This is a genomic window from Dorea sp. AGR2135 (assembly GCF_000420885.1).
In the GTDB taxonomy this organism is placed as follows: Bacteria; Bacillota; Clostridia; order Lachnospirales; family Lachnospiraceae; genus Dorea; species Dorea formicigenerans.
This window is the reverse complement of record NZ_ATVU01000012.1, coordinates 1-100,000: the sequence shown is the minus strand read 5'-3', so window position 1 is coordinate 100,000 and position 100,000 is coordinate 1. Positions and strand designations below refer to the sequence as shown.

Annotated in this window: 97 protein-coding genes, 1 tRNA gene and 1 riboswitch; of the genes, 28 read left to right on the top strand and 70 right to left on the bottom strand. The window is 42.4% G+C overall.

Features of this window, described 5'->3' with window-relative positions:
* Positions 1-297, top strand: a 297-nt coding sequence (locus G593_RS0109365; RefSeq protein ID WP_155961790.1) for an IS66 family transposase, incomplete at its 5' end; no start/stop codon positions are given.
* A gap of 100 nt (positions 298-397) precedes the next feature.
* On the opposite strand, the gene G593_RS20810 is transcribed toward G593_RS0109365, so the two are convergent.
* The 5 genes from G593_RS20810 to proB all read right to left on the bottom strand — a co-directional run bounded on the left by G593_RS20810 (position 398) and on the right by proB (position 2,438).
* On the bottom strand, positions 398-583 hold the full coding sequence (locus G593_RS20810) for a 4Fe-4S dicluster domain-containing protein (protein WP_242827073.1): 186 nt from the start codon (positions 581-583) through the stop codon (positions 398-400).
* Positions 584-604: 21 nt separating this feature from the next.
* Entirely contained in the window at positions 605-853 is a 249-nt protein-coding gene (locus G593_RS20805; RefSeq protein ID WP_005343010.1) for a hypothetical protein, read from the bottom strand.
* 5 nt (positions 854-858) lie between these two features.
* Positions 859-1,005 carry a CD1871A family CXXC motif-containing protein gene (locus tag G593_RS0109350; RefSeq protein ID WP_005343008.1) on the bottom strand — a complete coding sequence of 49 codons (147 nt, stop codon included), beginning with the start codon at positions 1,003-1,005 and terminating at the stop codon, positions 859-861.
* Positions 992-1,558 carry a TlpA family protein disulfide reductase gene (locus G593_RS0109345; RefSeq protein ID WP_049946476.1) on the bottom strand — a complete coding sequence of 189 codons (567 nt, stop codon included), beginning with the start codon at positions 1,556-1,558 and terminating at the stop codon, positions 992-994. The genes G593_RS0109350 and G593_RS0109345 overlap by 14 nt, the downstream gene beginning before the upstream one ends.
* Positions 1,559-1,643: 85 nt before the next feature.
* Positions 1,644-2,438 carry a glutamate 5-kinase gene (proB, locus tag G593_RS0109340; RefSeq protein ID WP_029731520.1) on the bottom strand — a complete coding sequence of 265 codons (795 nt, stop codon included), beginning with the start codon at positions 2,436-2,438 and terminating at the stop codon, positions 1,644-1,646.
* A gap of 344 nt (positions 2,439-2,782) precedes the next feature.
* Here proB and G593_RS0109335 point away from each other — a divergent pair, with 344 nt between their 5' ends.
* Complete coding sequence (locus G593_RS0109335) at positions 2,783-3,652, top strand: LysR family transcriptional regulator (protein ID WP_029731519.1); 870 nt, start codon at positions 2,783-2,785, stop codon at positions 3,650-3,652.
* On the opposite strand, the gene G593_RS0109330 is transcribed toward G593_RS0109335, so the two are convergent.
* The 3 genes from G593_RS0109330 to tig form a co-directional block, all read right to left on the bottom strand.
* The gene (locus tag G593_RS0109330; RefSeq protein ID WP_005333290.1) at positions 3,653-4,018 is read right to left on the bottom strand and encodes a PqqD family protein; all 366 of its coding nucleotides are present in this window, start codon (positions 4,016-4,018) and stop codon (positions 3,653-3,655) included.
* The gene (locus G593_RS0109325; RefSeq protein ID WP_005339595.1) at positions 4,018-5,919 is read right to left on the bottom strand and encodes an OPT family oligopeptide transporter; all 1,902 of its coding nucleotides are present in this window, start codon (positions 5,917-5,919) and stop codon (positions 4,018-4,020) included. The genes G593_RS0109330 and G593_RS0109325 overlap by 1 nt, the downstream gene beginning before the upstream one ends.
* A gap of 299 nt (positions 5,920-6,218) precedes the next feature.
* Positions 6,219-7,283 carry a trigger factor gene (gene tig / locus G593_RS0109320; RefSeq protein WP_029731518.1) on the bottom strand — a complete coding sequence of 355 codons (1,065 nt, stop codon included), beginning with the start codon at positions 7,281-7,283 and terminating at the stop codon, positions 6,219-6,221.
* 224 nt (positions 7,284-7,507) lie between these two features.
* On the opposite strand from tig, the gene G593_RS0109315 reads away from it, so the two are divergent.
* Entirely contained in the window at positions 7,508-7,954 is a 447-nt protein-coding gene (locus tag G593_RS0109315; protein ID WP_005333284.1) for a hypothetical protein, read from the top strand.
* A 74-nt stretch (positions 7,955-8,028) separates the two neighbouring features.
* On the opposite strand, the gene G593_RS0109310 is transcribed toward G593_RS0109315, so the two are convergent.
* From G593_RS0109310 to G593_RS0109255, 12 genes are all read right to left on the bottom strand, one after another.
* Positions 8,029-8,484, bottom strand: coding sequence for a DUF1934 domain-containing protein (locus G593_RS0109310; RefSeq protein ID WP_029731516.1), 456 nt, complete (start codon positions 8,482-8,484; stop codon positions 8,029-8,031).
* 63 nt (positions 8,485-8,547) lie between these two features.
* Positions 8,548-9,525 (bottom strand): 6-phosphofructokinase, encoded by a 978-nt coding sequence (pfkA, locus tag G593_RS0109305; protein WP_022278515.1) that lies wholly within the window; start codon positions 9,523-9,525, stop codon positions 8,548-8,550.
* 104 nt (positions 9,526-9,629) lie between these two features.
* Positions 9,630-13,100, bottom strand: a complete 3,471-nt coding sequence (locus tag G593_RS0109300; protein WP_029731514.1) for a DNA polymerase III subunit alpha — start codon at positions 13,098-13,100, stop codon at positions 9,630-9,632.
* Between the two features lie 158 nt (positions 13,101-13,258).
* The gene (locus tag G593_RS0109295; protein ID WP_005333269.1) at positions 13,259-13,492 is read right to left on the bottom strand and encodes a hypothetical protein; all 234 of its coding nucleotides are present in this window, start codon (positions 13,490-13,492) and stop codon (positions 13,259-13,261) included.
* A gap of 43 nt (positions 13,493-13,535) precedes the next feature.
* The gene (locus tag G593_RS0109290; protein ID WP_005339583.1) at positions 13,536-14,378 is read right to left on the bottom strand and encodes a CvfB family protein; all 843 of its coding nucleotides are present in this window, start codon (positions 14,376-14,378) and stop codon (positions 13,536-13,538) included.
* A gap of 60 nt (positions 14,379-14,438) precedes the next feature.
* Entirely contained in the window at positions 14,439-15,140 is a 702-nt protein-coding gene (locus G593_RS0109285; protein WP_022278517.1) for an acyl-[acyl-carrier-protein] thioesterase, read from the bottom strand.
* Positions 15,141-15,144: 4 nt separating this feature from the next.
* Positions 15,145-16,335: a cation diffusion facilitator family transporter gene (locus tag G593_RS0109280; RefSeq protein ID WP_022278518.1), complete on the bottom strand. Its 1,191-nt coding sequence runs from the start codon at positions 16,333-16,335 to the stop codon at positions 15,145-15,147.
* Positions 16,336-16,346: 11 nt separating this feature from the next.
* Positions 16,347-17,072, bottom strand: coding sequence for a stage II sporulation protein R (locus G593_RS0109275; protein ID WP_022278519.1), 726 nt, complete (start codon positions 17,070-17,072; stop codon positions 16,347-16,349).
* An 89-nt stretch (positions 17,073-17,161) separates the two neighbouring features.
* On the bottom strand, positions 17,162-17,842 hold the full coding sequence (locus G593_RS0109270) for a GntR family transcriptional regulator (RefSeq protein ID WP_022278520.1): 681 nt from the start codon (positions 17,840-17,842) through the stop codon (positions 17,162-17,164).
* 5 nt (positions 17,843-17,847) lie between these two features.
* Entirely contained in the window at positions 17,848-18,723 is an 876-nt protein-coding gene (gene ispE / locus G593_RS0109265) for a 4-(cytidine 5'-diphospho)-2-C-methyl-D-erythritol kinase (protein ID WP_022278521.1), read from the bottom strand.
* Positions 18,724-18,767: 44 nt separating this feature from the next.
* Positions 18,768-20,333, bottom strand: a complete 1,566-nt coding sequence (locus G593_RS0109260) for a DUF3794 and LysM peptidoglycan-binding domain-containing protein (RefSeq protein WP_029731512.1) — start codon at positions 20,331-20,333, stop codon at positions 18,768-18,770.
* 68 nt (positions 20,334-20,401) lie between these two features.
* Entirely contained in the window at positions 20,402-20,809 is a 408-nt protein-coding gene (locus G593_RS0109255; protein WP_022278523.1) for a protease complex subunit PrcB family protein, read from the bottom strand.
* 180 nt (positions 20,810-20,989) lie between these two features.
* On the opposite strand from G593_RS0109255, the gene malQ reads away from it, so the two are divergent.
* From malQ to G593_RS0109215, 8 genes are all read left to right on the top strand, one after another.
* On the top strand, positions 20,990-22,498 hold the full coding sequence (malQ, locus tag G593_RS0109250; protein WP_029731510.1) for a 4-alpha-glucanotransferase: 1,509 nt from the start codon (positions 20,990-20,992) through the stop codon (positions 22,496-22,498).
* Between the two features lie 17 nt (positions 22,499-22,515).
* Positions 22,516-23,250 (top strand): lysophospholipid acyltransferase family protein, encoded by a 735-nt coding sequence (locus G593_RS0109245; protein ID WP_029731509.1) that lies wholly within the window; start codon positions 22,516-22,518, stop codon positions 23,248-23,250.
* Positions 23,251-23,367: 117 nt separating this feature from the next.
* Positions 23,368-24,822, top strand: a complete 1,455-nt coding sequence (locus G593_RS0109240) for a nicotinate phosphoribosyltransferase (RefSeq protein ID WP_029731508.1) — start codon at positions 23,368-23,370, stop codon at positions 24,820-24,822.
* A 16-nt stretch (positions 24,823-24,838) separates the two neighbouring features.
* Complete coding sequence (locus tag G593_RS0109235; protein ID WP_029731507.1) at positions 24,839-25,906, top strand: D-alanine--D-alanine ligase family protein; 1,068 nt, start codon at positions 24,839-24,841, stop codon at positions 25,904-25,906.
* A gap of 13 nt (positions 25,907-25,919) precedes the next feature.
* Positions 25,920-27,287 carry a UDP-N-acetylmuramoyl-tripeptide--D-alanyl-D-alanine ligase gene (locus G593_RS0109230; RefSeq protein WP_029731506.1) on the top strand — a complete coding sequence of 456 codons (1,368 nt, stop codon included), beginning with the start codon at positions 25,920-25,922 and terminating at the stop codon, positions 27,285-27,287.
* 12 nt (positions 27,288-27,299) lie between these two features.
* On the top strand, positions 27,300-28,112 hold the full coding sequence (locus G593_RS0109225) for a Cof-type HAD-IIB family hydrolase (RefSeq protein WP_029731505.1): 813 nt from the start codon (positions 27,300-27,302) through the stop codon (positions 28,110-28,112).
* A gap of 15 nt (positions 28,113-28,127) precedes the next feature.
* Positions 28,128-28,904, top strand: a complete 777-nt coding sequence (locus G593_RS0109220; RefSeq protein WP_029731503.1) for an AzlC family ABC transporter permease — start codon at positions 28,128-28,130, stop codon at positions 28,902-28,904.
* Positions 28,894-29,199, top strand: a complete 306-nt coding sequence (locus G593_RS0109215; protein WP_005333240.1) for an AzlD domain-containing protein — start codon at positions 28,894-28,896, stop codon at positions 29,197-29,199. The genes G593_RS0109220 and G593_RS0109215 overlap by 11 nt, the downstream gene beginning before the upstream one ends.
* Before the next feature lie 250 nt (positions 29,200-29,449).
* On the opposite strand, the gene G593_RS0109210 is transcribed toward G593_RS0109215, so the two are convergent.
* The 6 genes from G593_RS0109210 to G593_RS20500 form a co-directional block, all read right to left on the bottom strand.
* Positions 29,450-30,427: an ABC transporter ATP-binding protein gene (locus G593_RS0109210; protein WP_029731502.1), complete on the bottom strand. Its 978-nt coding sequence runs from the start codon at positions 30,425-30,427 to the stop codon at positions 29,450-29,452.
* Positions 30,428-30,440: 13 nt separating this feature from the next.
* Positions 30,441-31,412: an ABC transporter ATP-binding protein gene (locus tag G593_RS0109205; protein WP_029731501.1), complete on the bottom strand. Its 972-nt coding sequence runs from the start codon at positions 31,410-31,412 to the stop codon at positions 30,441-30,443.
* Positions 31,405-32,265 carry an ABC transporter permease gene (locus G593_RS0109200; protein WP_029731500.1) on the bottom strand — a complete coding sequence of 287 codons (861 nt, stop codon included), beginning with the start codon at positions 32,263-32,265 and terminating at the stop codon, positions 31,405-31,407. The genes G593_RS0109205 and G593_RS0109200 overlap by 8 nt, the downstream gene beginning before the upstream one ends.
* A 12-nt stretch (positions 32,266-32,277) precedes the next feature.
* Complete coding sequence (locus G593_RS0109195) at positions 32,278-33,228, bottom strand: ABC transporter permease (protein ID WP_029731499.1); 951 nt, start codon at positions 33,226-33,228, stop codon at positions 32,278-32,280.
* 88 nt (positions 33,229-33,316) lie between these two features.
* Complete coding sequence (locus G593_RS0109190; protein ID WP_029731498.1) at positions 33,317-34,888, bottom strand: ABC transporter substrate-binding protein; 1,572 nt, start codon at positions 34,886-34,888, stop codon at positions 33,317-33,319.
* A gap of 256 nt (positions 34,889-35,144) precedes the next feature.
* Entirely contained in the window at positions 35,145-35,378 is a 234-nt protein-coding gene (locus G593_RS20500) for a winged helix-turn-helix domain-containing protein (protein ID WP_029731496.1), read from the bottom strand.
* 358 nt (positions 35,379-35,736) lie between these two features.
* Between G593_RS20500 and G593_RS0109180 the strand changes: the two genes are divergently transcribed.
* Entirely contained in the window at positions 35,737-36,771 is a 1,035-nt protein-coding gene (locus G593_RS0109180) for a transposase (protein ID WP_029731495.1), read from the top strand.
* A gap of 88 nt (positions 36,772-36,859) precedes the next feature.
* Here G593_RS0109180 and fdhD read toward each other — a convergent pair whose 3' ends face one another.
* The 3 genes from fdhD to mgtE form a co-directional block, all read right to left on the bottom strand.
* A complete protein-coding gene (gene fdhD / locus G593_RS0109175) occupies positions 36,860-37,672 on the bottom strand; it encodes a formate dehydrogenase accessory sulfurtransferase FdhD (protein ID WP_029731494.1) in 813 nt (270 codons plus the stop codon).
* A gap of 372 nt (positions 37,673-38,044) precedes the next feature.
* The gene (locus tag G593_RS0109170; protein WP_029731493.1) at positions 38,045-38,710 is read right to left on the bottom strand and encodes an HAD family hydrolase; all 666 of its coding nucleotides are present in this window, start codon (positions 38,708-38,710) and stop codon (positions 38,045-38,047) included.
* 251 nt (positions 38,711-38,961) lie between these two features.
* A complete protein-coding gene (gene mgtE / locus G593_RS0109165) occupies positions 38,962-40,356 on the bottom strand; it encodes a magnesium transporter (protein WP_029731492.1) in 1,395 nt (464 codons plus the stop codon).
* Positions 40,357-40,976: 620 nt separating this feature from the next.
* Here mgtE and G593_RS0109160 point away from each other — a divergent pair.
* The 4 genes from G593_RS0109160 to pckA all read left to right on the top strand — a co-directional run bounded on the left by G593_RS0109160 (position 40,977) and on the right by pckA (position 46,890).
* Complete coding sequence (locus G593_RS0109160) at positions 40,977-41,468, top strand: MarR family winged helix-turn-helix transcriptional regulator (RefSeq protein WP_029731490.1); 492 nt, start codon at positions 40,977-40,979, stop codon at positions 41,466-41,468.
* Between the two features lies 1 nt (position 41,469).
* Entirely contained in the window at positions 41,470-43,203 is a 1,734-nt protein-coding gene (locus G593_RS0109155; RefSeq protein WP_029731489.1) for an ABC transporter ATP-binding protein, read from the top strand.
* Between the two features lie 67 nt (positions 43,204-43,270).
* Entirely contained in the window at positions 43,271-45,136 is a 1,866-nt protein-coding gene (locus tag G593_RS0109150) for an ABC transporter ATP-binding protein (protein ID WP_334290740.1), read from the top strand.
* Positions 45,137-45,285: 149 nt separating this feature from the next.
* A complete protein-coding gene (gene pckA / locus G593_RS0109145) occupies positions 45,286-46,890 on the top strand; it encodes a phosphoenolpyruvate carboxykinase (ATP) (protein WP_029731487.1) in 1,605 nt (534 codons plus the stop codon).
* Positions 46,891-47,097: 207 nt separating this feature from the next.
* Here pckA and G593_RS19440 read toward each other — a convergent pair whose 3' ends face one another.
* The 20 genes from G593_RS19440 to G593_RS0109045 all read right to left on the bottom strand — a co-directional run bounded on the left by G593_RS19440 (position 47,098) and on the right by G593_RS0109045 (position 64,025).
* Entirely contained in the window at positions 47,098-47,328 is a 231-nt protein-coding gene (locus tag G593_RS19440; protein WP_242827072.1) for a (2Fe-2S)-binding protein, read from the bottom strand.
* A 147-nt stretch (positions 47,329-47,475) separates the two neighbouring features.
* Positions 47,476-49,233: a 1-deoxy-D-xylulose-5-phosphate synthase gene (locus G593_RS0109135; RefSeq protein WP_022278865.1), complete on the bottom strand. Its 1,758-nt coding sequence runs from the start codon at positions 49,231-49,233 to the stop codon at positions 47,476-47,478.
* Positions 49,234-49,235: 2 nt separating this feature from the next.
* Complete coding sequence (locus G593_RS0109130; protein ID WP_022278866.1) at positions 49,236-49,625, bottom strand: MerR family transcriptional regulator; 390 nt, start codon at positions 49,623-49,625, stop codon at positions 49,236-49,238.
* A 184-nt stretch (positions 49,626-49,809) separates the two neighbouring features.
* On the bottom strand, positions 49,810-50,322 hold the full coding sequence (locus tag G593_RS0109125; protein ID WP_044994319.1) for a hypothetical protein: 513 nt from the start codon (positions 50,320-50,322) through the stop codon (positions 49,810-49,812).
* A 10-nt stretch (positions 50,323-50,332) separates the two neighbouring features.
* On the bottom strand, positions 50,333-50,845 hold the full coding sequence (locus G593_RS0109120; protein WP_029731485.1) for a GNAT family N-acetyltransferase: 513 nt from the start codon (positions 50,843-50,845) through the stop codon (positions 50,333-50,335).
* Positions 50,846-50,932: 87 nt separating this feature from the next.
* A complete protein-coding gene (locus G593_RS0109115; RefSeq protein WP_029731484.1) occupies positions 50,933-51,907 on the bottom strand; it encodes a type II CAAX endopeptidase family protein in 975 nt (324 codons plus the stop codon).
* Positions 51,908-51,940: 33 nt separating this feature from the next.
* Positions 51,941-52,528, bottom strand: a complete 588-nt coding sequence (locus G593_RS0109110) for a GNAT family N-acetyltransferase (protein WP_029731483.1) — start codon at positions 52,526-52,528, stop codon at positions 51,941-51,943.
* The gene (locus tag G593_RS0109105) at positions 52,525-53,247 is read right to left on the bottom strand and encodes an NAD-dependent protein deacylase (RefSeq protein WP_029731482.1); all 723 of its coding nucleotides are present in this window, start codon (positions 53,245-53,247) and stop codon (positions 52,525-52,527) included. The genes G593_RS0109110 and G593_RS0109105 overlap by 4 nt, the downstream gene beginning before the upstream one ends.
* 12 nt (positions 53,248-53,259) lie before the next feature.
* A complete protein-coding gene (locus G593_RS0109100; protein WP_029731481.1) occupies positions 53,260-53,913 on the bottom strand; it encodes an HAD family hydrolase in 654 nt (217 codons plus the stop codon).
* 51 nt (positions 53,914-53,964) lie between these two features.
* Positions 53,965-54,447: a MarR family winged helix-turn-helix transcriptional regulator gene (locus G593_RS0109095; protein WP_029731480.1), complete on the bottom strand. Its 483-nt coding sequence runs from the start codon at positions 54,445-54,447 to the stop codon at positions 53,965-53,967.
* A gap of 142 nt (positions 54,448-54,589) precedes the next feature.
* Positions 54,590-56,290 carry an acetyl-CoA carboxylase carboxyl transferase subunit gene (locus tag G593_RS0109090; RefSeq protein ID WP_029731479.1) on the bottom strand — a complete coding sequence of 567 codons (1,701 nt, stop codon included), beginning with the start codon at positions 56,288-56,290 and terminating at the stop codon, positions 54,590-54,592.
* A gap of 44 nt (positions 56,291-56,334) precedes the next feature.
* A complete protein-coding gene (locus G593_RS0109085; protein WP_029731478.1) occupies positions 56,335-57,675 on the bottom strand; it encodes an acetyl-CoA carboxylase biotin carboxylase subunit in 1,341 nt (446 codons plus the stop codon).
* Between the two features lie 9 nt (positions 57,676-57,684).
* On the bottom strand, positions 57,685-58,113 hold the full coding sequence (fabZ, locus tag G593_RS0109080; RefSeq protein WP_022278876.1) for a 3-hydroxyacyl-ACP dehydratase FabZ: 429 nt from the start codon (positions 58,111-58,113) through the stop codon (positions 57,685-57,687).
* Between the two features lie 9 nt (positions 58,114-58,122).
* A complete protein-coding gene (accB, locus tag G593_RS0109075; protein WP_029731477.1) occupies positions 58,123-58,605 on the bottom strand; it encodes an acetyl-CoA carboxylase biotin carboxyl carrier protein in 483 nt (160 codons plus the stop codon).
* A gap of 14 nt (positions 58,606-58,619) precedes the next feature.
* Positions 58,620-59,876 carry a beta-ketoacyl-ACP synthase II gene (gene fabF, locus G593_RS0109070; RefSeq protein ID WP_029731476.1) on the bottom strand — a complete coding sequence of 419 codons (1,257 nt, stop codon included), beginning with the start codon at positions 59,874-59,876 and terminating at the stop codon, positions 58,620-58,622.
* A gap of 31 nt (positions 59,877-59,907) precedes the next feature.
* Positions 59,908-60,645 carry a 3-oxoacyl-[acyl-carrier-protein] reductase gene (fabG, locus tag G593_RS0109065; RefSeq protein WP_081646520.1) on the bottom strand — a complete coding sequence of 246 codons (738 nt, stop codon included), beginning with the start codon at positions 60,643-60,645 and terminating at the stop codon, positions 59,908-59,910.
* Between the two features lie 34 nt (positions 60,646-60,679).
* Positions 60,680-61,588: an ACP S-malonyltransferase gene (fabD, locus tag G593_RS0109060; RefSeq protein ID WP_029731474.1), complete on the bottom strand. Its 909-nt coding sequence runs from the start codon at positions 61,586-61,588 to the stop codon at positions 60,680-60,682.
* 21 nt (positions 61,589-61,609) lie between these two features.
* A complete protein-coding gene (gene fabK / locus G593_RS0109055) occupies positions 61,610-62,557 on the bottom strand; it encodes an enoyl-[acyl-carrier-protein] reductase FabK (RefSeq protein ID WP_029731473.1) in 948 nt (315 codons plus the stop codon).
* Between the two features lie 233 nt (positions 62,558-62,790).
* Positions 62,791-63,018 (bottom strand): acyl carrier protein, encoded by a 228-nt coding sequence (gene acpP / locus G593_RS0109050; protein WP_029731472.1) that lies wholly within the window; start codon positions 63,016-63,018, stop codon positions 62,791-62,793.
* Between the two features lie 14 nt (positions 63,019-63,032).
* Complete coding sequence (locus tag G593_RS0109045) at positions 63,033-64,025, bottom strand: beta-ketoacyl-ACP synthase III (protein ID WP_029731471.1); 993 nt, start codon at positions 64,023-64,025, stop codon at positions 63,033-63,035.
* A gap of 210 nt (positions 64,026-64,235) precedes the next feature.
* On the opposite strand from G593_RS0109045, the gene G593_RS0109040 reads away from it, so the two are divergent.
* The 8 genes from G593_RS0109040 to G593_RS0109005 all read left to right on the top strand — a co-directional run bounded on the left by G593_RS0109040 (position 64,236) and on the right by G593_RS0109005 (position 71,542).
* Positions 64,236-65,354: a DUF4317 domain-containing protein gene (locus G593_RS0109040; protein ID WP_029731470.1), complete on the top strand. Its 1,119-nt coding sequence runs from the start codon at positions 64,236-64,238 to the stop codon at positions 65,352-65,354.
* Positions 65,355-65,643: 289 nt separating this feature from the next.
* Complete coding sequence (locus tag G593_RS0109035) at positions 65,644-66,867, top strand: NRAMP family divalent metal transporter (RefSeq protein WP_022278883.1); 1,224 nt, start codon at positions 65,644-65,646, stop codon at positions 66,865-66,867.
* A 13-nt stretch (positions 66,868-66,880) separates the two neighbouring features.
* Positions 66,881-67,609, top strand: coding sequence for a 5-oxoprolinase subunit PxpB (gene pxpB / locus G593_RS0109030; RefSeq protein ID WP_029731469.1), 729 nt, complete (start codon positions 66,881-66,883; stop codon positions 67,607-67,609).
* Between the two features lies 1 nt (position 67,610).
* The gene (locus G593_RS0109025; protein WP_005333165.1) at positions 67,611-68,615 is read left to right on the top strand and encodes a biotin-dependent carboxyltransferase family protein; all 1,005 of its coding nucleotides are present in this window, start codon (positions 67,611-67,613) and stop codon (positions 68,613-68,615) included.
* Between the two features lie 18 nt (positions 68,616-68,633).
* Positions 68,634-69,095, top strand: a complete 462-nt coding sequence (gene accB / locus G593_RS0109020) for an acetyl-CoA carboxylase biotin carboxyl carrier protein (RefSeq protein ID WP_022278885.1) — start codon at positions 68,634-68,636, stop codon at positions 69,093-69,095.
* 11 nt (positions 69,096-69,106) lie between these two features.
* Positions 69,107-70,453: an acetyl-CoA carboxylase biotin carboxylase subunit gene (accC, locus tag G593_RS0109015; RefSeq protein ID WP_005339496.1), complete on the top strand. Its 1,347-nt coding sequence runs from the start codon at positions 69,107-69,109 to the stop codon at positions 70,451-70,453.
* A gap of 140 nt (positions 70,454-70,593) precedes the next feature.
* Positions 70,594-71,364 carry a LamB/YcsF family protein gene (locus G593_RS0109010; protein WP_005333160.1) on the top strand — a complete coding sequence of 257 codons (771 nt, stop codon included), beginning with the start codon at positions 70,594-70,596 and terminating at the stop codon, positions 71,362-71,364.
* Between the two features lie 95 nt (positions 71,365-71,459).
* Positions 71,460-71,542, top strand: a tRNA-Leu gene (locus tag G593_RS0109005).
* A 222-nt stretch (positions 71,543-71,764) separates the two neighbouring features.
* On the opposite strand, the gene G593_RS0109000 is transcribed toward G593_RS0109005, so the two are convergent.
* Together G593_RS0109000 and G593_RS0108995 are read right to left on the bottom strand one after the other, a co-directional pair.
* Positions 71,765-72,691: a SufB/SufD family protein gene (locus tag G593_RS0109000; protein WP_029731468.1), complete on the bottom strand. Its 927-nt coding sequence runs from the start codon at positions 72,689-72,691 to the stop codon at positions 71,765-71,767.
* Positions 72,692-72,708: 17 nt separating this feature from the next.
* On the bottom strand, positions 72,709-73,434 hold the full coding sequence (locus G593_RS0108995; protein WP_029731466.1) for an ABC transporter ATP-binding protein: 726 nt from the start codon (positions 73,432-73,434) through the stop codon (positions 72,709-72,711).
* A 354-nt stretch (positions 73,435-73,788) separates the two neighbouring features.
* On the opposite strand from G593_RS0108995, the gene G593_RS0108990 reads away from it, so the two are divergent.
* Positions 73,789-75,564, top strand: coding sequence for a putative bifunctional diguanylate cyclase/phosphodiesterase (locus G593_RS0108990; RefSeq protein ID WP_044994315.1), 1,776 nt, complete (start codon positions 73,789-73,791; stop codon positions 75,562-75,564).
* Here G593_RS0108990 and G593_RS0108985 read toward each other — a convergent pair.
* The 3 genes from G593_RS0108985 to G593_RS0108975 are packed head-to-tail and all read right to left on the bottom strand — an operon-like array spanning position 75,527 to position 78,225.
* Positions 75,527-76,135, bottom strand: a complete 609-nt coding sequence (locus G593_RS0108985; RefSeq protein ID WP_029731464.1) for a nucleotidyltransferase family protein — start codon at positions 76,133-76,135, stop codon at positions 75,527-75,529. The two genes, G593_RS0108990 and G593_RS0108985, sit on opposite strands and share 38 nt — an antisense overlap.
* A gap of 18 nt (positions 76,136-76,153) precedes the next feature.
* On the bottom strand, positions 76,154-76,798 hold the full coding sequence (locus G593_RS0108980; protein WP_029731463.1) for a potassium channel family protein: 645 nt from the start codon (positions 76,796-76,798) through the stop codon (positions 76,154-76,156).
* Between the two features lie 41 nt (positions 76,799-76,839).
* Entirely contained in the window at positions 76,840-78,225 is a 1,386-nt protein-coding gene (locus G593_RS0108975; protein WP_029731462.1) for a TrkH family potassium uptake protein, read from the bottom strand.
* 186 nt (positions 78,226-78,411) lie between these two features.
* Between G593_RS0108975 and G593_RS0108970 the strand changes: the two genes are divergently transcribed.
* Entirely contained in the window at positions 78,412-79,455 is a 1,044-nt protein-coding gene (locus G593_RS0108970) for an aldose epimerase family protein (RefSeq protein WP_029731461.1), read from the top strand.
* 84 nt (positions 79,456-79,539) lie between these two features.
* On the opposite strand, the gene G593_RS0108965 is transcribed toward G593_RS0108970, so the two are convergent.
* The 8 genes from G593_RS0108965 to G593_RS0108930 form a co-directional block, all read right to left on the bottom strand.
* On the bottom strand, positions 79,540-80,478 hold the full coding sequence (locus G593_RS0108965) for an SGNH/GDSL hydrolase family protein (RefSeq protein ID WP_022278892.1): 939 nt from the start codon (positions 80,476-80,478) through the stop codon (positions 79,540-79,542).
* Between the two features lie 11 nt (positions 80,479-80,489).
* Positions 80,490-82,055, bottom strand: a complete 1,566-nt coding sequence (locus G593_RS0108960; RefSeq protein WP_029731460.1) for an MBOAT family O-acyltransferase — start codon at positions 82,053-82,055, stop codon at positions 80,490-80,492.
* Between the two features lie 126 nt (positions 82,056-82,181).
* Complete coding sequence (locus G593_RS0108955) at positions 82,182-83,894, bottom strand: [FeFe] hydrogenase, group A (protein WP_022278894.1); 1,713 nt, start codon at positions 83,892-83,894, stop codon at positions 82,182-82,184.
* Positions 83,895-83,910: 16 nt separating this feature from the next.
* Entirely contained in the window at positions 83,911-85,788 is a 1,878-nt protein-coding gene (nuoF, locus tag G593_RS0108950) for an NADH-quinone oxidoreductase subunit NuoF (RefSeq protein ID WP_029731459.1), read from the bottom strand.
* Between the two features lie 3 nt (positions 85,789-85,791).
* Complete coding sequence (locus tag G593_RS0108945; protein WP_005339454.1) at positions 85,792-86,265, bottom strand: complex I 24 kDa subunit family protein; 474 nt, start codon at positions 86,263-86,265, stop codon at positions 85,792-85,794.
* Positions 86,266-86,416: 151 nt separating this feature from the next.
* Entirely contained in the window at positions 86,417-87,346 is a 930-nt protein-coding gene (locus tag G593_RS0108940) for a LysR family transcriptional regulator (RefSeq protein WP_029731458.1), read from the bottom strand.
* A 5-nt stretch (positions 87,347-87,351) separates the two neighbouring features.
* Positions 87,352-88,020 (bottom strand): YoaK family protein, encoded by a 669-nt coding sequence (locus G593_RS0108935; RefSeq protein WP_022278897.1) that lies wholly within the window; start codon positions 88,018-88,020, stop codon positions 87,352-87,354.
* A gap of 96 nt (positions 88,021-88,116) precedes the next feature.
* Entirely contained in the window at positions 88,117-89,043 is a 927-nt protein-coding gene (locus G593_RS0108930; protein WP_029731456.1) for a LysR family transcriptional regulator, read from the bottom strand.
* 135 nt (positions 89,044-89,178) lie between these two features.
* A riboswitch (ZMP/ZTP riboswitch) is annotated at positions 89,179-89,262 on the top strand.
* 140 nt (positions 89,263-89,402) lie between these two features.
* Here G593_RS0108930 and G593_RS0108925 point away from each other — a divergent pair.
* The gene (locus G593_RS0108925) at positions 89,403-91,088 is read left to right on the top strand and encodes a formate--tetrahydrofolate ligase (protein ID WP_029731455.1); all 1,686 of its coding nucleotides are present in this window, start codon (positions 89,403-89,405) and stop codon (positions 91,086-91,088) included.
* A gap of 247 nt (positions 91,089-91,335) precedes the next feature.
* On the opposite strand, the gene G593_RS0108920 is transcribed toward G593_RS0108925, so the two are convergent.
* From G593_RS0108920 to G593_RS0108910, 3 genes are all read right to left on the bottom strand, one after another.
* Positions 91,336-91,875, bottom strand: a complete 540-nt coding sequence (locus G593_RS0108920; protein WP_029731454.1) for a nitroreductase family protein — start codon at positions 91,873-91,875, stop codon at positions 91,336-91,338.
* Positions 91,876-92,056: 181 nt separating this feature from the next.
* On the bottom strand, positions 92,057-92,833 hold the full coding sequence (locus G593_RS0108915; protein WP_005333123.1) for a tRNA threonylcarbamoyladenosine dehydratase: 777 nt from the start codon (positions 92,831-92,833) through the stop codon (positions 92,057-92,059).
* Positions 92,834-92,942: 109 nt separating this feature from the next.
* Positions 92,943-94,256, bottom strand: coding sequence for a Na+/H+ antiporter NhaC family protein (locus G593_RS0108910; protein ID WP_029731453.1), 1,314 nt, complete (start codon positions 94,254-94,256; stop codon positions 92,943-92,945).
* A 185-nt stretch (positions 94,257-94,441) separates the two neighbouring features.
* On the opposite strand from G593_RS0108910, the gene G593_RS0108905 reads away from it, so the two are divergent.
* On the top strand, positions 94,442-95,227 hold the full coding sequence (locus G593_RS0108905; protein WP_029731452.1) for a Uma2 family endonuclease: 786 nt from the start codon (positions 94,442-94,444) through the stop codon (positions 95,225-95,227).
* Positions 95,228-95,459: 232 nt separating this feature from the next.
* On the opposite strand, the gene G593_RS0108900 is transcribed toward G593_RS0108905, so the two are convergent.
* The 5 genes from G593_RS0108900 to G593_RS21475 all read right to left on the bottom strand — a co-directional run.
* Positions 95,460-96,392: an AEC family transporter gene (locus G593_RS0108900; RefSeq protein WP_029731451.1), complete on the bottom strand. Its 933-nt coding sequence runs from the start codon at positions 96,390-96,392 to the stop codon at positions 95,460-95,462.
* Positions 96,393-96,452: 60 nt separating this feature from the next.
* The gene (gene aroD / locus G593_RS0108895; protein WP_029731450.1) at positions 96,453-97,214 is read right to left on the bottom strand and encodes a type I 3-dehydroquinate dehydratase; all 762 of its coding nucleotides are present in this window, start codon (positions 97,212-97,214) and stop codon (positions 96,453-96,455) included.
* Positions 97,215-97,893: 679 nt separating this feature from the next.
* Positions 97,894-98,592 (bottom strand): precorrin-2 C(20)-methyltransferase, encoded by a 699-nt coding sequence (cobI, locus tag G593_RS0108885; RefSeq protein WP_029731448.1) that lies wholly within the window; start codon positions 98,590-98,592, stop codon positions 97,894-97,896.
* Positions 98,593-98,735: 143 nt separating this feature from the next.
* Positions 98,736-99,662 (bottom strand): alpha/beta fold hydrolase, encoded by a 927-nt coding sequence (locus tag G593_RS0108880; RefSeq protein ID WP_029731447.1) that lies wholly within the window; start codon positions 99,660-99,662, stop codon positions 98,736-98,738.
* Positions 99,663-99,839: 177 nt separating this feature from the next.
* On the bottom strand, positions 99,840-100,000 hold a 161-nt coding region (locus tag G593_RS21475), incomplete at its 5' end, for a zinc ribbon domain-containing protein (RefSeq protein WP_155961788.1).

Sequence of the window (100,000 nt, the reverse complement as noted above, 5' to 3'; positions counted from 1 at the left end):
ACTTCGCATGAGTATGCAAAAAGTGATGAAAAGACCTTGTTAAACCGATTGGAAAACTACAAGTCTAATCATCTTTTATTTATGTACGATTTTTCAGTCCCTTTTGACAATAATATGAGCGAAAGGGATTTGCGAAAAGTGAAAAATCGGCAGAAGATGTCTGGTGGTTTTAGAAAAGAAAGTGGAAACGAAATGTATTGTTCGATTCTCACTATTGTAGAAACGTTAAAAAGAAGAAATCTCGGATTAATAGAAAATTTAAAGAAACTTTTTGTTGGAACCCCGGCTATTTTTTAGCCGGGGTAGGGGTGTTGGGTCAGTCGGAAGGCTGAACTGTTACGAATTTATTTTCTGATGCTTTATTTTCTGAACTTATTTTCTGAAGACATTTATGAAGCTATCCCTTTTTTCCATATACGAACTTCAAAGCCAGTGATTCTTTCGGGCATGATGCCACACATTTTCCACATCGTATGCACTCTGCAGATTTGGAATTCTTCACTGGATCTACATCCATCGGACATATGTTATGACATTTTCCACAGGAGACGCAAGTTTTTTTTAACCGGCATGATAACGACAAACACTGCCATCAACACATATTTTACATAAGTAAGCCATTTCCATAATTTTTTCTTTGAAAATGGAAAGAACCACTGACTGCCTGCATAGCTCCAATCGGACAGGCAAGTCTTGCAGCCGGACATGAATAACAGTTCATTCCGGGATTGCAGAACTGTTTCCAGCTTCCTTTGTAAATCTGACCTGATACGAAATTTCCAATATATGTATTCGAGTAGACAAATGCCGCTACTTGAACAATTTTTCGTTTCATTTCCTGATTAATCTTCATATCACTTATCCTAACCCAATACATTCCAGGCAGATATTCACCGCCTTATTAAATATGATAGCTGTTTCTCCCCGGCTAACACCATATATAATCATAACTGCCGCCACACAGAAACCTAATACCTGCACTGCAATCTTGTTATTTCTGCTCATTCAAATAATCCGCTACCTGCTGTTTGTATTCTTCTACCTTCGCACCTACAATAGCTTCTCCTACAACTTTTCCGTTTTTATCAATAAATACTGTTGTCGGAACGCCTGCCAGTTTATTAATGAACTGGTCAAATGCTCCCGGTGCAATAACATTTTCATAAGTTACACCCGTTTTTTCCACAATCTGCTGTGCCAGTGCATATTCGTCAGAATCTACAGTTTCTACATCTACGATTGCTCCAAGCATCTGTACGTTGTCAGGCATTTCCTCATTCCACTTTGCAAGTTCCGGCATCTCATTGATACAAGGATTGCAGAATGTTCCCCAGAAATTCACGACTGTTAAATCTGCCTGTGAAAAGATATCATTGGTGACTGTATTGCCTTCCAGATCTGTCGTAGAAAATACATTTACAGCAGACGGAAATGAAGCATTATTTCCCATAGTTGTAATAATCGAATTCACTTGTCTCTTCTCCTTATTCTTGGAACCACATGCGACCAGACTAACGCAGAGCGCAGTGATCAGCAGTATGGAACATAATTTTTTCATTTTACAAATTCCCTTCTTTAATCATTCAAGAATGCCTCGGCATTCTTGCTGCGAGGTGCGCGTCATGCAATTGCATGACATACTTTTACTGTGCTTTAAATTTCGTACCTACCGGAACTCCTTCGATAATATCATAGAGTGCTGCCGGGTTCTTTCCATTCGTAATAATGGTGTCGATTCCCTGCGAAGTTGCAAGTGCTGCTGCCTGGAGTTTTGTACGCATTCCTCCTGTTCCGCGTCTGGATCCCGCACCTCCGGCAAGCTTGTACACTTCGTCGTCAATCTTATCAATCTCTTCAATCAGCTTTGCATCTGGATGAAGTCTTGGATCACAATTGTAGAATCCATCAATATCTGAAAAAATCACTAATTTGTTTGCGCGGCACAGAACCGCTACTACAGAAGACAGCATATCGTTGTCTCCAAAAAGTCGGTCATTAGATTCAATCTCCGTATAGCTTACAGAGTCATTCTCATTTACAATTGGAATGGCTCCCATCTCTAAAAGTGCGTCAAATGTATTGATCAGATTGTCTTTTTTCTCTTCCTGTTCAATATCTTCAGCATTCAGAAGAATCTGACCAATCGTCTTATCATAATCTCCGAAGAACTTATCATACAGGAACATGATACTGCACTGTCCAACTGCTGCGGCTGCCTGTTTGTGGCGCATACTTGTCGGCTGAGTCTTCATTTTTAATTTATTTCTTCCAACTGCAATTGCACCGGAAGATACAAGAATCACTTCATATCCCATATTCTGGATATCTGACAGCACACATGCCAGTCTGTCAAAACAACGAAGGTCACTCTTTCCAAGCTCATTTGTAAGTGTTGATGTACCAACTTTAACAACAATTCTGTTCTGATAAGGTTTCATAATAAAAATCCTCGCTCTCTCTTGCATTTCATCTGCACTTAGTTTACCATAGAGCTACAGATTACAAAAGCGTATCTTTCTCATATGTATCATGATTTTTTCTCATACATTGATATTTATACAAGATTGATTAAAACACTGTATAATGCGCGTCCATGAAACAGGTTCTCGAAGGCACGCTCACGCTACAGCAAATCTATACTTCGCGACGCATCATTATGATAAAAATACACAGGTATTTGTTTTAAAAAACTATCACTATGTGTGAATTTTATAATTCACACATGATATAGCTCTTCTGTTACAAATACCGTCCTGACTTTTTCAAATTGAAAGGAGCCCATATGGACGTCAACATCCAAAAATACCAGGCCTTTCTTAAGGCTGTTGAATATGGCAGTTTCACAAAAGCTGCCGAAGCACTCTCCTACTCGCAGTCCGGAATCAGCCGAATGATCGGAGATCTGGAACAGGAATGGAATATAATTCTTCTGGAACGCGGCAGGGGTGGTGTCCGTCTGACTTCTGATGGACTGAGACTTCTTCCTTACGCACAGAATGTCTGTGCCGAATACAAAAAGCTGCAGATGCAGGTGGATGAGCTCCATGGCCTGCAGTCTGGTCTGATTCGAATTGGTACATTTTCCAGTGTTGCCACACATTGGCTGCCGAATATAATCCAACAGTTTCAGAAAGATTTTCCGAATATTGATTTTGAACTTCTACTTGGTGATTACGCCGAAATTGAAAATTGGATTGTTTCCGGCCGGGTAGACTGTGGATTTTTACGCCTCCCGACAATAAATCCTGAACTGGAAACTGTTTTTTTAGAAGCTGACCCGCTGATGGCTGTTATACCTGAACATCATCCACTGGCAGACTGTAAAAAATTCCCGGTTCAAGAACTGGTATCTGCTCCATTTCTCCTTCTTTCCAGAGGAGCTAATTCTGATGCCACAGACATCTTTAGTAATTGTGGTTTGAATCCGAAGGTACATATTATGACATGGGATGATTACGCAATTATGTCCATGGTCGAAAAGGGGCTTGGCATCAGTGTACTTCCACAACTGATTCTGCAACGAATCCCTTATCGCATTCTTACAAAGGAATTAGATGTTCCGGCTTACCGCCGTGTAGGGCTGGCTCTTAGAAGCAAGAAAACCGCTTCCCTTGCGGTAAAGCGGTTTCTCGAATATCTGCAGTACAGATAATTATTTTTCCATATTTTTAAAGCTGATAAAATGATAACTCTCTAAAATCTGAAAATATTTCACAATTCTTGGATACAGCGGCTCTGCTGCTTCTCCAAAATGTTCTTTCTGAAGGGCGGCCAGTTCCATCACTGTCCGCTCCCCGTCGATCAACGGCCACAGATAACTTCCCTGCACATCCAGATGAACTTTCGTCGTCTGTGGTCTGCGGAAATATGTCTGTGCGATCCGATTGAAAAAGCCTTCATTCTTCACTTCTAATACAACCCGTTCCCGACGGTCTATATGCCAGCCGAGTTTTTCCGGTCTCACCGGAATCAGGTCAAGATAATTGATCTGCTGCTTATTTTTCTTATTCTTTTTCATTATTTCTCTTTACTCTTTTTCCAAAGAGAGAATTTCAGAAGGCATAAGATCATGATAACCATCAGTACAACTCCACCGATGTTACCAAAGTTTACACTTTCTCCGATACTTACGTTAATTCCAAATACTGCGAAGATTGCAAGCAGGATTCCTACAAGTCCTTCTCCTGCGATCATACCTGCACAATACAGTGTTCCGTCTGTTGTCTGCTTTGTCTTTGTCTCCTCGTCAACATTTTTACGACGATCCATGAACATACGAACAGCACCACCGATCATGATGGATGCATTCAGGTAAATTGGAAGATACAGACCGATAGCAAATGGCATAACCGGTACTCTTAAGATTTCAAGTGCAATTGCTAAGAATACTCCGATAAATACCAGGTTCCATGGAAGGTTTCCACCCATGATTCCCTCTACGATCATCTTCATCAGTGTTGCCTGTGGTGCAGGTACTTCTGCTCCACCGTATCCCCAGGCTGCATTCAGAAGATACAGAACTCCACCGATTGCAAGACCGGATACAACAACTCCGATAATTTCACCCATCTGCTGTTTCTTAGGTGTTGCACCAAGCAGGTATCCTGTCTTCAGATCCTGTGATGTATCACCGGCGATAGCTGCTACGATACAGATAACTGATCCGATTGCAATAGCTGCTGTCATACCGTCGATTCCTGTCTTACCGCTTGCTTTGATTGACATTGTAGCAATCAGAAGTGTAGCGATAGCCATACCGGAAACCGGGTTGTTAGAACTTCCCACAAGACCTACCATACGGGAGGATACAGTTGCAAAGAAGAAACCAAATACTACGATAATTGCTGCTCCAAGTAATGTTACCGGAATTGCAGGCACTACCCAGATGATAAGAATCATAGCTACGATTCCGAACAGGATCATCTGCATTGGAAGATCCTGAGCTGTACGAGCTGTATTGGTATTCTTTCCACCTTTCATGCTCTTAATAGAGTCACGGAATGTTGTAATGATCAGTGGCAGAGATTTGATCAGGGAGATCATTCCTCCTGTAGCGATTGCTCCTGCACCGATATATTTTACATATGTACTCCAGATTTTTGCTGCTCCGCCAGCTGCATAAAGATCAGCAATTGTTTTTCCTACATCTGCCGGATAAAGCCATGTATCTGGTCCGAACAGACAAATCAGAGGAATGATTACCATCCAGCCGATTATAGATCCTACAAACATGTAGGAAGCGATCTGTGGCCCTACGATATAACCAACACCGAGAAGTGCCGGATATACTTCCATACCAATCTCACCTTTGAATGACTTAAATGCAAATGCTACGTCAGACGGAAGTACTTTCAGTCCGTCTACAACGAATTTAAATGCTGCCGCAAGTCCCATACCGGAGAATACTGTTGAAGCATTGGCTCCTCCTTCTTCTCCTGCCAGAAGTACGTCTGCACAAGCAGTTCCCTCTGGATAAAGCAGTGTCTCATGCTCTTTTACGATCAGCGCATTACGAAGTGGTACCATGAAGAGTACTCCAAGGACTCCACCACAAAGTGCGATCAGTGTAATCTCTACAAGACTTGGCATATCGCACAGGCCCTCTTCTGCCCAAAGGAACAGAGCCGGCATTGTAAAGATGGCTCCTGCTGCCAGAGACTCTCCGGCGGAACCGATTGTCTGAACCATGTTGCTTTCCAGAATGGAATTACGCTTCATGATCACGCGGATCACTCCCATAGAGATAACTGCTGCCGGAATAGACGCAGATACAGTCATACCTACACGAAGTCCTAAATATGCGTTTGCTGCACCAAAAATTACAGCCAGAAGCATTCCCATTACAATGGAAGTTACCGTAAGCTCCGGCATAACCCTATCGGCCGGGATATACGGTTTAAACTCATTCTTTTCGTTCATTTCCCTCTCACCTTTCTTCTTGAGTTTACACGCCCTTCCATGAGCGTGCTTTCTTTATTATACCTAAATAATGCATATAACTCAAGCTTATATTACACTTCTACTTGTGCAATTTTATACATATATTAGTATAATTTTCCAATTATTCTATTAAAAGTACAAAAAAAGCACCGATGAATCATGTGTTATCTGATTAATCAGTGCTTTCTTGTTAATTGTCTAATGACATTAATCCTTGATTGATGTATGTTATTCTTTCGTTATATTTATTTTCAATCTCCGATAGATTCATTTTATTCTTAATTATCTGTTTTCTGGATACAGTTATCTACCAGCCAGTCTTTTACCAGATCTGTGAGCATTGCCTCTTTTAAAGTATCTTTTGAATATGCCTCTTCCATGGCGTCACCATCTTCGAATCCATATGTCTTAGCATACTCTTTTAACATCTTCTTATATGTCTTGTCATCTAATTTAATCTTCTCTTTGTCTGCAATAGCCTCAGCAATCATAGTCTGCTTCTCAGACTCCTGAGCTGCCTCTTCCACTTTCTGCTCAAAACTCTCTACTGTATACTGGCCAGAAGATGTAATGTAAGTCTCATAATCAGTTCCCTGACTCTCTGCGTAAGATTTGTAAGAATCAATCAGAGAATTCTTCATCTCGTCAATCTTCTCCTGCTGTTTCTTAGAGTACTTCTGAACAGTTGTGTTATCTACGACTGCCTGCCATACCTCTGATTTCAAAGTACTATCATAGTCTTCCTGCTTCTGATCTTCCAGTGTCTTTTTAATCTCTTTCTTATATTCTTTTACAGTCTTAGAACTTTTAGAATTATTCGCAACCCACTCGTCTGTCAGTTCCGGTACATTCTGCTCTGAGATAGAATTTACAGTAATCGTAAACTGACATGCTTTTCCTGCAAGATCTGTTGACTTATAATCGTCTGGGAATTTTCCGTCCCATACAAACGTCTCTCCCACATTATGTCCGATAATGCTGTCTTCAAATCCATCGATCATCTTTCCAGAACCCAGTTCCAGTGAATAGCTATCAGAAGAGCCTCCGTCAAATGCTTCTCCGTCAATGGTTCCTGCAAATGCGATATCTACAGTATCTCCCTTCTGTGCTGCGCGGTCTGTCACTTCTGTTGTCGTTGCAGAGCTTGTAAGCTGAGACTGAATATACTGTTCTACATCGTCATCTGTCACTTTTTCCGGTTTAGCTACTGCGCTTACTTCTACGCCTTTATACTGTGTGATTTTCAGATTGTCTGTCTCTAATCCTTTACTTGCCTGGCATCCCACAAGAATCATGGAAGCTGCAAGTGTTGCACAGAAAAGTGCTGCTAATCTCTTCTTCATCTTCTTACCCCTTTAAAACTTCGTTTTATAATTTAAAATTACTTTTCACGCTCGAAAAAACGCTACTTCTAGTTATAACACATTTCCCAAATGTTGCAAATACTTTTCACATATATTTCATAATTGCACGCGCAGTAACTGACGTTTTTCCTTGCACTTCCACTTAAAGAATGATACAATGGGATTTGTGTAAATGACATTAGATAAATATAGGAGGGTTACTCGTGAGTACATTATCGATTGTTTTACTGGTAATTTTAGTCGTACTGATAATCGCTTGTGTTGTGCTGTATTTCCTGGGTAAGAAAGCTGAAAAAAAACAGGCTGAACAGCAGGAGCAGTTAGATGCTGTTGCACAGACAGTATCTATGCTGATCATCGATAAGGGCAAGATGAAGTTAAAGGATTCTGGTCTTCCACAGATTGTCATCGACAATACCCCAAAGTATCTCCGCCGTTCTAAAGTTCCGGTTGTCAAGGCGAAAGTCGGACCGAGAATTATGACACTGATGTGTGATGCTCAGATTTATCCGCTCATTCCTGTTAAAAAAGAAGTAAAAGCAACAGTAAGCGGTATCTACATTACCGGCGTTAAGGGCGTGCGTGGTGCACTGGAGACACCAGAGAAGAAAAAAGGATTTTTTGCCAGATTTAAAAAAGATAAAAAATAAAGCATAGAAAATAAAATCCAAAAAAAGAGGCTGTTTTTCACAGCCCCTTTTTTATACTCATTTTTTTATCCTTCTTATTCATTCGCTTCTATCAGAATGCGGATATCGCAGTCTGCGGCCTTGTCTCCATTAATATCCAGAGAATATCTGACCTGAAGTTCGATGCGCTCCTCTTCAATCTGTATATCCATACCTTTCGTATATGTGCCAAGAAGCAGATCTCCGTATGGAGTCTGATATGGAGTCACATTAATCTTATCGGTCTCAAATACCATATGCGAATTAGTAATTCCGCTTTTTGTAATATCTAAAAGCTTTCCTTCATCAATTTTGATCCGATTCTTGATCGTCCCCGGAATTCCCTCTACTATCTCATCATAAACTATGTAATGTTTCCCATTTTTCAGATAATAGGTGGCAGGAGTTGTCACCTCTATGGAGTTTGCCTCATTACTATTCTCCTCCTGCACCATCATCACACTGTCATCATAATGAAGTCCGGATATTGTAACTAATACATTTTTCGTCATAAATCTTTATCTTTCCTCATTCTCGAAGTCCGGCGGACATCATCACTTCTATTCCTGCCGGCTTTACAGAGAAAGCTTCTTGGAAATCTCGTACTGATATTCAGGGATTCCTTTCTGCATTCCAAGTGCTTCCTCAATATCAAAATCTACATATTCACCGTGTCTGTAACCTACGATACGGTTTGTCTTTCCTTCTAAGAGAAGATCTACTGCCATGGATCCCATGATAGATGCATATACACGGTCTTTACATGTCGGGCTTCCACCACGCTGCATATGTCCGAGGATAGTTGCTCTTGTCTCCATGCCCGTTCTTTCTTCGATTGTCTTTGCAAGATTCACAGAATCACCAACACCTTCTGCATTGATGATAATGTAGTTCTTCTTACCTCTTTTTTTAGACTCTTTTATATCATCGATAATATCATCAATATCATATCCTTCTTCCTCAGGAAGGAGAATACGTTCAGCTCCATTTGCAATACCGCACCACAGAGCCAGGTATCCTGCATCACGTCCCATAACTTCAATAATAGAACATCTGCTGTGTGAAGTAGATGTATCACGGACTTTATCAATTGCCTCCATAGCTGTATTTACCGCTGTGTCAAATCCGATCGTATACTCTGTACAATCAATATCAAGATCGATGGTTCCCGGAACTCCAATCGTATTCACTCCAAGATATGCAAGTTTCTGCGCTCCACGGAAAGATCCGTCTCCTCCAATTACTACCAGACCGTCAATTCCATACTTTTTACAGATAGCTGCTGCTTTCTGCTGACCTTCTTCTGTAATCATCTCTTTACAACGGGCCGTCTGAAGAATTGTACCTCCACGCTGAATAATGTCTGATACATCTCCTGCGTCCAGATCGATGATTTCCTCATTGAGAAGTCCCTTATAACCTTTTCTGATGCCTCGTACTTTCACACCTTTTCCAAGTGCAGTTCTGACAACAGCACGAATTGCCGCGTTCATTCCCGGAGCATCTCCTCCACTTGTCAATACACCTATTGTACGAATGATTCTTTCTGCCATGATTCTTCTCCTCCATCGTAGAGTTGCTTTTCACCTCTTTGATCAGCAACATATTTATTTCGTTATTTATTTAACCCTTCACGCTACATTGTATATGAATTGCCTTAGCTTTTCAATGGTTTTTCCACCACTTTTACGCAAGATTCACCAAAATAATTCATAAGCCTGCTTAGTAATCCAGGTTCTATATTCACATTTCGGTTAGATGGAAGGCGTTTTACCGCCCGCTCTGCCTTACAATATACTATCACTTCATCATTTCCATCGGAAGATGCAAGCATATCATATAGCATCTTCTCTCCCTGAAGAAATGTTTCTTTATCCGGATACTGGATCCAGAGTTCCTGTTTCTTCTGTCCAAATGGAATGACTTTCTCACAGATCAGTTTGCTGGAGGCTTCATCCTCTTCTGACACCCGTCCCTTAACAAAGACAACATTTTCCTCTTCCAGATATTGATGATAGCGCTCATAATCTCTTGGAAATACAACGACTTCTACTGATCCCATAATATCTTCGATCGTCAGGAAACACATGGTCTTATTATTCTTCGTGTATTTGATTGTCTTGCTCGCAATGATTCCACCAATGATCTCTGCTGCGCCATCACTGACTCTTGAAAATCCCAATTCCTCATCAAACTGGAAATCCTGTGTCGTTTTGGAAATGCCTTTTCTCCACTGCTCCTCGTACTCTTCCATCGGATGTCCGCTTAAGTAAATTCCAAGCACTTCTTTTTCGAAAGCAAGTTTCGTAGACTTCTCGTATTCACCTACATTTGGCAGCGGAATATCGAACTCGGATTTCTGTTCTTCTCCTACAATGTCAAAAAGAGACATCTGACCTGTCATGGAATTTTTCTTCTCCCGGTTCACCTGGTCGAGAATCTGTACATAGATGACCATGAATTGCTTTCTTGTTCCTCCAAGTTCGTCAAATGCACCGGATTTGATAAAGTTCTCAATCGTTCTCTTATTGATATCTTTTCCTGACATCCGCTCAATGAAATCTTTCAGATTCTTAAACTCTCCGTTTGCTTTCCGCTCTGCAACGATTTCTTTGATGACTGGTCTGCCGATACTCTTGATCGCTGCCAGTCCGTACCGGATACTTCCGTTATCTGCAGAAAAGCTGCTGTAACCATGGTTAATGTCCGGCGGCAGAATCTTGATCCCCATCTGGCGGCAACTGTAAATGTACTCGGCTACCTTTCCTGGATTATCAATGACTGAGGTCATAAGAGCTGCCATATACTCTACTGGATAATAATATTTGAGCCATGCTGTCTGGTAAGAAACGACCGCATATGCCGCCGCATGGGATTTGTTAAACGCATACTTGGCAAAATCTGTCATTTCATCATAAATCTTATTGGCAGTCTTCTCGTCAATACCATTTGCAATACAGCCTGGTACACCTTCCTCCGGATTTCCGTACACAAAATTCTGGCGTTCCTTTGCCATGACATCGGCTTTCTTCTTGGACATAGCGCGGCGCACAAGGTCGCTTCGTCCAAGGGTATATCCTGCCAGATCACGCACAATCTGCATCACCTGCTCCTGATAGACGATACAGCCATAAGTTGGCGACAGGATCGGCTCTAGCTGTGGGCAGTCATAGGTGATCAGCTCCGGATGTTCTTTTCCTTTAATATACTGAGGGATAAAATCCATCGGCCCCGGACGATACAGGGAAATTCCGGCGATAATATCTTCCAGACTCTGCGGTTTCAGCTCTTTCATAAAGTTCTTCATTCCTGCACTCTCTAACTGGAACACACCGTCTGTCTTTCCCGTTCCAATAGAATCCAGTACTGCTTTATCATCAAAATTAATCTTGTTAATGTTGATCTCTTTTCCGGAACTGTAGCTTGCAAGCTTCTCTGCATCCCGGATCACCGTCAAGGTGCGAAGCCCCAGAAAGTCCATTTTCAAAAGTCCCAGCTCTTCCAGCGTGGTCGCTACGAACTGAGTCGTTACAGATCCATCTGATCCAAGTGACAGCGGCACATATTCTTCTACCGGCTTCTGGCTGATAACAACTCCGGCTGCATGCATGGAAGTATGTCTTGGAAGTCCTTCCAGACGCATGGACATGTCAATCAGTTCTTTTACCTGTGGGTCTTCCTCATAGGACTTGCGAAGTTCTGAGCTGGTCTTGAGTGCCTTATCCAAAGTAATATTCAGCTCCTTCGGAATAAGCTTCGCTATATTATCTACAAATGCATACGGCAGATCCATCACACGTCCTACATCCCGAATCACACCTCTGGCAGCCAGTGTACCAAATGTGACGATCTGAACGACTCGGTCTGCGCCGTACTTTCTTCCTACATAGTCGATCACTTCCTGACGCCTCTCGTAACAGAAATCCACGTCAATATCGGGCATGGACACACGCTCCGGATTCAGGAAACGTTCGAACAGAAGCTGGTATTTAATCGGGTCAATACTTGTAATCTCCAGACAATACGCCACAATACTTCCGGCACCGGAACCACGTCCCGGTCCGACCATAATCTTCTGTGACCTTGCATAGTGAATGAAATCCCACACAATCAGGAAATAATCGACATAGCCCATCTTGTGAATAACTGACAGTTCATAGTCCAGTCTGTCTTTCAAATCCTGTGAAGGATTCGAGTAACGTCTTCCCAGCCCTTCGTAACACAATTTGTTCAAATATTCCCAGGAGGAAAGTCCATCCGGAACATCGTATTTTGGAAGTTTGGTCACACCAAATTCGATTTCCACGTCACAACGGTCTGCAATCTTCTGTGTGTTCTCAAGAGCCTGCAATGCATATGGGAACAGCTTCTTCATTTCCTCTTCTGACTTGATATAATACTGTCCGCCCTCATAGCGCATACGATCCTCGTCTGCCAGCTTCTTACCTGTCTGGATACAGAGCAGGATATCGTGTGCCCGCGCATCTTCTGCATAAGTATAATGTATATCGTTCGTTGCTACCAGTTCAATTCCCGTCTCCTGTGACATGCGCATCAATGCCTGATTGACCGTCTGCTGCTCCGGAATCCCATGATCCTGCAGCTCCAGGAAAAAATTTCCTTTTCCAAATATTTCCTCATACCTAAGAGCTGCTGCTCTTCCTTCACTGTACATGCCTCTTGTGATATTTTTCTGAACCTCACCTGCCAGGCACGCGCTAAGCGCGATGATTCCTTCGTGAAATTCCCTCAAAAGCTCCAGATCCACACGTGGTTTATAATAATATCCTTCTGTGTAACCACGTGATACAATTTTCATCAAATTGTGGTATCCTTCATCATTTTCTGCCAGGAGAACCAGATGATAATATCTGTCATCTCCGCTTCCTACAGCCTCTTTGTCAAACCTGGATCCTGGTGCCACATAGACTTCACAGCCAAGGATCGGCTTGATTCCCTGAGCACGGGCAGCACGGTAAAAGTCGATCACGCCGAACATACAGCCATGATCAGTAATTGCCACGCTGTTCATTCCAAGCTCTTTGACCCGCGCCACACACTCTTTAATTTTATTGGATCCGTCCAGCAGACTGTACTCTGTATGAACATGTAAATGTGCAAAGCTCATATATTTTTCTCCCTTATTTTCCTTATCTTCGCATGTAATAAAGAATGTGCCTCGGCACATTCTTGCTGCTCTGATACAGATAGAAAAGAAAGCGCTGACAGACTTTTTCGCCCGCCAACGCTAATATTCTCATCAATACTTCATTCTCTCTTCTGATCTTAGCCGTTAATCATATAGGAAATCAGCCTGTCGATGTCTTCTTTTTCATGTGCGACGATTTCCATTTCCGGAATCTCTCCATTTGAAAAGATGGTCGCGAGTGATACATACTGGGATAATTTTGATTTCAAATTCAGTCTGTCTCCCTCACCAGTAACAAGCTCAACTTTTCCTTTACAACCGTCAATTGCTTTAAAAAATCCTTCAATATCTGTAATATTCTGTACTTTCATGCGCTCGCGCTCCTTTCAAAATTTATCACGCCCCCATTATACCTTATTTGTGCAGAAATTCAATAGATTTTTCTGTAATAATGACTTTGTTTTCCTTTAAAAGACGTCCTACTGCACGTTTAAATGCATTTTTGCTCAGTCCCAGTTCATTTTTAATTTTTTCCGGATCTGCCTTGTCTGTAAATGGCAGTTTTCCCCCGTGCTCTTCCATCCGTTTTACGATCAGCTCTGCATCTGCATCCATCTGGATAAATGCTTTCTCACGCACACTTAAGTCCAGCTTTCCATCTTCACGTACCTTTATAACTCTTGCATGGACTTTATCCCCAACCTGAAGATGTCCGCCGTACGCTTCACGCTTCGGGATCAGTGCAGAATACTTATTGTCTACTGCTACAAAAACTCCAAAGTTATCGCTTCTCTCATAGACGATTCCTTCTACATGATCGTCTTTCTTATACGGAGAGTCTGTCTCTAATTTTTCATAAACCTTCATAGTCGCACATAATCTCTCGGACTTGTCCACATAAAGCGCAACCAGCACCTGATCTCCTTTTTTCACCTTAGCCGTCTGCTCTTTGAATGGAAGTAGCAGGTCTTTCGGCAGTCCCCAGTCGAGAAATGCTCCAATCTTTCCGGTATCTTTCACTGTCAGAACAGCCAGTTCACCCAATGTGATCTTTGGTTCTGCTGTTGTTGCAATCAATCTGTCGCTGGAATCCTTGTAAAGAAATACTTCCACCGGATCTCCAATCTCAATTTCTTTTGGTACTTCTTTCTTTGGAAGCAGTACACGTTCCTCGCTTGTTCCAAGATATATTCCAAAATCAACTGTCTTTACAACTGTCAGCATTCTTCGTTTTCCGAGTTCTTCGATTAACTTCATCTGTCTTATCCTTTCTCTCTCTACAAACATCTATCATCAGCCCATTTTATGTAAATGCCCTTACACCCATGCAAATTCTACTGCTGCATACAATTCTCCTTCTGTCGTACACAGTTCCACAACTGTCCGGCCATCTCTGTCACCTGTCCTGGGAACAATCATATCCCCCAGCACTGCTGATTTCTTATATTCCACCCGCACCTGACGGATTACTCTCTCTTGATCCAACATTTCCATAGCCATCTGTACATACTGGCAATTATTTACATGTTCATTCGTATCAATATGGTATCTGCGCACCGGAAACGGCTCCAGACTCATACATTCTTCCGGCAGTGCAATTTTTCTGGATTCATAGTCCATCTCCAGCGGTTCACACTGTCCATAGGCATCCAGTTCTTCCTGATCTGGTCTTACCGGACGCCCCTTTTCCACATCCATATATACCCAGACTGACTGTGCGTACGCAGCCTTTTCTCCATTCTCATCTGTCATACAGAAGTTGCGCTCTGCAAGCATTCCCTTGAACTTTGAAGCCCATGTGCTGACCTGGATCTTATCATTCATTTTCGGATAATGATCGATCACGATCTGCCAGTAAGTCAGAATCCACGCTTTTTTCTTTTTTGAAAGTACGTCCAGACCGACTCCGATATCTTCTGACTGAAATGTACTGCAATCTTGAAAATAATTGATGATCGATGGAACTGTAATCTTTCTTGTGTGGTCGATCTCGCTGAAGCGGACGCGGCCGTCAATCATATATTTATACTCCTTCTTTGGCACTTGCAACGTAACTCCTTTCCACTGTAATGACACACTGATATCTTGGATCTACAATCTGTAAAACTCCCATAATCGCAGACCGGATATGATCCTGTTTTTTCTGATCATATTCAAATGGTACGACCAGATCAAAAATCAGATTGATCTGATCCGTTCCGGGAACCATTCGAAAGTCATGGATACTAAGCTTAGGATCCATCGCCCGCAGCACCTTCTCGACTTTCTCCTTTGCCTCCAGCACATGCTTGTCTTTTGTCTCTACAGGATCCATATGTATTACGAGCATAACCCCAAGCTGTTCTAATGCTTCTCGCTCCACCCGGTCGATAATCTCATGGGATGTCTCAATGTTCACATCATTCGGGACCTCCGCATGAATGGATGCCATGCTCCTTCCTGGTCCGTAATTATGTACGATCAAATCATGGCTTCCAAGAATCCCGTCATATTTCTCCACAAAATCACTGATCTGCTTATAGACCTGTGGGTCTACCGGTGCCCCGATCAATGGCTCCAGCGTATCTTTTGCGATTCCGATACCGGCCCACATAACGACTAACGATACACCAAGTCCTACATATCCGTCAATATTAATTCCTGTAAAATAAAAAAATAATACTGAAGCGATAGTCGCCCCCGTTGTAATCACATCTCCCATGGAATCTGCTGCAGTCGCCATCATGACCTGGGAATTGATACGTTTTCCAAGATTTTTATTAAACACTCCCATCCACAGCTTCACTGCCACTGACAGAAATAATATGAGCATAGATACCGCCTGGAAATGTAACTCTTCCGGTTCCCTGATCTTCGCAATAGCGCTTTTAAAAAATGTGAATCCAACTTCCATTACAAGAAAGGCCACGATCAGCGCCGCAATATATTCAATTCTTCCATGTCCGAACGGGTGCTCCTTATCTGCCGGTTTTCCTGCCATCTTCACACCGATCAGACTGATGATTGAAGAACCTGCATCAGACAGGTTGTTAAATGCATCTGCCATAACAGAAATACTGTGAAGCAGATAGCCAATCAGCCATTTTGCCGCAAATAGCAATATATTACAAAAGATGCCTGTCACGCTTGCCAGCACTCCATATGCTGTACGCACAGACACCTTACTCGTATTCTCATAATCTTTTACAAAATGTCGTACAAGAAACTCTGTCATCTCATACTCTCCTAATCTCCGAAAAAAAACCATTTCATCTTAAGTTCTTTATTATCCGTAAGCAGTTGATATTCCTCATCGGTAAGCACCCCTTTAAGGTCTTCTTTCCCTTCATCACTCACCACCGCACAAGTCTTGTCCAGAAAACAGAGATTTGGATATAACACACACCACCAGTTATGTCCGGCCGCCTCACCCAATGTGATCCTCAGCGCCTCATACTCGCCTTGTGGAAATGTCATATCTCCGTATTTTTTTTCTGGGAAGCAGCACTTCGTCACGTGCGCATCTGCCTGATAATCCATGCCTTCCTGCTCAAGCACCTCGTCAGCCACCAGGATCAGATCATTTAAGTGAGACTCTGCCCATTTCTTCGTTGCCTGTGCAGAATTTTTATGAATGCCTGGATTCATCTGCTCTGCCTGATCCATTGTCACTGCGTGATCCATCTGGTTTGTGGTACCTGGCATCTCAGATGTCATATAGGCAATCACTGCGTCCCGGACTTTTAGCTTCACCCGCTGGTCTTTTTCACTGTCACTGTTGGCCAGCACATGAAAACGAAAGACTTCATCTGCAATCCCCCGCTGCGTCTCGCAGATTTTCTTATCCACCAAAGCCACGCGCCATGCAGTAAAACTCCACATCCATCCAACTGCTATACAAATACCAAGTATACCACAAATCAGATTCTTTGTCCCGATTTTATTTCTCAACAGATCCCATAACTTTCGCATATCTATGTACCTCCTGCAATCACTCAAACATTTAAATTGAATTTATACAGAAAGTATGGACAGATATCCGTAGATTATACAGGTATCTGCTAATTATTCTTCGTTCTAATCTTGTCCGTCACCGCAGATACCTGATTATCAATATGCTGACATGTAACTGCTGTTGCTTCTACTTTTTCTCTTCTCTTGATATGGTACACGATCTCTTCGTGTTCCTGGGTCAATTGCTCGTGCACATCTGGGTTCTTCAAATATTCTACACGGTAGCGGTACATCTGTTCTCTTAATTTATTCAGCAGATGGATCAGTTTCTGATTATCCGTTGCCATATAGATCACATCATGGAATCGCACATCTGCCTCTGCTACCTCTGTGATGTCTTTACTTCTTTTCAGGACTTTTTTAAAATTCTCTCCGGCCTGTTCCAATTCTTCCAACTCTTCCTGAGTGATCTTCTCACATGCGAGCTGCACTGCCAGTTCTTCCAGTGCTTTTCTGACTTCCAGCACATCTCGCAGACTTTTCTCCGTAATGTCCGCCACTTCCGCACCTTTTCTCGGAATCATAATGACCAGACCTTCCAACTCCAGCTTACGGATTGCCTCACGGATCGGGGTACGGCTCACGCCCAGTTTATTTGCAAGCTGGATTTCCATCAATCTTTCACCCGGCTTAAACTCTCCTCGAAGGATTGCCTGTCTGAGTGTATTGAATACCACATCCCTGAGCGGAAGGTATTCATTTTCATTGACTTTCAAATTTTGCTCCATGCTTTCTACTTCCTCCTTGCCTGGTGTATACTCGTTACATATACCTGTTTTGCCAGTTTCTGTTCCTTTATCTTCTGTGCCGCACGTCTCGCTGACTGTCTGTCTTCAAATAAGCCAAATACGGTCGGACCACTTCCGCTCATCATAGCGTTCATGGCTCCGCCTTCTTTCATGACATTTTTAATCTGTTCAATGACCGGATAGACAGGAATCGTCACCTGCTCCAGTACATTTCCCATACACTCTGCCACCTTATGGATATTCTTTCTCGCAAGTCCGTTTAAAATACCATCGATATCCGGGTGTTCTGTAATTTCCAATGCATCCAGTTTTTCATAGACCATCTTCGTCGATACACTGATCGGTGGTTTTGCCAGCAACACAAAACACTTTGGACAGGCCAAAAGAGGCGTCAGCTTCTCACCGATTCCCTCTGCCAGAACTGTCCCACGCATCAGACAGTATGGTACATCTGCGCCAAGCTTTACCCCCCGTTCTTCAAGCTCAGTCATGCTAAGCCCCAGTCCGAACATCTTATTGACTCCAAAAAGAACTGCTGCCGCATCTGCGCTTCCGCCGGCCATACCTGCTGATACCGGAATTTTCTTGTCCATGGAAATGTGCACTCCTTCGGTAATGTTAAACTCATCAATCAGCATCTTTGCTGCCCGGCATGCAAGATTATTCTCATCTACCGGAAGATAAAAAAGATTCGTCTCTGCCTTTACTCCCGGCTGCTTTGTCTTCGTTATCACGATCTGATCATACAGATATACTGTCTGCATAACCATACGAACATCGTGATATCCGTTCTCCCTGCGGCCAAGCACATCCAATCCAAGATTGATCTTTCCAAGTGCCTTTAATTCCATCTTATCCATAACTTTTTCTCCTCGTATCCAGCCCCGTCTTGTATACAATATACCTACAGTATACTGGCATTTTCCTTAAAAATCAATAGTTTGTCGCCACATTTCAACTGTTCGGACTCCATGTGATTGATGTCCATGATCCCTTCCTTTGTCGTGCCGTAGTATTTCGCCAGATTCCACAGTTCATCGCCTTCTTTTACGATATATCCAATGATTCCCGGTCTTTGTTCCAACACTTTATAATCTATCTCTTTCTCTTCTACTGAATCCATGTTACGAAATGTCACTTTCCCACGAAGGAAACTCCGAAATGCCAGCACCGCCTTTATTTCTATCTCTCCATTTCCAAGGAGACTGATGCCAAGCTGTTCCAGAGACGGCATCATATCCAATGTCATATCCTTCTGGACTTCATTGCTTTCCAACAGCCAGGAAAATGGAATCATCCCCTGCCACAGGGCAAATGGTATCTGATCGTCCGGTCTGACATACATAAAACGGATATGGAGTACTCCTTCTATCTGAATACCTGTGTCTTGAACCGTCATCTGCTCGACTTGAATTCTCGCATCACTATAGCAGATCTGTAAAATGTCATCTTTAATCTCAGGCAGTGACAACCGCTCTGCGATTTTACATTTGGAATGATTCTGCATCAGAACATTTTCCACCTTGCACTGCGTATACGCTGGAACACAACATGTTTTCAGTGAATATAAATCGTCTAATATCTGTATCTTTTCCTCCGTGCACAAAAAGAACCGCATAGAAAGTGTTGCCTCGATGCCAAGAAGACGCATTTCTCCGTCCTCGTCCATAGCCGGCTCTAAAAGTGCATCTGTAAGAATCGGATAAATCTGATGGTACATACCTTCCTCTGCACCAAAGCACTCTACCTGTCCCTCATACGGAACATTTTCACAGATCCAGTCTGTCTTTCCATCCACTGATTCATAAAGACAAAACACAAGAAGTTCTCCCTGAAGTTTTAATGTATCTGCCTCCAGCCTTGTATCCAGACGGCGGCTGAGTACTTCTTTCCACAAAATGTTTCCGATACTTTCTTTTGTTCCGGAGATTGTCAGCTGCTCTTTGATGCGGTATGTATCTTTTTTCACAGTGTGAAGAGTCAGGATCTGCTTCTCTTGGTATTTTGTATAAATCTGCTCCCCACTCTCAATCCCGGTCGTCACTTCTTCACTTACCTGACTGTCCGAACTCATGGTTACTTCCGCCATCGCTTTCACATTGATTTTCCGGGAATGGATCAGATTGACAGTCAGCTCTGTCTGCGCTGCTTTCAAAAATAACGTTTCTTCCAAAGTCTCGTCTACATAATACATTTCCTCAAAGGGAATTTTCCCTTCCAGAGAAGATAAGGTATTGTCACTGTTATCTGCAACATATAAAACTTGAAAAGCAAGCCGCCCGGTGATCCGGATATAATTCTCCACAAGCTTCAGGTCGATTTCCTCCATAACCGCATCGCTCTCTATAATCTCCCGGATATCAGCTTTCGTGTCTGGCACATTATAATCCTCATCTACATAGAACTGGTCCGTAAAAGTTTTCCCCTGTCGGTAAATATTCAGCATCTTTTTTTCACAATTCACACACATGTCCCCCTTATTGTTTGTTTTATTATAATGTTGCATCAAAAACCCCAACTATGGCTGGCACATTACTTTTACTCAAATATCACATCTTTCTCTCTATATTCTGTTTTCATCACCACATACGGATATGTCTTCTTTTCTTTTGTCTTCTCGCCCTTTGCCGGACCGAGAAGTGTTGTCTGGATCCTGACAGCATCTGATGTTTCGTAGCATGCGTTGACCTCTACACTGTACCCCGTTTTTTCTTTTTCTCCATACCCTCGCGCCATGTAAAGATACCCCTGATCTGCATAAGTCAGACGAAATGGGGTATCCCGCGCCTTTTCGATATCTTCTTTCAGTTCCTCTGGTACGTCTTCTGGTGCTACTACTGTAAATTCGATATCCTGTATCTTTTTTGTATCTTCCTTTTTAATACTGCACCCAGCCAGTGCCAGAATAAAAATCCCTGCAATTATGTAAAAATGTTTTCGATTCATGATGCTCTCTTTCTTCTTGAAAAACCTTTTATAACATCATACACACCAAGTCTAGGAAAAATTCCAAAATTGTTGTATACTTAATAAAATGCCATGTCCAAGAATGCCTCGGCTTGACTTTGTATAAGCAGGCATTAAGTTTACTACTTCAACATGGTTTTAAAAGGAGATTACAAAAATATGATAAATAACGAACGCCTATCCGGCATTTTGCTTCACCCGACTTCTCTGCCTTCCCCTTACGGGATTGGGGATCTTGGAGATGAAGCATATGCCTTTATCGATTTTCTGGCACGGGCAGGTCAGCATCTCTGGCAGGTACTGCCACTGACCCACACAGGTTTCGGAGACTCTCCGTACCAGAGTTTTTCTGCTTTTGCAGGTCAGCCTCTTCTCATTGATCCAAGACATTTGATCCGTCTTGGACTGATCGGTGGCTGGGAACTTACCGATTGCCCGATTGCAGACCCAAGTCACGTAGATTATGGACAGGTCATTCCGTGGAAGGAGAAAGTTCTGGCCCTTGCCTACAGCCGTTTTCCACAGAAACGCCATGAAATTCCAGGCATAGACCAGTCTTTCCAGGAATTTTGTGAAAGCAGCCGCTACTGGCTGGATGACTATGCTTTGTTTATGGCATGTAAGAAATTACACCATGGCGTTGACTGGCTTCACTGGCCGGATGAATATCGGTGTCCGACTTTGGAATTTAAAGCCGGCCTTTTTAAATCCATGCACGAAGATATAGAATACTATCGTTTCATTCAATTCTTATTCTTTGACGAGTGGAAACGAATCAAAAAATATGCAAATGACCACGGTATCCACATCATCGGTGATATCCCGATTTTTGTATCTATGGACAGCGCCGATGTGTGGGCGAACCAGCATCTGTTCCAGCTGGACTCCAAAGGGTATCCGACTCGCGTAGCCGGAGTACCGCCGGATTATTTTTCAGCCACCGGACAGTTATGGGGTAATCCATTGTACAACTGGGAAGCTCATGAGGCGGAACATTTTTCCTGGTGGATATCCCGTATCCGTGCACAGCTTCACAACCTGGATATTCTGCGTGTAGATCACTTCCGCGGATTTGAAGCTTTCTGGTCCATTCCTTACGGCGAACCGACCGCTGTGAATGGCGAATGGGTAAAAGCTCCGGGCCATGCATTATTTTCCGCAGTCCGTGATGCTTTTGAGGGAAACCTTCCAATTATTGCAGAAGATCTGGGCGTTATCACCCCGGAAGTGGAAGCTTTGCGAGATGAATTTGGACTCCCAGGCATGAAGGTTCTGCAGTTTGCATTTGACTCTCTGGATGAAGGAAGCTACCTGCCACACCGCTACACATCTCCAGTCTGCGTATGTTACACCGGAACTCATGATAACGACACGACTCGCAGCTGGTATCAGACACTGCGCCCGGAATGCCGTGACAAAGTACGCCGCTACACACACTGCAGCAATGATACACATTTTCCATTGGATCTTATTGGAACCGCACTTGCAAGTGTTGCTGCATATGCAATCTTTCCTCTTCAGGATGTTCTGTGCGTCGGTGCAGAAGGACGCATGAACACACCAGGTATCGGCGCCGGGAACTGGAGCTGGCGTTATCAGCAGTCTGCGCTCAAAGGCGAACTTGCCGATGAACTTCGTGGCATGACTATTTTATATGGAAGATATTAGTTGGAGGAACTTGACATATGTTACGATTTATACTCGTTGCAATATTTTTATTGTTATATTTTCTGCTCGGGATTCCTGTACTCGGAATTCTCTGGCTTATTGGCAAAGTGAATAAACGCTCAGCCGATCTCGCAGCACTACGTATCGTTCAATGGGGATTTAAAGTGATCCTGAAAATTTCCGGTGTCGAAGTGACCGTCATCGGAGAAGACCGTGTTCCTGATGAACCGGTTCTCTACGTGGGCAACCACAGAAGTTATTTTGACATTTTGCTGACTTATTCCCGCTGCAGGGATCTGACCGGATTCGTTGCCAAAAAGGAAATGTTAAATTACCCGTTCCTTCGCACCTGGATGAAACGGGTATACTGCCTGTTTTTGGATCGCGACAATATAAGAGAAGGTCTTAAAACCATCCTGACTGCGATCGATCAGGTGAAAAATGGAATTTCTGTTTTTATTTTCCCAGAAGGGACACGCAACAAAGGAGACGAATTAAGTCTTCTTCCATTCCATGCCGGTTCCTTTAAAATTGCAGAAAAGAGCGGATGTCCGATCGTACCTGTTGCACTGAATAACACCATTAATATTTTCGAGGGACATTTGCCATATATCAGAAAAACACACGTTGTTTTGGAGTACTGCTCCCCTATATATATGAATGAAATGGAAAAAGAAGACCGCAAGAAGATCGATGTTTACTGCCAGAAGATCATAAAGGACACGATTGAGAAAAATCATACCCTTGTATAAAGGTACCATTATGATATATAATACACAAGATATCATGAAATGTACGATACGAAGCAATCCGTGGTATCATCAATTATGAAAACAAAGCTTACGATTCAGTCATGAAAGGAGCTCACTATGAACAAACAAGATTTAACACTGCTGACTGATTTATATGAACTGACAATGATGCAGGGTTATTATAAAAAAGGGCAACATGAGACGGTTGTATTCGATGTGTTTTACCGTCACAATCCCTGCGGCAATGGTTATTCCGTCTGCGTGGGACTTGACCAGGTCATTGACTACATTAAGAACCTGCATTTCACCTACGAAGATGTGGACTACTTACGAAGTCTTCACATTTTTGATGATGATTTTCTTCAGTATTTAAGTGGTTTTCACTTTACAGGAGATATCTATGCGATTCCGGAAGGAAGCGTAGTATTCCCAAAAGAGCCACTGCTTAAGGTCATTGCTCCGATCATGGAAGCTCAGCTTGTCGAGACGACTATCCTGAATCTGATCAATCACCAGTCTCTCATCGCTACGAAGACTTCCCGTGTTGTCTATGCCGCCGACGGAGACGGAATCATGGAGTTCGGACTGCGCCGTGCACAGGGACCGGATGCCGGACTTTACGGAGCACGTGCCGCTATGATCGGCGGATGTGTCGGTACGTCAAATGTACTGGCAGGTCAGCTTTTTGATGTCCCTGTTATGGGAACTCACGCACATAGCTGGATCATGACATTCCCGGACGAATACACTGCATTTAAATATTACGCAGAGCTATATCCGGACAACTGTACACTTCTGGTAGACACTTATGACACATTAAAATCTGGCGTACCAAATGCCATACGTGTCTTCCAGGAATTTAAAGACGCAGGAAAACCATTAAAAAAATACGGAATCCGTCTGGACAGCGGAGACCTTGCATATCTTTCCAAAAAAGCACGTAAAATGTTAGATGAAGCCGGATTCCCGGACGCTTCCATCTGCGCTTCCAATGATCTTGACGAATATCTGCTCCATGATCTGAAGGCACAGGGTGCAGCAATCAACTCCTGGGGGGTTGGTACTCATCTGATCACGTCCAAAGACTGCCCGTCATTTGGCGGTGTATACAAATTGTCTGCAATCAAGAATGAAAACGGAGAATTTATCCCGAAGATCAAGATTTCTGAAAACACAGAAAAGATCACCAATCCAGGAAATAAGACAATCTACCGTGTCTATGAAAAAGAGACCGGCAAGATCAAAGCTGATCTGATCTGCTTCGCTGATGAAACATTTGACGAAAGTCAGGATCTGCTTCTCTTTGACCCGCTGGAGACATGGAAGAAAACAAAGCTTGCAGGCGGCACTTATATCATGCGTGAAATGCTTGTTCCGATCTTCAAAAACGGAGAATGTATTTACACTTCCCCTTCTGTCACGGAGATTGCAGAATATTGTAAACAGGAAAAAGACTCCCTGTGGGACGAGACAAAACGTCTCTTCTATCCACACCGGGTTTATGTAGATTTATCCCAGAGATTATATGATATAAAGAAAGCCTTACTCGATCAGGCACACAAACCAGAATAAAAGGAGAGCATTCATTATGAAAATTATAGTATTAGCAGGCGGCTTAAGTCCGGAGCGTGACGTCTCACTGACCTCCGGTGCCGGCATCTGCAAAACACTGTTGGAAAACGGACACCAGGCTTATCTTCTTGACCTGTACTTCGGTCTTGAAAATGCGCCTGCGAATCTGGAAGATGTATTTACCCTTCCGGGCGCAGGTCTTGAGATTGCAAAAAATATCAGCACAAAAGAACCTGACCTTGAAGCCCTTAAGAAATCTCGCCCGGATCAGTCCGACTGCATGTTTGGACCAAATGTCATTGAACTGTGCCGTATGGCAGACATTACATTTGTTGCTCTGCACGGCTCCGTCGGAGAAAATGGTAAACTTCAGGCTGCTTTTGATCTTCTTGGAATCAAATATACAGGCTGCAACTCTTTTGGCTGTGCCCTGTCTATGAACAAACTAGTAACAAAACAAATTTATAAAATGAGTGGTGTACCGACTCCTCGTGGAACACATCTGACAAAAGAGACAAAGGATCTTCCTTTATCCGAACTTGGATATTATCTCCCACTGGTCGTAAAACCATGTGAAAATGGTTCCAGTATCGGAGTTTACATCTGTCATACAGAAGAAGAATATAACAATGCAGTTTGTGAATCATTTGAAAAGAACCCAGATGAAGAACTGGTCATTGAGCCTTACATCAAAGGCCGTGAGTTTGCCAGCGCTGTCATTGCCGGAAAAGCACTCCCATTAGTTGAGATCATTCCGAAAGATGGTGTCTTCAACTATGAGAATAAATATCAGGCTGGCGGAGCACAGGAAATCTGTCCACCGGTATCTATTGATGAAGAAACTCAGCAGCGCATGATGCGTGCCGGAGAAGAAGCATTTGCCGCACTCCGTATGGATGTGTATGCACGTGCTGACTTTATCATTGATGACGAAGACGGCGAATTCTACAGTTTGGAAATGAATGCACTTCCAGGAATGACTGCCGCAAGTCTGCTTCCGAAGGCTGCAAAAGCCGCAGGCATCGAGTACAACGAATTATGCGAACGCATCATTGAAGAATCTATGAATGCGCGTTACAGATAAGAGGAAATCCATCATGAAAAACCTTACTTTAAGAAATATTACTAAGGCCTGCCACGGAGAGTACCGGGGACCTGAAAATCTTTTGGACAAAGAAGTTGCCGGTGTTACAATTGACAGCCGGAAAGTTGAAAAAGACTATCTGTTCATTGCCATTGACGGTGAACGCGTCAACGCTCACAAATTCATTCCGGATACCATTGAAAAAGGCGCAATGTGCGTGATTTCCCATGAAGATCTTGGCGAGACAGATTTTCCATATATCCTGGTAGAGTCTACTGGCCAGGCACTTCTTGATACTGCAAAGCTTTATCGTGATTCTTTCGATATTAAGGTTGTCGGAATCACAGGAAGTGTCGGAAAGACAAGCACAAAGGAAATGATTGCTTCTGTACTGTCTCAGAAATACTGTGTACATAAAACACTTGGAAACTTCAACAATGAATGGGGGCTTCCAATTACAATTTTTGAAATGAATGAAAAGCATCAGGTCGCTGTTCTGGAAATGGGTGTCAACCACTTTGGTGAGATGCGTCGTCTTTCCAGCGTAGCAAGCCCGGATATCTGTGTGATCACGAATATCGGTATCGCACATTTGGAATTTTTCAAGACAAGAGAAGGGATTCTTCAGGAAAAATCTCAGATGATCCAGGATATGAAGACCGGTGGTTCTATTCTTCTGAACGGAGACGATGATCTGCTCCGTGATATGGGACCGGTCAAAGGCGTAGATCCTGAATTTTTCGGTCTTGGAAAGAACTGCCAGTTCTATGCAACTGACGTAGAACCACTTGGACTTCGCGGTTCTTCCTGTACGATTCATCTTCCGTCCGGCGAAAGCTTTGACTGCATCGTTCCACTTCCTGGTGCTCACATGGTACAAAACGCTCTTGCCGGAACTGCTGTCGGCTATCAACTTGGACTTACACCAGCAGAAATCAAAGCCGGAATTGAAGGACTGCCTTCAATCCCCGGAAGAAATAATATCATTCAGACAGATAAAATCATCATCTTAGATGACTGCTATAATGCAAATCCAATTTCCATGCAGGCTTCCTTAGATGTTCTGAATATGGCAATCGGACGAAAAGTCGCTGTTCTTGGCGACATGGGCGAACTGGGCGAGACCGGAAAAGAACTCCACTACGAAACCGGTGCACATGCAGGTGATATAGGCATCGACCTTGTATGCGGAATTGGCGAGCTTTCCAAAGAGCTTGTAGCCGGAGCTTCTGAACATGGCTGCAAGGCAAAATGGTTCCCTGCAAAAGCAGACTTTCTTGCAGAGATGAAACATCTGATTCAACCAGGTGACAATATCCTTGTGAAAGCTTCACATGGTATGCAGTTCCCTGAAATCGTAGATGAATTACAAAAATTTTAGGAGTATAAAGCTATGAACTACCAGCTTCTGGCACTGGATCTGGACGGGACACTGACCAATTCCAGAAAAGAGATTACACCATCGACCAGAGATGCTCTGATCGACATTCAGAAAAACGGAAAAAAAGTTGTATTAGCCAGTGGACGTCCTTCTCAGGGCGTCCTTCCTCTGGCAGAGGAACTTCACCTTGGAGACTATGGAAGTTATATTCTCTCCTACAACGGTGGTCGTATCACAGACTGCCGCTCCGGTGAGATCATTTACAGCAAATATCTTCCAAATGATGTTGCGGCTCCGCTTCTTGAAATCGTGAAAAGATATCCGGGGATTGACATTCTTGCCTACACCGATACCGAGCTGATTTCAGGTGGAGATACGAATGAATACAGCGAAAAAGAATCTTTCATCAATCATATGCCGATTACAAAAGTGGACGATTTCGTCTCTTACGTCACTAAAAATAATAACAATAAATTTCTGATTACCGGAGAACCGGAACTGATTCAGGGAGTAAAAGCTGAAGCTTTAAAACAATTTCACTCTTATCTGTCTATTTACTGCTCAGATCCGTTCTTTCTCGAAATTATGCCCCAGGGTATTGACAAAGCTCACTCCCTTACAAAGCTGCTCACCAGTATCGGGCTTTCTACCGATGCCATGATCTGTTGCGGGGACGGATACAATGATCTGACTATGATTGAGACTGCCGGACTTGGAGTTGCCATGGCAAATGCTCAGCCACTGGTGAAAGAATCTGCAGATTACATCACAAAATCCAACGATGAAGACGGTGTGTTACACGTAATCAATGAATTTATGAGATAGGAAAAGAGGTCACAAATGAGAGGTACTAATAAGTCTTGGTTTGCCAAGGGTATGCGGGACGCAATTCCCATTGCCCTTGGCTATCTCGCGGTTTCATTTACCCTTGGTATTGCTGCGAAAAATGCCGGGTTCACACCATTTCAGGCATTCCTCGTAAGTTTTACTAATAATGCATCAGCCGGTGAATTTGCCGGATTTACGTTGATTGCCGCAGGTGGCGGCTATCTGGAGGTCGCGATTCTGATATTGATCACAAATGCCCGTTATCTTCTGATGTCTTGTGCATTAAGTCAGAAACTTCCACCAGACACACCGATGATCCAGCGTCTGCTTCTAAGTTATGATGTCACTGATGAGTTATTTGGAATCTCCGTGGCCGTACCGGGTAAATTGAATCCATACTATTCTTTTGGTGCATATACTGTAGCACTTCCCGGCTGGGCTTTCGGAACACTTTTTGGAACTTTGATGGGATCCATTCTACCGGCTAATATCGTCAGTGCATTAAGTGTCGGTCTTTACGGCATGTTCCTGGCAATCATTATCCCGCCTGCAAGAAAAAATAAGATTCTTGCGGGAGTTGTCTTGATTTCCATGGGAGCAAGCTTTGCATTTACAAAACTTCCAGTCGTCCACACACTTTCTACCGGAACAAGAACGATTCTGCTTACGATTCTCATTGCCGGAGGTGCTGCAATCCTGTTCCCAATCAATCAGGATGAGGACGATACAAAAAGCACTGAATCTAGTGTATTAAATAACAATGAAAGGCAGGCTAGTCATGAGTCATAATATTTATATCTATATCCTGGTCATGGCCGGAGTATCTTATCTGATCCGTATGCTGCCTCTGACCTTGATTCGAAAAGAAATTAAAAATAAAACGATTCGGTCATTTCTATACTATGTACCATACGTCACACTGGCAGTGATGACCTTCCCGGCAATCCTGTCCGCGACCGGAAGTGTCTGGTCTGCATGGGCAGCTCTGATCGTTGCCACAGCACTTGCATGGTTTGGGAAAAGCCTGCTGCAAGTATCCGTATGCGCATGCATGGTGGTGTTCCTGTTAGAATTGTTTTTGTAAAATGGAAAAATTATATTAAATTAAAGCAGAAAAAGTCCTGTTCTATGACACGGGTAAAATTCTATTTCTGCTGCGCCGCTTATCTATGTCTTTCTATGTAAACTCGCCTTACGGCTCAGACAGTACATAGAAAGACATGCTATGCTCGCAGACATAACGAATTTTACCCTATCGTCATAGAACAGGACTTTTTCTGTTTGAAATATGACATTATACATTTTAAATGGAAGGAATAGATTTATTATTAATTTTACAAAATTTCTTTCGCTCTGTGACAGGCGACGGAATGTCCTTTTGAAATCTCCTGAAGTTTCGGCACTCCATTTTTGCATGCTTCAGTCGCATATGGACAACGTGTTACAAAGCGACAGCCTTCCGGAATATTCATTGGACTCGGCAGTTCTCCCTTGAGCTGAATCCGCTTGTGTTCTCTTGCTTTTAAAGGATCTACAATAGGAATCGCAGACAGCAGAGCTTTTGTATAAGGATGCATCGGATTGGTATAAAGCTCATTACTCTCTGCTACTTCTACCAATGTTCCAAGATACATGACTCCGATTCTGGTACTGATATAACGCACCATAGAAAGATCATGTGCCGCAAAAAGATAGGTCAGACCAAATTCATTTTGCAGATCTTCCAACATATTTACTACCTGCGCCTGAATAGATACATCCAGTGCCGCAATCGGTTCGTCACATACAATAAATTCCGGATTCACAGAAAGCGCTCTCGCAATTCCGATTCGCTGCCTTTGTCCGCCCGAAAATTCATATGGGAATTTATCCATATCTGCTTTTGACATCCCAACCTTATTGAGAAGATATTCAATTCTTTCTTCCGCTTCTTTTTCTCCCATTCCGGCTTTCTTAAGCGGCTCATTGATAATTTCGCGAACATTCCAGAATGGATTTAATGCAGAATACGGATCCTGGAAAATAATCTGTACTTCATCCTTCATCCACTGCAGATTTTTCGCTTTTTCATTTGTAATATCTTTTCCTTTATAAGTAACCTTTCCATCGGTTATGTCATACATACGGATCAGTGTACGTTCTAATGTAGACTTTCCACAGCCGGATTCTCCGACCAGACCAAATGTTTCGCCTTTATGAATTTCAAGGCTTACGCCATCTACCGCTTTTACATATTGCTTACCACCCATGAACTTATGAACCGGGAAGTATTTTTTTAAATCTGTTGCAGATATCAATATTTCTTTACTCATCTGTTTCTCCCCTCTACTCATTTAAAAAGCACATTGCTCTGTGTGTTTCTGTAAATTCGGTATATTCCGGTTTTTCATTTCGGCAACGATCTGTCGCATATTCGCAACGTTCGGCAAACGGACATCCTTTCGGCGAATCGATAAGTGAAGGTGGAAGTCCCGGTATGGACTGCAATCTCTCGCCTTCTTTCAGGTCCAGAGAAGGAATTGCTTTCAAAAGTGCCTTTGTATATGGATGCTTTGGTTCATAGAATACTTCTTCAACCGTACCGCTTTCCATCACAAGTCCACCATACATAATGATTACTTTACTACAGACCGTAGCTACTACACCCATATCATGTGTGATAAGCATAATCGAAGTATGAAATTCATCCTTCAGCTCATGTAAAAGATCCAGAATCTGCGCCTGAATTGTTACATCCAGTGCCGTTGTCGGCTCATCCGCGATCAGAAGCTCCGGTTTACAGGCAAGTGCCATTGCGATCAGAACTCTCTGTCTCATACCACCGGAGAATTCGTGCGGATACTGTCCAAGTCTTACTTCCGGATTCGGAATACCAACTTTTTTCAGCATTTCCAATGCTTTTTCTTTTGCCTCATTTTTCGAGTATTTCTTCTGTCGGATAATCACCTCTTCTATCTGACTTCCGATTTTTTTCAGCGGATTTAACGCTGTCATAGGATCCTGAAAAATCATCGTCATCTCTTTTCCACGAACTTTTCTGCACTCTTCATCCGACAGATCCTTGATTTCTCTTCCATTTAAAAGAAGGGACTGGGCTGTTCTTTCTGCATTGTCCGGCAAAATCCCCATAACCGCTTTCATCGTTACCGATTTTCCACTTCCGGATTCTCCGACAAGACCTACAATTTCTCCCTGATCAACACTGAAGCTGACTCCTCTTACAGCCTTTACTTCCTGTCCGTGACTTTTAAAAGAAACATTCATATTTTCTACACTTAATACATTCTTCTTACTCATCTTTATCACCTGCTGTAATTCTCGGTTCTACAAACACACGAAGTACATCCCCTAATTTATTGAAAGAATACACCGTCAGAATAATCAAAATTCCAGGCAGAATTGCCATGTACGGTGCTTTCTGCAGATACTGCTGGGAGCTCTGAAGCAGACTTCCCCAGCTTGACATCGGCGCTGCTACACCAAGTCCCAAAAAGCTAAGTGAACTTTCTACCATGATCGCACTTGCAATCTGTGCAGTTGCCGCAGTGATAATCGTCGGAAATACCGTCGGAAATACATGCGACATAATCACTTTCCCTGATGGAATCCCGATAAAGTCCGCATACTGTACATACTCTCTCTCTTTTGCAGAAAGCACTTCCGAACGTACCAGTCTGGCAATCTCCATCCAGCTAAAAAGACCGATTACGATAATAATAGAAACAATCCCTTTCTTAAACAGCAATCCGACAACCGTTACCATGATGATCCATGGAATGGAACTGAATACGTCAACAATTCGCATCAAAATATTATCTACAATCCCACCGAAATATCCGGCTACCATTCCGACTGTTACTCCGATCACGATCGAAGTCAGCATGGCAAGCACACCTACAACCAGAGATACCCGTCCACCATATAATACACGGATAAAATAATCACGTCCAAGTTCGTCCGTTCCAAACCAGTGCGCTGCGGACGGTGACTGTAATTTATGTGCAACGTCCAATGCATCCGGATCAACCTTGCTAAACACAACAAAAATGCTGACCAGAATAATTGCGATCAGATAAACCGCCGCCAAAATAGCCAGTTTGTTATGCTTAAATTCATATTTTACATTTTCAAGTCTTCTGTTCTTCTTCATCTTCGCACCCCTCTATTTCATTGATTTAATACGAGGATCTGTCACACAATATAAAATATCGGAAAGCAGATTTCCAAGAATAACAAGAGTTCCTGAAAGCACAAGGACACTCATTACGATCGGGTAGTCCATTGCCTGAACTGCACTTACAAAGTAAGGCCCAATACCCGGCCATGAAAAAATCGTCTCTGTAATAACTGCTCCTGTCACCAGCATTGGTAACGCCATTCCCAGCTTTGTAATCAGCGGAAGAAGTACATTCTTGCTGACATGCTTAAAAAGAATCTCCGCCCTGCTTGCCCCAAAAGATTTCTGCACAATTACATAATCTTCTTTTAACTGACCAATTGTAGATCCACGCACATATCGTGTCAGATCCGGAATAAATCCCACCGTGAGAACCACATACGGCATTACAAAATGTTGTAGAAAATCAAGAATAGAATCTTCTTTTCCAATCGTATGCATTCCCATAAGCGGAAAAAGTTCCAGTTTATATCCAAACAAAAACATGATGATCATCGCAAACCAAAAGGTCGGTGTTGCGATTCCGATAGAGCAAAGTCCATCAATCAGCTTATCCTGCCATTGATTCTTATGGCTTCCGGCAATCAGTCCCAATACAATCGCCAGTAAAAATGCTGTCAAATAGGACGGTAGTACCAGCTTGATCGTTGCCGGGATTCGGTTCTTAAGATCATAAGAAATGCTGGTTCTTGATCTTAAGGAAAAACCAAATTCTCCATGGCAAATATTTCCCAGCCATCTTCCATACTGAACAATTACAGGATCGTTTAATCCATACGCTTCTCTTTTTGCTTCTACTTCCTGCTGCGACATATCAGGTGTCGTAATCGCATCAATTGCATCATACGGTGCAAGATTAATCAGCATAAAACAGATAAAGGTAATGATAAGCAATAACGGAATTGCCTGTAAAATACGTTTTACAATATATTTCATTCCTCTTCCTCCCAATTTTTTTTACTGAGTCTTTAATTGATATATGGCAAAAAAAGGAGGGGACTTAACCCCTCCTCCACATCATCTACTATTCTAAAGTTAATTTAGCCATATCTCCGAATGTGTAGATCGGTACGAACTGTGCTTCTTCAAGATTTCCGACACGTGCTGTTGTTACCATTGTCTTCATGCTTGTACCCATTGGGTATAAAAGAGCTTCTCCTGATACCATACCCTGAAGTTCGTTGTACAGTTCTTTTCTCTTTGTATCGTCAAGAGTTGTTCCTGCTTCATCGAATTTCGCATCAATATCTGTGTTATGGAAGTTCAGCATATCATCCTTTGTAGATACAACAAGAGCTGCAAATGTATCTGGATCGATACCCATTACATAAGCTCCGAGGAACATATCATACTCCGTAGATTCCTGATCATAAGCCGCACTCATATAAGCTGCCTGATTTACACCACAAAGTTCAACATCAATACCAATTGCTTTCAATTCTGCCTGAACTGTAAGTGCTTGATTTTTCTGTTCAGTGCTTTCTTCAACATAACAAAGTTTTAAGGATTTTGCTCCGTCTGCTGTAAGTTTTTTAGCTTTTTCTACATCCTGATCCCATTTTTCAACGCCATCTTCTGTATAGTAGCTACTTGAGTATGGAAGAAATGAATATCCTAATTTGTAATAATCATCACTTGTAAATGCTGCGGTCATGATTTCTTCGCGGTTCAGTGCTCTTAAGATTCCTTCGCGGTAATCTTTATCTTTCATATTCGGTGAAGAGTAGTTTAATCTAAGATAGGAAACACGTCCTTCACTGTATTTCGAAACAGTAAAGTTGTCATCACCTTCAAAAGTATCTACCTGATCAACGGTTACGCTCAATGCATCTACTTCCTGTTTCTGAAGTGCAAGGCTGGCTGTATCAGAATTTTCGATGATACGATAAACAACTGTATCAATATTTGCTTCTCCGTTTGCATAGTTCGGATTCTTCACAAATTTCAGATGTTCACCTGTCTTATATTCTTCAAGCATATAAGGACCAGATCCTACAACTTCATCTTCAAGCATATTCACATCAAAGCTTCCTTTTCCATCAAAAATGTGCTTCGGAACAATAAATGTCTCTGCTGAAAGAAGTTCTGTAACAGATGCGCTCTGTGTTGCCAGAGTAAATGTTACTGTTGTGTCATCTACTTTTTCAACCTTGATTGGTTCTCCTCCAACATAAAGGTTCTCTTTCATATCGTTAATAGAATTGAATGTAAATACAATATCATCTGCTGTTAAAGGCTCCCCATCGCTCCATTTCAAACCTTCTTTTAATTTCATTGTATAAACGAGTCCGTCATCTGATGGTTCCATGCTTTCTGCAAGAATCCATTCAATTGATCCATCCGGATTGATATAATACATCGGTGAATAGATCATGTGGCATGTCATAAGTCCCCATCTGTCATCTGCAGTAAGTGGATTTAAGGTGTTTCCTGTGTCTCCACCGATTGCAAATGTAAATGTATCACTTGCTCCTTTTGTTGATTCTGTTGTGCTTTTGTCAGTCTCTTTACTGTCTGACTTTGATTCGCCACAGCCGGCAAGCATAGATATTGCCATTGCTGCACATAGTAATACGCTGATTACTTTCTTCTTCATAATATTCCTCCTACTGGTATCACTGTTGTCGACAAGCTTCTATCGACATTTGTTACATTTGTCATTTTACTATATGCTATTTTATAAGTCCAATCGATAAATCCTATATCATTGTATTAATAGTTTTTATCTATATTTTTATAACTATTAATCAGCTTTTCCTAAAAGCAAAAAATCGCATGGACTCTTCATCCGCTCTATTTCACATTTTATAAAAGGTATATATCAACCAACATTTACCATATTCCATTTAATTTTAGCCTATATCCAAATAGTAACCTACCTTCCGTATACTCTGAATCATCTTTGCAGCTTCCGGATTGGACTTTTCCAGTTTTTTTCTCAGTCTGCGTACAAAGCACCAGATCATATTGGCAGAATCTACTCCATAAGGTTCCCTCCACAATCGTTCAAAAATAATTTCATGTTTCACTACTTGTTTTGGTGCATCTGCAAGTAAGTAAAGGAAGGCAATCTCCCGTTCATTCAAATCTTTCAGCTGATGATCTTCCCCAAAAACAGCGTGGTAACGCCAATCGATTAAAAGCTTCCCTCTTCGGATAATATCTTGCCGTTCCTTTTCTTTTCCAATATTCCATGTAATATCAGAACGCCTGAGTAAAGAATATAAATAAATCTATAAATGAGCAAGTTCGTGATTTTGCATAAAAGAAAGACACCTTGAATTCGATAGTGTTGTATAATGAAAGTGCCAAAACAAACATTTGCAACATTTACGAAAGAAGGTGTCTCTCGCAAATACTATACATCATTCCTCATTCATATACAACCAGTTTAAAAAATTAAACTTATGCAAATTTTATTCGAACCGAGTAATAAACCATCTTATGAGTATCCTAATCAGTATTTTCATTTCAGGATATCATGGAAAAACCACGGACTTTGCTAAAAACAGTTCCTGTCACAGAACTACGATTGCCCATTTCCTCAATTCCGGAAAATGGGATGATTCATTATTTTCAGATACGTTAAAATGCTCTGTCATTGAGATTATTTATTCAGAAGCAGCACGCACCGGAAAGCCTGTTTTCTGTATTGTGGACGATACGATTGCTTCAAAGACAAAGCCTTTGTCACGGGCTTTACATCCGATTGAAGATGCGTATTTTCACCAATCCCATTTAAAGGGAAAACAGGATTACGGGCATCAGGCAGTTGCTGTTATGCTTTCCTGCAATGGCATTGTTCTGAACTATGCTTTTGTAATGTACAATAAGTCAATTTCCAAGATTGACATTGTACGAAGCATTGCAAAGGAGCTGCCTGTTCCACCGGTAATGTCCTATTTTCTTTGTGACTGCTGGTATGTTTCTGAAAAGATAATCAATACCTTTGCACAGAGAGGGTTCCATACCATCGGTGCTTTGAAAACAAACCGTTTGCTGTATCCATCGGGAATGAAAAAGAAACTTCGTGAACTGGCCGCCGAATTGTCTGTTACACATCGTGAATTTGACCTTGTGACAGTCAAAAAACGAAACTATTATGTGTACCGGTACGAGGGAAACCTCAACGGCATAGAAAATGCGGTAGTTCTTTTGAGTTATCCGGAAAAAGCATTTGGTAATCCCAAAGCATTGCGTGCTTTCATCAGTACAAACGTAGCCCTATCTACACAGGAGATTCTTTCCTGGTATGTGTGTCGATGGCCGATTGAAGTATTTTTCTGCCAATGTAAGGAGAAACTGGCACTGGACGGCTATCAGATACGCTCTGCACAGGGAATCAAAAGGTACTGGCTGCTTATGTCACTGGCACATTTCATGTGTGCAGTAGGTACTGGTAGATTCTGCTCGTTTGAAACTGGATATCACGAAATCTGTGATACCATTCAGCTGGAAAAGTATCGTTATCTTTTTTAATGCGCAAAGGAAAGTAATGATTTTGATTCATTTATGAAATTCGCAGTGTAGTTTTGTGCAATTTTTCAAATTTGCTCATTTATAGGTCTTATTCTTTATACAGCGTATATTGCATCATCTTGTGATTCTTCGCTCTTCCAATCATCGTCAATCCATATTCCTGTGCCAGTTTTACAGCTTCTGCCGTCGGAGTCTTTTTACTTGCCACAAGTGGAATTCCTGCCCGGATTACTTTTGTAATCATGTCAATCGGGAGCCGTCCGGTCGTAAATACTGCACATTCATGAAAATCATAATCCTGCATAAGTGCATAGCCAATCGCTTTGTCCAGTGCATTATGGCGTCCGATATCCTCACAGGAATACACAATCTTTCCCTTATATGCAAGAAAGCAACTGTGTGTTGACCATGTCGCCTCATGCAATGGCATATCCTGATGAAAGGCTTCGTCAAATGCATACATAAGTTCCAGACTAACTTCTACCGGCTCCAGATGCTGCAATTCTTTTTCCACTGCAAATCCACTATATATGGTCTTATTATCCGTACAACAAGTCGGTGTATCCATGACTTCTGCACTCAGATTATCATTTACTAATCCACAATGTTCTGAAACAAGTTGTACTCTCGCCCTGGTCCCATGCTCACAGATATAAAGGTATTCCACTTCCTCTGATGAATAAATCATGCCTTCGCTGACCATTCGTCCCAGTACCAGTCCCGGCAAATCCTTCGGTGTACACACTAATTTCATCGTCAGCACATCATTAATATACACGTCCATACGATGCTCCGATAAAAGCATCTCTGACTTTTCTACAGCATTCCCGTCCGGATCAATATATAATCCTGTAACTGGATAAATCGCTTCTGCTTCCTCATATTGATTATTTATCTTCATACCACTTCGTCCTTTTCATACAACATATATTTGACACACACACATATCAGTGTTAATATACTTATATAAAAGGTACTGCCAATGGCGATTTACCTGATCATTGTAAATAAAAAATAACCGTATTAGTTTCTCAGGCTAACAGGCGGTTATTTTTTTTGCCAAGCATGCAACCAAAGATCCAGTGAATCTTTGGTTGCGGTCTTATTGTTACATCCCATTGCATATCCAAGACCAAATGAATTAAGAATAAACCGCCAGATACACCAATGCTGACAGCACCTTACATTTATTGTATCAATTCTATGCTTTTCATGCAATACTTTTGTATATTTTTAAGATATATTATTTATCTAAAAATAAACGAATCATTTTTTATATCTTTTCTAACACCGCCATCGGTGTCTCTAGCTGTTCAAACTTCTCTTTTCGGATATCCAGTTCCGGCACTTCTTTGATGTACCACCGTGCCTGAAGCGCAGTCATTCCCATAATATCTGCTGCCTCCAGTTCATGGCTCCCGCCATCTCCGATGTACAAACATTCTCCGGCTCTCACTCCAAGCCCTTCCATACACTTTAGGAATATTTCCGGATCTGGCTTTTTCATTCCCAGTTCATAAGACAGACATGTCTCATCAAAATATGGAAATAACTGGCTTTCCCGGATCAATACCGCTTCCTCAGAATAACAGTTACTAATCAGTCCGATTTTAATCTTTTTTTCTTTTAATGCCTGAAGCATCGGAATAATTTCCGGGTGAAGATGACAAAAACAGTCTGCTTTTGCTGCCTTTCTTCCGGAAATAATAGTCTGGAATGTCTCCTCGCTGTATTTTCCGGTCTGTCTCAATATCTGCTCAATTGTCTCTTCCAATGTCTGCTTTCCAATGGTCCGGTCATTCTCACTCGGAATCCAAAGTGCATCAAATAACATCGGATCTATGGCGGCATCTGCTGCCATCTGCGCCCGGAAATATACCGGTCCTCCATACTGTGTGATCAAAGTCTCATACATATCAAAAATAACTGCTTTTATCATAAATATCTCCTTTTTCGTTAAATTACTCTCTCTTACCACCACCTTGCGAAGTAAGAAAATATAAAACCCGCCGGATACCAATTTTGTACTAATTGTAGCATTTTAGGATATTTTACAAGTCTAGCGACATAAAAATCCAACTGTTTGAGCTCTGCGAGTTTTTGGATTTTTATGTCAATAGGCGATGCAGTAAAATGTTCTAAAATCTACATAGTAAAAAATTGGTATCCGGCGGGTTCAATTATATTTCCTTACCCCGCAAGATGCAGCATCTCAATAAGGAAAATCCAGCTCAATCCATAGTAAGTCACAACTGCTACCAGGTCGTTGATGGTCGTGATCAATGGTCCGGATGCTACAGCCGGATCAACATTAATTTTCTTAAAGAACAGTGGAATACATGTTCCGATTGCTCCGGAAATGACCATCGCAACTACAAGTGCTATTCCGATGCAGCCTGAAACTGCATAAGCGAACATAAAAGTCTTTCCTTTAAAGAGTGCAATATAAAGTCCGATTACAAGAAATGACAATGTTCCCAGAATCAGACCGTTCGAAAATCCGATTGTCATTTCCTTCCATACTAATTCCGCCTTCTGTTTTCCGGTCAGGGACTCGTCCATCAGAACACGGATTGTTACGGCCAGTGACTGTGTTCCCACATTTCCTGCCATATCCAGGATCAGTGACTGGAAACACATAATAATCGTAAGCTGACTTACAACTGTCTCAAATACACCAACTACTGATGAAACGACCATGCCAAGTCCTAACAATACCAGCAGCCACGGAAGTCTCTTTTTCAGGCTCTCACGCAGAGGCTCTTTCAAATCTTCCTCCGCTGTCAGACCGGCAAACATCGCGTAGTCCTCTCCCATCTCGTCATCGACCAATTCTACGATGCTCTGTGAGGTGATAACTCCAAGCAATTTGTTATCATTATCCAGTACCGGAATGGAATTCTCGGAATAATCTTTCAGCTTTTCAATACAATCATCTATCAGTTCATTTCCATATACATATGGGTATGATGTCACGATCAGATCTTCCAGACATGCATCCTGTCTTGCAATAATCAAATCTTTCAAATCTAATGCTCCGTAAAATGTGGAATCTTCTGTCACCATAAATATAGTAGAAATGTTATCGTTCTTTGCTGCCTGACCGATTAAGCTGCTCATTGCCTGCTTTACAGTCAGATTCTCACGGATCATGATGCAGTTAGTTGTCATCTTACTTCCGATTTCTTCCTCGTCAAATGAAGCAATGATTGCCATATCTTTTCTCGCCTCATCATCCATCAGCTCGATCAAAAGTACTTTTTTCTCCTTCGGTGTCATACGGAGAACATCTACAACGGCATCTGTCTCCATTCCTGAAAGAATACACGCTGCCTTACGCACATCCATCTCATCCAGATACTCTGCTGCCTGCTTCTCATCAATATACTCAAAAATGTCTGAAAGCATATCCAGATTCAGAATTCTGCAGACTTTCCGTCTCTCTGCTGCTGTCAGCTCGGAAAATACATCTGCCAGGTCATTTTCATGATAATCCTCCAGTTTGTTACGCATAACTCCCGGCGAAGTATTACCTCTGATGATAGCCAAGATTTCTGACTGATAATCCTGTGTTTTGTTTTCCATCTTGGGAAACCTCCTTATCCTGTTTTCTCATTTCCGCAAGAAGCACAAAAATTAAAACATCAAGAGACACTTTAGCTGTTGACATTAAAATCTTTATCCTTCTTGCATCTGTTTTTCACAGATCAGATAGCTGCATTTTTATGCATATGTTCGCTCATTGGAAAATAGGATAAGAAATGAATTGATAAATTCTATTTAGAAAAAACAGAACAGACTGTTACTCATATCTAATCCTATGTTCTTAGTTCGCCCATGACTATCGCAACTGTCCATTCTGTTCACCTGCCTTTTTTCTTAGAAATTTTGCCAATCATCCATTCCAGGCTCCATTTTGATTTCTGCCTGAAAATGAATCATTGTAGGAGTTCCTAATCACTCCTTCACATATTATAGTATTATCCACCTGACATTTCAACCACATTTTATTATTTTACAAGAATTTATCACTGCACAGCAAAGTCATTTTCTCATACTGCTCTTCTGTAGTTTTTTCTTAATTTTTATCTTCAGTTTACACTGCAGCTTTCTCTTATTTTTTCTCTTGACATTCTATTATATTGTCCATATAATGTTAAAAGTTAGGAAGCTAACAATTATTTCTTTGAGAATTGAGGTGTATTATGCAAGATACAAACAACCAAAATAATCCTCTGGAGCTGGGACGTCTGATCCACATTCTTTCCTGTAAGATGAAATGTCAAAATGACTGCTATACGATTTTAGAAGATAGTGATCTGACACCTGTCCAGCAACAGCTTTTAAAATTTATCTTGTTGGAATCTGCTCACAAACCAATATTCCAGCGGGATATTGAGGAAGCATTCCAGATCCGGCGGTCTACTGTCACCGGTATTATTAAACTGATTGAGCAAAAGGGCTATATTACACGAACCAGTGTTGAAAGCGATGCAAGACTAAAGCAACTGGTTCCGACAGAAAAAGCTGAGGCTTTGCGTCCACGTATTGTAGAACATATCAAAAAGTGTGAGGCCGCTTTGTCCGCCGGTATTCCTGATGACAAGCTCCATGTTTGCCGGGAAGTTCTCTGTCAGATGCTTGATAATCTTGCAGCTTCAAAATGTAATTGTACTGACAATAAAAAGGAGGCATAATATGAATAAAACACTGTTAAAATCAGTACGAGAATATAAGAAGCAATCCATTCTTGCTCCGCTTCTTGTCATTCTCGAAGTGCTGATGGAAGTTCTGATTCCACTCGAGATGGCAAAAATCATCGATGTAGGAATCGCAAATGGAAATATGTCCTACATTTTGCAGCGCGGCCTGATTCTTGTAGTCATGGCTATGCTTGCCCTGTTCTTTGGTGTTCAGGCTGGTAACATGGCAGCAATCGCAGGTGCCGGATACGCCAGAAACCTGCGCCACGACATCTTTTATAAGGTACAGGATTTCTCTTTCAAAAACATTGACCATTTTTCTACTTCAGGACTGGTTACACGTATGACAACAGATATCACAAATATCCAGATGGCATACATGATGAGTATTCGTCTTCTTGCAAGAGCTCCATTTATGATTATCTTATCATGGATCATGACACTGCTCCTCAATAAGACAATTTCACTCTTATTCCTGATTGTAATCCCGCTTCTTGGAGGAACACTGATCTACATTGCCAAAAAAGCGCACCCACATTTTATCAAAGTATTCGATGAATACGATGTACTGAACAACTCAGTCCAGGAAAATGTGAATGCTTCCCGTGTAGTGAAAGCATTCGTCCGCGAGGATTATGAAATTGACAAGTTCCACGACATTTCCAAATATGTATACAACCTTTTCACAAAGGCTGAGAAAATTGTTGCCTGGAACTCACCGGTCATGCAGTTTACCATGTACTCAGTCGTTCTGATCATGGTTCTGATCGGAGGCAAGAGCATCATTGCCGGCACTATGGAGACAGGCGAACTTACAAGTGTCATCGTTTACGCACTACAGATTATCGGATCTCTGATGATGGTTACATTTGTATTCGTTATGATCATGATCGCGGAGGCATCTTCTGACCGTATCACTGAAGTCATGAATGAAATTCCGGAAATGCAAGATCAGCCTGATGCAGTGACAGAAGTTCCAAACGGAGACATTGTATTCGACCATGTAGACTTCAGCTACGCAGGTGAAGGCGGAAATTTATCTCTGAAAAACGTTAATCTTCATATTGAGTCCGGACAGACTATCGGTATCATCGGTGGAACCGGAAGTGCAAAATCTTCCCTTGTCCAGCTCATCCCAAGACTTTACGATGTCACAAAAGGACGTGTCAAAGTCGGTGGCATTGATGTTCGTGATTATAGCCTGGAATCCCTGCGTGACCAGGTATCCATGGTTCTTCAGAAAAATGTACTGTTCTCTGGAACCATTTATGAAAACATCCGCTGGGGTGATGAAACTGCAAGCGATGAAGAAGTCAAACGTGTATGTAAGCTTGCGCAGGCTGACGGATTCGTTCAGGAGTTCCCGAACGGTTACAATACAAAAATCGTCCAGGGAGGTAACAATGTATCCGGTGGGCAGAAGCAGCGTCTGTGTATCGCAAGGGCGCTCCTTAAGAAACCAAAGATCCTGATTCTGGATGACTCTACCAGTGCAGTAGATACAAAGACGGATGCCCTGATCCGGAAAGCATTCCGCGAGGAAATTCCGAACACCACCAAGATCATCATTGCACAGCGCGTTTCTTCTATCGAAGATGCTGACCAGATCATCGTTCTGGATGGTGGACAGATCATGGGAATTGGAACATCTGAAGAATTATTAAAGACAAATGAAATTTACCGGGAAGTATATGAATCACAGGTAAAAGGAGGTGGCGATCATGAGTAATTCCAATAAGAAATATGAAGATATGACAGAACATAAAAAAAATAACAGACCTGAAAAGAAACCAAAAATGGATGCCACAACAATCGCCACCGGAAAACGGCTTCTGAAATATGTAATGGACAGCTACAAATATCAATTTATCCTTGTGTTCATCTGTATCCTGCTGAGTGCAGTTGCTTCTATCTCGGTATCTCTGTCTCTGAAATATCTGCTGGATGATTTCATCATTCCGCTGATCGGGCAAAAAAGTCCAAACTACACCGAGCTTTACCAGGCACTGATGGTTCTCGGAACCATTTTCCTGATCGGAGTAATTGCAACATTTACCTATACAAGAATGATGGTATACATTGGACAGGGCGTGTTAAAAAAAGTGCGCGACAATATGTTTGAGCACATGCAGACACTGCCAATCCGCTACTTTGACCAGAACACGAACGGATCTATCATGAGCCTTTACACGAACGATACTGATACATTAAGACAGATGATCAGCCAGGCTATCCCACAGGCACTGATGTCATTTTTCACTATCGTCGTAACATTTATCTCCATGCTCGTGCTAAGCCCGCTTCTTACCGTTCTTGCAGTACTCATCATCGGGGTTCTGATCTCTGCAACAAAGGCTATCGGCGCAAACAGTGGAAAATATTTCATCTGTCAGCAGATGGCGCTGGCAGATGTGACTGGATTTATTGAAGAGCGTATGAACGGGCAGCGTGTCATCAAAGTCTTCAATCACGAAGAAATTTCAGAAAAAGAGTTCGACGAACTAAATGACGCATTGTTCGAGTGCGCTGCAAATGCAAACAAATATGCAAATATGATGGGACCGGTCATCGGAAACACCGGAAACCTCCAGTTCGTACTGACTGCAGTTCTCGGCGGACTGCTTTCAGTTACTGGTGTGGGCGGTATTACCATCGGTGTCATCGCTTCTTACCTGCAGTTTACAAAGAGCTTTACACAGCCATTCATGCAGGTTGCACAGCAGTTCAATTCCATCGTCATGGCACTTGCAGGAGCAGAACGTATCTTTAAGCTCATTGACGAAGAACCGGAACAGGATACCGGTTCTGTCACACTGGTCAATGCAAAAAAAGATGAAAATGGAACGATTACTGAATGCACAGAACGTACCGGTAGGTGGGCATGGAAAAAGCCTGCTGACGAAAATGGTGCTGTGACTTATACTGAACTGACCGGAGATGTAAGATTCAAAGATGTGACATTTGGATACGATGAAGACAAAATTATTCTTCATGATATCAGCCTCTTTGCCAAACCTGGCCAGAAGCTGGCATTCGTAGGATCTACGGGCGCCGGTAAGACAACGATCACCAACCTGATCAATCGTTTCTACGACATTCAAAGCGGTGAAATCCTTTATGACGGCATCGACATTACAAAAATCAGAAAAGATGACTTGCGCCGTTCCCTCGGAATCGTTCTTCAGGATACACATTTGTTCACCGGAACGATCAAAGACAATATCCGTTACGGTAAACTAAATGCCACTGACGAAGAAATCTACCATGCTGCAAAACTTGCTCACGCGGACCAGTTCATCCAGATGCTGCCAAATGGTTACGATACATTACTAAGCGGTGACGGTGAGGAATTGTCCCAAGGACAAAGACAGCTTCTGTCTATTGCAAGAGCCGCTGTTGCCGATCCACCGGTACTGATTCTGGACGAGGCAACATCAAGTATTGATACCCGTACCGAGAGTATCGTACAGAAAGGTATGGACAATCTGATGAAGGAGCGTACCGTATTTGTTATCGCACACAGACTGTCCACAATTCGCAACAGTAACGCAATTATCGTCCTGGATCACGGTCGGATCATCGAACGCGGTGATCACGATGACCTGATTCAGCAAAAAGGAACCTATTATCAGCTTTATACCGGAAAATTGGAACTTTCCTAGGAAAAAATTGGTAATTTTGCACCGGAGGAATTTGTTAAAAATTTATTGATTTTGGAAATTAATAATGTATAATTAAATATGAATGGGGGAAATGTTCCAGCTATCGACCATTTCCCTTATTACATTTAAGAAAAGAGGTTTGGTTTAAGATGGCAGAAATCAATTTAAGCAAGTATGGTATTACTGGAACTACAGAAATCGTGTATAACCCTTCCTACGAGTTATTATTTGAGGAGGAGACAAACCCTGAACTTGAAGGTTACGAAAAAGGACAGGTCAGTGAACTCGGTGCAGTAAATGTAATGACAGGCATCTATACAGGACGTTCTCCTAAAGACAAATTTATCGTTATGGACGAAAATTCAAAAGACACAGTATGGTGGACATCTGATGAGTACAAGAATGACAATCATCCAGCTTCTGAAGAGACATGGAACGCTGTAAAGGATCTTGCGATCAAAGAACTCTCCAACAAAAAGCTTTATGTTGTAGATGCATTCTGCGGTGCTAACAAAGATACCCGTATGGCAATTCGTTTTATCGTAGAAGTAGCTTGGCAGGCTCATTTCGTTACAAATATGTTCATTCAGCCAACTGAGGAGGAACTTAAAGATTTCGAGCCAGATTTCGTTGTATATAATGCTTCTAAAGCTAAAGTTGAAAACTACAAAGAGTTAGGCTTAAATTCAGAGACAGCTGTATTATTCAACATCACAAGCAAAGAGCAGGTTATCGTAAACACATGGTATGGCGGAGAGATGAAAAAAGGACTGTTCTCTATGATGAATTACTTCCTTCCACTGAAGGGCATCGCTGCTATGCACTGCTCAGCTAACACAGATAAGAATGGTGAGAACACAGCAATCTTCTTCGGACTTTCCGGAACAGGTAAGACAACACTTTCCACAGACCCGAAACGTCTTCTGATTGGTGACGATGAGCACGGTTGGGATGACAACGGAGTATTCAACTTCGAGGGTGGATGCTACGCTAAGGTTATCAACCTTGATAAAGAGTCTGAGCCGGATATCTACAATGCAATTAAGCGCAATGCTCTTCTTGAGAACGTAACACTTGACGCTGAAGGAAAGATTGATTTTGCTGATAAGAGCGTAACAGAGAACACTCGTGTTTCTTACCCGATTCAGCATATCGAGAACATTGTACGCCCGATTTCTTCTGCACCTGCAGCTAAAAACGTCATCTTCCTGTCAGCAGACGCATTCGGCGTGCTTCCTCCAGTATCTGTACTGACACCAGAGCAGACACAGTACTACTTCCTGTCAGGATTTACAGCAAAACTTGCAGGAACAGAGCGTGGAATCACAGAGCCTACACCTACATTCTCAGCTTGCTTCGGACAGGCATTCTTAGAGCTGCATCCTACAAAATATGCAGAAGAGCTTGTTAAGAAGATGGAGAAGAGTGGAGCAAAGGCTTACCTTGTAAATACAGGATGGAATGGAACAGGAAAACGTATCTCCATCAAAGATACTCGTGGTATCATCGATGCAATCCTGAATGGAGATATCAAGAACGCTCCAACTAAGACGATTCCTTTCTTCAACTTTGAAGTTCCTACGGAACTTACAGGTGTTGATACAGGAATCCTTGATCCTCGTGATACTTACGCTGACGCTTCCGAGTGGGAAGAGAAAGCAAAAGATCTTGCCGGAAGATTCATCAAGAACTTCGCAAAATACGAAGGAAACGAAGCTGGAAAAGCACTCGTATCCGCTGGACCACAGTTATAAAAATTATTAAGACAATACAATACAAAGCTCCCGGGTTTTTACATCAACCCGGGAGCTTTTTCATTGTAAAATCTATTACTTAGTCCGTTTCAGTTTTGCAATTGACTTCTTCACGCACCACAGGCAGGTCGGAACACTGTAACAGCATGCTGCAATCCATGCTGCCTGATCCGCAAAACAGATTGCTGTGTAACCAAATTTTTATTCTCAATCATTATTCTCTTTCTTCTTTTCCTCTAACATATATTCGACCATCACTTCTCGAATATCGGAAGAACATCATGTCCCTTTTGGGCTTAATTCTTTGCATCTGTGTAAAGTACAAGCTCCAGTCATTTTCCTAATATCATTTAACGTCCTTGCCCCTTGCTCCATTGCCTTTATAATCTGATCTTTTGTAACATTTGAGCAGTAACAGATAATCTCTTCATTCTTCATATTCTCTTCCTCTGTGGTAAAATATTAATTTTTATTAATATTTTACCACAGAGAATTTTTAGTCTCAACTTATATCTGATGTTTTCCAATGCAGTTTCTGAGATTTCAGACTCCTACTCTGGCTTAGAAACTTAGTTCAGACAACTCTTATGCAAGAATCCTTGCAACATCTTCCACAATCTGCTCTTTTGTAAGATGGTTGTCTTTTAATACTTCTGTCACATCGTATCGATCCAGGAACTCTTTTTTCAGTCCGAAATTTAAAACTTTCATATGACTGTCACCGTAGAATCTGGCAATCTTCTCACCAAAACCACCGTCCAGAATTCCGTCTTCCAATGTAATTACAACACTATGGTCTTTCTTAAGATCTTCAAGCATTTCTTCATCCAGACCTGTAATGTAATACGGATTGATAACGGTTGCGTCTATTCCTGCTTTCTCTTTCATCAGATCCGCCACATCATTTCCTAATCCGTAAAATGTTCCAAGTCCGACAATTGCAACCTTACTTCCTTTTCTCGTCATCTCATACTTGTTTAGAATACTGAAATCTTTTGTGACTTCTTTTCCGTCTGAAATCACCTCTCCACCGGGAAGCTTGATCGCAACCGGATGTTCTTTCTGCTCTATGCTCCAGTCCAGCATTGCCAGATATTCTTCTTTCGTTGTCGGTGAAAGATAGACAAGATTCGGAATATTTGCCATCATCGGGATATCCTGCAGTCCAAGATGTGTCACATCGTTCATTCCATAGACAGAACCACTGAACGTAACAATCGTTGCCGGGCTATTATCGATACATACATCCTGTGCAATCTGATCAAAGGTTCTCTGTACAAATGTGCTATACACACCATAGACCGGCTTTCCGCCATTTGCTGCGATTCCTGCTGCCAGTGCAACCGCTGTCTCCTCTGCAATTCCAACATCGACAAACTGCTGTCCTGCTTCTTTTCGCTTATCCTCTGTAAATCCCAGAACTGTCGGAGTTCCGGAAGTAATGGCAACAACTGCCGGATCTTCTTTCATCTTCTTCATGAGATAATTGCACGTCACATCTGAGTAGTCCTCTTCTTCCATCTCATACAGGGGCTTTCCAGTCTCGATATGAAATGGTCCGTTGAAATGCCACTGCTCTTTGTGTTGTTCTGCCGGCGCATAACCTTTTCCTTTTAATGTATTAATATGCACAACGACTGCTTTTTTACTGTCCTTCACACTCTCAAATGCCTGAATCAGCTCAGCCACATCATTTCCATGGTCCACATAGATATAATCTAAGCCCATGGCACAGAACAGATTACACTCGGCCTGTCCATTCGTCTCACGAAGCAGCTTCAGATTCTTATAGATACCTCCGTGGTTCTCAGCAATCGACATATCATTGTCATTGACTACAATAATCAGATTGCCGCCAAGCTCTGCCGCGTAATCCAGTCCTTCTAACGCCTCACCGCCGCTTAAAGAGCCATCTCCGATCACCGCGATTACATTGCCATCTTCCCCATTGAGATCACGGGCTTTTGCAAGACCGCACGCCAGACTCACAGATGTAGATGTATGTCCGACAGTAAAGAAATCATGCTCACTTTCATGCGGATTTGTGTAACCGGACACATCGTCGTAATGCTCTTCATAGAGATATGCGTCTTTTCTTCCTGTCAGCATCTTATGTGGATAGCTCTGGTGTGACACATCAAATACAATTTTATCTTTCGGCGAATCAAACACATAATGAAGCGCGATTGTTGCCTCCACCATACCGAAATTCGGTCCGAAATGTCCGCCATGTTTACTTGCACGAATCAAAAGCGCATGGCGCATTTCCTCTGCAAGCTTTGGAAGTTCTGCTACTTCTATCTTCTTCACATCTTCTGGTCCATTTATCTTTTCAATATACATCTTTACTTACACTCCTTTTCTTCCCAGGTTAAAACCCCTGTCTTCACAGCCTCTTCATACCTGGACACTTTATATTTCAAGCGTTCCATCGTTGCCTCAATCTGCTGTTTCTGTTCCTCTAAAACGTCATACTGTTCCTTTAGAAGCTGTCTTCTCGCCTCAAATGTAGAGTCTCCTATCTGGAATAATTTTACATATTCAATCAATGCTTCAATTGGAACTCCTGCACTTCGCATACAAACAGCATGCTCTACCCAGCCAAGATCCGATTCCTGATAGTTACGAATCCCACTTGCCGTTCTCGAAACTGGCGGGATTAAACCAATACGCTCATAATATCTGAGCGTATCTTGAGAAATCTTAAATTTCTCACTGACTTCTTTAATTGTCATACAAAAAACACCTGCCTTCTACATGACATACTATAGCATCTGGAGTGAACTCCAAGTCAAGAAAAATATGCAAATTCAAGAATGCCTCGGTATTCTAGATTTTTCTTAGAAAAAAGAATGTGCCAGGGCACATTCTTTCGCTAAGTGCATTGCATAACGCCAATGACGCTGCGCAACGACTAAATTAAATAATATTCCAAAAACTCTTTTTCTTCTCTTCTATTGGCACAGGTTTCTTCTTACTGCGTACAATCTGCGCCCGCATACCTATGTTGGTAAACTCCTGGCAAAGTTTTACCGCCTGCTCTTTGTTAAGACCATCTTTTGCCGCAAATGGTGTCTGGGATAATTGGATTTTTCTGCTAAAATCGTATTTTTTTGCAAGCTGTACAAAGTCACTGCGCTGTCCAAAATATTCCATCACTCGTCCCAGTACGATTATCTGTCTTGATGGGAACTTTGGAATGTCGCATTCTTCCGGCATCGGCAGTATCTTATATTCTGCCTGATAATAGTCTAATGCAGTCTCAAAATATCCCGTACATTCCTCATCCAGATTATCATAAAGTACCACCGGGACATTCGATACTATCCTGTCTGCATCCTCTTTTTCAATTCTTGTAAGAATCTGCAGATATCTTGATATTTCAATATTATGGTTATTGCAATTTATCAGTTGAAGCTGATATGTTTTCATATGTGTCTCCTTAAAAAGCATAACTCATCTCATGCCATTCTTCATCGCCCCATACAGAAGCAGAGATACCTTCATCTTTGTAGCCCATTTTTTTATACATTTCCACTTTCTGTTCAAGGCATGTCAGTTTCAGCATCTTACGTCCGTTTGCCTGCTCACGCTTTACGTACTGGTTCATGATTTCTCTTGCAAGACCCTGCCTGCGGTATTCTGGCCGGACATCCAGCCCCAGAATGAAAATATTCTTTCCTTCCGGATTATGTACGGTAATATCTGTGAAAAACTCATCACGAAATGCTTCTTCATCTGTTGCCAGTCCATTTAAAAAGCCTGCGATCGTTCCAGTCTCTTTGTCTACCGCAACAAGAAAAAGCTCCGGTGCATGTTCCACCCTTTCAAACATATCTTTTTTAGAACATACCTCATGTGGTGGAAAACAGATCTTCTCAATCTCTGCTACTTCCTCTGCTTCATTTGCCCTGACAGATCGAAATTCGAATCTGTCTAATACATTTGCCGCCATCTTTATTCCCTCCCTATACTTTAATTGCCGACACTATATGATGTTGGAGGGAAAAGCCCCCCATTCAAGAATGCCGCTTTATCTTTGTTAAAAATGCAGACCTTGTATCGTACCTGCTACGATCATCATTCCTCCGGTTACAGCCAGTGCCAAGGCAAGTGCCAGCCAGATGAACTGTTGTTTGCGTTTTTCTTTTGGAAATAATTCTTTTGGATAACCTTCCCGCCCAAGATGTAACACGTGATTGCCCAGATACAAAATTGCCAGTCCCACGCCGCCATCTATCATATAAATTCCCATAAATGCCGGTGAAAGCTGAGAAACCTGGCTGGTTGCTGTATCCATTATAAAGTTCCACATTCCACTTCCATACATTCCAAGTGCTCTTGCCATCAGCTGCATCAAAAACTGCATCCCATAAAGCACCAGTACCGGAATGATATTATTGATTGCATGAAACATCACATTATAAAACATGTTGTTCGTCTCATAGACAAGATATCCGAGTACAATTCCAAGGAGAAATGTTGGGAAAAATCGTATGATACTTCCATGAAACAGACCAAACACTGCCGCTGTAACTAAAATTGGAATCCATTTTCCGTGTGTCTGATTCCAAATAGAATTAAAAAATACACCACGGAACACTGCTTCTTCACAGATTGCCGGTGCAATTCCAACAACTATAATTGCTACTATCATGGAGGAACTTGTGAACATACTGCTTAATCCGATTGATGTTTCAGTAACCATCTCAGGGGCAATATACATTTCAATCATGGTCACAACAGAGATTGCCTGACTCGCACCAAGGTAAATCAGTATCGTCCCCATGACCTCTGTAAGCTTCGGCTTATGAATCGGAAACACTGACCGGAAATTTCCACCAAACACTGCCACTGCTCCAACTGCTGTGCCCAGTAAAATCAATTCTCCGATCAAAGACCGTCCCATTCCTAACCATTGCGGCAGAAAGTCACTGAACACAAATACTTCCAGACCTGCCAGGATGATTACCAGTAATCCCTGCCAAAGTCTTAACTGTTTTTTCTCATTTTCCATATATTTCACCTTACCATCCATGTCTGCTGTATTCTAGTCCTTCAACATGTCCGCATCAAATTTCTTTGGAAACGTTTGAATTTCTTCATGAATTCCAATGATCTTCTCCATCCATATCATATTGTACCAGCGATGAAACTTGTATCCACATTTTTCAAATTCTCCTATCCTACGATAGCCAAGATGTTCATGAAACTGTGCACTGTTCTTTGTCAGATACTCATCGTCTTCCTCGGGATATCCAACACATGCTTCCATATTTAAAATTCCCATTTCTTTCAGACAATGTTCCAATGCACTATGAAGTTTTTTTCCTATTCCCATACGTTTACAATTCTGATCTACATATATGGAGGTTTCCACCGCCCAGGCATAAGCTGCGCGCTCCTTAAATGGACTGACATATGCATACCCCACGATTTTTCCATCATGTTCTGCCACCAGATATGGATATTTTTCAAGTGTATGTGCAATTCTTTCACGAAATTCCTCCAGGGAGGGAACTTCATATTCAAATGTAATTGCAGTTTCCCTGACATATGGTGCATAAATCTCCAACAATTCTTCTGTATCATCTAATGCTGCGACACGAATCACGATCTCTTTTTTTAATGTACTCATACTGTAATCTGACTCAATACCTCCCCGATTGGTGCGGCAATCGTAAGTTCTGCACGAACTGATTTTGCCGTTTCGCTCTTATTGATCACGACAAGATGTTTTCCTCTGAAATAATCTACAAATCCAGCTGCCGGATAAACGACCAGAGATGTTCCCCCTATGATCAGTGTGTCTGCCTGGCTGATCGCACGGATACTCTTGTCAATCATATTTTCATCCAGACTTTCCTCATAAAGTACGACATCCGGCTTGATCACTCCTCCACACTCACAATGTGGAACTCCTTTGCTGTTCTTTACATATGCTGCATCATAGAATTTCCCGCATTTTTGACAGTAATTGCGATGAATGCTTCCATGAATCTCATATACATTCTTGCTTCCTGCTGCCTGATGAAGTCCGTCAATATTCTGTGTAATGATTGCTTTAAGTTTTCCTGCCTGCTCAAGTTCTGCCAGCTTTTTGTGCGCGGCATTCGGCTTCGCATCTAAAAACATCATCTTTTCTTTGTAAAATTCATAAAATCCTTCTGTATTGCGCTTAAAGAAGGTATGACTGACGATCTGTTCCGGTGAATACTTGTATTTCTGCTGATACAGGCCGTCCGCACTTCGAAAATCCGGAATATTGCTCTCTGTAGATACTCCTGCTCCTCCGAAAAAGACAATATTTTCACTGTCATCAATGATTTCCTGCAACTCTTCGATTTCTTTATTCACAAAATCATCTCCCTATTTTACATTTTCCAGCCACTCAATGATCTGACCCAGATCCTCCAGACTGGCTGATGCATGTTCCAGTACCTCTTCCGGCACATCTACCATATCATGAATATAAATCGTTTCTCCACCGGCTGCGATTCCTGCCATGACTCCCGGTGTACTGTCTTCAACTACCAGACACTCCTTCGGATCGCGTCCGATCGCTTTTGCTGCATTCCAGAAAATATCCGGTTTGGGTTTACTTGCTTTTTGCGTGTCTCCATAGATAAATGCTGCAAAATATTCTGCTATTCCTGACATTTGAAGAACTTTTTCTCCACGCGATTGTCTTGTAGAAGTTGCAACTGCTGCCGGAATCTTCTTTTCTTCCAAATAGGAAAGGAGATCCATAAGCCCCTTCTTTTTAGGAACTCCGTCCCGCGCAAGCATCTCCATAAAAATCTCATCTTTTCGCTGTCTTGCTTCTTCATAACGAAATTCTCTGCCAAATGTATCTTCAAATATTCCCCTGATAATCGCTGCCGTCTTTCCCCGGCATTGATTCAGAAGTTCTGTCGTAATGAAATACCCCATTTCTTCTCCGACTTGCTTCCACGCAATCGTATACAGCCTCTCTGTATCAAACAAAGTGCCATCCATGTCAAATATCACGCCTCGGATCATATTGTACGCCTCACTCTTCTATACGTTCTCTCATCATCAGTCATTTTTTGTCTATTCTTTATCTATGCTGTCTGACGATTTTCCTTTGCTTTCTCTTGTATAATCGGTAAAGAATCCAGTCAGTGCGTCCAGCGTCTTTAACAGTACCGGAATCTCGCTCTCATCTAACTTGTCCACAATGGCCTGTGTCATCTGCTTATGATAATCTTCGTGATGATGATATGCATTTTCCCCTTTTTCCAGAAGACGTACATACACGACCCGTCGATCCTCTTTGCTGCGGAACCGGTCAACATAACCCTTTTTCACAAGACTATTCACAGCAGTTGTAAGTGATCCTACTGTAATATTCAGCTTCTTTGCAATGGTAGACATATTATTGCCCTCTCCAAGTCCGATTGCCTCTATGACGTGCATATCATTGTTGGTAATATCTTTAAATTCATCCGTAATAATTGCCTTACCTTCTACCTCCCAGATCTCATTGATCAGATTCACCAGGACATAGTTAATTGTTGCATATACATCACTCATTCGCACTGCTCCTTCATCCTTTACTTGCTTTTCATTATAGACGTTTTTTGTCAAAGAAGTCAACCTGCTCCTGCATTCCTTCTGAATTCTCTGACACTTGCATTTTACAGACAACTTTGTACTGATATATTTCAGATTCTGCTTACATCCGACGGAAGCGTTCATATCGGGAATCCACTAATTCTTGAATGTCTTTGTTTGTATATTCTTCCAGATACCCTTCGATATTTTTCTCCAGTTCATCTGCAATATTGCTCATCGTTTCTGCTGTAAAATGTTCTGGTTCTGCAAACACCTTCTCTACAATCCCCATTTCTTTTAAATCTGCTGCTGTCAGACGCATAACTTTTGCAGCCTGCGCAGCTTTCGTACTGTCCTTCCATAAAATGCTTGCAAAGCCTTCTGGTGAAAGAATGGAATAAATGGAATTCTCCAGCATCCATACCTGGTCTGAACCCGCCATTGCAAGTGCACCGCCGCTTCCACCTTCTCCGATAACAATACTAAGTATCGGGGTCTTCAGTGCTGACATCTCATACAGATTTCTTGCAATCGCCTCTCCCTGGCCGCGCTCTTCTGCGGAAATTCCGCAAAATGCTCCCGGCGTATCTACGAAGCAAATGACCGGGCGGTGGAATTTTTCTGCCTGCTTCATAAGACGCAATGCCTTCCGGTAGCCTTCCGGTGACGGCATACCAAAATTGTGTCCGATATTCTCTTTTGTATTCTGTCCCTTTGCCTGGGCAATGACTGTCACTGCTCTTCCGTGAAAGGTTGCGATTCCTCCGACAATTGCCGGATCATCAGCAAAATACCGATCTCCATGCAGTTCTATCAAATCCTGGAACAAAGCTTCTATATAGTGACCTGCAACCGGGCGGTCATTTCTTCTGGAAATCTGTACACGATCCCAGGCTTCCAGAGTTTTTGATCTGGTTTTTCTATTTTGAAATTCTTTTGTTGCTTTTTCGACTTTTTCATTTCCAGTCTGATGCATTTTCAGGATTTTTTCCAGCGTCTGCCGCATCTGCTGGCGTTCTACAATCTGGTCTACAAATCCATGTTCTTTTAAAAACTCGGATCTTTGGAATCCTTTCGGAAGTTTCTGACCGATCGTCTGCTCAATGACACGAGGACCTGCAAATCCAATCAGTGCTCCCGGCTCTGCCAGTATGATATCTCCAAGCATAGCAAAACTTGCCGTCACGCCACCGGTTGTTGGATCTGTCAGCACCGTAATATAAAGAAGTCCAGCGTCGCTGTGACGTTTCAGTGCAGCGGATGTCTTTGCCATCTGCATCAAAGACACGATTCCTTCCTGCATTCTTGCTCCGCCAGAGCATGTAAAGATGATAACCGGAAGCTTTTCTTCTGTCGCACGTTCTACCATTCTTGTAATTTTCTCACCTACGACTTCTCCCATGCTCGCCATTAAAAAACGTCCGTCACAGACTCCAAGCGCTGTCTCAATTCCATGAATTGCAGCTTTTCCAGTCACCACTGCCTCATCTAATCCAGTTGTTTGTTTTAATGCTTCCACCTTTTCCGGATACCCTTTATATCCAATCGGGTTCGTATTTTCAATTCCTCTGTCCCACTCTTCGAACGTATCCTCATCTGCAATTGACCGAATCCGCTCCGGTGCCGGCATGCGAAAATACCCATGACATTTCGGGCAAATATATCCGCCTGTTATAACGTCCTCTGTAATAATTGCTTTCTGACATTTGTTACATTTACACAGAAGTCCCTCCGGAACTTCCGGGCTTTGGTGTTTCCCACCGATATGCCCTTTTTTTCCGGAAGGACGTCTTGTTTTCTTAAACATATTATCTAACTTCATATGTCCACTCCTTATATTCTTTCACTCCACGGTTGTTGTATACCTTAATGCTTTATAGTATCTATGAAATTCACATTAAACTCTCCGGATTGATATACCGGGTTATTTAATAATTCATAGAGATAATCCACATTCGTGTCGATGCCCTCAATAATCACCTCTCCAAGTGCGCTCTGCATTTTCTGGATTGCTTCATCCCGGTTCTTCGCCCAGACGATGAGCTTTGCAACCATGGAATCATAATATGGAGAAATGCTGCATCCACTGTAAATTGCGGAATCTACACGGATTCCTTTTCCTCCCGGCAAATGAAGATCTGTAATAGTTCCAGGCGACGGCCGGAATCCTTTTTCCGGATTTTCCGCATTGATCCGGCACTCAATGGCATGCCCATTGATTTCAATATCCTGTTGAGCAAATGACAGCTTCTGTCCATCTGCAATACGGATCTGTTCTTTGATCAAGTCAATTCCAGTCACCCACTCAGTCACCGGATGCTCCACCTGAATTCGGGTATTCATCTCCATAAAGTAAAAGGCATCATTGTTCTCTAAAAGAAATTCAATGGTTCCGGCATTGACATAGCCTGCGGCTTTCGCAGCTTTTACTGCTGCCTCTCCCATCTTCTTTCGAAGCTTTGAAGACAACGCCGCTGACGGAGCCTCCTCAATCATTTTCTGATGATTTCTCTGAATAGAGCAGTCACGTTCTCCGAGATGCACTACATTTCCATAGGAATCTGCCAGAATCTGAAATTCGATATGTCTCGGCTCCTCCATAAAATGTTCAATATACATGGTATCATCGCCAAATGCCATCTGGCTTTCCTTCTGTGCGGTCTGAAAGCTTTGCGTGAATTCTTCTTCGGAATATGCCACACGCATGCCTTTTCCACCTCCGCCGAGGGCAGCTTTTATAATAACCGGGTAACCGATTTCCCGTGCAAGCAAAAGTCCGGTATGCACCTCACAGACCGGCTCCTTACTTCCTGGGATGACCGGAACACCTGCTGCTTCCATCGTATTTCTTGCTTCCTGCTTATTGCCAAGCTTTGCAATGACATTTGCCGGCGGTCCTATAAAGGTAATTCCGCACTGCTCACACAGTTCTGCAAATTTACTGTTCTCTGACAAAAAGCCAAAACCCGGGTGAATGGCGTCTGCCCCACTCACCACCGTTGCACTGATAATATTCTCCATACTTAAATAACTCTGAGATGACGGTGCCGGTCCGATACAGACCGCTTCATCTGCAAGCTTTGTATGAAGGGCTTCTGCGTCTGCCTCTGAATATACTGCAACCGTCTCAATTCCCATTTCCCGGCACGCACGGATAATCCGAACTGCAATCTCACCACGGTTCGCAATCAAAATCTTCTTAATCACACAGATCACCTACCCTACTGCAAATGTCAGTACCGCGCTGACTACTTTTTTACCGTCCACTGTAGCGACAGCCTCTCCGACACCAATCGGTCCTTTTTTCCGGATAATTCTTGTTTCCAGACGAAGCTTGTCCCCCGGCACGACCTTGCCTTTGAATTTGCATTTATCAATTCCGCCAAAATATGCGACTTTTCCCTGATTCTTTGGCTCACTTAAAATCGCTACCGCACCTGCCTGTGCCAGCGCTTCCACGATCAGCACACCCGGCATGACCGGCTCCTGTGGAAAATGTCCGGCAAAGAACTCTTCCCGGTAGGAAACACATTTGTACGCCACTGCATACTCACCCGGCTCGTAATCTTCTACATAATCCAATAACAGAAACGGATGTCTGTGAGGTATGATTTCCTGAATCTGTTTAATATCCAAATGTTTCATGATAACCTCCTACGCAATTCTGAATAATGGCTGTCCATACTCTACTGCCTGACCATTCTTTACAAGAATCTCCGTGACTGTTCCATCAAAATCACTCTCGATTTCATTCATCAGCTTCATGGCCTCGATAATTGCAACCGACTGACCTTTTTTCACGGAATCGCCAACCTGAATAAATGGCTCTGCATCCTCTGCCGGAGCCGCGTAAAATGTTCCCACAAGCGGAGCTTTGACTACATTTCCAACAGGAGCCGCCTCAGATATCCCGGTCTGTTTCTGTACTTCTTCTTCTAAATCTGTGGCTGCTTTAGAAGAAGCACCTGTAACTTTCACAGCTTCCGGTGTAACAGCCTGCATTGGCGCAGTCGTTCCCATCACCAGGTTCTCTTTCTTATTCAGCTGCAATTTTATACCATTTTCTTCATATTTAAATCCAGTCAGGTCTGACTCAGAGACTTTATCAATCAGTTTCATCAACTGTTCTACGTCCATTTCCAGGTTCCCCCTTACGCTTCATACTTCTGAATTAAAATTGTTGCATTGTGTCCGCCAAATCCAAGTGAATTGCTCATGGCTGCCTTGATTTCTTTCTCTACCGGACTTCCAATTGCATAATTTAAGTCACATTCTTCATCGGCCTCTTTTGTTCCGACCGTCTGATGGATAAATCCATCTTCCATGCTTTTGACACAAGTAATAAATTCTACTCCGCCTGCTGCTCCAAGCAAGTGACCGATCATGGATTTCGTAGAATTGATCACCACGTCTTTCGCTGCCTCGCCAAATGCTTTCTTAATGGCGCATGTCTCGAACAGGTCATTGTGATGGGTACTTGTTCCATGGGCATTGATGTAATCTACCTGTGCCGGTGTAATCTGGGCCTCTTCCATGGCAAGCTCCATTGCCTTCGCTGCACCGCTTCCGTCTTCTGCCGGAGAAGTAATATGATAAGCATCCCCTGTACATCCGTAACCGGTCACTTCTGCGTAAATCTTTGCCCCACGCGCTTTTGCATGCTCCAGCTCTTCCAGCATTACAACTCCCGCACCTTCACCAAGTACGAATCCATCCCGGTCTTTATCAAATGGAATGGAGGCACGAAGTGGATCGGTAGAAGCAGAAAGTGCTGTCAGTGCTGTAAATCCGGCAATACCAAGTGGGCATACACAGCCTTCGGTTCCTCCTGCAAGCATCATATCTGCGTCACCATACTGGATTGTACGGAATGCATCACCAATACAGTTCGTTCCTGTGGCGCAGGCAGTTACGACATTGCTGCATTTTCCACGGAATCCTAACTGAATTGACACATTTCCCGCTGCCATATTGGAAATCATCAAAGGCACCATAAGCGGATTCACTCTTGCCGGTCCCTTGGTCAGAATTTTTTCATAGCTCTGCTCTGCTACCTGAAGACTTCCAATTCCAGAACCAATCATCACGCCAGCGCGAAATGGGTCTTCTTTTTCAATCTCCAGTCCAGAATCTTCATAAGCTTCTCTGGCTGCTGCAACCGCATATTGAGAAAATGCTTCCATACGTCTGGCTGCTTTTTTATCCATATGATCTCCCGGCACAAAGTCTTTGACTTCTGCTGCCAGTTTTACTTTATAATCTGTAGTGTCGAACTTTGTGATCTCACCGATTCCAACCTTACCTTTGCGGATTCCGTCCCAAAATTCAGCTACACTATTGCCAATTGGAGTAATTGCACCAAGTCCGGTCACGACCACTCTTCTTTTTAAGACTTTATTATTTGCCATCTTTTTTGTACTCCTTCCCCTGCATCACTTTCTACATTACCATGCCGCCGTCTACATGCAGCACTTGTCCGGTAATATAAGAAGCATCTTCCGATGCGAGAAATGCAACTGCTTTTGCCACCTGCTCAGGCACTCCAAATTTTCCAAGAGGAATCTGGGCAAGCGTAGTCTCTACAACCTTTTCCGGCAAGCTCTGCGTCATATCTGTGTCAATAAATCCAGGGGCTACTGCATTCACAGTAATTCCTCTGGAGCCAAGCTCTTTTGCCACAGCTTTTGTAAGTCCGATGATTCCGGCCTTGGAAGCTGCATAATTGGCCTGTCCTGCATTTCCAGACACACCAACTACAGATGAAATATTCACGATGCGCCCGCTTCTTTGCTTTAACATCTGTCTGGATACTGCCTGGATCGTATGAAATGCGCCTTTTAGATTCGTATCTAACACAGCGTCAAAATCTTCTTCTGACATCCGCATCAACAGACCATCTCTTGTAATACCTGCATTATTCACCAGCACATCCAGATGTCCGTATTCCGCGATCACATTTCCAATAAATTCTTTACATGCCACGTTGTCAGAAACATCACATTTATATATAGAAGCTTCTCCTCCATTTTGCTCAATTTCTGTCTTTAATTCCTGTGCTTTTTCCTCGCTGCCACAGTAATTGATCACAACATACATGCCCGCTGCTGCCAGCTCTCTTGCGATTGCCGCGCCAATTCCACGGGAAGCTCCTGTCACAACTGCTACCTTTTTTTCCATTTTATTTATAACTCCTGTCATTTTCGCCTTGTTTCTATATGATCTTTTCCAGATCTTCCCATGTTGTTACATTGCAGACCTTGACGCTTCGGTCAATCTTTTTCATAAATCCTGCCAAAGTCTTGCCCGGCCCGATTTCGATAAATGTATCAACTCCATCTGCGATCATTTTCTCCATGCTCTGTTGCCAGCGAACGGACGATGTAAGCTGTGCCACAAGTAATCCCGGACTCTTACGAACATCCGTAACTGCTTCTGCCGTCACATTTGTAATATAAGGGATCATAAGCTCATGAAATTCTGTCTTATCTAGCTCCATTTCCAGTTCCTCTGCCGCCGGGAGTAAGAGCGTAGAATGAAACGGACCACTAACATTTAACATTACGGTACGTTTTGCACCCGCCTCTTTCAAATGTTCTGCCGCTTTTTCAACTGCTTTTGTTTTTCCTGTAAGAACAATCTGACCCGGACAGTTATAGTTCGCTACAGATACACCTTCCATCTCTGCTGTCACTGCTTCGATTTTCTCTGCATCTAATCCAAGAATCGCGCACATAGCGCCTTCTCCTGCCGGAACTGTATGCTGCATCAAAATTCCACGTTTTCTCACAAGACGGATCGCATCGATCGGCTCCAGCCCGCCGGCCACAGAGATGGCTGCGTATTCGCCAAGGCTCAGTCCCGCTGTAATATCTGGTTTTACTCCACGTTCCATCAGAACTTCTGTCATGGCAAGGCATGTTGTTACCATTGCCGCCTGTGTATATTCTGTCTGGTCTAAGAGATTATTTTCCTCAAAACACAATGCTTTCATATCCAGCCCCAGCCGTTCGCCTGCTTCATCAAAGAGCTTTCTGACACTGGCGCTGTTTTCGTAAAAATCTGCACCCATGCCACATTTCTGCGCCCCTTGTCCCGGATAGATAAATGCAATCTTACTCATATATTTCTTATCCTCCAATTACTACACTTCGGTTTCATACAGATTCAGAGTGCCTATCAAAGCGTCTGTTTCTCTGACCAGTTTTTGGATCAATGCCTGACAGCTCATCTGCTCATTTACCAGTCCCGCGATCTGGCCTGACATGACACTTCCAGTCTTCACATCACCGTCTACGACAGCTTTTCTAAGACCTCCAAGAGTCATAAGTTCCAACTCTTCAAATGGAGCACCTTCCTGTTCCATCTTCAAGTATTTCTTTGTCATCTCATTGCGAAGTGCCCGTACCGGGTGTCCTGTTGTACGTCCTGTGACTCTTGTATCAATGTCACTTGCCTTTAAAATCTTATCCTTATAATTCTGATGCACCTGTGCCTCTTCTGTGACAACAAATGCAGTTCCCATCTGTACAGCCTTTGCTCCCAGCATAAATGCTGCTGCAATTCCTCTTCCGTCTCCGATTCCACCTGCGGCAATAACCGGAATATCGACTGCATCAACGACCTGTGGTACAAGTGTCATAGTCGTGCTCTCTCCGACATGTCCGCCAGACTCGCAGCCTTCTGCAACAATTGCATCGGCTCCTGCCCGCTCCATACGTTTCGCAAGAGCCACAGAAGCAACAACAGGAATTACTTTCACTCCTGCTTCCTTCCACATTTCCATATATTTTCCCGGACTTCCGGCTCCAGTCGTCACGACCTGGACACCTTCTTCCACAATTACTTTCGCAACATCAGCCGCATAAGGGCTCATAAGCATAATATTCACTCCAAATGGTTTGTCCGTCAGTTTGCGTACTGCCCGTATCTGCTCGCGCACCCACTCTGCCGGAGCACTGGCGGCACCAATAAGTCCAAGACCACCTGCTTCTGAAACAGCCGCTGCCAGATGATGCTCAGCTACCCATGCCATACCGCCTTGGATGATCGGGTATTTTATTCCGAGAAGTCTTGTTATTTCTGTCTGCATAATTACTCCTATCTTGTTCCCAGCACCCTTTTGCCTATCCATAATTTATCGAAGGCACGCTCTCGCTACCTTCCGCTGGCAGCGGTACATAAGGCGCTAAAGAACACCGCCTAAGTACCGGCCGCTCCAGAGTACCTTCTTCTCAAATTATGGATATGCAAAATTAGTCTGTTAACAACCTACTCGTTCTCGTTTTATCTACTATTTCTCTTTTAATTAAAATGTAGGTTCAACTATTTCTGGTGATTTTCCACATACTTCACTACGTCGCCGACTGTTTTGAGTGTTGGAAGGTCTTCTTCCGGAATTTCGATCTCATATTCATCTTCTAATGCTGTTACCATCTCGAAGAGGTCTAAGGAATCTGCGTCTAAATCCTCTTTGAAATCTGCACTCTCTGTAACCTTCTCCACATCAATTGCTAAATTCTCTGCGATAATCTCTCTAATCTGCTCTAACATAATTTTTTCTCCTTTTACCATTCAATAATTGTTGCGCCCCAGGTCAGGCCTGCCCCGAATCCTGCCAGCACGATTTTCTGTCCTCGTTTTAATCTTCCGTCTCTGTTCATTTCATCTAACAGAATCGGAATACTTGCGGAAGATGTATTTCCATACTCTTCCATGTTCATTGGAAATTTTTCGACCGGCTCACCCATGCGTTTTGCTACGGCTTCCAGAATTCTCCGGTTCGCCTGATGTAAAATATACCAATCGATTTCTTCTGGTTTTACTTCATTTTTTTCCAGCACTTCCTGAATGACTTCCGGTACCTGCTTAATCGCAAACCGGAACACTCCCTGACCGTCCATCTGCATGAGATAGTTTTCACTGTTCAAATGTTTCCCGCCAATCTCATCATTTTTCTGAAGAGGAAGTCCATTCTCCTCTCGCTTACTGTGACACAAAAGTGCCTCTCCTCGAGTCCCGTCAGAATGTGCCGCCGGAATATAACTGGCTCTTTCATCTTTTTTTATTACTCCTGCACCGGCGCCGTCTCCGAAAAGAATACACGTCCCACGGTCCTTCCAGTTCGTCAGCCTGGACAGCGATTCACTTCCTACGATCAGAACTGTCTGATAAATCCCACTTTCTATGTATGCCAATGCTGTATTGTATGCCAGTACAAACCCGGTACATGCTCCATTTAAATCAAAACAGACTGCTTTGTCTGCACCAATGGCCTTTTGCACTTCGCATGCGCCACATGGAATAATGACATCCGAAGAAATCGTGGACATCAGAATCAGATCCAGTTCTTCTGGTAAAACTCCTGCATTATCAAGAGCTCGTTTTGCAGCTTCATTCGCCATGGACACGGTCGTCTCTTTCACTGCAATATGGCGTCTCGCAATTCCGGTCCGTTCTCTGATCCACGAATCACTTGTCTCTACAAGCTCTGCAACCCCATCATTATCCATAACATAATCCGGGACACAGGAGCCTGTTCCACAAAATCTTGCACTCATATCTTTCCTTTCTTAAGTTTTTCTTTGAACTTCAATTTATTTGAGTTTCAATTATTTTGACTTTCAAAGTATACATAACAAAAAAAGCTTTGTCAAGAACATTTTTCTTAAATCCGACTTTTCTCCTCTTCCAAAACCCATTGATTTTCCCCCGAAAACTCTCTATACTATCTTTTATGTAACATTATCGTAAGGGAGTGTATCTGATTTATGAATAAAAAAGAAGTTTTGGAGATCCGCAAGCAGTTTACCCCGGAAAACTGCACAATTACCCGTATCTGCGGCTGTTATGTGGATCATGAAAAAGAGAAAAAAATGGAGATGAAAAAAGCTTTTCTTTCCATGCCGGAGGAAGAAGCTTTCAAGTATTTTGACATTTTCAGGCATACATTATCCGGAACTGTTGGCAAGAACCTGATGACTATGGAATTCCCGCTGGACCAGGAGCTGGAAGGCGGCGCGCAGGAGCTCCTTTTAAGGCTGCGCGATACGAAGCTTACTGATGATCTGCTTTTGGAAGAATTCTACGACAAGGTTATTGAGAACTACGAATTCGCGGAAAACTACTATATTATATTGATTCATGCTGCATACGATGTGCCAGGGAAATCTTCCGATAATATGGAAATGTTCGACGCTTCCGATACCGTATATGAACATATCATGTGCAGTATCTGCCCGGTAAAATTGACGAAAGCCGGACTTACATATAATGCCGAAAAGAACAATATTGAAGACCGTATCCGTGACTGGTTCGTGGAGATGCCTGCGACCGGTTTTCTCTTCCCGGCTTTCCAGGATCGTGCAAGTGACGTTCATCACGTCCTGTACTACTCCAAGAAACCAGAAGATCTCCAGCCTGACTTTATTGCAAATGTACTTGGCAATATTACACCGCTTACTGCAAAGGATCAAAAGACAACGTTTCAGTCTCTTGTCAGTGATACACTCGGTGAGGATTGTGACTATGACACCGTCCGCAATATCCACGACAATCTGAATGAACTTATGGAAGAAGCTAAGGAATCTCCTGACCCACTGGAGCTGTCCCGCCCAGACGTGAAACACCTGTTAGAGCGAAGTGGAGTCCCGGAAGAAAAAATGGAACATTTCGATAAGAATTTTGAGGAAGCTGTCGGTGAGAAAAATACTCTCCTTGCTTCCAACATTGCCAGTGTCAAAACTTTCCAGATTGAGACACCTGATATTGTAGTAAAAGTTAATCCGGAAAGATCCGACCTCGTAGAGACCCGTGAAATCGATGGAAGACGCTGTCTTGTCATCGCGATTGACGATCATCTTGAGGTAAATGGCATCGAAGTCCGTTAAAATGTAGTTAAAAACAGAAAGTTTTTCTAAACTTTCTGTTTTTTATTTGCGTATTTTCCCGAGTTTCTGTATAATTGTATACTATATAGATACCAGTGTCATAAATCTATTTTCATTTTGTGCTTGCACAAAAATGAAAGTTAGATTTCATGACATGCCCAGATATGAGCCTAGAAGCGTAGCGTAAGCTGCGCGATATGCGAATATCTGATAGAATTGCGAGAGTGTACAGCACGCAGCAATTCGTATGGTATCAAAAAATTAGAATTTATCGAAAGGAAGAGTAGTTATGGAGAAAAACACAAACAAAAAAAGTGCCAGTGCTCTCATTGGTGCAGCGTTTCTTATGGCAACCTCTGCAATTGGTCCTGGATTTCTTACACAGACCGGACAGTTCACAGGAAACCTCAAAGGAAGCTTTGGCTTCGTAATCTTAGTATCAGTTATTTTAGCAGCAATCGTTCAGCTTAATGTATGGAGAGTCTTATGCGTATCCGGTATGCGTGGTCAGGACGTTGCTAACAAAGTCCTGCCAGGTCTTGGATATGTGATTGCATTCCTCGTTGTAGCCGGCGGACTTGTATTCAACATTGGTAATGTTGGCGGCGGTGCCCTCGGATTCAACACCTTGCTTGGCATCCCGACTACATATGGCTGCTTCCTCGCAGGAGCAATCGCAATCTGTGTATTCCTTTATAAAAATGCATTAGATGCAATGGACACACTGACAAAAATTCTTGGTGGTATCATGATCGTCGTTATTTTTGTTGTCATCCTGATTGTAAAACCACCAGTAGGAATGGCTGTCAAGGAAACATTTGTACCAACTGCTCCTATGGACAGTATCTTCCCTGCAATTCTGACACTTCTTGGCGGAACTGTTGGCGGATACATCACATTTGCCGGTGCACATCGTCTGATCGATGCCGGTATTACAAAAGAAGAGAATTTAAAAGAGATCACCAAGAGTTCTGTTATGGGAGTCGGAATTGCAACGATTGTCCGTATCTTACTTTTCCTTGCAATCTTAGGCGTTGTTGTTGAGACTGCAACTTCCCCGGCTACAACTCTTGATGCAAGCAACCCGGCTGCCGACGCATTTTTACAGGGTGCAGGTCAGATCGGATACCGTTTCTTCGGACTGGTACTTTTGTGTGCGGCTGTTACATCTATCATCGGATGCGCCTACACATCTGTATCTTTCCTGAAAACTTTCAGCAAGACAATTGCCAACAATGAAAAATGGTTCATCGTAGGATTTATCGCTCTTAGCACCGTTGTTATGGCTCTCATCGGACAGCCTGCAACTCTGCTCGTATTAGCAGGTGCCCTCAACGGACTGATCCTTCCTATTACATTGGGAGTATGTCTGATCGCATCTCAGAAGAAGTCTATCATGGGCGAGAACTACAAACACCCGATCGTGCTTCTGATCCTTGGAATTATTGTAGTTGTAATCTCTGCATACCTTGGAATCACTTCCCTGGGAAAGCTGAGCGCACTGTTCGGATAAGGAGATGTTTTTTATGGAAGAAATGAAAATCCACACAGCCGGTGACTCTTCTGTCCTGATTGAATTCGGACAGGAGATCTCCCCGGAGATCAATGCAACAATTACGGCCTTCGTCCATCTGATGAAGGCCCAGCATGTTGAAGGAGTCAAAGATATGATTCCTGCATTTACAAGTCTTCTGATCAACTACGATCCAAGAGTTGTAAATTACGGCGCATTAAAAGAGCGTCTGGAAAAGCTGTTAAAACTTGAGGTCAGCCAGGAAACTGCTCCGTCACGGATCTTTGATATTCCGGTCTGCTACGGTGGCGAATATGGACCTGACCTGGAAAATATCGCAATGCATGCCAATCTTTCTACTCAGGAAGTAATTGATATCCACAGCAGTGAAGACTATCTGATCTACATGCTCGGATTCCTTCCTGGATTTTCTTATCTTGGGGGACTGGACGAACGGATCCACACACCAAGACTTGCAAATCCGCGTATTAAGATTCCGGCAGGAAGCGTCGGAATCGGCGGTTCCCAGACGGGAATCTATCCGCTCGACTCCCCTGGAGGCTGGCAGCTTCTGGGGCTGACTCCGGTAAAGACTTATGATCCGAACCGCGAGATTCCAATCCTTTTCGAAGCCGGTGATTATATTCATTTTGTACCGGTCACAGAAAAAGATTTTCTTGAGATTAAAGAACAGGTGAATCAGGGAACTTACGAGTGTGTGATTCGCCAGAAAGGAGTGTAATATGGGAATTCGCATTTTAAAAGGCGGAATGCTTACAACTGTACAGGACAGTGGGCGCCCGGGCTATCAGAGCCAGGGGTTCGGCGTATCTGGTGTTATGGACCGCCGCTCCTTCAAAATTGCCAATCTTCTTCTGGATAATCCGGAAAATGAAGCAGTTCTCGAATTCACTCTTCTTGGACCAACACTGGAATTTACTTCCGAGACGATCATCGCTATCACGGGAGGTGATTTTCAGCCACAGGTCAACGGAAAGCCTGTGAAAATGTATACGGCGCTCTATATGCACCGTGGAGATATTCTCTCATTTCGTGGCTGCCGTACCGGAAGCCGCGGCTACATCGCATTTTCCAGTTATCTGGAAATCCCGGTCGTTATGGGAAGCCGCTCTACCAACATCAAATGTGGACTTGGAGGATTTAAGGGACGCCGCCTCTTAGACGGTGACTATATCAGCTTCCGTGCCAAAAGAAGATACTTGCCTTATTTCCTGTCTAGAAGCCTGGATCTCAACGAGTTTGATCAGGACAACATTACACTGCGCGTGATTATGGGACCACAGGACGATGCATTTACCGCGGCAGGAAAAGAGACATTTCTATCTTCCGAATATGTTGTAACGAGTGAGTTCGACCGCATGGGCTGCCGTCTGGAAGGACCATTTATTGCATCAAAGTCAACAACAGACATTATCTCTGATGGAATCGCATTCGGTTCTGTTCAGGTACCTAGCCATGGAAAACCAATCATTCTGCTGGCGGACAGACAGACTACCGGCGGATATGCGAAGATTGCTACAGTCATCTCTGTAGATATTCCAAAACTGGTTCAGAGAAAGACAGATCATAAAGTGAAGTTCCAGGCAGTTACTGTAGAAGAAGCCCAGGAACTCCTTGCACTTGAAGCAAAAGAAATGAACGAATTCAGACATCAGATCTACCAGCCTTGTAAAGAGGTTCTGGACTGCCGTCTGGTCGCAAAACGAATCAGCAAATTATTCCAATAAAAAGAAAGGAAGGACATCATGAATTTAGATAAAATTGAAAAGCTTGTAAAGATTATCGAAGAGTCTTCCCTGCAGGAATTTTCCATTCAGGAAGGCGATATTAAAATAAAAATGAGTAAACGCGCAGGCGAAAGCGTTGCCGTCCCATTTGCACCAGGTATGGGAATGCCGGTTGCAGGAACTGCTGCACCGGAAGCTGCTACTGCAGATGAGACTTCTGGAGCAGTGGAAGAAGAAACATACATTACTTCCCCGATCGTCGGAACATTTTACTCCGCACCTTCACCGGAAGCTAAAGCTTTCGTAAAAGTCGGTGACCGCGTAAAAGCCGGCGAGACTGTATGTATTCTGGAAGCTATGAAACTAATGAATGAGATTGAAAGTGATTTTGACTGCGAGATTGAGGCCGTTCTTGTCAGCAACGAACAGAGAGTTGAATATGGTCAGCCACTCTTTAAAGTAAAGAAGCTTGACGACTAAGGAGGAGTTCCATGTTTCATAAAATATTGATTGCAAACCGCGGAGAGATTGCTGTTCGTATTATCCGCGCCTGCCGTAATATGGGTATCCGCAGCGTAGCAGTCTATTCCAAAGAAGATAAAGACAGTCTTCACGTACAGCTCGCCGACCAGCGTATCTGTATCGGTGAAGGCCCTGCCAGAAACAATTACCTGAATATGCAGCAAATTGTCACAGCTGCCCTGAACATCGGAGCCGATGCGATCCACCCTGGATTTGGTTTCCTCTCTGAGAATTCAGACTTTGTACGTCTGTGCGAAGAACACGGCATTGCATTTATCGGACCAAGTGCAGATGTTATCGACAGCATGGGAAATAAATCCCACGCCAGAAAGACAATGATGGAGGCCGGAGTTCCGGTCGTTCCAGGTACGAAAGATCCAGTCTATGACGTAGAGACCGGCGAAAAGCTTGCAGATGAAATCGGTTATCCGGTTATGATCAAAGCCTCCTCCGGCGGAGGTGGAAAAGGTATGCGTGTCTCCCGCTCTAAAGATGATTTTGAATTCAATTTCAACATGGCTCAAAGAGAGTCTGCCAACGCATTTGGCGATGACACCATGTACATTGAAAAATATATTGAAAACCCACGCCATGTAGAGATCCAGATCATGGCTGACACTCATGGAAATGTAGTGGCTCTCGGCGAACGTGACTGTTCTGTACAGCGCAACCACCAGAAGTTGATTGAAGAATCTCCTTCTCCGGCTATCACTGCCAATACCCGCGCTTCCATGAACCACGATGCCGTTCTTGCCGCAAAAGCTGTTGGTTACACAAATGCCGGAACGATCGAGTTCATTCTTGACCAAAGCGGAACTTACTACTTCATGGAAATGAATACCCGTATTCAAGTCGAGCACGGTGTCACAGAAATGGTTACAGGCACAGACCTGATTATTGAACAGATCCGTGTTGCCATGGGCGAGCCGCTTAGCTTCACTCAGGAAGAGGTCACACCACGCGGACATGCCATTGAGTGCCGTATCAACGCTGAAATTCCGGAAAAAAACTTTATGCCAAGTCCTGGTGTGGTAAAACATTTGCACCTTCCTTCTGGAAATGGTGTGCGGGTTGATACCGGTCTTTACACTGGCTACCGCATTCCTTCCGAGTATGACTCCATGATTGCGAAAGTTATCGTTCATGCACCGGACAGAGATGCTGCAATCCAGAAAATGCGGTCTGCGCTGGACGAGATGGTGATCCTGGGCGTTGAGACAAATCTGGACTTCCAGTACCGGATCATGAAAAATCCTGAATTCTGTGAAGGAAATGCAGATACCGGATTTATTGAGCGGTTACTGAAAATAGACTAATCGCAACATTATATATTTACCTATTACATGAATGCCAAAAGAACTGATTTGACTTTCCGTTATGCAAAGCGTTCTGGTGAGCCTTCTGATTTTCTATATAGATTATTAAATTTTATAAAAGAAGGGCAGGTTATGTTATTATGTACAAAGTTGATTTAAATAGTGATTTAGGTGAGAGTTTTGGCCGTTATACGATTGGAAATGATGACAAGATTATTCCACTGATTTCTTCTGCGAATATTGCATGTGGTTTTCATGCATCTGATCCGGTTGTGATGACAACTGCGATTGAGCAAACGAAGGAGGCCGGGATTCAGATTGGTGCACATCCGGGATTTCCAGATCTGATGGGATTTGGCCGTAGAAATCTGGCCGTTTCTCCGGCAGAAGCAAAAGCGTATACTCTGTATCAGATCAGCGCTCTTGGAGGTATGTGCAAAGCCCATAATATGCGCCTGCAGCACGTAAAACCACATGGAGCCCTCTATAATATGGCTGCAAAAGATTATGAGCTTTCTAAAGCTATCTGTGAAGCTATTAAGTCCTATGATCCGGAAATCATCGTAATGGGACTCTCTGGCAGTGAAATGATCCGTGCAGCAAAAGATCTGGGGCTTAAAGCAGCCAGCGAAGTATTTGCAGACCGCGCTTATGAAGAAGACGGAACACTTGTGAACCGCCGCAAAGAAGGTGCAGTCATCAAAGACGAGAATGAAGCAATTGCCCGCGTGATCCGCATGGTAAAAGAGCAGAAAGTTACAACAATCACCGGAAAAGATATTTCCATTCAGGCTGATTCCGTATGCGTTCACGGTGATGGCGAAAAAGCTCTTCTTTTCGTTGAGAAAATCCGAAAAGCTATGGCAGAAGAAGGTATTACGATCAGCCCATTAAAAGACATTTGTAATTAACTTTCCTTCCACCGAAAGAACAACAACATTTTTTCAAAAAATTCAAAAAAGTGTTTGCATTTTCCGTCAACCTATGATATCATATCTTTTGTCGAGCGGAGATGGCGGAATGGCAGACGCGCTAGATTCAGGTTCTAGTGGGAGCAATCCTGTGAGGGTTCAAGTCCCTTTCTCCGCATTGGACATAAGATATAAAACACCGTAAACTCGAGGGTTTATGGTGTTTTTCTTTGCTCAAAAATAGAAAAAACAGCAAATTTATCTCAGTGGGAGTCCAATCTCCGACTGAGATAAACGCTCCGCGAGGATGCGCAGTGATTCTGATAGGAATATGTCAGCTTTGCTGACCAGAATCACGCGCCTTGTCTCACGGATGTTCGACTTGAATTTTTAGCATTTTTTAGTTCAGGAAGTTTTCGATTATGACTCCTTCTGCTTCTTCTTCTGTCATTCCCAGTGTACGGAGTTTTACAAGTTGCTCGTCGTTAATCCTTCCGATAGCCGCCTCATGGATAATTGCTGCATCTACATGTTTTGCGTTAATCTCCGGAATAGAGCTGACTTCAGCGTAATCCATGATAATAGAGTCGCATTGTACGTGAGCATGGCAGAGATTTTTACCGACTGCTCTTGGGTGAAATATCTGCCTGGAGCTGCCTTTTGCAACGGATCTGGATACGATCTGTGCAGAGCTTCCTTCACCATTCATTTCTACCATCATATTGGAAGTTGCTTCCTGGTTTCCATGTGTCATCAGCTTCTCTATAACGTACAGTTTTGAGTTTGCCTCCAGATATACATTATTCTCACGTACAGTGGAATCTACACCTTTTATCTGTGCGGTATCAAGTGTAAAGACGGAATTCTCGCCAAGATAAACTTCTGTGACCGGGTTGAGGACTCTTGTTCCTGTTCCTTCGCCTTCTCCATAGTGTTTCTCCACATAACGTACGTTGCAGTTTTTTTCTACGTGAAATGTGTGGATTCCATCATGGCGGCTTTCATTGCAACCGCTGTTGTGAATTCCACAGCCTGCAACAATCGTTACATTTGCTCCTTCTTCTATATAAAAATCATTATAAACCACATCGGTCATTCCTGTGGCATCTACAACGACCGGAATATGTACTTCTTCTCCATCCGTCTTACCATCAATATAAATGTCGATGCCCGGCTTATCCTGCTTTTTCTTAATTTTGATATGTTCGCTGTCACCGTGGCAGAGGGCAATTCCATTGTGTCTTAAGTTAAATGCACCTGACTGTTTAAATCCACTTGCATCGATCTGTTCCAGTACTTTTTTTGTAATTTCATCTAACGTCATCATATTGCTTTCCTCCCTCCTTATCTGCATGTCAGACAGCTATAAGAATCTGCTGTCTTTCCTAATAGTTGTGGAAGGATCTCGTCAGTTGCTCCAATGGACGCGATCTTACCGTCTTCGATGACCATGATCCGATCTGCCATCTGAATGATTCTCTCCTGATGTGAAATGAGAACCAGGCTTTCCTTCTTTTCTTTGTGGATTTTCTCGAACTGTTCGATCAGCATGGAAAAACTCCAAAGGTCTATTCCTGCCTCCGGCTCATCAAAAATACATAATTTGTGCGATTTTGCAAGTACGGTTGCAATCTCCAGACGTTTCATTTCACCGCCTGATAGTGTGCCATCCACTTCTCTTTCAATGTACTCATTTGCGCAAAGGCCGACCGTACTTAAAAGCTTACAACACTCTTCTCTTTTTAATTCTTTACCTGCTGAGAGTGACAACAGCTTCATAACAGTCATTCCTTTAAATCTCGGTGGCTGCTGAAATGCATAACCGATTCCTGCATCTGCTCTGTGATTGATATCATAATTGCTGATATCCTCTCCATCTAAAATAATCTGACCGGCGCTTGCTTTTTCAATTCCCATTAAAACTTTCGCAAGTGTGGACTTTCCTCCACCATTTGGTCCGGTAATGACAAGCATCTCGCCATCCGCAACATTGAAACTGATGTTTTCAACAATGCTTCGCTCTACTCCATTCTCCTGAACCTGGAATGTAAGATTCTTTACCTCCAGCATAACATAATCTCCCTTCTGACCCATATCAGATTTCAAAATGTCCCGGCAAAAACCCCAGACACCTTTCTATTATAAATCATGTGAAAAATGTTGTCACCTTTTATTCCAAGTGATTTAGTATATTTTACATTTTTTCACTTTCTGATACTCCATGCCTCCAGCCGCGTCACCTCTATTTTATTTCCCGCCTCTAATCGCGTCACCTCTATTTATCAAATTCAGAAAGTGGAAAAAATTTCCATAAGAATTTTCCCCTTTCTTTTTCCTCTCCATGTTGAACTCATATTTGACGAATGTTATAATAGTGATTGGCGTAAAATGAATTGATAATTTTGATAACAGGAGGACTTCTTTATGCCAAATTACCCGGACTCAATCCAGGATCTAGAACCGCTTAGCGGTCTATATATAAGAAAAAGATTTTTAAATGAAGTGCGTACTTTTCTGGACCAGAAGCATCCGCAAGGCTGGTGTATTGTAGCCATCGATATTGAGAATTTTAAATTATTCAATGACTGGTACGGGCAGGACAGCGGTGATTATCTGCTTCTGGAAATTGCTGCCTATCTTCGAAACCTTCACCAGGAAGATCACTACATCACCGGACACTTTAGTGCCGATGACTTTTTTATCTGCATGCCAGATGACGGTCACAAACTCCGCCACATTTATGCAACAATTTATCATTACATTGATAAGCTGGAACAAGATGATAGTTTCCTTCCATCCATCGGCGTCTATCGGATTGAAGACGAATCTCTGAATGTCAGCACGATGTGCAACAATGCGCAGATTGCGGCTTCCAGTGTCGTTGGAAAGATTGGAAACAGAATCTGCTATTTCGAATCTGGCATGACTAAAAAAATAGAATTAAAGCAGCGCATTCTCCGGGATGCACGACATGGACTGGAAAATCACGAATTTATCTTCTATCTTCAGCCCAAATGTAACATGACGACCGGTGAACTGGTCAGCATGGAGGCGCTTGCCAGATGGCAGAAATCTGACGGAACTTTTATCTCACCCGGAGAATTTATCCCACTGTTCGAAAGCAGTGGATTTATTACCCGCTTTGACATGTACATCTGGAAATCTGTCTGCAAAACTTTAGCCGCCTGGCGGGATAAAGGCTGCAAACTTGTTCCGATTTCCATCAATGTCTCTATGATAGACATTACGAATATTGACGTGCCTCAATATTTGTCAATGCTCACAGAGCAGTACCACATTTCCCCGGAATATCTGCCTGTGGAAATTACAGAATCTGTCTTTGCAGAGAGCAACACCATTGTAAAGAATACTATTACCCGTTTCCACAAAAAGGGTTTTTACGTGCTCATGGACGATTTTGGCAGTGGATATTCTTCTTTAAATGTGTTAAAAGACGCGAATGTAGATTATCTGAAACTAGATATGAAGTTCATGCAGATCGATGCAAAGAATAAAGGAAAAGGAATTCAGATTCTGAAATCTATCGTAGATATGGCTTACCGGCTTGGTCTTGTAATCATTGCAGAAGGTGTTGAGACAAAGGAACAGTCCGAGATTCTGAAATCCATGAACTGTAACTATGGTCAGGGATTTTATTTTCACAGACCTATGTCGGTAAAAGCTGCTGAGGAACTCATTCAGACGATTCCAATCGAGAACTTCCGGGCCGCCCATGAACAGGTCAGCCGGATTCGTAATGTCTGCGAAGCACTCCCTGATTCCCCGGAAATGTGGAAGTTAGGTGACAATATTTTCCGGATTCTTCTGGATCATATGCTTCTGCTCTCCAGATTTAATCTGATCACCGGAGGTATGGAAACGATCAAAAGAGATTCGTCTCTTGCAGGTTTTGGAATTGAATATGAAACCGATTATCAGACCTACATGTCCCGCCTACTGGACGAACAGTTAGTCCATCCGGACGATGCAGATGAATTTCGCTCTATCATGACTCTTGACCAGCTTCGTTTGCGTATGTTCCATGAAAAAGGATCTGTCATCTATCGCTTCCGCAGAAAATTCAAAGCCGGATATTTCTGGACATCACTGGAACTTTTCCCGGATGCTGAATGTTCCAAAGAAAATCCTTGGGTCGTTATGGTTATTCATGAATCTCCGTCAGTGAATCCAGATCTTTAAGCTCTGACGCTGGCATTTCAAACATCTGGACATCGTCCAGATGTTTTTTTAATACACATTTTCCCCCCACATCACCTTCAAGTTTTTTTAGTTCCTCGTAATATTTATATGCAAAAATAACAGGATTCCCCCTTCTTCCAGCATTTTCACTAACCAAGATACCTTTCTTTGAAACTTCCCATGTTTCCACCATGTTTTCAAGTGATTCTCTTGTCAGATATGGCTGGTCTGCCACTGCAAACATACAGCCTTCCCTCTTTCGGCTGCCTGTTTTTCCACATTTTTCTTCCAATTCTATGAGCTTTTCCACTCCAAGACGGATAGAGCCGGATATTCCGGCTTCCGGATGTGGATGATTCACGGTTTTCATGTACGGAAAATGTGCTTCCATGTCATAGATGATCTCTTCATACTGCGTCACAATCACTATGGTATCTAAAAGCCCTTTCTGCCACAATGCAGCTACAACTTCCAGTCCGTAGCGGTACATACATTTTCCATTCAACCTATATAACAACTTGTTCGAGCCAAACCGGGTGCTGTTGCCCGCTGCCAGAAAAATCAAATTCATTCGTTTTTCTCCATTCTTCTACTGTATAGCTTCCAATGCCTGATTTGATCCAATCAAAATCAGAACATTCCCTTCCTTCAGCAGTTCTTTTGGATCTGGATTGACTTCTACTTTGTCTCCCATCTTGATTCCCACAACAATAACGTCATAAGTTTTTCTTACATCTAACTCTAAAAGCGTCCTGCCAACCCATTTTTCCGGCACTTCTGTTTCGACCAGGCTATAATCCGGTGAGAGCGCGATCCAGTCCGTAAAGTTTGCAGACATCAGATTCCTTGCCACACGCATTCCCATCTCTTTTTCCGGAAAAATAACAGAATCTGCTCCGATTTTCTTAAGCACTGTTGCATGAAGTTCATTTTTTGCCTTTGCCATAACATATGGAACGCCAATTTCCTTGCACACAAGTGTTGCCATGATACTTGCTTCCATATTGTCTGATGCCGCTACCACAACTCCGTCCAGATTCCTCGTTCCAAGCGAACGGATAAAATCTGCATCTTCAATGTCTGCTTTCATAGCATAGGACACCTGATTCGCAATTGCCTCCACACGCTCCATATTTGCATCGATTGCAACCACTTCACAACCTAATTTTTGAAGCTCAATGGCAACACTTTCTCCAAAACTACCTAACCCAAATACCGCATACTGCTTCTTCACTGTATCTCCTCCATATCACATTTTCTTTCATTTTTCTTACTTTATCCTACCAGTATATTATTCGTCGGAAGTGTGCGCATCCTGTCTTTTTGATTCTTTTTTCCTGCAAACAAAAGTGCAATTGTCACAGGTCCGACTCTTCCAATATACATTAGTGCAATAATTACCGCCTGACTTTCCCTGCACAGATGGGAAGTCAGGTCTGCAGTCAGACCGACGGTTCCAAGCGCAGAAGCCGTCTCATACATAATGTTCAGAAAGGATAACCTGTCTGCTTCAAATACTGCAATCAATGTTGTTCCAGTTAAGTAACAGATCAGCGCAAGCACGACTGTCGCAAATCCCATTCTGACATTTTGTGCGGATATTCTTCTTCCAAAACATTCCGTATCCTGTCCCCCACGGACAAATGCAATGCATGTAAGCATGAGCATTGCTATAGTAGTAGTCTTCACACCTCCTGCCGTTCCTCCAGGTGATCCTCCGATAAACATCAAAAGGATATTCAGAAATCTTGTCTCTTCATGCATACCTGCCTGTGAAAATGTAGAATATCCCGCTGTTCTGGTCGTCACTGACTGAAAGGCAGATGCCATCCATTTCTCTCCAAAACTTAAGTGTCCAATTGTATCCGGATTATGATATTCCAGTAAAAATGTCAATAATGTTCCCACTGCCAGCAATATCAAGGTTGTCACGATTGCAAGCTTTGAATGCAGCCGGAGTCTTGTAAACCACCATTTTCCAGGAATTTCTTTCTTTCGGATTTTTTTAATATTACCCAGCACATCATACCAGACACCAAATCCGATACCACTTAAGATGATCAGAAGCATTGTCGTAATATTAATAAGTGGATTACAGATATATTTTGCCAGACTGTCTGAACCTAGTATATCAATTCCTGCATTACAGAACGCAGATACCGAATGAAAGATGCTATACCCAATTCCACGCAGCAATCCATATTCCGGCACGAACTGCACTGCATAGAATAAAGCTCCCACACCCTCAACCGTAAATGTTCCGATCAGAATTCTTCTGACCATTCCTACAATACCACCAATAGAATCTGCGTTATACGTCTCCTGGATAACCATACGCTCCCTGACAGTAATCTGTCTGCGTAAGAGCAAAAAGAATGCCGTTACACAGGCAATGATTCCAAGTCCGCCAATCTGTATCAATATCAACAAAATTACTTTTCCAAATAATGTGAATTGAGTTTGCGGAATGATTGTGACCAGCCCTGTCACACACACTGCAGATGCCGATGTAAATAACGCATCAAAGAATTCAATCGGCTTCTGGTTGCTGACCGGAAGCCATAAAAGAACTGCTCCGGCCACAATTACAAACAAAAATCCGGCTGCCAGAATCTTCATCGTATTCCAGCGGATATTTTTCTTTCTATTATATCTTTTCATATGTTTTCTTCCTTTGATTTTTCAATAACCACATTATGCTCTTTTTCTTTTCTTTTGTCTACTTTTTTTATATATTCCGTATAAGTCTATACTTTTTATTTCTTGCGAAACTTCTTTCCAGGTACTATACTAAATTTAGTTTCAGTTTTAGTTTTATATATTTGTTTTCTATGAGGAGATTTGATTATGATTACAACTACCGATTTCGGAACTTTATGTGACGACAGAACAGTCAGATTATATACATTAAAAAATGACGCCATCGAACTTTCTGTCACAGATTACGGCAGCACTCTCGTACGCCTGCTCGTCCCGGATAAGAATGGCAAGCCAACGGATGTTGTCCTTGGCTATGATGATCTTGCAGGCTACGTGGCCGATGACACCTGCTTTGGAAATAATGTCGGCAGAAGCGCCAATCGTATCGGAGGTGCTTCATTTACACTGAATGGTACAGAATATAAACTGGCTGCCAACGATGGAGAAAATAATCTTCACAGCGGTCCGGACTCTTACTCAAAACGGATCTGGAACGTAGCAGCTAAAACAGATACCTCCATTACATTTTCTCTGGAAAGCCCTCATATGGATCAGGGATTCCCAGGAGCACTGACCATGTCTGTCACCTACGAGATTTCCGGTCAGAACGAAGAGCCTGCTTTCTCGATTACATACGAAGCAGCTCCGGATCAGGATACATTGATCAGCATGACGCACCACAGTTACTATAATCTGAACGGAGAAGGTTCCGGTGATATTCTGAATCATAAGGTTACGCTGGCAGCAGACTTCTATACTCCAACTGATGCAGCTTCTGTTCCAACCGGAGAAATTACTTCTGTCACCGGAACGGTTATGGATTTTCGTGACGGACGTTATCTTGGCACTGATATTGAAGCTTCTACGTTACAGACTGCCCGTGGCTATGATCACAACTGGGTAATCGGAACCGGATATGGTGTTCCTCACAAAGTGTTGACCGCAACAGGTGACCAGAGCGGCATCTCCATGGACTTATCGACAGATTATCCTGGAATCCAGCTTTACACTGCCAACTATCTGAAGCATGTTGCCGGAAAGCAAGGGCATGTATACGAAGCAAGAGATGCTGTGTGCTTCGAGCCACAATATTTTCCAGATGCTATTCATCATCCGAATTTTCCAAGCCCCGTGGTAAAAGCCGGTGAAACTTATAAAAAACAAATTATTTATCATTTTTATACAGACTAACTATAGTAAAATGATAAAAATCCCAAGATGGACAGCTCTTCTATAAGCTCTCCATCTTGGGATTTTTTATGAAATTCTAACGACCTAATATCCTGTCTCCGTTGTATACTGCTCTGCCATCGTATCCCAGCTCGTAAATTTCTCATCGCCTCTGTGATCCGGCAGCATATAATGCTCCTGCAAATACGTGATCATGTAATCTGTAATTTTATGTGCTCCTGACAGGTTCAAATGATCGCCTTTATCCAGAGTGTCACTTTTCCAGTCGATTCCCAGTTCCTTAAGCTTCTGATTAAAATCAATATAAGGAATTCCATACTTCCCGGCGTATTTTAACACTGCATTGTATCTCTTGTAATTATGATTCACCGGAGAAGCCGATGTGTAAAGCAAGAGCTGAATTTTGTTTTTCTCACACAGTTTCCGGATTTTATCCAAATACCAGAGATTTATTTGGGGTATTTCTTTTTCCTTTTTCGTCTTCTTCATGTAACTGCCTTTGCTGTACGGCGCCACTCCCGGCCGGATTGCAAAGCCTTTGTAAGACTGCCATCCTTCTGGTATCTGGTCATTCACAATATTTTTCCACAAATTATGATATTGTAACACCGGAAAATAATACATAGCCGTATCACTGATGGAGCTGCGCAGACTATCCGGCGTATTCGTATAGCGAAACAACATATTTGTTTCCAAGAGTACGACCTGTGGTGACTGATAATCTAAAGCGTGCTTTAACATATAATATGATTCCGAAATGCGCTGAGCAGATTGTCCACATACATAACTTGTAATTCCGGTACTTTTCCACAATTCCATCGGAGATATCGACGTCATGCTCTCACTATCCCCAATTACAAGCATATCTATAGAATCTTTTTGTTCTTTCTGAATACCGACATAGCTGTTATATCTTCCCGGCAGCCCTGCAAGTCTGCCGATATAGATACGTTCTATCCAGTCAGATAACATTACTGTACTGCATATCACTATAAATATAAATATTCCTATCTTTTTCTTCATGTCTATATCCTCTAAAATCCTGCATAAATCAAATCGATCATCTGATAACCTTCTCCATATGCCCCAAAGATCAGAATTGCCATAACAAGACCATAGCAAATGACCCATTTTCCAGGAACAAATGCTTTTTCAACCGTGCAGATCCACTGTTTTTGACACATTTTTGTTTCTTTCGGCCAATACTCCTTCATCAGATCTGCGAAAAATACTATCATACAGCCAATTATTATAATTCTGAAATCATTCTGATCCAAACCTAAGGTAAGCAAGGTGCCATCCTTAAACGTCTCTGTCGCGAATCCCTGAAAGATACTTTTAAACATATGAAATCCCTGATGGAAGCCATCTCCTCGGAAAAACATTTCACCCGTGAATATGATGATCAGCATCTTCACTGTCTGAAATGCTTTATAGAACATACACTCCGGATTAATATGAAGTACTGCAAGAATTCTGTCTCTTACCGGTTCCAATGCAAGTCCCATAAAAATCAATCCAAAGTAATATAATCCGTAAAAAATGTAATTCCATTTCGGACCGTGCCACAGACCATTACTGATCCATACCGGGAAAAGTGCCATTGCTGCAATTCCCATTCTCGCCACATATTTTCCAAAATCCCCTTTGAAATGTTTTCTCGTAAATTTATTCCACTTTCTGGCCGTCTTGGAAATGGATACTGGATAAAAAATATAGTTCTTGAACCAGACACCAAGCGTAATGTGCCATCGTTTCCAGAAATCTGTACATGACTTTGCCAAAAACGGCTGGCTGAAATTCTCCGGCAGGCGAATTCCAAAAAGTCCGGCACTTCCGATGACCATATCCATACAGCCCGAAAATTCCATATACAACTGTATCGTATAAGAAATCGCCGCTGCCACGATCACGGCACCACTGTAGCTCTCGTATCCGACATACACCTTGTCGACCAGCACTGCAAGCCTGTCCGCAATAATCATCTTTTTAAACAATCCCCAGATGATCCGATAACAGCCCTTAAAAACATTCTCTGCTTTTACAGATTCATTTTTAAACAACGTATCTTCCACATCTTCCCATCTGCAGATCGGACCTTCTACGATTACCGGGAAGAATCCAAGAAACAATGCGGTCTTCACCAGACTGTACTCTGCCTTTACCTTTCCCCAGTACACATCTGCCATATATCCAATTGCAGATAGTGTATAAAAAGAAATTCCAATTGGTAAAAAGATCAGTTGATCTTGATAGCTCCAGTCTATATGAAGCGCCATTGCCAGCTTCGAAACATTTCCAAAGAAAAAATTTCGATACTTCAGACACAAAATTGTTCCTAAAAGCAAAAAAATTCCTAACTGAAGTACTCTCTTTTTTCTCTTATCGCGCTTGTCCATCGTATCCATCCAAATGCAGATATGATGCGTCAGAAATGTTGTCCCGATCAGATAAATAATTAATTTTTCACTAAAGCTCCAGAAAAACAAATAACTAAATATGAGCAATGTATAACTTCTCCATTTTGCCGGAGTGATCTGATAGAAAAGAAGTGCTGCCGGCAAAAAAAGGAGTAAGTATGGTGTTGTGTGATAAGCCATAATAACCCTCTCTTTCACACTCCACTATACACTCCTTTTCTTAAGATTTTATGTAGTTTTACAAAATAATTTTAAATATTCAAAACTTTGTTAAAAAGTCATCCCCAACTATATGCAGGTCTGTTTTTATTTATTCTTTTCTTTCTCAGCTTCCGTAAAATTTCTGTGCAGAAGTTCATGTGTTTTACCTTTCAAAAGTCCTTCATACAAAGACTGTACCATCGGATTTTCATCTGATTTCTTAATCTGGGTATTGACATCTGCCTTATACAGTCCCTGCATACGTGCTTCTCTCGTATGTGCACCTGCATCCAGTGGCTGTCCGCCACCCATGACACATCCGCGTCTGCATGCCATAACTTCTACGAAATCATAATGAATCTCTCCGCTCTTAATCTTCTTCAGCAGCTGGTCTGCATTTGCAAGGCCGCTTACGATTGCAGCTTTGATCTCTTTGCCATTATAATCATAGACAATCTCTTTGATTCCATCATCACCGCGCACTCCGCTGGACTTCAATTCTTCCATATCTGCACGCTTGTGTCCCTGTGTAATCTTACGAAGAACAGCTTCTGTGACTCCTCCGGTCACTCCAAAGATCACTCCGGCTCCGGAACCAATTCCAAATGGTACATCTGCAGATTCGATTTCAACCTGGTCAAACATAATTCCTGCCCGCTTAATCATAGAAATCAATTCGGTTGTTGTCAGAACATAATCTATGTCCTGTCTGCCATTCGTTTTCGATTCTGGACGAAGAATTTCTTCTTTCTTTGCCGTACATGGCATAATTGATACAGATACTAATTTTTTACCGGCATTATTTTCCGGATTCTTATAGTATTCTCTTACGACTGCTCCAAACATCTGCTGTGGTGAACGGCAGCTAGACAGATGTGGAACAAATTCCGGATAACGGTTCTCGCAGAATTTCACCCACGCCGGACAGCATGAGGTAAATAACGGAAGATTTTCTCCTGCGTTGAATCTCTCCATAAATTCTTTCGACTCTTCCATAACTGTCAAATCAGCTCCATATGCTGTGTCATAGACCTCATCAAAGCCAAGTCTGTGAAGAACTCCGACCAGTTTTCCCATCACATTCTCACCCTTTGGAATTCCGAATTCCTCACCTGCTGCCACACGTACAGCCGGTGCAATCTGGGCAATTACAATGGTATCTTTATCAGCAAGCGCATCCCAGACAACATCAATATTCGTCTTGATACTGATTGCTCCGGTCGGACAGACAACACGGCACTGTCCACAGTTTACACAGTCTGTCTGGGCAATTGGCTTATTAAATGCAGGAGATACAATTGCTTCTGTTCCACGATAGGCAAAATCAATGGCATTTACTCCCTGTACATTGTCGCACATACGCACACAGTCACCACAGAGAATACATTTATTTGGATCACGTACAATTGCTGGTGAACTGTCATCAATCGGATGTGGCTCTTTTGTATTCTCAAATCGGACATCGTGCACTCCCAGCCTGTGTGCAAGATCCTGGAGATGACATTCCCCGCTCTTGATACAGGTTGTACAATCTCTGCAGTGCGATGCTAAAAGCAATTCTATAATCTGCTTTCTGTATTTTATCAGTCTTGGTGTATTCGTATAAATGACCATTCCGTCCTTCGGTTTTTCTGAACAGGAAGCAAACGTCTTTCCCCATTCATTTTCTACAGTACAAAGACGGCATGCACCGTAAATGGATAATTCAGAATGGTAGCATAATGTTGGTATATCTATTCCGGCTTTGCGGATAACGGCCAGAACGTTTGGTTCATCCGTGAATTCCACACGCCGTCCATCAATCATCATTGATCCCATATTCTTTCCTCCTCGGTTATTCTGTATAGACTGCACCAAAGGAACAATTCTCTAAGCATGCTCCACATTTGATACATTTTGCGCTGTCGATCACATACGGTGATTTAATCTTGCCTGTAATGGCACCAACCGGACAATTTCTTGCACACTTGGAGCATCCCTTACATTTTTCCGGATTGATCTTATAATTCCGGAGATTTGCACAGATACCGGCACGGCATTTCTTATCACGGATATGCTCTTCATATTCTTCCCGGAATGCCTGAATCGTGCTGATTACCGGTTTTGGCGCACTCTTTCCAAGACCGCAGAGAGCTGTGTTTTCAATCATATCAGCTAACTCTTTCAGCTCTTCGATGTCCCCTTCTCTTCCTTCTCCGGCAACGATACGCTCCAGAATCTCCAGCATACGCTTCGTTCCCTCACGGCATGGTACACATTTTCCACAACTTTCACGCTGCGTAAAATTCATAAAGAATCTTGCAACTTCAACCATACAGGTATTCTCATCCATAACAACCAGTCCTCCAGAACCGATCATGGCACCAATCTTCGTCAGTGAATCAAAGTCCATCTTACTGTCCAGCTGTGATTCTGTCAGACATCCTCCAGATGGTCCTCCGATTTGGACAGCTTTAAACATCTTTCCATCACGGATTCCGCCCCCAATATCAAAGATGATCTCTCTTAACGTAATACCCATCGGCACCTCGATCAGACCGGTATTATTTACATTTCCTGTCAGGGCAAATGCTTTCGTTCCCGGACTTTCCGGTGTTCCGATTCCTGTATACCAGTCAGCTCCATGCTTCACGATCATCGGTACATTCGCATAAGTCTCAACATTATTCAGAACCGTCGGTTTTCCAAATAATCCCTTTTCAACGGTTCTAGGCGGTTTTACACGTGGCATTCCACGCTTACCTTCAATGGATGCTGTCAGGGCTGAGCCCTCACCACATACGAAAGCTCCTGCTCCACGGTTGATATGTAAGTGGAAGCTAAATCCTGTTCCCAGAATATTGTCTCCCAGAATTCCAAGCTCTTCTGCCTGTCTGATTGCAATGCGAAGTCTGCTGACTGCCAGCGGGTATTCCGCACGGACATAAATATATCCTTCCTGTGCCTGTACCGCATAGGCTGCGATCATCATACCTTCGATCATGCGATGCGGATCTCCTTCCATGATGCTTCTGTCCATGAATGCTCCCGGATCTCCTTCATCACCATTGCAGACGACATAACGGATCTTTTCTTTCTGTCCAGCAACCTGGGACCATTTTCTTCCAGTCTGGAAACCAGCTCCTCCACGTCCACGCAGATTTGACTGGGTAATCGTCTTGATTACGGCCTCCGGCGTCATCTCAAATACAGCTTTTTCAAATGCTTCATATGCACCTACTGCCAGTGCATCCTCAATATGTTCTGCATCAATGTGACCGCAGTTTTTCAGAACAAGTCTTGTCTGTTTTGCATAGAATGGAATTTCTTCCTGAGTCTGATAGACCTCATTATCCTGCTTGTACATCAGACGTGTGACTGGCTCTCCATGGAGGACTGACTTTTCAAAGATTTCTTCACAGTCTTCCAGCTTTACTTTTAAGTAGAGATAATTATAAGGTTCTATTCTGACAAGCGGACCCATCTCGCAAAAGCCATGACATCCACTTTTCTTAACTCCGACATGTTCTCCATGTGCAATCTCTGCTCCGATTCTGACCTCAACATGATCCATACCCGCTGTCAGTTCACTGAATCTGTCAAAGATTTTGTCAGAACCACCTGCAAGACATCCGGTCCCTCCACAGACCAGTATCTTACATGTTTCTTTATTTCTCTTCTCCTGGCATTGTTCACGCAGGAGTGTAAGTTGTGTTCTGTTTTCCAGTTTCATCTGTTATTCCTCCCGCAGTTTTTTGATTAATTCACTCATTTTTTCCGGTGTCATCTTACCATACACCTCGTCATTGATCATGACTGCCGGTGCAAGTCCGCATGCGCCAAGACAGGAAACGGTCTCTACTGTAAATAACTGATCATCTGTTGTGTGTTTATCTTTATTAAGCCCCAGCTCTTTATATAATCCTTCCAGTATCGGAATTGATTTACGCACATGACAGGCCGTACCATCACAGACTTTAATAACATATTTGCCCTTTGCTTCAAACGAGAAGTTCTCATAAAAACTTGCAACGCTGAAAGCCTTTGCTTCTGAAATGCCAATTTTTCCGGCCACATAACTTAATAATTCCGGTGGAAGATAGCGGTATTCCTCCTGAATATCCTGGATAATCGGAATCAGCGACCGCTCTTCACGCGTGTGACAGGCAATAATCTCATCTGTCTTCTCGTAATAAGATGCGTCTAACATAAAAAACCTCCTCATGAATCAAATTTATTCTATATTCTATTTTATCTCAATTTTTATTGCCATGAAAATATCAATAAAGCATGAGTGCTATATACTTTTACATATATTTATTAGTTTCAAGTAACTTTAAAGATCAAAAAAAGAAGCCTCGCTATTTTGAGACTTCTATTGCTTCTTTCTTCAGCTGCCGGATAAACTCCCGTTCATCTTCACTCAGAAACTTTCTGCCCGGATATACCATAACATCTTTCATCCGCCGCTGCTGCCATTCTATCTTACGCTGTGCCAGTCCATTTCTTCGGAGAAGTTCTTCCGGAATCGGTGACACCCACATATAGGTTCCCGGTATATCTTTCAGAAGCATAAACTGATTGCCACGCTCATATACATGAATCCGTCTGTGTGCATTCTGATTCTCCGGCGTTTCCTTAATGTCCAGATACTCCCCGTTCGGCAGTCTGGAATCTCCGTGTATCAGCTCGATATAAGGTTCCAGATCTTCATATCCATTCAGTTTTTTCGTTGCCAGCGGATCATTCTCATTAACAACAAGACGATACTGGAAATCCATGATTTTTTCATATTCCAGACCTCTTAAATGAATAATGGAATAGTAATATTCTTCATATTTGTCTTCCATCCGGATCAGCGCAAGATTGTAATGCTTCTTTGTAAGATTGTCCAGCGCTTGGACAGAATTGCACTCCCGGATATGCAGTCTCAGCTCTTCTGCATCTCTCACCTGCTCTACATACTTTCCAAATGCATAAGATGCATAGCTGGCTCTTGGTATAGAAATTTTCATCTCTACATCAGTCCCTTTTTTATTTCCCTGGAATTTACGGTTCAACCCTTCAATTTCCTGAATGACCCGTCTCGCCTGCGCAATAAACTGCTGCCCTTCCCTGGTAGGAACCATTCCCCTCGCTGTCCGCACGAAGAGCTGGATCTGATATTCCTCTTCCAGATTCCGGATTGCCTTACTGATGTTCGGCTGTGCAACATACAAACGCTTGGATGCCGCGCTCACCGAACCACACTGTGCAATTTCAATGATATATCTTAACTCTGTTATATTCATTTTTATCACTCATTCTCAAACATTAATAAAAAGCTTAGTCCCAGAAGAATACAGGAAATCCAGATCATATGGATTCCAAAATGTTCCGTTAGGTTGCCGCCAAGTCCTGCTCCGATCGCAAATAAAAAGATAATTCCAAAATAATAAGCGGCCTGCTTTAACTGCTCTGTTTTTTTATCCTGCAGATAATGAGAAAATGCTGCTGTTCCACTTCTTAAGTTGCCGATACACATGGTACTTGCATAGGAATAACCACCCATCTTCCGGAATGTCTGCACCTGCATCGCACAGGCAAAGGACACAAAAATCGTCGCTGTCATATTCAGACTGTGTGGAATAAATCCTACGACAAATAATATGACGATCTCTGCAAGCAGAATCCCCTGCCTCCAGTGAAGCCGTCTGGCATATTTATACCGCATCTGAATCTGATCTGCCACGAAAACTCCAAGAACAAATGCTATAAGAGGCAGCAAATATCGTACTCCGGCCTTCCAGTCTCCGGTCATAAAATGCTGACTCATCAATACTACGTTTCCTGTCTGCGCGTTGGAAAAAACTTCATTTCTCGTATTATATGTATAAGCGTCCTGAAAACCTCCTGACAACGCCAGAAATGCGCTGTTTATAAATGCTTCTGACATCTGCTTTCCCGAAAAATTCTTACCGACCATGTGTAACACCTCTACTCATCCTTTGTATTTTCAGTTTCCTATTATATAGATGCACATGTCAAAAGTCAATTTCACCGTTTTGCCGGTATATAAATTTTATATCAAGAATGCCTCGGCATTCTTCCAGCTGATATATTTTCGCAGAGCCTGAATATAAAATTCACTCATCCGGCTTCCACGAATTCTGTGGTGCGTCAGAATTCCAATCTCCATATCTCCTTCTTCTTTTAAAGGTACTGCCACAATATTAGCTCCGTTCAGTTCCTCATCAATGACTCCACTACACACCGTATATCCATTCAGTCCAATCAGTAAATTAAAAAGTGTCGCGCGGTCACGTACACGGATATTCTTCGCACGCTCTGTAGTACTGAATATTTCCTCTGAAAAGTAAAAAGAGTTGTGTTCTCCCTGCTCAAAAGACAGATATGGGTATGTCTTTAAATCTTCCATCGTTACAGATTCTTTTTTTGCCAACGGATTTGAAGTACTGACGAAAATGTGTGGTTTGGCCGTAAATAAAGTCTCAAATTCCAGATCATTTGCCTTGATGATCTTCTTTAATACGGTCCGGTTAAAATCGTTCAGATACAAAATTCCAATCTCACTTCTCATCTTCGCCACATCATCGATGATCTCATATGTCTGTGTCTCTCGAAGAGAAAAATCATAATTGTCCCCGCCAAATTCTTTGATTAGGTCAACAAATGCATTGACTGCGAAAGAATAATGTTGTGTAGAGACACTAAATTCTTTCTTGCCTCCTGCCTGAAGCTTATAGCGCTCTTCCAAAAGTGATGCCTGCTCCAGCACCTGCCTTGCATATCCTAAAAATATCGCTCCATCCTTTGACACTTCGATTCCCTTATTCGTCCTGTCAAAAATGATAATTCCCATCTCTTGTTCCAGTTCTCTAATTGCTTTTGTGAGTCCTGGCTGAGAAACAAAAAGACGACGGGCTGCTTCGCTCATAGTGCCTGTCTCCGCAACGGTCGTCACATACCTTAACTGCTGTAATGTCATCACATGCCCTCCTGTCGTTGGTTTCTCAAAAATTTACTTTAAAATTGCCTAACTATTGTAACATTTTACCTTATAAATATCAACGAAGTTCATTTTTTCATTGACTTTTAGTTCCGGATACCATAAGATATTACTAAGCATTCTGATGACTGACGGATAATTGTGGAGTACCACAGAGGAATCAGAAGTCGTATTAAGCCGACCGTCTGGGCAACATTTATCCTAACGATAGATGTTGTCCTTTTTTATTAATGCCAGGGGGATAAGCCATAGCCCATGCATGTGTTTACACATGCATGGGCATCTGCCTGGCATGTACTTATCTAACGACGTGAGGCTTGCATTAAACCAGGGAGGAAATGAAGATGAAAACTGATATCGAGATTGCACAGGAGTGTACAATGGAACCAATCACTGCCATTGCAGAGAAAGCCGGAATCCCGGATGAATACTTAGAGCAATATGGCAAATACAAAGCAAAGATTGACTACAATTTCTTAAAGAAATCCCAGAACAAAGATGGCAAATTAATTCTTGTCACAGCAATCAACCCGACACCTGCCGGAGAAGGAAAGACAACCACAACTGTCGGACTTGCTGATGCAATGCAACGTCTGAATAAAAAGGTTATGGTCGCACTTCGTGAGCCTTCTCTTGGACCTGTATTCGGAATCAAAGGCGGTGCTGCCGGTGGCGGATATGCACAGGTTGTACCAATGGAGGATATCAACCTTCACTTCACCGGTGACTTTCACGCAATTGGAGCTGCCAACAACTTATTAGCAGCCCTCATCGACAACCATATTTACCAGGGAAATGAATTAAATATCGACCCACGTAAAATTGTATGGAAACGCTGTGTTGACATGAATGACCGCCAGCTTCGTTTTGTAACAGACGGACTTGGTGGAAGAATCAATGGCGTACCAAGAGAGGACGGATATGACATCACTGTTGCTTCCGAAATCATGGCTGTTCTGTGTCTGTCTAAAGACATTACAGATTTGAAAGAAAGACTTGGCCGCATCATTGTTGGTTATACATATGGAAAGATTTCTGAGCAAAAACCAGTAACCGCTCACGACCTTCACGCAGAAGGAGCTATGTGCGCACTGTTAAAAGATGCTTTGAAGCCGAACCTTGTTCAGACACTGGAGCACACTCCGGCGATTATTCACGGTGGACCATTTGCAAATATCGCACACGGCTGTAACTCTGTAACAGCTACAAAGATGGCTCTGAACCTCGCTGATTACGCCATCACAGAAGCCGGATTTGGCGCTGATCTCGGTGCTGAGAAATTCCTGGATATCAAGTGCCGCATGGCTGGCTTGAAGCCAAATGCAGTTGTTATCGTAGCAACAGTACGCGCTCTGAAATACAACGGCGGCGTTGCAAAAGCGGATCTGAACCAAGAGAACTTAGAGGCTCTGGAAAAAGGTATCCCGAACCTGATGAAACATGTAAATAATATTAAAAATGTATACGGACTTCCTTGTGTTGTTGCAATCAATGCATTCCCAACAGACACAAAGGCTGAGCTTGATCTTGTAGAAGCAAAATGTAAAGAAGTTGGCGTCAACGTTGCTCTCTCTGAGGTATGGGCAAAAGGAGGCGAAGGTGGTCTTAAGCTGGCAGAAGAAGTGATCCGCTTATGTGATGAGCCAAATGACTTTCACTACTGCTATGAGGAGGATACAACGATCCAGGAGAAATTAGACCAGATCGTACAGAAAGTTTACGGTGGAAGAAAAGCTGTCCTGACACCTGCTGCCCAGAAACAGGCAAAACAGCTCTCTGACCTTGGATTTGAAAATGCTCCGATCTGTATGGCAAAGACTCAATACAGTTTAACAGATGATGCCACTAAACTCGGTGCACCGACAGATTTCGACGTTACTGTAAGAAACTTAAAGATTTCTGCAGGAGCCGGATTCATCGTAGCATTGACCGGAGATATCATGACCATGCCAGGACTTCCAAAAGTACCTGCTGCTGAAAGAATTGATGTCGACGCAGAAGGAAAGATTACAGGATTGTTCTAAAATTTCTGCATTCTTGCTACGCCATTAATTAAAGAGGACATATGCAAACTCATCTAAAAAACGGTTCAGACAGTGCATATGTCCTCTTAATTATGCTCGTAAAATTGCAAAAAATTGACTATCGTTCGATACAGCCAGCCATATCTCTTATAATTTACGGCGACTTCAAGACTTCTCACTATGTTTATCAATACAAAATTTTGTATTCTGTTCTTATATGTTATATCCGTTGAATCTAATATTTTCTTTAGAAGAATTTTGCGATTTCTTCTAATTCTTTTCTTTTTGGCATATTGGCTTCTTTTGCTTTGTAACCAACCGCGATGACTGCAACTACATTTTCTGTCTCAGGAATATGAAGCATCTCACGAATAGCTTCGCCGTCCCGGATTCCCATGACTAATGTGTCAAGTCCAAGCTCTGTTGCCTTGAGAAGCAGATTCTCATTCTGCAGTCCAAGATCATAGTATCCCCAGCCGTCTCCAGCTTCATTTACCGGATTTCCATCATTATCAAATCCAACGAGTCCTTTTACAAATGTTGTAACGATTAACGCGCCTGCACCTGCTGAATTTTTCTGATTGAATTCCGGCAGACATTTTTGACTGAATTCTGCAACCTTGTCCTCGGATAATACACAGTAATATCTGGAAGTCTGTGTATTTTTCCATGACGGTGCAAGACTTGCTGCCTTGATCAATGTCTCCACCTGCTCTTTCGTTACTTTCTTCTCAGCATCATAATGTCGGATGCTCCGTCTCGTTTCAATTGCTGTCTGTAATTCCATAAAAAGTACCTCGCTTTCTAAATATCTGTTTTATAACAACATTGTCATATAAAATGGAATATAAGTAATCCCATCTTGATATTTCAAGTCTTTAATCCAAAACTGTGTGGTCAGTCAGAAGATATTCCACTTCTGACTGACCACACAGTTCAAGTTTTTTTGTTATCTTCGATCGTCTTGTCTAGTTAAAATAAATTGCGCGCTCCTCTACAGTCAGATCCTTAATGACCTCTCCGGCAATGATTAATCCAACGACTGATGGTACAAATGCCACGCTTCCTGGAATGTCACGCCTCTCTGTACATTTGTGTTTTGCACCCGGAGGGCAGATGCAGTGATTTCTGCAGCTGATAGCCATATCCTCCAGTGGTCTCGTTGGCTTCTCCTCGGAATATACCACTTTCAATTTCTTCACGCCACGCTGTTTTAACTCACGGCGCATAACCTTCGCAAGTGGACACATCTTTGTCTTGTAAATGTCTGCCACACGAAATGCACTTGGATCAAGTTTATTACCAGCTCCCATACTGCTGATAATCGGCACTTTCATCTCTTTTGCTTTCATAACAAGTTCAATTTTGGCAGTCACCGTATCTACCGCATCAACCACGTAATCATACTGAGCAAACGGAAACTCCTCTGCATTCTCCGGAAGGAAAAAACATTTGTGAACATTTACTTCAATATCTGGGTTGATGTCCAACATTCTCTCCTTCATCACATCTGTTTTATACTGTCCAACAGTCTTTCTCGTAGCAATAATCTGACGGTTCAAATTCGTCAGGCACACCTTATCATCATCAATCAGATCAAAATGACCGACTCCGCTTCTTACAAGAGCCTCACATACATATCCACCGACTCCGCCAATACCAAACACTGCGACTCTGGAATTCTTTAATTTATCCATTGCTTCTTTTCCTAGCAATAACTGTGTTCTTGAAAACTGATTTAACATCTGTTGCAGTCCCCTTTTCTTACCATTTCAATAGGTTATCATTATATAAGAAATAAATGTCATTGTCAATTTTTTCAAAAGTTATTCGGCAAAATCAGTTTCTATCCACTTATGAAACTTTCTTCTGAGGAATTATAAAAATAAATATCAGCGAACTGACTAACAATAATCCCGGATAGAACAACTTCGGTATTACATCAAATGCTGAAAGTTCATGCCCCATCTCGTGAATTGCAGACAATGCCACCAACATCTGCGCACCATAAGGAATGACTCCCTGTGAAATACAGGAAAATGTGTCCAACAGTGATGCTGCTTTGCTGTGTGTAATTCCATATTCTTCAGACATCTCCACTGCAATTGGATTTGCCATGACAATAGCCACCGTGTTATTCGCCGTTGCGATATCCATTGCAGCTACTAAAAGCCCCATGCCAAACTGACCGCCCTTTCGTCCACGAAATATCCTGCGTATCACAGACAGCAGCGCCTCAAAGCCGCCATACTCGCGAATCAACGCACACAATGCTGCTACCAGTACCGCTACCATACAAGTCTCAAACATTCCGGAAATTCCAGATCCCATGCTGCTGATCAAATCCGCAAAACTTGTCTGTCCTGTCGCAAGCATAATTACAATTCCAGAGAAAATACCGATCAAAAGTACGAGAAATACATTGATCCCGATAATACCGCCAATCAGTACTAAAATATATGGAACCATCTGAATCAGATGATACTCATGGTTCACTGTCCCGCCAAGATCCGTACGCAATGACAATACAAGTATCAGACCTAACGTTACCAATGCTGCCGGAAATGCAATCCAGAAATTCTCCCGGAATTTATCCTTCATCGGACAGCCCTGTCCGTTGCACGCCGCAATCGTCGTGTCTGATATAAAAGAAAGATTGTCCCCAAACATAGCACCACCCATGACCGAACCGATGCAGAGCGCCAAATCAAATCCTGAAGCATCAGAAACTGCCGCTGCGATCGGGGCAATCAATGTAATTGTTCCTACTGAAGTTCCCATAGCTGTTGATACAAAACACGCAACTACAAATAACACCGCCACGGAAAACTTGGCCGGAATCAGTGAAAGCATGAAATATGCCACACTCTCTGCACTGCTTCTTCCCACAACTCCAACAAAGCTCCCCGCCACAAGGAATATCAACAACATTGTAATAATATTCTTATCTGCCAGTCCCTGCGCCATGATGGACAATTTATCATCAAAACTGACTTCCCTGTTTTGAAAACAGGCCACTAAAATTGCCACCATAAATGCAAGTACAATTGGAATGTTGTAAAATCCCATCGGTATCTTCATCACGTATTCAAAAACAATTCCAAGCCCCAGATACAAAACCAAAAATACACCAATTGGCATAAGTGCCTTTGGATTACTCTTTTTCATAATTTCCCCAGTCCTCTCATCTTTTCTTTTTCACTATCATAGTCTATTCCATGCCTCCCAGTCAAGTTATTTTAATAGCATTTAACCGTTTACGGTTATTTTTTAATTTTCGGATATTTATCATTGACTTTCACCCGTTTTGTAGATATACTAATTTTAGTAAAACATTTCAAGGAGGCACTGTTATGAAGCCATTAGGGGAAGAATTCAAAGAAAGAAAAAACGAACTTGGTATTACAACAGAACAGCTTTCCAGACTGTCCGGCATACCGACAGGTACCATCAACAAGATTCTGAATGGCGAGACAAAATCTCCACGCTATGCAACATTGAAGGCACTGAATGATGTCCTTTTTAGAGATATCGATTCCGGTATCGATGGAATCAGAGAGACCGCTGCAGTCTATACTGTTTCTTCTGATAAGAAACAGGGCGAATACACTCTGGACGACTACTATGCCCTCCCGGACGACGTTCGAGCCGAACTCATCGACGGGCATCTGATTTTTCTGGAAGCGCCCCGCTCTGTACATCAGGAACTTATCAGCGAACTATTAATGGACATCGGTTTTTATATTCGCAAAAATAAAGGCCTATGTAAAGTCCTTCCAGCGCCACTTGATGTGCAGCTCGACTGCGATAACCGCACAATGATCCAGCCGGATATCTCCGTAATCTGCCAGCTTGACCGGCTTGTGGAAAAAGGCGTCTACGGCGCACCGGACTTCTGTATTGAGATTGTGTCTCCTTCCAGCCGCAGCCGTGATTACATAAAGAAAGTTTCCAAATACCAGAACGCCGGTGTCCGGGAATACTGGATCGTAGATCCGAAGCGTGAAACTGTACTGTGCTACTACTTTGAAGGCGACGATTATCCTCATATGTATACATTTGATGATATTATCCCTGTTATGATTTATGATGGAAAATTGGAGATTAATTTTGCTGATATAAAAGAAAGATTGATCTGATCATGCAGCATTGTACGCCACGGCATATACTTTCTCGAAGATAATATATTCTTCATAGGAAAAAATTTTTAAGTAGTTGCTTTATTCAAGAATAAAATAAAAAACACATTTTTTAGGTACTCTTTCTTTCACTGGTTCACACGCCTTTCCTAAATCCATGTTTTACAGTGACAATTTAAAGTACCCAAAAAATGTGTTTGAAATATCTCTGAAATGTGTTCAAAATATGAAATTAAATAATTTTCTCATATAGTAATACCATAATCGGCATCGTCACAATCGCAAGTAACGTTGTCATAACATTAATTGCACTGCTATATTTTGAATTCCCGCCGTATACCTGACACATCTGTGTAATAGTTGATGCTGACGGCGTAATAACAGCAAGAAATATAACAAGCAGAATTTTCTCACCTTGTAGATGCCATGTAACCAGACCACTGATTTTCAGAATAATCAGTGCCAGCACCGGCACAAGCAACAATCTTAGAAATGTAACTGCATATACTCTTCGATTTGTAAATATATCCCGAAGGTTCATACCGGCAATCAACATACCGGTCACAATCATACTTACCGGCCCAATCGTGCTTCCCACTGCACGAAGTGTATCATCTACAATCACCGGCAAATGAATCTTCAGCAAAAACAAAACCGCTCCTATGAAAATTGCAATCATATTGATGTTAAGCACAATCTTTCTCCAGTCAATCCTATCCCCTGAACTGATAATATATTTTCCATGTGTCCACATAAAAATCAACTGCACAGCCATGAATACACACCCGTATACGACCCACTCGTCCCCCAGTACATAAGTCACAATCGGTACAATCAGATTTCCGGAATTAGAGTAGTATATAGAAGCGACCTCCACTTCATTCAGATGAAATATTTTCCCCATAATCCATACTGCTATCAATAATAAGACTTGCAAAACTACCGAAGCAACCAGCGCAAGAAACATACCTTGTACTTTATCCGGCGTATAATCTATCTGAAATGCATTGATCATAACACACGGAATCACAATATATAAGACAATTTTCGACAAAATTTTGCTGTCATCGTCCGTTACAAGTCCCAGCTTCACTATCACATATCCCATGAGAATCATGAGAAATAATTCGGCAATCTGTTCTGCAAGCAATACACTAATCTGCATAATCGAATTCAAGTCCTTTCTTATCAAGTCTATGCTTTAACCAAAAATAATTCATACTTATTATAAACTCTTGTGTATGATTCCAAGTACCGTTCTTAATTCTTCCACATCAATCTGTCCTGGTGCAGATACTTTTCCCGCCGCACCAAATGTAAGTGCTGAGCCAAAGACTTCCCCACACATGCGGCTTACTATCCCGGTTCCTGCCATAGACATTGTAATAACCGGGCGGTCTGCATAGCATCGTCTCATTTCTTCCGTAGCAGACAAAAGTGTCAGAACATCTTCTGTGCTCTGCGGCATCACCGCAATCTTTGGAATATCAGCTCCAAGTTCCTGCATTTTTCGCATACGTGAAATTAATTCTGCCTTCGGAGGTGTCTTCCTAAAATCATGATTAGAAGCAATCACCTTTACTCCACATTCATGCGACGTTTTTACAACTTTTTCCACATATGTATCCCCGATAAATGCTTCTACATCCACAAGGTCCACATACCCGCTTTTCGCAATTTTTCCATTCAGCTCTACATATTCATCTGGTTCTATCGCGCGCTCGCCACCTTCCTTCGCGGTACGAAATGTAAAAAGAATCGGTGTCTCTCCAAGAATATCTCTCAACTGCTTCGCAGCATTTTCCACACTTTCGTAATGATTCACTTCCTCGAACCAGTCCACACGCCACTCCACTACATCTGCTCCTATCTCACAGATATGCTTCGCCTGATTCAAAATCTCATCTATCGTCTTACCAACAATCGGTACACAGATTTTCGGAATAGCCTCACCGATTGCAACATTTCTTACTACTACAGGTTTCATAATCTAGTCCTTCCAGCTCATATTTGCCTCCAGTATATCACAAATATAAAAAAAGGGACACCGTTAATCACTAATGGGGACGTAGTACTTTGACGTTTTGCCACGTTTTGCTACGTCCCCTGTTTATTTTTTAACACTTGCAATTTTTCATTTTTTTGCTATACTCTATAACTGTACGAAATTTTATATAGAACTATGGTATAATTGGAAACGACACAAGTGTATGCTTGATAACGAACAACACAAGTGTCTTTTTTGTACTCTTTTTTAACTAATTACACTTGCGATTTCAGCTATGATCATCTGCATTATGTGTCCAGTCATGAGTCTGATTGCAACTGTACTTTTCAAAAATGCTGGTTCAAACATTATTTCGACATGGTTCCAGACCACGTTTTTCAATTTTTCTGTTGCATTTTTCTGGCAGATGTTCTACTGCGGACCATGTATCCGTTTTATCTTTGGAAAAATGTTTTCAAATAAAGAGAATGCAGTAGCGAAAAATGTTGTAACAGAATAATTTTTACTAAGTAATCTTTTATCGTATGCCCGGCAGCTAGAAAAGGTCAGTCTGCTGAATCTTTTTATCATATGCCTGTTATCAAAAAAGCGGGTAGTTGGTTAATCATGTTATAATTAACCTCTACTCGCTTTTATTTTCTCTCACCGTTGCTTTTCTTTAACTGTTTTTATCAATTTCCTCTTTCACCAGCAATGTCGTATAGTACGTCGCCTTCTCCGGCATTTCTTCTACACTGTGATAGATTTTTTCTTCTTCCATGCCACAATTTTCAATCATCCATGCCTCCTGCCCCTGTTCTTTCAGAACTTTCTTCACATCCGACAATTTTGAAGCTGCCTTCATAAGAATCTTATTTCCCGGAAGCTTCAACGCCTCTTGGATATCATAGTTAGATGGAATAATATGAAGCTGCTCGGATCGGTCTGCAAGGCTGTCTCCCAGTTTGGCTGCAACTGCACAAAATGATGGAACTCCATTAATAATCTCTGCATCATATCCGCACTTTTTTACAATACGCTGGATATAAATATAAGTGGAATAAACCGTTGGATCTCCAAGTGTCAAGTATGCCACATTTTTACCTTCATCCAGTTTCTTTATGATTTCTTCTGATACTTTTTGATAATTCTTTTCTAAAATTTTCCGGTCTTTCGTCATCGGTGAAGACAGTCCCAGACATTCTTTCTGATCCATATTCTTCACAATTCCAGATGCAATTTTATAACTGATTGCATGTTCTTTTCCATCAGCAGGCACTGCGATTACCGGACAATTCTGAATCGTCTCCACTGCCAAGTACGTCATTAACTTCGGATCTCCCGGACCGACACCGACACCATATAATTTTCCACTCATTTTTTATAATTCCTCATTCATATTTTTATTCCCACCTAATTCTAGGTCCAATCAGGGACACCCTGATTCTCAAAAAGGACGCCGCAAAATACAATTGGGACGTAGCATTTTAACATTTTACTACGTCCCCACCCTATTCATTTTTAACTTAATATTCCATCCATGAATGCGATAATTCCTGCCTCGACTTCATTTTTTATCTCTGCGTAATTATGGATTTCATGACGATATCCGGAATATAGTTTTGTTGTTACTGTATGGCCGGTCTGTATCAGCCAGTTACTTACCTGGTAGACGCCTACTCCGTATTCGCCGACTGGATCCTGGTCTCCTGCGATGTTGTAAATTGGCAGGTCAATTGGAACTTTATCTGCCCACTTGGTTCCTTCGATCTGTTCCATCATTTGTATAAAATCATAGATTGAACGATTACTGGTTAGTCTTGTAAATGCGTCAAATGGGTCTTCTGCATGGTCGCGTTGTACATAAGGATCTGCGCAGATCCACTCATTTCCGATACTGATCTCGCCGCACCGCTCGCACATCCAGCCCATCAGTTCCCCTGCAAATTCTGGATTAGATTCCTCGCCGTGTCCGGCATCAATTACTTCTTTCAGCTTTTCTCCCACTTCTTTTGCTCCGCGGAAGATTCCGGTTGTACCGCAAATAGTAGCTCCTGTCAGTTCATCTCCATATTTTGCAATGAAATCTCTTGTTATAAAGGATCCCATGCTGTGGCCAAATAAAAAATATGGCAAGTCCGGATATTTTCCGCACACAATTTCTTTTAATGTATGCTCATCTTCCATCATGGTATGCGGACCTTTATCTCCCCAATCGCCCCATACCTCATTGACCATCGCAGTTTTTCCATGTCCGACATGGTCGTCTGCTGCCACAATATACCCTGCATCTAAAAACGCAGAAATCATATGTAGATAACGTCTGGAATGTTCTCCAAATCCATGAATCACCTGAACGATTCCCTTCGGCTTACAAGCCGGAACATAAATCCACCCTTGAACCTGATCGCGTCCGTTAAAAGACGCAAATGATACTTCATGTAACATAACGACATACCGTTACTGAAAACTTATGAAAAGTTATAAACTTCTATGTTTCATTCCTACTTCAACGAGTATGCTTTTGATGATATAAATATCTATCTACTCACAAGTTCTTGTACTCTCCATAGGCGTAAATTCCGGACTAACGTATCCGTACATATTTGCATTAACGTTTCCGTGTCAGCTTGCAAATCGTTCTCCATAAGCCTTAAGATTTATAGATGCCTGGAAATCTCTGTCAATTATATTCCCACACGCACATCTATATACCCTGTCAGATAATTTCAAATCTTTTTTGATGTTTCCACAACAGCTGCAAAGCTTTGATGATGGATAAAACC

Coding starts and splice junctions, on each gene's coding strand:
- G593_RS20805 (WP_005343010.1), bottom strand. CDS start 853: ATGAAGATTAATCAGGAAATGAAACGAAAAATTGTTCAAGTAGCGGCA.
- G593_RS0109350 (WP_005343008.1), bottom strand. CDS start 1,005: ATGAGCAGAAATAACAAGATTGCAGTGCAGGTATTAGGTTTCTGTGTG.
- G593_RS0109345 (WP_049946476.1), bottom strand. CDS start 1,558: ATGAAAAAATTATGTTCCATACTGCTGATCACTGCGCTCTGCGTTAGT.
- proB (WP_029731520.1), bottom strand. CDS start 2,438: ATGAAACCTTATCAGAACAGAATTGTTGTTAAAGTTGGTACATCAACA.
- G593_RS0109335 (WP_029731519.1), top strand. CDS start 2,783: ATGGACGTCAACATCCAAAAATACCAGGCCTTTCTTAAGGCTGTTGAA.
- G593_RS0109330 (WP_005333290.1), bottom strand. CDS start 4,018: ATGAAAAAGAATAAGAAAAATAAGCAGCAGATCAATTATCTTGACCTG.
- G593_RS0109325 (WP_005339595.1), bottom strand. CDS start 5,919: ATGAACGAAAAGAATGAGTTTAAACCGTATATCCCGGCCGATAGGGTT.
- tig (WP_029731518.1), bottom strand. CDS start 7,283: ATGAAGAAGAGATTAGCAGCACTTTTCTGTGCAACACTTGCAGCTTCC.
- G593_RS0109310 (WP_029731516.1), bottom strand. CDS start 8,484: ATGACGAAAAATGTATTAGTTACAATATCCGGACTTCATTATGATGAC.
- pfkA (WP_022278515.1), bottom strand. CDS start 9,525: ATGGCAGAAAGAATCATTCGTACAATAGGTGTATTGACAAGTGGAGGA.
- G593_RS0109300 (WP_029731514.1), bottom strand. CDS start 13,100: ATGAGCTTTGCACATTTACATGTTCATACAGAGTACAGTCTGCTGGAC.
- G593_RS0109295 (WP_005333269.1), bottom strand. CDS start 13,492: ATGAAAGTACAGAATATTACAGATATTGAAGGATTTTTTAAAGCAATT.
- G593_RS0109290 (WP_005339583.1), bottom strand. CDS start 14,378: ATGAAGTTAATCGAAGAACTCGGAAAACGAAGAATGCTGACAGTTGTA.
- G593_RS0109285 (WP_022278517.1), bottom strand. CDS start 15,140: ATGATTGACGGCCGCGTCCGCTTCAGCGAGATCGACCACACAAGAAAG.
- G593_RS0109280 (WP_022278518.1), bottom strand. CDS start 16,335: ATGACAGAGTTTCTTGTACGACATTTTGTAAAAGATTATGAGAATACG.
- G593_RS0109275 (WP_022278519.1), bottom strand. CDS start 17,072: ATGCGAAAGTTATGGGATCTGTTGAGAAATAAAATCGGGACAAAGAAT.
- G593_RS0109270 (WP_022278520.1), bottom strand. CDS start 17,842: ATGGAGCAAAATTTGAAAGTCAATGAAAATGAATACCTTCCGCTCAGG.
- ispE (WP_022278521.1), bottom strand. CDS start 18,723: ATGGATAAGATGGAATTAAAGGCACTTGGAAAGATCAATCTTGGATTG.
- G593_RS0109260 (WP_029731512.1), bottom strand. CDS start 20,333: ATGTGTGTGAATTGTGAAAAAAAGATGCTGAATATTTACCGACAGGGG.
- G593_RS0109255 (WP_022278523.1), bottom strand. CDS start 20,809: ATGAATCGAAAACATTTTTACATAATTGCAGGGATTTTTATTCTGGCA.
- malQ (WP_029731510.1), top strand. CDS start 20,990: ATGATAAATAACGAACGCCTATCCGGCATTTTGCTTCACCCGACTTCT.
- G593_RS0109245 (WP_029731509.1), top strand. CDS start 22,516: ATGTTACGATTTATACTCGTTGCAATATTTTTATTGTTATATTTTCTG.
- G593_RS0109240 (WP_029731508.1), top strand. CDS start 23,368: ATGAACAAACAAGATTTAACACTGCTGACTGATTTATATGAACTGACA.
- G593_RS0109235 (WP_029731507.1), top strand. CDS start 24,839: ATGAAAATTATAGTATTAGCAGGCGGCTTAAGTCCGGAGCGTGACGTC.
- G593_RS0109230 (WP_029731506.1), top strand. CDS start 25,920: ATGAAAAACCTTACTTTAAGAAATATTACTAAGGCCTGCCACGGAGAG.
- G593_RS0109225 (WP_029731505.1), top strand. CDS start 27,300: ATGAACTACCAGCTTCTGGCACTGGATCTGGACGGGACACTGACCAAT.
- G593_RS0109220 (WP_029731503.1), top strand. CDS start 28,128: ATGAGAGGTACTAATAAGTCTTGGTTTGCCAAGGGTATGCGGGACGCA.
- G593_RS0109215 (WP_005333240.1), top strand. CDS start 28,894: ATGAGTCATAATATTTATATCTATATCCTGGTCATGGCCGGAGTATCT.
- G593_RS0109210 (WP_029731502.1), bottom strand. CDS start 30,427: ATGAGTAAAGAAATATTGATATCTGCAACAGATTTAAAAAAATACTTC.
- G593_RS0109205 (WP_029731501.1), bottom strand. CDS start 31,412: ATGAGTAAGAAGAATGTATTAAGTGTAGAAAATATGAATGTTTCTTTT.
- G593_RS0109200 (WP_029731500.1), bottom strand. CDS start 32,265: ATGAAGAAGAACAGAAGACTTGAAAATGTAAAATATGAATTTAAGCAT.
- G593_RS0109195 (WP_029731499.1), bottom strand. CDS start 33,228: ATGAAATATATTGTAAAACGTATTTTACAGGCAATTCCGTTATTGCTT.
- G593_RS0109190 (WP_029731498.1), bottom strand. CDS start 34,888: ATGAAGAAGAAAGTAATCAGCGTATTACTATGTGCAGCAATGGCAATA.
- G593_RS0109180 (WP_029731495.1), top strand. CDS start 35,737: ATGAGTATCCTAATCAGTATTTTCATTTCAGGATATCATGGAAAAACC.
- fdhD (WP_029731494.1), bottom strand. CDS start 37,672: ATGAAGATAAATAATCAATATGAGGAAGCAGAAGCGATTTATCCAGTT.
- G593_RS0109170 (WP_029731493.1), bottom strand. CDS start 38,710: ATGATAAAAGCAGTTATTTTTGATATGTATGAGACTTTGATCACACAG.
- mgtE (WP_029731492.1), bottom strand. CDS start 40,356: ATGGAAAACAAAACACAGGATTATCAGTCAGAAATCTTGGCTATCATC.
- G593_RS0109160 (WP_029731490.1), top strand. CDS start 40,977: ATGCAAGATACAAACAACCAAAATAATCCTCTGGAGCTGGGACGTCTG.
- G593_RS0109155 (WP_029731489.1), top strand. CDS start 41,470: ATGAATAAAACACTGTTAAAATCAGTACGAGAATATAAGAAGCAATCC.
- G593_RS0109150 (WP_334290740.1), top strand. CDS start 43,271: ATGGATGCCACAACAATCGCCACCGGAAAACGGCTTCTGAAATATGTA.
- pckA (WP_029731487.1), top strand. CDS start 45,286: ATGGCAGAAATCAATTTAAGCAAGTATGGTATTACTGGAACTACAGAA.
- G593_RS0109135 (WP_022278865.1), bottom strand. CDS start 49,233: ATGTATATTGAAAAGATAAATGGACCAGAAGATGTGAAGAAGATAGAA.
- G593_RS0109130 (WP_022278866.1), bottom strand. CDS start 49,625: ATGACAATTAAAGAAGTCAGTGAGAAATTTAAGATTTCTCAAGATACG.
- G593_RS0109125 (WP_044994319.1), bottom strand. CDS start 50,322: ATGAAAACATATCAGCTTCAACTGATAAATTGCAATAACCATAATATT.
- G593_RS0109120 (WP_029731485.1), bottom strand. CDS start 50,845: ATGGCGGCAAATGTATTAGACAGATTCGAATTTCGATCTGTCAGGGCA.
- G593_RS0109115 (WP_029731484.1), bottom strand. CDS start 51,907: ATGGAAAATGAGAAAAAACAGTTAAGACTTTGGCAGGGATTACTGGTA.
- G593_RS0109110 (WP_029731483.1), bottom strand. CDS start 52,528: ATGAGTACATTAAAAAAAGAGATCGTGATTCGTGTCGCAGCATTAGAT.
- G593_RS0109100 (WP_029731481.1), bottom strand. CDS start 53,913: ATGATCCGAGGCGTGATATTTGACATGGATGGCACTTTGTTTGATACA.
- G593_RS0109095 (WP_029731480.1), bottom strand. CDS start 54,447: ATGAGTGATGTATATGCAACAATTAACTATGTCCTGGTGAATCTGATC.
- G593_RS0109090 (WP_029731479.1), bottom strand. CDS start 56,290: ATGAAGTTAGATAATATGTTTAAGAAAACAAGACGTCCTTCCGGAAAA.
- fabZ (WP_022278876.1), bottom strand. CDS start 58,113: ATGAAACATTTGGATATTAAACAGATTCAGGAAATCATACCTCACAGA.
- accB (WP_029731477.1), bottom strand. CDS start 58,605: ATGGACGTAGAACAGTTGATGAAACTGATTGATAAAGTCTCTGAGTCA.
- fabF (WP_029731476.1), bottom strand. CDS start 59,876: ATGGCAAATAATAAAGTCTTAAAAAGAAGAGTGGTCGTGACCGGACTT.
- fabG (WP_081646520.1), bottom strand. CDS start 60,645: ATGGAAAAAAAGGTAGCAGTTGTGACAGGAGCTTCCCGTGGAATTGGC.
- fabD (WP_029731474.1), bottom strand. CDS start 61,588: ATGAGTAAGATTGCATTTATCTATCCGGGACAAGGGGCGCAGAAATGT.
- fabK (WP_029731473.1), bottom strand. CDS start 62,557: ATGCAGACAGAAATAACAAGACTTCTCGGAATAAAATACCCGATCATC.
- acpP (WP_029731472.1), bottom strand. CDS start 63,018: ATGTTAGAGCAGATTAGAGAGATTATCGCAGAGAATTTAGCAATTGAT.
- G593_RS0109045 (WP_029731471.1), bottom strand. CDS start 64,025: ATGAGTGCAAGATTTTGTGGAACAGGCTCCTGTGTCCCGGATTATGTT.
- G593_RS0109040 (WP_029731470.1), top strand. CDS start 64,236: ATGAATAAAAAAGAAGTTTTGGAGATCCGCAAGCAGTTTACCCCGGAA.
- G593_RS0109035 (WP_022278883.1), top strand. CDS start 65,644: ATGGAGAAAAACACAAACAAAAAAAGTGCCAGTGCTCTCATTGGTGCA.
- pxpB (WP_029731469.1), top strand. CDS start 66,881: ATGGAAGAAATGAAAATCCACACAGCCGGTGACTCTTCTGTCCTGATT.
- G593_RS0109025 (WP_005333165.1), top strand. CDS start 67,611: ATGGGAATTCGCATTTTAAAAGGCGGAATGCTTACAACTGTACAGGAC.
- accB (WP_022278885.1), top strand. CDS start 68,634: ATGAATTTAGATAAAATTGAAAAGCTTGTAAAGATTATCGAAGAGTCT.
- accC (WP_005339496.1), top strand. CDS start 69,107: ATGTTTCATAAAATATTGATTGCAAACCGCGGAGAGATTGCTGTTCGT.
- G593_RS0109010 (WP_005333160.1), top strand. CDS start 70,594: ATGTACAAAGTTGATTTAAATAGTGATTTAGGTGAGAGTTTTGGCCGT.
- G593_RS0109000 (WP_029731468.1), bottom strand. CDS start 72,691: ATGATGACGTTAGATGAAATTACAAAAAAAGTACTGGAACAGATCGAT.
- G593_RS0108995 (WP_029731466.1), bottom strand. CDS start 73,434: ATGCTGGAGGTAAAGAATCTTACATTCCAGGTTCAGGAGAATGGAGTA.
- G593_RS0108990 (WP_044994315.1), top strand. CDS start 73,789: ATGCCAAATTACCCGGACTCAATCCAGGATCTAGAACCGCTTAGCGGT.
- G593_RS0108985 (WP_029731464.1), bottom strand. CDS start 76,135: ATGAATTTGATTTTTCTGGCAGCGGGCAACAGCACCCGGTTTGGCTCG.
- G593_RS0108975 (WP_029731462.1), bottom strand. CDS start 78,225: ATGAAAAGATATAATAGAAAGAAAAATATCCGCTGGAATACGATGAAG.
- G593_RS0108970 (WP_029731461.1), top strand. CDS start 78,412: ATGATTACAACTACCGATTTCGGAACTTTATGTGACGACAGAACAGTC.
- G593_RS0108965 (WP_022278892.1), bottom strand. CDS start 80,478: ATGAAGAAAAAGATAGGAATATTTATATTTATAGTGATATGCAGTACA.
- G593_RS0108960 (WP_029731460.1), bottom strand. CDS start 82,055: ATGGCTTATCACACAACACCATACTTACTCCTTTTTTTGCCGGCAGCA.
- G593_RS0108955 (WP_022278894.1), bottom strand. CDS start 83,894: ATGGGATCAATGATGATTGATGGACGGCGTGTGGAATTCACGGATGAA.
- nuoF (WP_029731459.1), bottom strand. CDS start 85,788: ATGAAACTGGAAAACAGAACACAACTTACACTCCTGCGTGAACAATGC.
- G593_RS0108945 (WP_005339454.1), bottom strand. CDS start 86,265: ATGTTAGACGCATCTTATTACGAGAAGACAGATGAGATTATTGCCTGT.
- G593_RS0108940 (WP_029731458.1), bottom strand. CDS start 87,346: ATGAATATAACAGAGTTAAGATATATCATTGAAATTGCACAGTGTGGT.
- G593_RS0108935 (WP_022278897.1), bottom strand. CDS start 88,020: ATGGTCGGTAAGAATTTTTCGGGAAAGCAGATGTCAGAAGCATTTATA.
- G593_RS0108930 (WP_029731456.1), bottom strand. CDS start 89,043: ATGACATTACAGCAGTTAAGGTATGTGACGACCGTTGCGGAGACAGGC.
- G593_RS0108925 (WP_029731455.1), top strand. CDS start 89,403: ATGAAGATGAAAACTGATATCGAGATTGCACAGGAGTGTACAATGGAA.
- G593_RS0108920 (WP_029731454.1), bottom strand. CDS start 91,875: ATGGAATTACAGACAGCAATTGAAACGAGACGGAGCATCCGACATTAT.
- G593_RS0108915 (WP_005333123.1), bottom strand. CDS start 92,833: ATGTTAAATCAGTTTTCAAGAACACAGTTATTGCTAGGAAAAGAAGCA.
- G593_RS0108910 (WP_029731453.1), bottom strand. CDS start 94,256: ATGAAAAAGAGTAATCCAAAGGCACTTATGCCAATTGGTGTATTTTTG.
- G593_RS0108905 (WP_029731452.1), top strand. CDS start 94,442: ATGAAGCCATTAGGGGAAGAATTCAAAGAAAGAAAAAACGAACTTGGT.
- G593_RS0108900 (WP_029731451.1), bottom strand. CDS start 96,392: ATGCAGATTAGTGTATTGCTTGCAGAACAGATTGCCGAATTATTTCTC.
- aroD (WP_029731450.1), bottom strand. CDS start 97,214: ATGAAACCTGTAGTAGTAAGAAATGTTGCAATCGGTGAGGCTATTCCG.
- cobI (WP_029731448.1), bottom strand. CDS start 98,592: ATGAGTGGAAAATTATATGGTGTCGGTGTCGGTCCGGGAGATCCGAAG.
- G593_RS0108880 (WP_029731447.1), bottom strand. CDS start 99,662: ATGTTACATGAAGTATCATTTGCGTCTTTTAACGGACGCGATCAGGTT.